At 41.2% G+C, this 115,343-nt stretch carries 122 protein-coding genes, 1 riboswitch and 2 other annotated features (2 of these 125 only partly in view); of the genes, 82 read left to right on the top strand and 40 right to left on the bottom strand.

Features of this window, described 5'->3' with window-relative positions; genetic code table 11:
• Positions 1-878: the 5' portion of a metal ABC transporter solute-binding protein, Zn/Mn family gene (locus FXF70_RS09530; RefSeq protein ID WP_148780151.1), read on the bottom strand. It extends 115 nt beyond the left edge of the window; only the first 878 of its 993 coding nucleotides appear in the window; its start codon is at positions 876-878; its stop codon lies beyond the left edge, outside the window.
• 213 nt (positions 879-1,091) lie between these two features.
• Between FXF70_RS09530 and FXF70_RS09525 the strand changes: the two genes are divergently transcribed.
• Positions 1,092-1,658 carry a beta-class carbonic anhydrase gene (locus FXF70_RS09525; RefSeq protein WP_017367908.1) on the top strand — a complete coding sequence of 189 codons (567 nt, stop codon included), beginning with the start codon at positions 1,092-1,094 and terminating at the stop codon, positions 1,656-1,658.
• 1 nt (position 1,659) lies between these two features.
• On the opposite strand, the gene yidD is transcribed toward FXF70_RS09525, so the two are convergent.
• Entirely contained in the window at positions 1,660-1,884 is a 225-nt protein-coding gene (gene yidD, locus FXF70_RS09520; protein ID WP_008342933.1) for a membrane protein insertion efficiency factor YidD, read from the bottom strand.
• 128 nt (positions 1,885-2,012) lie between these two features.
• On the opposite strand from yidD, the gene FXF70_RS09515 reads away from it, so the two are divergent.
• A complete protein-coding gene (locus FXF70_RS09515) occupies positions 2,013-2,486 on the top strand; it encodes an S-ribosylhomocysteine lyase (protein WP_008342935.1) in 474 nt (157 codons plus the stop codon).
• A gap of 123 nt (positions 2,487-2,609) precedes the next feature.
• Positions 2,610-3,047, top strand: coding sequence for a FixH family protein (locus FXF70_RS09510; RefSeq protein ID WP_008342936.1), 438 nt, complete (start codon positions 2,610-2,612; stop codon positions 3,045-3,047).
• Between the two features lie 8 nt (positions 3,048-3,055).
• On the opposite strand, the gene ytzI is transcribed toward FXF70_RS09510, so the two are convergent.
• Positions 3,056-3,202 carry a YtzI protein gene (gene ytzI / locus FXF70_RS09505; protein ID WP_017358370.1) on the bottom strand — a complete coding sequence of 49 codons (147 nt, stop codon included), beginning with the start codon at positions 3,200-3,202 and terminating at the stop codon, positions 3,056-3,058.
• A gap of 131 nt (positions 3,203-3,333) precedes the next feature.
• On the opposite strand from ytzI, the gene FXF70_RS09500 reads away from it, so the two are divergent.
• The 4 genes from FXF70_RS09500 (at position 3,334) to FXF70_RS09485 (ending at position 5,001) form a co-directional block, all read left to right on the top strand.
• The gene (locus FXF70_RS09500; protein WP_007501934.1) at positions 3,334-3,771 is read left to right on the top strand and encodes a Dps family protein; all 438 of its coding nucleotides are present in this window, start codon (positions 3,334-3,336) and stop codon (positions 3,769-3,771) included.
• 124 nt (positions 3,772-3,895) lie between these two features.
• Positions 3,896-4,087: a hypothetical protein gene (locus FXF70_RS09495; RefSeq protein ID WP_008342942.1), complete on the top strand. Its 192-nt coding sequence runs from the start codon at positions 3,896-3,898 to the stop codon at positions 4,085-4,087.
• A 157-nt stretch (positions 4,088-4,244) separates the two neighbouring features.
• Positions 4,245-4,649 (top strand): phage holin family protein, encoded by a 405-nt coding sequence (locus FXF70_RS09490; RefSeq protein ID WP_148780150.1) that lies wholly within the window; start codon positions 4,245-4,247, stop codon positions 4,647-4,649.
• Between the two features lie 43 nt (positions 4,650-4,692).
• Positions 4,693-5,001, top strand: coding sequence for a hypothetical protein (locus FXF70_RS09485; RefSeq protein ID WP_017358369.1), 309 nt, complete (start codon positions 4,693-4,695; stop codon positions 4,999-5,001).
• A gap of 193 nt (positions 5,002-5,194) precedes the next feature.
• Here FXF70_RS09485 and FXF70_RS09480 read toward each other — a convergent pair whose 3' ends face one another.
• Complete coding sequence (locus tag FXF70_RS09480) at positions 5,195-5,977, bottom strand: AIM24 family protein (protein ID WP_008342947.1); 783 nt, start codon at positions 5,975-5,977, stop codon at positions 5,195-5,197.
• A gap of 22 nt (positions 5,978-5,999) precedes the next feature.
• Complete coding sequence (locus FXF70_RS09475; protein ID WP_148780149.1) at positions 6,000-6,653, bottom strand: TerD family protein; 654 nt, start codon at positions 6,651-6,653, stop codon at positions 6,000-6,002.
• Between the two features lie 246 nt (positions 6,654-6,899).
• Here FXF70_RS09475 and ytkD point away from each other — a divergent pair, with 246 nt between their 5' ends.
• The gene (gene ytkD, locus FXF70_RS09470; RefSeq protein ID WP_125590923.1) at positions 6,900-7,376 is read left to right on the top strand and encodes an RNA deprotection pyrophosphohydrolase; all 477 of its coding nucleotides are present in this window, start codon (positions 6,900-6,902) and stop codon (positions 7,374-7,376) included.
• Positions 7,377-7,407: 31 nt separating this feature from the next.
• Here the strand turns inward: ytkD and FXF70_RS09465 are convergent, their stop codons facing one another.
• From FXF70_RS09465 to FXF70_RS09455, 3 genes are read right to left on the bottom strand one after another with little or no spacing between them, the layout of a single operon-like run.
• Entirely contained in the window at positions 7,408-8,154 is a 747-nt protein-coding gene (locus FXF70_RS09465) for an ABC transporter permease (protein WP_370529235.1), read from the bottom strand.
• A 34-nt stretch (positions 8,155-8,188) separates the two neighbouring features.
• Complete coding sequence (locus tag FXF70_RS09460) at positions 8,189-8,959, bottom strand: ABC transporter ATP-binding protein (RefSeq protein WP_048001453.1); 771 nt, start codon at positions 8,957-8,959, stop codon at positions 8,189-8,191.
• A gap of 15 nt (positions 8,960-8,974) precedes the next feature.
• Positions 8,975-9,976 carry an ABC transporter substrate-binding protein gene (locus FXF70_RS09455; RefSeq protein ID WP_007501920.1) on the bottom strand — a complete coding sequence of 334 codons (1,002 nt, stop codon included), beginning with the start codon at positions 9,974-9,976 and terminating at the stop codon, positions 8,975-8,977.
• A gap of 173 nt (positions 9,977-10,149) precedes the next feature.
• On the opposite strand from FXF70_RS09455, the gene FXF70_RS09450 reads away from it, so the two are divergent.
• From FXF70_RS09450 to FXF70_RS09425, 6 genes are read left to right on the top strand one after another with little or no spacing between them, the layout of a single operon-like run.
• Positions 10,150-10,878 carry a carotenoid biosynthesis protein gene (locus FXF70_RS09450; protein WP_148780148.1) on the top strand — a complete coding sequence of 243 codons (729 nt, stop codon included), beginning with the start codon at positions 10,150-10,152 and terminating at the stop codon, positions 10,876-10,878.
• The gene (locus tag FXF70_RS09445; RefSeq protein WP_148780147.1) at positions 10,847-11,593 is read left to right on the top strand and encodes a lysophospholipid acyltransferase family protein; all 747 of its coding nucleotides are present in this window, start codon (positions 10,847-10,849) and stop codon (positions 11,591-11,593) included. Before FXF70_RS09450 ends, FXF70_RS09445 begins: the two co-directional genes overlap by 32 nt.
• On the top strand, positions 11,578-12,705 hold the full coding sequence (locus tag FXF70_RS09440; RefSeq protein ID WP_148780146.1) for a glycosyltransferase family 2 protein: 1,128 nt from the start codon (positions 11,578-11,580) through the stop codon (positions 12,703-12,705). Before FXF70_RS09445 ends, FXF70_RS09440 begins: the two co-directional genes overlap by 16 nt.
• Positions 12,702-14,183 carry a phytoene desaturase family protein gene (locus tag FXF70_RS09435; RefSeq protein ID WP_148780145.1) on the top strand — a complete coding sequence of 494 codons (1,482 nt, stop codon included), beginning with the start codon at positions 12,702-12,704 and terminating at the stop codon, positions 14,181-14,183. Before FXF70_RS09440 ends, FXF70_RS09435 begins: the two co-directional genes overlap by 4 nt.
• A 26-nt stretch (positions 14,184-14,209) precedes the next feature.
• Positions 14,210-15,004 carry an alpha/beta hydrolase family protein gene (locus tag FXF70_RS09430; RefSeq protein WP_008342969.1) on the top strand — a complete coding sequence of 265 codons (795 nt, stop codon included), beginning with the start codon at positions 14,210-14,212 and terminating at the stop codon, positions 15,002-15,004.
• Positions 15,005-15,043: 39 nt separating this feature from the next.
• Positions 15,044-15,286 carry a DUF2584 domain-containing protein gene (locus FXF70_RS09425; RefSeq protein ID WP_017358362.1) on the top strand — a complete coding sequence of 81 codons (243 nt, stop codon included), beginning with the start codon at positions 15,044-15,046 and terminating at the stop codon, positions 15,284-15,286.
• Between the two features lie 40 nt (positions 15,287-15,326).
• Here the strand turns inward: FXF70_RS09425 and pckA are convergent, their stop codons facing one another.
• Positions 15,327-16,913 (bottom strand): phosphoenolpyruvate carboxykinase (ATP), encoded by a 1,587-nt coding sequence (gene pckA / locus FXF70_RS09420; RefSeq protein ID WP_007501908.1) that lies wholly within the window; start codon positions 16,911-16,913, stop codon positions 15,327-15,329.
• A 226-nt stretch (positions 16,914-17,139) separates the two neighbouring features.
• A riboswitch (SAM riboswitch) is annotated at positions 17,140-17,273 on the top strand.
• A 195-nt stretch (positions 17,274-17,468) separates the two neighbouring features.
• On the opposite strand from pckA, the gene metK reads away from it, so the two are divergent.
• Positions 17,469-18,671, top strand: a complete 1,203-nt coding sequence (gene metK / locus FXF70_RS09415) for a methionine adenosyltransferase (RefSeq protein ID WP_007501907.1) — start codon at positions 17,469-17,471, stop codon at positions 18,669-18,671.
• A 148-nt stretch (positions 18,672-18,819) separates the two neighbouring features.
• Positions 18,820-20,718 (top strand): asparagine synthase (glutamine-hydrolyzing), encoded by a 1,899-nt coding sequence (asnB, locus tag FXF70_RS09410; protein ID WP_008342976.1) that lies wholly within the window; start codon positions 18,820-18,822, stop codon positions 20,716-20,718.
• 141 nt (positions 20,719-20,859) lie between these two features.
• Here asnB and FXF70_RS09405 read toward each other — a convergent pair whose 3' ends face one another.
• On the bottom strand, positions 20,860-21,375 hold the full coding sequence (locus tag FXF70_RS09405; RefSeq protein WP_008342977.1) for a gamma carbonic anhydrase: 516 nt from the start codon (positions 21,373-21,375) through the stop codon (positions 20,860-20,862).
• A 45-nt stretch (positions 21,376-21,420) separates the two neighbouring features.
• On the opposite strand from FXF70_RS09405, the gene FXF70_RS09400 reads away from it, so the two are divergent.
• The 3 genes from FXF70_RS09400 to FXF70_RS09390 all read left to right on the top strand — a co-directional run bounded on the left by FXF70_RS09400 (position 21,421) and on the right by FXF70_RS09390 (position 24,308).
• Complete coding sequence (locus tag FXF70_RS09400; RefSeq protein ID WP_019743683.1) at positions 21,421-22,200, top strand: alpha/beta hydrolase; 780 nt, start codon at positions 21,421-21,423, stop codon at positions 22,198-22,200.
• A 29-nt stretch (positions 22,201-22,229) separates the two neighbouring features.
• Positions 22,230-23,309 (top strand): tetraprenyl-beta-curcumene synthase family protein, encoded by a 1,080-nt coding sequence (locus FXF70_RS09395; protein ID WP_148780144.1) that lies wholly within the window; start codon positions 22,230-22,232, stop codon positions 23,307-23,309.
• Positions 23,310-23,531: 222 nt separating this feature from the next.
• Positions 23,532-24,308, top strand: coding sequence for a sporulation protein (locus FXF70_RS09390; protein WP_108611329.1), 777 nt, complete (start codon positions 23,532-23,534; stop codon positions 24,306-24,308).
• A 20-nt stretch (positions 24,309-24,328) separates the two neighbouring features.
• Here FXF70_RS09390 and mnmM read toward each other — a convergent pair whose 3' ends face one another.
• Together mnmM and mnmL are read right to left on the bottom strand one after the other, a co-directional pair.
• The gene (gene mnmM, locus FXF70_RS09385) at positions 24,329-24,907 is read right to left on the bottom strand and encodes a tRNA 5-(aminomethyl)-2-thiouridylate-methyltransferase MnmM (protein WP_035391055.1); all 579 of its coding nucleotides are present in this window, start codon (positions 24,905-24,907) and stop codon (positions 24,329-24,331) included.
• A complete protein-coding gene (gene mnmL / locus FXF70_RS09380) occupies positions 24,904-25,869 on the bottom strand; it encodes a tRNA modification radical SAM protein MnmL/YtqA (protein WP_017358356.1) in 966 nt (321 codons plus the stop codon). The genes mnmM and mnmL overlap by 4 nt, the downstream gene beginning before the upstream one ends.
• Before the next feature lie 152 nt (positions 25,870-26,021).
• Between mnmL and FXF70_RS09375 the strand changes: the two genes are divergently transcribed.
• The 8 genes from FXF70_RS09375 to FXF70_RS09340 all read left to right on the top strand — a co-directional run bounded on the left by FXF70_RS09375 (position 26,022) and on the right by FXF70_RS09340 (position 31,514).
• Entirely contained in the window at positions 26,022-26,297 is a 276-nt protein-coding gene (locus FXF70_RS09375) for a YtzC family protein (protein WP_008361717.1), read from the top strand.
• Between the two features lie 149 nt (positions 26,298-26,446).
• Positions 26,447-26,779, top strand: a complete 333-nt coding sequence (locus FXF70_RS09370; protein WP_046344268.1) for a hypothetical protein — start codon at positions 26,447-26,449, stop codon at positions 26,777-26,779.
• A gap of 265 nt (positions 26,780-27,044) precedes the next feature.
• On the top strand, positions 27,045-27,224 hold the full coding sequence (locus FXF70_RS09365) for a hypothetical protein (RefSeq protein WP_017358354.1): 180 nt from the start codon (positions 27,045-27,047) through the stop codon (positions 27,222-27,224).
• A 17-nt stretch (positions 27,225-27,241) separates the two neighbouring features.
• Positions 27,242-27,634, top strand: a complete 393-nt coding sequence (locus FXF70_RS09360; RefSeq protein WP_017358353.1) for a GntR family transcriptional regulator — start codon at positions 27,242-27,244, stop codon at positions 27,632-27,634.
• Positions 27,627-28,505, top strand: coding sequence for an ATP-binding cassette domain-containing protein (locus FXF70_RS09355; RefSeq protein WP_007501894.1), 879 nt, complete (start codon positions 27,627-27,629; stop codon positions 28,503-28,505). Before FXF70_RS09360 ends, FXF70_RS09355 begins: the two co-directional genes overlap by 8 nt.
• Positions 28,499-29,494: an ABC-2 transporter permease gene (locus tag FXF70_RS09350; protein ID WP_148780143.1), complete on the top strand. Its 996-nt coding sequence runs from the start codon at positions 28,499-28,501 to the stop codon at positions 29,492-29,494. Before FXF70_RS09355 ends, FXF70_RS09350 begins: the two co-directional genes overlap by 7 nt.
• Before the next feature lie 21 nt (positions 29,495-29,515).
• Positions 29,516-30,214 (top strand): ABC transporter ATP-binding protein, encoded by a 699-nt coding sequence (locus tag FXF70_RS09345; RefSeq protein ID WP_007501890.1) that lies wholly within the window; start codon positions 29,516-29,518, stop codon positions 30,212-30,214.
• Positions 30,204-31,514: an ABC transporter permease gene (locus FXF70_RS09340; RefSeq protein WP_008342997.1), complete on the top strand. Its 1,311-nt coding sequence runs from the start codon at positions 30,204-30,206 to the stop codon at positions 31,512-31,514. The genes FXF70_RS09345 and FXF70_RS09340 overlap by 11 nt, the downstream gene beginning before the upstream one ends.
• Positions 31,515-31,579: 65 nt before the next feature.
• Here the strand turns inward: FXF70_RS09340 and FXF70_RS09335 are convergent, their stop codons facing one another.
• Positions 31,580-32,275, bottom strand: coding sequence for a sunset domain-containing protein (locus FXF70_RS09335; protein ID WP_148780142.1), 696 nt, complete (start codon positions 32,273-32,275; stop codon positions 31,580-31,582).
• A gap of 87 nt (positions 32,276-32,362) precedes the next feature.
• Entirely contained in the window at positions 32,363-33,166 is an 804-nt protein-coding gene (ytvA, locus tag FXF70_RS09330; protein ID WP_007501884.1) for a YtvA family blue-light photoreceptor, read from the bottom strand.
• A gap of 425 nt (positions 33,167-33,591) precedes the next feature.
• On the opposite strand from ytvA, the gene FXF70_RS09325 reads away from it, so the two are divergent.
• From FXF70_RS09325 to FXF70_RS09300, 6 genes are all read left to right on the top strand, one after another.
• Positions 33,592-33,921: a DUF4257 domain-containing protein gene (locus FXF70_RS09325; RefSeq protein WP_008343006.1), complete on the top strand. Its 330-nt coding sequence runs from the start codon at positions 33,592-33,594 to the stop codon at positions 33,919-33,921.
• A 102-nt stretch (positions 33,922-34,023) separates the two neighbouring features.
• Positions 34,024-34,245: a binding site (T-box leader), on the top strand.
• A 97-nt stretch (positions 34,246-34,342) separates the two neighbouring features.
• Positions 34,343-36,757, top strand: a complete 2,415-nt coding sequence (gene leuS, locus FXF70_RS09320) for a leucine--tRNA ligase (RefSeq protein ID WP_148780141.1) — start codon at positions 34,343-34,345, stop codon at positions 36,755-36,757.
• 130 nt (positions 36,758-36,887) lie between these two features.
• A complete protein-coding gene (locus FXF70_RS09315; RefSeq protein ID WP_017358345.1) occupies positions 36,888-37,790 on the top strand; it encodes a dienelactone hydrolase family protein in 903 nt (300 codons plus the stop codon).
• 52 nt (positions 37,791-37,842) lie between these two features.
• Positions 37,843-38,595: an NAD-dependent epimerase/dehydratase family protein gene (locus tag FXF70_RS09310; protein ID WP_148780140.1), complete on the top strand. Its 753-nt coding sequence runs from the start codon at positions 37,843-37,845 to the stop codon at positions 38,593-38,595.
• 218 nt (positions 38,596-38,813) lie between these two features.
• A complete protein-coding gene (locus FXF70_RS09305; RefSeq protein ID WP_098680761.1) occupies positions 38,814-39,674 on the top strand; it encodes a carbohydrate ABC transporter permease in 861 nt (286 codons plus the stop codon).
• A gap of 25 nt (positions 39,675-39,699) precedes the next feature.
• The gene (locus tag FXF70_RS09300) at positions 39,700-41,199 is read left to right on the top strand and encodes an extracellular solute-binding protein (RefSeq protein WP_148780139.1); all 1,500 of its coding nucleotides are present in this window, start codon (positions 39,700-39,702) and stop codon (positions 41,197-41,199) included.
• Positions 41,200-41,243: 44 nt separating this feature from the next.
• Here the strand turns inward: FXF70_RS09300 and FXF70_RS09295 are convergent, their stop codons facing one another.
• Together FXF70_RS09295 and FXF70_RS09290 are read right to left on the bottom strand one after the other, a co-directional pair.
• Entirely contained in the window at positions 41,244-42,083 is an 840-nt protein-coding gene (locus tag FXF70_RS09295; protein ID WP_007501869.1) for an aldo/keto reductase, read from the bottom strand.
• A gap of 13 nt (positions 42,084-42,096) precedes the next feature.
• Complete coding sequence (locus tag FXF70_RS09290) at positions 42,097-43,284, bottom strand: MFS transporter (RefSeq protein ID WP_035391070.1); 1,188 nt, start codon at positions 43,282-43,284, stop codon at positions 42,097-42,099.
• A gap of 154 nt (positions 43,285-43,438) precedes the next feature.
• On the opposite strand from FXF70_RS09290, the gene FXF70_RS09285 reads away from it, so the two are divergent.
• Positions 43,439-43,810: a winged helix-turn-helix transcriptional regulator gene (locus tag FXF70_RS09285; protein WP_008343017.1), complete on the top strand. Its 372-nt coding sequence runs from the start codon at positions 43,439-43,441 to the stop codon at positions 43,808-43,810.
• A 35-nt stretch (positions 43,811-43,845) separates the two neighbouring features.
• Here FXF70_RS09285 and FXF70_RS09280 read toward each other — a convergent pair whose 3' ends face one another.
• Positions 43,846-46,146: a helix-turn-helix domain-containing protein gene (locus FXF70_RS09280; protein WP_019743703.1), complete on the bottom strand. Its 2,301-nt coding sequence runs from the start codon at positions 46,144-46,146 to the stop codon at positions 43,846-43,848.
• Between the two features lie 231 nt (positions 46,147-46,377).
• Here FXF70_RS09280 and FXF70_RS09275 point away from each other — a divergent pair, with 231 nt between their 5' ends.
• The 7 genes from FXF70_RS09275 to FXF70_RS09245 all read left to right on the top strand — a co-directional run bounded on the left by FXF70_RS09275 (position 46,378) and on the right by FXF70_RS09245 (position 51,661).
• Positions 46,378-47,343 carry an ABC transporter permease gene (locus FXF70_RS09275; protein ID WP_008343019.1) on the top strand — a complete coding sequence of 322 codons (966 nt, stop codon included), beginning with the start codon at positions 46,378-46,380 and terminating at the stop codon, positions 47,341-47,343.
• An 18-nt stretch (positions 47,344-47,361) separates the two neighbouring features.
• A complete protein-coding gene (locus FXF70_RS09270) occupies positions 47,362-48,474 on the top strand; it encodes a glycoside hydrolase family 88/105 protein (RefSeq protein WP_148780138.1) in 1,113 nt (370 codons plus the stop codon).
• A complete protein-coding gene (locus FXF70_RS09265) occupies positions 48,471-48,995 on the top strand; it encodes a hypothetical protein (RefSeq protein ID WP_025207829.1) in 525 nt (174 codons plus the stop codon). Before FXF70_RS09270 ends, FXF70_RS09265 begins: the two co-directional genes overlap by 4 nt.
• An 18-nt stretch (positions 48,996-49,013) precedes the next feature.
• On the top strand, positions 49,014-50,303 hold the full coding sequence (locus tag FXF70_RS09260; protein ID WP_050827579.1) for a Gfo/Idh/MocA family protein: 1,290 nt from the start codon (positions 49,014-49,016) through the stop codon (positions 50,301-50,303).
• Between the two features lie 24 nt (positions 50,304-50,327).
• Positions 50,328-51,011 carry a YesL family protein gene (locus tag FXF70_RS09255; protein ID WP_007501858.1) on the top strand — a complete coding sequence of 228 codons (684 nt, stop codon included), beginning with the start codon at positions 50,328-50,330 and terminating at the stop codon, positions 51,009-51,011.
• 54 nt (positions 51,012-51,065) lie between these two features.
• A complete protein-coding gene (locus FXF70_RS09250) occupies positions 51,066-51,377 on the top strand; it encodes a rhodanese-like domain-containing protein (RefSeq protein WP_052321000.1) in 312 nt (103 codons plus the stop codon).
• 101 nt (positions 51,378-51,478) lie between these two features.
• Positions 51,479-51,661 (top strand): sporulation protein Cse60, encoded by a 183-nt coding sequence (locus tag FXF70_RS09245; protein WP_003217582.1) that lies wholly within the window; start codon positions 51,479-51,481, stop codon positions 51,659-51,661.
• Positions 51,662-51,692: 31 nt separating this feature from the next.
• Here FXF70_RS09245 and FXF70_RS09240 read toward each other — a convergent pair whose 3' ends face one another.
• The 4 genes from FXF70_RS09240 to FXF70_RS09225 form a co-directional block, all read right to left on the bottom strand.
• Positions 51,693-52,217, bottom strand: coding sequence for a CbrC family protein (locus FXF70_RS09240; protein ID WP_017358334.1), 525 nt, complete (start codon positions 52,215-52,217; stop codon positions 51,693-51,695).
• Between the two features lie 133 nt (positions 52,218-52,350).
• Positions 52,351-53,883 (bottom strand): glycine betaine transporter OpuD, encoded by a 1,533-nt coding sequence (gene opuD, locus FXF70_RS09235; RefSeq protein ID WP_148780137.1) that lies wholly within the window; start codon positions 53,881-53,883, stop codon positions 52,351-52,353.
• 140 nt (positions 53,884-54,023) lie between these two features.
• The gene (locus FXF70_RS09230) at positions 54,024-54,221 is read right to left on the bottom strand and encodes a hypothetical protein (RefSeq protein WP_008343027.1); all 198 of its coding nucleotides are present in this window, start codon (positions 54,219-54,221) and stop codon (positions 54,024-54,026) included.
• Positions 54,218-55,489 carry a BaiN/RdsA family NAD(P)/FAD-dependent oxidoreductase gene (locus FXF70_RS09225; RefSeq protein ID WP_148780136.1) on the bottom strand — a complete coding sequence of 424 codons (1,272 nt, stop codon included), beginning with the start codon at positions 55,487-55,489 and terminating at the stop codon, positions 54,218-54,220. Before FXF70_RS09225 ends, FXF70_RS09230 begins: the two co-directional genes overlap by 4 nt.
• Positions 55,490-55,664: 175 nt before the next feature.
• On the opposite strand from FXF70_RS09225, the gene FXF70_RS09220 reads away from it, so the two are divergent.
• Together FXF70_RS09220 and FXF70_RS09215 are read left to right on the top strand one after the other, a co-directional pair.
• Positions 55,665-57,287 carry a putative polysaccharide biosynthesis protein gene (locus tag FXF70_RS09220; RefSeq protein ID WP_017358331.1) on the top strand — a complete coding sequence of 541 codons (1,623 nt, stop codon included), beginning with the start codon at positions 55,665-55,667 and terminating at the stop codon, positions 57,285-57,287.
• Between the two features lie 16 nt (positions 57,288-57,303).
• A complete protein-coding gene (locus tag FXF70_RS09215; RefSeq protein WP_148780135.1) occupies positions 57,304-58,020 on the top strand; it encodes a pseudouridine synthase in 717 nt (238 codons plus the stop codon).
• 121 nt (positions 58,021-58,141) lie between these two features.
• On the opposite strand, the gene FXF70_RS09210 is transcribed toward FXF70_RS09215, so the two are convergent.
• Positions 58,142-58,363 (bottom strand): DeoR family transcriptional regulator, encoded by a 222-nt coding sequence (locus tag FXF70_RS09210; protein ID WP_008356419.1) that lies wholly within the window; start codon positions 58,361-58,363, stop codon positions 58,142-58,144.
• 369 nt (positions 58,364-58,732) lie between these two features.
• Positions 58,733-60,031, bottom strand: a complete 1,299-nt coding sequence (locus FXF70_RS09205) for an NCS2 family permease (RefSeq protein WP_148780134.1) — start codon at positions 60,029-60,031, stop codon at positions 58,733-58,735.
• Positions 60,032-60,125: 94 nt separating this feature from the next.
• Between FXF70_RS09205 and pepV the strand changes: the two genes are divergently transcribed.
• Complete coding sequence (gene pepV, locus FXF70_RS09200; RefSeq protein ID WP_148780133.1) at positions 60,126-61,526, top strand: dipeptidase PepV; 1,401 nt, start codon at positions 60,126-60,128, stop codon at positions 61,524-61,526.
• A gap of 27 nt (positions 61,527-61,553) precedes the next feature.
• Positions 61,554-62,174 (top strand): Type 1 glutamine amidotransferase-like domain-containing protein, encoded by a 621-nt coding sequence (locus FXF70_RS09195; RefSeq protein WP_046344245.1) that lies wholly within the window; start codon positions 61,554-61,556, stop codon positions 62,172-62,174.
• Positions 62,175-62,230: 56 nt separating this feature from the next.
• On the opposite strand, the gene cysK is transcribed toward FXF70_RS09195, so the two are convergent.
• Positions 62,231-63,160, bottom strand: coding sequence for a cysteine synthase A (gene cysK / locus FXF70_RS09190; RefSeq protein ID WP_039964135.1), 930 nt, complete (start codon positions 63,158-63,160; stop codon positions 62,231-62,233).
• Positions 63,161-63,253: 93 nt separating this feature from the next.
• Here cysK and thpR point away from each other — a divergent pair, with 93 nt between their 5' ends.
• From thpR to FXF70_RS09170, 4 genes are all read left to right on the top strand, one after another.
• Positions 63,254-63,805, top strand: coding sequence for an RNA 2',3'-cyclic phosphodiesterase (gene thpR, locus FXF70_RS09185; protein ID WP_148780164.1), 552 nt, complete (start codon positions 63,254-63,256; stop codon positions 63,803-63,805).
• Positions 63,806-63,830: 25 nt separating this feature from the next.
• On the top strand, positions 63,831-64,766 hold the full coding sequence (locus tag FXF70_RS09180; protein WP_017367870.1) for a hypothetical protein: 936 nt from the start codon (positions 63,831-63,833) through the stop codon (positions 64,764-64,766).
• 47 nt (positions 64,767-64,813) lie between these two features.
• Positions 64,814-65,743: a YegS/Rv2252/BmrU family lipid kinase gene (locus FXF70_RS09175; RefSeq protein ID WP_007501831.1), complete on the top strand. Its 930-nt coding sequence runs from the start codon at positions 64,814-64,816 to the stop codon at positions 65,741-65,743.
• A gap of 284 nt (positions 65,744-66,027) precedes the next feature.
• Positions 66,028-66,828 carry a phosphotransferase family protein gene (locus FXF70_RS09170; RefSeq protein WP_170916852.1) on the top strand — a complete coding sequence of 267 codons (801 nt, stop codon included), beginning with the start codon at positions 66,028-66,030 and terminating at the stop codon, positions 66,826-66,828.
• Here FXF70_RS09170 and FXF70_RS09165 read toward each other — a convergent pair.
• A complete protein-coding gene (locus FXF70_RS09165) occupies positions 66,825-67,100 on the bottom strand; it encodes a YtzH-like family protein (RefSeq protein ID WP_017358323.1) in 276 nt (91 codons plus the stop codon). The genes FXF70_RS09170 and FXF70_RS09165 overlap by 4 nt on opposite strands.
• A 189-nt stretch (positions 67,101-67,289) precedes the next feature.
• Between FXF70_RS09165 and trmB the strand changes: the two genes are divergently transcribed.
• The 3 genes from trmB (at position 67,290) to FXF70_RS09150 (ending at position 70,667) form a co-directional block, all read left to right on the top strand.
• Entirely contained in the window at positions 67,290-67,931 is a 642-nt protein-coding gene (gene trmB, locus FXF70_RS09160) for a tRNA (guanosine(46)-N7)-methyltransferase TrmB (RefSeq protein WP_025207815.1), read from the top strand.
• A gap of 116 nt (positions 67,932-68,047) precedes the next feature.
• A complete protein-coding gene (locus FXF70_RS09155; RefSeq protein WP_035391091.1) occupies positions 68,048-68,896 on the top strand; it encodes a YtnP family quorum-quenching lactonase in 849 nt (282 codons plus the stop codon).
• A 73-nt stretch (positions 68,897-68,969) separates the two neighbouring features.
• Positions 68,970-70,667, top strand: coding sequence for an NAD-dependent malic enzyme (locus FXF70_RS09150; protein ID WP_148780132.1), 1,698 nt, complete (start codon positions 68,970-68,972; stop codon positions 70,665-70,667).
• Between the two features lie 39 nt (positions 70,668-70,706).
• Here FXF70_RS09150 and FXF70_RS09145 read toward each other — a convergent pair whose 3' ends face one another.
• Positions 70,707-71,021 carry a PepSY domain-containing protein gene (locus tag FXF70_RS09145; RefSeq protein WP_003217759.1) on the bottom strand — a complete coding sequence of 105 codons (315 nt, stop codon included), beginning with the start codon at positions 71,019-71,021 and terminating at the stop codon, positions 70,707-70,709.
• 199 nt (positions 71,022-71,220) lie between these two features.
• On the opposite strand from FXF70_RS09145, the gene FXF70_RS09140 reads away from it, so the two are divergent.
• Entirely contained in the window at positions 71,221-72,294 is a 1,074-nt protein-coding gene (locus FXF70_RS09140; RefSeq protein WP_008343043.1) for a M42 family metallopeptidase, read from the top strand.
• A gap of 205 nt (positions 72,295-72,499) precedes the next feature.
• Here FXF70_RS09140 and FXF70_RS09135 read toward each other — a convergent pair whose 3' ends face one another.
• Entirely contained in the window at positions 72,500-72,946 is a 447-nt protein-coding gene (locus tag FXF70_RS09135) for a YtoQ family protein (protein WP_007501817.1), read from the bottom strand.
• A gap of 200 nt (positions 72,947-73,146) precedes the next feature.
• Here FXF70_RS09135 and FXF70_RS09130 point away from each other — a divergent pair, with 200 nt between their 5' ends.
• The 11 genes from FXF70_RS09130 (at position 73,147) to ccpA (ending at position 84,722) form a co-directional block, all read left to right on the top strand.
• On the top strand, positions 73,147-74,175 hold the full coding sequence (locus tag FXF70_RS09130; RefSeq protein WP_019743715.1) for a PTS sugar transporter subunit IIC: 1,029 nt from the start codon (positions 73,147-73,149) through the stop codon (positions 74,173-74,175).
• Complete coding sequence (locus FXF70_RS09125; protein ID WP_003217665.1) at positions 74,162-74,482, top strand: thioredoxin family protein; 321 nt, start codon at positions 74,162-74,164, stop codon at positions 74,480-74,482. The genes FXF70_RS09130 and FXF70_RS09125 overlap by 14 nt, the downstream gene beginning before the upstream one ends.
• An 18-nt stretch (positions 74,483-74,500) precedes the next feature.
• The gene (locus tag FXF70_RS09120) at positions 74,501-75,313 is read left to right on the top strand and encodes a DUF1444 domain-containing protein (RefSeq protein ID WP_008343044.1); all 813 of its coding nucleotides are present in this window, start codon (positions 74,501-74,503) and stop codon (positions 75,311-75,313) included.
• A 16-nt stretch (positions 75,314-75,329) separates the two neighbouring features.
• Positions 75,330-75,935 (top strand): YtpR family tRNA-binding protein, encoded by a 606-nt coding sequence (gene ytpR / locus FXF70_RS09115; RefSeq protein ID WP_035702057.1) that lies wholly within the window; start codon positions 75,330-75,332, stop codon positions 75,933-75,935.
• A 196-nt stretch (positions 75,936-76,131) separates the two neighbouring features.
• Positions 76,132-78,885, top strand: a complete 2,754-nt coding sequence (locus FXF70_RS09110) for a DNA translocase FtsK (protein ID WP_148780131.1) — start codon at positions 76,132-76,134, stop codon at positions 78,883-78,885.
• A gap of 302 nt (positions 78,886-79,187) precedes the next feature.
• A complete protein-coding gene (murC, locus tag FXF70_RS09105; protein ID WP_046526506.1) occupies positions 79,188-80,486 on the top strand; it encodes a UDP-N-acetylmuramate--L-alanine ligase in 1,299 nt (432 codons plus the stop codon).
• A 223-nt stretch (positions 80,487-80,709) separates the two neighbouring features.
• A complete protein-coding gene (locus tag FXF70_RS09100) occupies positions 80,710-81,126 on the top strand; it encodes a DUF948 domain-containing protein (protein WP_017367864.1) in 417 nt (138 codons plus the stop codon).
• A gap of 29 nt (positions 81,127-81,155) precedes the next feature.
• Positions 81,156-81,626 carry a YtxH domain-containing protein gene (locus FXF70_RS09095; protein ID WP_017358316.1) on the top strand — a complete coding sequence of 157 codons (471 nt, stop codon included), beginning with the start codon at positions 81,156-81,158 and terminating at the stop codon, positions 81,624-81,626.
• A 30-nt stretch (positions 81,627-81,656) separates the two neighbouring features.
• Positions 81,657-81,980: a bacillithiol system redox-active protein YtxJ gene (ytxJ, locus tag FXF70_RS09090; protein ID WP_007501805.1), complete on the top strand. Its 324-nt coding sequence runs from the start codon at positions 81,657-81,659 to the stop codon at positions 81,978-81,980.
• A 213-nt stretch (positions 81,981-82,193) separates the two neighbouring features.
• The gene (locus tag FXF70_RS09085; protein WP_017358315.1) at positions 82,194-83,270 is read left to right on the top strand and encodes a bifunctional 3-deoxy-7-phosphoheptulonate synthase/chorismate mutase; all 1,077 of its coding nucleotides are present in this window, start codon (positions 82,194-82,196) and stop codon (positions 83,268-83,270) included.
• 450 nt (positions 83,271-83,720) lie between these two features.
• Positions 83,721-84,722 (top strand): catabolite control protein A, encoded by a 1,002-nt coding sequence (gene ccpA / locus FXF70_RS09080; protein WP_035702055.1) that lies wholly within the window; start codon positions 83,721-83,723, stop codon positions 84,720-84,722.
• Between the two features lie 42 nt (positions 84,723-84,764).
• Here ccpA and FXF70_RS09075 read toward each other — a convergent pair whose 3' ends face one another.
• From FXF70_RS09075 to FXF70_RS09065, 3 genes are read right to left on the bottom strand one after another with little or no spacing between them, the layout of a single operon-like run.
• Positions 84,765-85,925 (bottom strand): acetoin utilization protein AcuC, encoded by a 1,161-nt coding sequence (locus FXF70_RS09075; RefSeq protein WP_148780163.1) that lies wholly within the window; start codon positions 85,923-85,925, stop codon positions 84,765-84,767.
• Positions 85,922-86,563 carry a CBS and ACT domain-containing protein gene (locus FXF70_RS09070; RefSeq protein WP_076822436.1) on the bottom strand — a complete coding sequence of 214 codons (642 nt, stop codon included), beginning with the start codon at positions 86,561-86,563 and terminating at the stop codon, positions 85,922-85,924. The genes FXF70_RS09075 and FXF70_RS09070 overlap by 4 nt, the downstream gene beginning before the upstream one ends.
• 37 nt (positions 86,564-86,600) lie before the next feature.
• Positions 86,601-87,233: a GNAT family N-acetyltransferase gene (locus FXF70_RS09065; protein ID WP_046344236.1), complete on the bottom strand. Its 633-nt coding sequence runs from the start codon at positions 87,231-87,233 to the stop codon at positions 86,601-86,603.
• Between the two features lie 155 nt (positions 87,234-87,388).
• Here FXF70_RS09065 and acsA point away from each other — a divergent pair, with 155 nt between their 5' ends.
• Complete coding sequence (gene acsA, locus FXF70_RS09060; protein ID WP_017367863.1) at positions 87,389-89,113, top strand: acetate--CoA ligase; 1,725 nt, start codon at positions 87,389-87,391, stop codon at positions 89,111-89,113.
• A gap of 59 nt (positions 89,114-89,172) precedes the next feature.
• Positions 89,173-89,408 (top strand) — a binding site (T-box leader).
• A 53-nt stretch (positions 89,409-89,461) separates the two neighbouring features.
• Positions 89,462-90,730, top strand: a complete 1,269-nt coding sequence (gene tyrS, locus FXF70_RS09055) for a tyrosine--tRNA ligase (RefSeq protein ID WP_148780130.1) — start codon at positions 89,462-89,464, stop codon at positions 90,728-90,730.
• A 128-nt stretch (positions 90,731-90,858) separates the two neighbouring features.
• On the opposite strand, the gene FXF70_RS09050 is transcribed toward tyrS, so the two are convergent.
• On the bottom strand, positions 90,859-91,200 hold the full coding sequence (locus FXF70_RS09050) for an antibiotic biosynthesis monooxygenase family protein (RefSeq protein WP_007501790.1): 342 nt from the start codon (positions 91,198-91,200) through the stop codon (positions 90,859-90,861).
• A gap of 272 nt (positions 91,201-91,472) precedes the next feature.
• Between FXF70_RS09050 and FXF70_RS09045 the strand changes: the two genes are divergently transcribed.
• The 3 genes from FXF70_RS09045 (at position 91,473) to FXF70_RS09035 (ending at position 93,008) form a co-directional block, all read left to right on the top strand.
• Positions 91,473-92,051 carry an esterase/lipase family protein gene (locus FXF70_RS09045; protein WP_370648336.1) on the top strand — a complete coding sequence of 193 codons (579 nt, stop codon included), beginning with the start codon at positions 91,473-91,475 and terminating at the stop codon, positions 92,049-92,051.
• 95 nt (positions 92,052-92,146) lie between these two features.
• Positions 92,147-92,359 carry a hypothetical protein gene (locus FXF70_RS09040; protein WP_035702043.1) on the top strand — a complete coding sequence of 71 codons (213 nt, stop codon included), beginning with the start codon at positions 92,147-92,149 and terminating at the stop codon, positions 92,357-92,359.
• A gap of 49 nt (positions 92,360-92,408) precedes the next feature.
• Positions 92,409-93,008, top strand: coding sequence for a cysteine hydrolase family protein (locus tag FXF70_RS09035; RefSeq protein ID WP_089374141.1), 600 nt, complete (start codon positions 92,409-92,411; stop codon positions 93,006-93,008).
• 8 nt (positions 93,009-93,016) lie between these two features.
• On the opposite strand, the gene FXF70_RS09030 is transcribed toward FXF70_RS09035, so the two are convergent.
• The 3 genes from FXF70_RS09030 to FXF70_RS09020 all read right to left on the bottom strand — a co-directional run bounded on the left by FXF70_RS09030 (position 93,017) and on the right by FXF70_RS09020 (position 95,227).
• Positions 93,017-93,577, bottom strand: coding sequence for a hypothetical protein (locus tag FXF70_RS09030; protein ID WP_148780129.1), 561 nt, complete (start codon positions 93,575-93,577; stop codon positions 93,017-93,019).
• A 236-nt stretch (positions 93,578-93,813) separates the two neighbouring features.
• Positions 93,814-94,416 (bottom strand): 30S ribosomal protein S4, encoded by a 603-nt coding sequence (rpsD, locus tag FXF70_RS09025; protein ID WP_007501777.1) that lies wholly within the window; start codon positions 94,414-94,416, stop codon positions 93,814-93,816.
• 310 nt (positions 94,417-94,726) lie between these two features.
• The gene (locus tag FXF70_RS09020; protein WP_046344223.1) at positions 94,727-95,227 is read right to left on the bottom strand and encodes a GAF domain-containing protein; all 501 of its coding nucleotides are present in this window, start codon (positions 95,225-95,227) and stop codon (positions 94,727-94,729) included.
• 126 nt (positions 95,228-95,353) lie between these two features.
• Between FXF70_RS09020 and refZ the strand changes: the two genes are divergently transcribed.
• Positions 95,354-96,019, top strand: a complete 666-nt coding sequence (gene refZ, locus FXF70_RS09015; protein ID WP_041092572.1) for a forespore capture DNA-binding protein RefZ — start codon at positions 95,354-95,356, stop codon at positions 96,017-96,019.
• On the opposite strand, the gene hisJ is transcribed toward refZ, so the two are convergent.
• On the bottom strand, positions 95,989-96,804 hold the full coding sequence (hisJ, locus tag FXF70_RS09010) for a histidinol-phosphatase HisJ (RefSeq protein WP_148780128.1): 816 nt from the start codon (positions 96,802-96,804) through the stop codon (positions 95,989-95,991). The two genes, refZ and hisJ, sit on opposite strands and share 31 nt — an antisense overlap.
• Positions 96,805-97,139: 335 nt before the next feature.
• Here hisJ and ezrA point away from each other — a divergent pair, with 335 nt between their 5' ends.
• Positions 97,140-98,843, top strand: a complete 1,704-nt coding sequence (ezrA, locus tag FXF70_RS09005) for a septation ring formation regulator EzrA (RefSeq protein WP_148780127.1) — start codon at positions 97,140-97,142, stop codon at positions 98,841-98,843.
• A 40-nt stretch (positions 98,844-98,883) separates the two neighbouring features.
• On the opposite strand, the gene brnQ (FXF70_RS09000) is transcribed toward ezrA, so the two are convergent.
• Complete coding sequence (gene brnQ, locus FXF70_RS09000) at positions 98,884-100,227, bottom strand: branched-chain amino acid transport system II carrier protein (RefSeq protein ID WP_148780126.1); 1,344 nt, start codon at positions 100,225-100,227, stop codon at positions 98,884-98,886.
• 214 nt (positions 100,228-100,441) lie between these two features.
• The gene (gene brnQ / locus FXF70_RS08995) at positions 100,442-101,785 is read right to left on the bottom strand and encodes a branched-chain amino acid transport system II carrier protein (protein WP_148780125.1); all 1,344 of its coding nucleotides are present in this window, start codon (positions 101,783-101,785) and stop codon (positions 100,442-100,444) included.
• 202 nt (positions 101,786-101,987) lie between these two features.
• On the opposite strand from brnQ (FXF70_RS08995), the gene FXF70_RS08990 reads away from it, so the two are divergent.
• From FXF70_RS08990 to FXF70_RS19050, 7 genes are all read left to right on the top strand, one after another.
• Positions 101,988-103,130: a cysteine desulfurase family protein gene (locus FXF70_RS08990; protein ID WP_035702028.1), complete on the top strand. Its 1,143-nt coding sequence runs from the start codon at positions 101,988-101,990 to the stop codon at positions 103,128-103,130.
• 4 nt (positions 103,131-103,134) lie between these two features.
• Entirely contained in the window at positions 103,135-104,340 is a 1,206-nt protein-coding gene (gene thiI, locus FXF70_RS08985; protein WP_007501769.1) for a tRNA uracil 4-sulfurtransferase ThiI, read from the top strand.
• An 89-nt stretch (positions 104,341-104,429) separates the two neighbouring features.
• Positions 104,430-104,642, top strand: coding sequence for an alpha/beta-type small acid-soluble spore protein (locus FXF70_RS08980; RefSeq protein ID WP_003216385.1), 213 nt, complete (start codon positions 104,430-104,432; stop codon positions 104,640-104,642).
• 221 nt (positions 104,643-104,863) lie between these two features.
• Complete coding sequence (mbcS, locus tag FXF70_RS08975; protein WP_129547762.1) at positions 104,864-106,444, top strand: acyl-CoA synthetase MbcS; 1,581 nt, start codon at positions 104,864-104,866, stop codon at positions 106,442-106,444.
• Positions 106,445-106,580: 136 nt separating this feature from the next.
• On the top strand, positions 106,581-107,195 hold the full coding sequence (locus tag FXF70_RS08970) for a LysE/ArgO family amino acid transporter (protein WP_048001839.1): 615 nt from the start codon (positions 106,581-106,583) through the stop codon (positions 107,193-107,195).
• Between the two features lie 300 nt (positions 107,196-107,495).
• Positions 107,496-108,248, top strand: a complete 753-nt coding sequence (locus FXF70_RS08960; protein ID WP_148780124.1) for a hypothetical protein — start codon at positions 107,496-107,498, stop codon at positions 108,246-108,248.
• Positions 108,249-108,263: 15 nt separating this feature from the next.
• On the top strand, positions 108,264-108,440 hold the full coding sequence (locus FXF70_RS19050) for a hypothetical protein (protein WP_008356320.1): 177 nt from the start codon (positions 108,264-108,266) through the stop codon (positions 108,438-108,440).
• Positions 108,441-108,492: 52 nt separating this feature from the next.
• Here FXF70_RS19050 and FXF70_RS08955 read toward each other — a convergent pair whose 3' ends face one another.
• Positions 108,493-108,924, bottom strand: coding sequence for a MarR family winged helix-turn-helix transcriptional regulator (locus tag FXF70_RS08955; RefSeq protein WP_144667388.1), 432 nt, complete (start codon positions 108,922-108,924; stop codon positions 108,493-108,495).
• Positions 108,925-109,042: 118 nt separating this feature from the next.
• Between FXF70_RS08955 and FXF70_RS08950 the strand changes: the two genes are divergently transcribed.
• Together FXF70_RS08950 and FXF70_RS08945 are read left to right on the top strand one after the other, a co-directional pair.
• Positions 109,043-109,630 carry an NAD(P)H-dependent oxidoreductase gene (locus tag FXF70_RS08950; protein ID WP_017358293.1) on the top strand — a complete coding sequence of 196 codons (588 nt, stop codon included), beginning with the start codon at positions 109,043-109,045 and terminating at the stop codon, positions 109,628-109,630.
• A gap of 105 nt (positions 109,631-109,735) precedes the next feature.
• Complete coding sequence (locus FXF70_RS08945; protein WP_058213915.1) at positions 109,736-111,088, top strand: amidohydrolase family protein; 1,353 nt, start codon at positions 109,736-109,738, stop codon at positions 111,086-111,088.
• A 39-nt stretch (positions 111,089-111,127) separates the two neighbouring features.
• Here the strand turns inward: FXF70_RS08945 and FXF70_RS08940 are convergent, their stop codons facing one another.
• On the bottom strand, positions 111,128-113,065 hold the full coding sequence (locus tag FXF70_RS08940) for an ABC transporter permease (protein ID WP_148780123.1): 1,938 nt from the start codon (positions 113,063-113,065) through the stop codon (positions 111,128-111,130).
• Positions 113,055-113,816 carry an ABC transporter ATP-binding protein gene (locus FXF70_RS08935; protein WP_007501759.1) on the bottom strand — a complete coding sequence of 254 codons (762 nt, stop codon included), beginning with the start codon at positions 113,814-113,816 and terminating at the stop codon, positions 113,055-113,057. Before FXF70_RS08935 ends, FXF70_RS08940 begins: the two co-directional genes overlap by 11 nt.
• 298 nt (positions 113,817-114,114) lie before the next feature.
• On the opposite strand from FXF70_RS08935, the gene FXF70_RS08930 reads away from it, so the two are divergent.
• Complete coding sequence (locus FXF70_RS08930; RefSeq protein ID WP_035391131.1) at positions 114,115-114,459, top strand: PadR family transcriptional regulator; 345 nt, start codon at positions 114,115-114,117, stop codon at positions 114,457-114,459.
• Positions 114,450-115,343 carry the 5' portion of an FtsW/RodA/SpoVE family cell cycle protein gene (locus FXF70_RS08925; RefSeq protein ID WP_046344207.1) on the top strand. Its footprint extends 351 nt past the window's final position, so only the first 894 of its 1,245 coding nucleotides appear in the window; the start codon lies at positions 114,450-114,452; its stop codon lies beyond the right edge, outside the window. Before FXF70_RS08930 ends, FXF70_RS08925 begins: the two co-directional genes overlap by 10 nt.

Raw genomic sequence — 115,343 nt, 5'->3', positions numbered from 1 at the left:
AGGCTCTTTGCCCCAATTTCACTGCGAATCGTATCTGATACTTTACTGCTGACGTTATTTTCAAAAATGACATACTTGATGTGATGCTTTTCTGCCTGTTGTACGATATTTTCAAGCTGTTTTTGGGAAGGCTCTTCAGAAGCAGAGAGTCCTAGTACACTGATTTGCTCAATGCCATAGCGCTTTTCCCAGTAGCCGTATGCTGCGTGAGAAACAAGAATTTCTTTATGTTTTGCTTTAGACAACGTTGTTTTGAATTCCTGATCTAACGATTGTAATTCTTTTTTTAGTGATTCATAGCTTTTTGTGTATTCGTCTTTATGATCTGGATCTAGTGAAACGAGTGTGTCTTTAATGTTTTTTGCCATTTGCTGTGCATAAACAGGGTCTAGCCATGCATGGGGATCTTTATCTCCGTGGTCGTGTCCATCATGGTCATGATCTTCACCTTCATGATCGTGATCATGGTCCTCACCTTCTTCATGAGCATGTTCTTCTTGTGTTGATAATAGCTTGATGCCTTCGGCTGCTTTCACTGTTTTCACGCCTTGGTCTTTTAACGTAGAAGCCGTTTTATCAGCAAATGCTTCAGCACCTGTTCCGCTGTAAATAAAGGCATCTCCTTCAGCCATTTCAACCATCGTTTTTGAACTTGGTTCAAAGCTGTGTGCATCTGCATTGGCAGGATACACACTTTGAGCGTTCACGTGAGAGCCGCCAATTTTTTCAGTGAAATTTTGAATCGGGAAGATCGTCGTGTAAATGGTTAATTTCCCGTCTGCTTTTCCTTTTGAAGCATTTGTCCCCGCACTGCTTGAGCAAGCGGCAAGACCGACTGCTAATAAAGCAGCTGTTAAAATAAAAAAGATTTTTTTCATCTAAGAATGTCTCCTCTCAACCTATTAGATAGAAATGATTACGATTTAATGTCCTGAGTTATTGTATCGTAATAATTACGATTTGAAAAGAGGAAAATAAAAAATTTTCATCAGAAGATGTTTCCTCTAAAAAAATAGACGTCAAAACGTGACGAAATTTAAAACATTGTGCTATATTTATTTTTAAAAAAAGAAAAAGGAATGGACAAACTTATGAAACTTTTAGACGAAATCATCGAATATAACCAACAATTTATTGAAGAGAAGCGATATGAAGAGTTTACAACAACGAAGTTTCCACAGAAAAAAGCTGTCATTCTATCATGTATGGATACAAGACTTGTTGAACTGCTTCCGCGCGCCATGAACATGAAAAATGGTGATATTAAAATTGTCAAAAGTGCTGGCGCTCTTGTTTCTCACCCATTTGGAAGTATTATGCGAAGCATTTTAGTGGCTGTTTATGAATTGAATGCTGACGAGGTGTACGTCATTGGGCATCACGATTGTGGTATGAGTAAAATAGACAGCGAAACACTCTTAAATAAAGCCATTGAGCGCGGTATTCCCGAAAAACGAATTGAAGTACTGGAATACTCAGGAATCGATTTTAAACAGTGGCTCAAAAGCTTTAGCTCAGTTGAAGAAAGTGTGAAAGACAGTGTATCTGTCGTTAAAAATCATCCGCTTCTTCCATCTAATGTGCCTGTACATGGTCTTGTCATTGATCCTGGAACAGGTAAGCTTGACTTAGTTGTCAACGGTTATGAAGAAAAGTAAGTTATTTTTCCTTTTTAGGCGGGACCGGATCCATGCCTCCAGGATGCAGCGGGTGACATTTTAAAATTCGCTTAATCGTGAGCCAGCCGCCTTTTAAAGCGCCGTGCGTTTTGATCGCCTCTAGCCCGTAGTTTGAGCAAGTGGGGTAAAACCTGCAGCTCGGCGGTGTTAGAGGGGAAATGCATTTTTGATAAAAGCGAATGATGCCGATAAAAATTTGTTTCATAGAGGTTCCTCCTTGTCTGTCTTTTCACAGTATAAGAAAAAAGGACAAGGAAGGGAAGTTTTATAAACTAAACTGGTCGGAACAATATGTTATAATATAGGAAATTGCAATTATAGGAGTGGTGATTAATGCCTTCAGTTGAAAGCTTTGAACTTGACCATAATGCTGTAAAAGCACCTTACGTTCGTCATTGCGGCGTTCATAAAGTGGGATCAGATGGGGAAGTGAACAAATTTGATATCCGTTTTTGTCAGCCAAACAAGCAGGCAATGAAACCTGATACGATTCATACATTAGAGCATTTACTTGCGTTTAATATTAGAACACACTCAGAGAAATACGATCATTTTGATATCATCGATATTTCTCCAATGGGCTGCCAGACTGGCTACTATTTAGTTGTCAGCGGTGCACCGACACCAAGAGAGATCGTTGAACTGCTTGATGCAACATTCAAAGATGCAGTGGAAGTAACAGAAATTCCTGCTGCAAATGAAGAGCAGTGCGGTCAAGCGAAGCTTCATGATCTTGAAGGAGCAAAACGTTTAATGCGTTTCTGGCTGTCTCAGGATCAAGAAGAGCTATTAAAAGTATTTGGATAATCAGTAATATGATGAACCGGACATATTGAATGTCCGGTTTTTTATATGAAATGAAATGAGAGCTGTTAAAATAGGGGATATTTGTTAAAATGGACATGTCAGTAAAAAAAGGGGGATACACGAATGCGGAAAATGGTAGGAATCATTTTGATGCTCGCATTACTTAGTGCATGTGGAAACTCGGCAGCGAGCAATGACAAGGGAGAAGTGCCTGAGCTATTAGAAGTCAAACTAACAGGGCCGGAGCAAGTGGAGAAAAATGAAAACGTTATCGTAAAAGCAGCTGTCACATATGGTGATACGCCTGTTGATGATGCAGATGATGTTGAATTTGAAGTGTGGAAAGATGGCGACAAGGATAACAGCAAGATGATTCAGCCAAAGAAAAAGGAGAAAGGTGTATATGAATTGCATACAGCTTTCAAACAAGATGGCCTTTATATCATACAAGTCCATGTGACAGCTAAACAGCAGCATAATATGCCAAAGACAAACATCCATGTAGGTGATGTGAAAAAAGAGAGTTCATCTACTGAAGAAGAAGATACCTCACATCATTGAAAGCGGTTTTATTTTGGGTTAGGACGTTGGTTTGGTTCAGCATCCTGTGGTGAATCGACTTTATGCTTGTAATCATAAGCCTTTGATGTCGTCCACAGTGATAAAAAGACAACGATTGAGATAATGATAAAGCTGATAATCCCAAGTAACAGCATCTAACTCCCTCCTTATTTCCATATTAACATATATTTCATGCGGTCAAAATAGAAGAAAATGATGGCAGGTTTCAGTATAATAAAAAAAGGGTAATCCCATACTAAACGCAACTACATAAGGAGGAATCAACATGTCTGAAAAATTATTAAACGTCGTCAATAAACAAGTAGCAGATTGGACTGTGCTTTACGTAAAATTACATAACTATCACTGGTATGTAAAGGGAAAAGATTTCTTTACACTCCATGAAAAATTCGAGGAATTATATACAGAAACAGCCACTTATATCGATGATTTGGCTGAGCGTATGCTCGCATTAAATGGACAACCTGTTGCGACAATGAAAGAGTGCTTAGAAATTTCTAGCATTCAAGAAGCGGAAGGCAATGAATCAGCCGAGCAAATGGTGAAAAATCTGTATGATGATTTCTCTAATATTGCAGAAGAACTTAAGCGAGGCATGGAGCTGGCTGCAGAAGTTGGCGATGAAACAACAGGTGATATGCTGCTTGCGATTCATCAATCCATTGAAAAACACAACTGGATGCTAAAAGCATACTTAGGATAAGCGAATGTGAAAGGAATGTCGATCATCAAACAGATCGGCATTCTTTTTTTGTGGATTTGTGACAGACAGCCCATTGAATTGATGGGGCTTTCAGCCGAAGAGAAAAGGGAAGGGAGGGGAGAAGATGTCCTCAATTGCAGGAATGATGAGCCAGCAAGTGGCGAGTATTCAAAAAACACTTAATATCAGTTTATTGAATTCACAGCTTGCCACGAACACAGCCCAAGCTATGGTGATGCTCGATCAAGTGCAGCAGCAGCCTCAAGCTGTTCAGCCCAAAGATTCAGACGCTACGTTTATTGATGTCAGAGTTTAACCAAGAAAGCCGCCGTCACAGGCGGCTCTTTTTATGCGCTTCACGAATTTTTTGAACAGCTAACCATGCCTTTATTTTTTGTCGTCCAAGCTATTCATCAAATGCGGCATATACTATTGAGGTAAGAAGTTCCACTATGAAAGGATGTTGATGCCAAGTGAGCAAGGATTTAGGCATCTTTTCGTTGTTTACAGTCAGTTTGTCGGCAATGGGCTTTCTGTTTGGTGGAGCAGGATATTTACTCATGATATTAGTAACACTAATGGCTATTGAATTAATTTGTTCAAGCCTAAGGGAATCTGTGACTGGACAACTTACGATGAAGCGTTTTTTAACCAGGCTTGTTCGAAAGGTTGTGACGATTTCTTTAGTATCCATGGCACATTTCTTCGATGTCATGCTGAAGACTGGGGGGACAATTAAGGATTTAGCGCTCATCTTTTATATTATTTATGAATCGTACCAGATTGTCTCAACAGCCAGAGCTCTCGGAATTCCTATTCCACAGTTGTTTATTGATGTGTTAGACATGATGAAAAATAAATTGCGCAAAAAGCCGTAATTTCTTCATATCTGGTCATACTAAAGGAAAAAGGATGAATCAGATGGCGACACACACATACTATGTATCCGTTCAAGACGGATCAATCTCACAGCACAGAGACGCGGCTGCTTGGCAATTTCAGATAGAAGCAGATGATGACCAAATCTTGCAGTTAAGAGAGTATTTTGATGAACAGTATATGACAGATTGGAAAGGTTTCTTTCGGGCGCATGTTCCATTTCTTGAATATCATTATGATAGTCCAAACGACGAAATGGACAGGAAAAGAAAAGAAATTTACTCGATGATTCATGATCTCGGTAACGAAGAGACAAAGAACTTTATTGAAACCAATGGACTGATGAATTGAAAAAGCATGTAGACAAACCCTCGCATTCTTTGTCAGGTGCTCATGAATGTCAAATTCGCTCTGCGCCAGTACTCGTCCTTCCTAGACTGCAAAGGTTTTCTATCACGCTGAAAAGAAGACAAAAGGCTAAAAGAAAGTTCATTTTAGCCTTTTGTCAACGATCTGAAAGCATGTAGAGACATTCTACATGCTTTTATTTTCGAGGCTGTAAGATGCCGCCGATCAGATCACTGATTCCGCCTCTATTTTCCTGCTGTGAGTTGGTGATTTCGTGTGAGGTACTCTGACTCTGGGGTTTGTACCGGTTATCATCTATCCCGACCCGCATTCCAGATGTTCGTTCAGATGGCTGGATAATCACAATTTGGTCCTGTTCATGAAATTCAAACAAGTAGGATTCGCCTGATGTTTGTCCAATGAACGTTTTCCAGTTCACATCTAATTTGACTTTCGGTGCTTTGCCCGTCCAAGCGACAATGGCGTCAGGATCTACACGGCAAGGTGCTTTTAAAATCAGCGGGTTTCCATTTGTTTTGATGGCAACCTGCGCCCCGTGACCTTGATACGAGAGCTTTGAAGTAAATAGCCCTTTTTGTGATAAAATCCCAACGCCTACTGGTGTCACGCCATAGTGACATTCTTCAGTAAAGGCAAGTAAATCTTCACTTTCCACGCTAACATGTTGCCAAGGACCGTTCGGCTCAAGATTGATGACGGTCACATGCTCGCTAGAATCAGCCAAGTAGCAAGTGCCTTGTCCACTCACTTCCATCATCTCAAGGTTTTCACCTGTTAATTTTCTGCTAATATGATTAAATACTTGGCTGACCATATTTCCTTTATTCGTCCCAAGTAATCGTTTACGGTATTGAAATGTACCTTGATCGGCAATCATAGCGCCTTTTTTAGCAAAAAAGATCCCGTTGCCTTCTGCTTGTAAGGTCAGTTCTTCGATCGTGTTGAAATGAAATCCCATTTGTGCCAGCTCCTTTCCTTTGTCAAGATGTGAATTCGTAGATGCGGCATAGGTCGTTTAAATCAAGGGTCGTACCTTGTCCGGTAGCGGTGATTTTCCATTCGTTCTCAACTCTCGTTAGTTCAGCACAAATGATGGATGTAAAAAATGAATAATCTTCTGTTAACTGAAAGGTACAAATCTCCTGTTGTGTGATTTGATCGGAAAGGCGCAAGTAGGCATTGGTCACCTGTCCAAAATGATGTGCCCGCTCGTGTGCATCATGTATCGTGGCTGTTACGACGATTTTCTGAATATCGGGTGAGACTCTGCTCAGTTGCATAATGATGATCTCATTATCCCGATGGCCTCCACCGACCTGATGATCACCTAGATGGCGAACAGCTCCATCTAAGCTTTGCTGCTGATGATAATAGATCAGGTGTTTTGGAGACAGAAGCTTGTCCTCTTCATTTAAGAGAAACACTTGCGTATCTAAATCAATTGGCTGACCAGATAAGTCCCAGCCAAGTCCGATATGAATTTGATCTACATTTGGACTGTCTTTTGTTAAATCTAACTTTTGTCCTTTCATGAGGTGTTTCTTCACTGTCTCAAGAGAAGCGTCTTCTTTCTCATGTTGCCTCATTGGCCATGCTTTGTTATTTTCTTGTTTTGATCCATTTGTGATGCTCATGCTGGTTTCCTCCTCGTCTGTGTAGGACAAACACTTATTGATTTACGTCATCATGGGCAAAAGGTTTCATGATTAAAATGGGATGAGGATGGAGATGATAAAAAGGTTTTAGCAAGAATACTTATTTTACATACAGACGAGATAGAAGTACTCGTTTGTTTCACTTTTCATAAAAATTCTTCAGAGAAATGTGATCTGTGGTATGATGTTTTACAAGAAGCAAGGACAGGATATGAGGGATTTCACATGCATGTATTTAAAGACTATTATCATAATACGGTCAAGCTCTCTTTTGAAGAGCAGCCTTTTTCAAGTCATCCTAAGCATGTTTGGGCTATTTGCCGCTATCAAGGAAAATGGCTACTTACTGAACATGAGGATCGAGGCTACGAGTTTCCAGGAGGGAAAGTAGAGCCAAATGAAGAAGCAGATCAAGCCGCTATACGAGAGATTCACGAAGAGACGGGTGCTGTTGTTCGTGAATTAACGTATATTGGTCAATATCAGGTGCTTGGCAGAGAGAAAGTCATTGTCAAAAATATTTATTTCGCTGATATTGAAAGGCTCGTCAAGCAGGACACGTATTTTGAAACGAAAGGACCCGTTCTTTTCGCAGACTTACCAAGATCCATCGCAAAAAATAAAAATTTCAGTTTTATTATGAAAGATGATGTCTTGAGACAAAGTCTTGCTTATTTAGAACAGAACGGTTTGATTCGTTAAAAAAAAGCGTAGGGAAATGACCCTGCGCTTTTTATTTTTGCAGAAAACGGCGTTCCAGCCATTCAACAAGCTGATACATGATGGTGGCGAAGACGGCGATAATGAAAAGACTTAAGAACACGAGTGTAAAGTTGAAGACTTGAAAGCCATAGATGATCATATAGCCGAGTCCTTTTGAGGAAACAAGGAATTCCCCCACAATGACCCCAACCCAAGAAAGACCAACATTGACCTTAATGGCAGAGATCATCGTTGGAATACTTGCTGGCAAAATGACCTCACGAAAGACCGTTCTTTTTTTCGCGCCAAAGGTTTTCATGACCTTTAAATAATTCTCATCGACTTCTTGAAAGGCTGTATAAATGACGATGGTGGTAATGATCACACTGATAATGGCACCCATCGCGACAATGCTGATCATGCCTGGTCCAAGGGCAACAATTAAAATGGGGGCGAGAGCAACTTTCGGCATCGCATTTAAAATAACCAAATAAGGATCAAGAACATTTGCAAGACGGGTGGACCACCATAAGGCGGCGGCTAATAAAATGCCGCAAAAAGTACCAAGTAGAAAGCCGAGCACTGTTTCAAATAGCGTAATGCTCATATGATTGATTAATGAACCATCTGATAATTTTTGTACAAACAATTGGCAGACGGCAGATGGTGAACTGAAAATGAGCGGGTCAATCAGTCTGAAATGGCTCGCAAGCTCCCAAAGCGAAAAGAAACTGGCGAAAATGATCAACTGGTAGACTCGCGTCATGCGTTTTTCCATTCGAACTTTTTTTCGATAGGCTTCATGTAAAAGGTCACTGTGTTTCAACTGTCTTCAGCTCCTTCCAAATCGTTTGAAAGAGCTCTTGGAAACTTGCTGTCTGTCTCGCTTCAAAAGGAGAGAGCGTCCTCAGATCATCTGGAACCGTAAACATTCGCTGGATAGAGCCGGGATGCTTTGAGAATAAGAAAATGCGATCACTCATCGCAATGGCTTCGCCGATGTCATGCGTGACAAGAACAGCCGTTTTTTGGTAGTTTTTTAATGTGTGAAAGACGAGGTCTTCTAATGTCAGTTTCGTCTGGTAATCTAGTGCTGAAAATGGCTCATCTAGCAGAAGCAGTCCGGGATCAACTGCAAGCGTTCGGGCGAGAGCCGCACGCTGCCTCATCCCGCCTGACAGCTCCTTCGGGTATTTATCTTCGACATCATTGAGTCCAAGCTTTGGCAGTAAGCTAAGGGCAGCTGAGGTGGCTTCATGTGAATCTTGTTTTGCAATTTTTAACCCGAGAATGACATTTTCCTTGATCGTTTTCCAGGGGAACAAATAATCTTGCTGGAGCATATAACCGATTTGATGCTCCTGTTGATTTGGTTCTTTTCCTTCGATTAAAATTCGACCTTCAGACGGTGGCGTAATGCCTGCGATGATGGAAAGCAAGGTTGTTTTCCCGCAGCCGCTAGGACCAATAAATGAGATGAATTCACCTTGAGTGATCTCCATATTGATGTGCTGTATGGCCGTTGTTTTTTCTTTTAAAGAGAAGTATGTGTGGGTCACATGGTCAATTTGAAGGAAAGACATGTGCTACCTCCTGTTCTATTTGTGATCTGTGACCTTCCTTGCAATGGATGAATCGACAAGTTGTTTGTACGGGATAAATTCCGGCAGTTCACCACTTGCCTTCATGATTTCCTGTAATTTGTTCCATTCCTCTTCATTTAGAAGGGGATCTGTTGCATAGGAGTTCTGCTGTTTGTAACGTTTGATAGCTGTTGATAAGACATCAAGGTCTGTATCAGGAAATTGAGATTGGATTGTCTTGGCAATCTCCTCTGGGCTCTTTGCTTTGACCCATTTTTGCGCTTTGTAAATGGCACGAGTAAAGGCTTCAGCTGTCTCTTTGTTTTCCTCTAAGTAACTCTTCTTTGCCATAAAGGTGGTATAAGGCACCTTGCCGGAAGCCTCACCAAAGGAGGCGGTAATGTACCCTTTGCCTTCTTTTTCAATTAAGGAAGCTGTCGGTTCGAATAACTGCACAAAATCGCCAGTTCCAGAGGAAAAAGCACCTGAAATGTTGGCAAAATCAATATTTTGAATCATGCGAAGATCCTGTTTCAAATCAATGCCTTCTTTTTTCAGGACATATTCACCGACCATTTGCGGCATGCCGCCTTTCCGTTGTCCGAGAAAGTCTTTTCCTTTCAATTGATCCCAAGAAAATTGATTGATTTTTTCCCTTGAAACAAGAAATGTACCGTCTGTTTGTGTCAGCTGTGCAAAGTTCATGACAGAGTCTTTCGTGTCTTGTGCTTCCACATAAATAGAAGATTCAGATCCGGTCAGAGCGATATCAGCGCCGCCGGATAAGAGAGCTGTCATTGTTTTATCGCCGCCCCAAGTGGTCTTTAATTCAACCTCTAAGCCTTCATCTTTGAAAAATCCTTCGGATAGGGCGACATAAAGCGGTGCATAAAAGACCGAATGGGTCACCTCGGCTACTTGTACGGTCTGCTCTTGGTCTTTTTTACAGGCGACAAATGGAATAAAGAGCAGGACAACGAATATGAATGCCAGTCTGACTTTAATGGAACGATTCAAGAGTAATTCGCCTCCTTTGTTCTAGATCACTAATTAAAGTATGTCAAAAGGGATTTTTGGTGAGTGCCTAGATGAAATAAGAAGCGCATTGTTTATTTATAGAACGTGTCTTTTTTTCTATACTAGAAGCATGAATGCTTTCTTGTATTTGGAAGAAATAAAGGGGCGGTTTCGTGTATAGATTGAGTTGGGTATTTGTAGGTTGGTATGTAGTAGGTCTTATTTTAATGGTCTTTTTTGAAGTGCCGGCATGGCTTCAGTTTGCGAATGGTATCTTTCTTGTGCTTTACGCCTGCTGCGTCATTGAGATTGGCCGAAATATTTACGGGGCATGGAGCTTTGTAATCGTAAGAGCAGCCATTGTGGGTGTGTTGACGTTTACAGTTGAATGGGTGGGGATCACAACTGATTTTCCATTTGGAGCCTATGATTATTATCCGACGCTTGGATTTCTTGTGGCAGGAGTGCCTTTGACGATCGCTTTTGCATGGGTTGGTGTGTTTTTAAATAGTCTTTTTTTATCAAGACAACAATCGAAGTGGAAACGAGCCGTCGAAACGGGTATATGGATTGTACTGCTTGATCTCATATTAGATCCGGTAGCGGCTGAACGAAAGTTTTGGGTGTGGTATGACGGCGGAGGTTTCTTTGGTATCCCTTTTGAGAATTTTGTCAGCTGGGGTATCATTGGAGCAGGACTTTCATTTCTGTTCCCGCTCGTATCAATTGATCTGCAGGCATTGCGCTGGAATGGGCGTATTTATCAGGCCATGGTGTTCTTCTTTGGTCTTTTAGCATTAAATGGCGGGCTGGATGTCATTTTTTATTTAGCACTGATCATTGTCATCTTGTGTGAAGGAAGGGTTCGATTTGAAAGAAAGCGACAAAAACCGATCGTTTAGACGACTCTTTTATTTTTATCTTGAACGATATTTACTGAACAAACATTTTCGCTGTGTCATGATGAAAGGTACGGTTGACCCAAAGGAGAAGCATCCTGTTCTTTATCTTGCTAATCACAGTTCATGGTGGGATGGACTGATCATTTTTCTTTTAATAGAACAAATGTCTGAGCTGGATCATGCCATGATGATGGAAGAGAAGCAGTTAAAGCAATATGCTTTTTTTCAAAAACTTGGTGCATTTCCAGTTCATAAAGAGAAGCTGAAAAGTGTCAAGCAGGCATTAATGACCGCAAAGGAGAAGATGGAGGCTGGAGGGGCTGTGTGGCTCTTCCCGCAGGGGAAAATTATGCACCAAGACATAAGGCCGCTTGAACTGGAAGGCGGAGCTTCTTTTTTAGTCAGGCAATTTGAGCAGGTCGTCATCAAACCTGTGACGCTGCATTATACATTTAATCAATTTCAAAAACCGACAGTATCGGTTGAGTTTGGAGAAGATATCCTAGTAGCTGGCGGATCACTTCGCAGTAAGGAAGTAACAAGTTTACTCGGAGACCTGCTTGAAACACAGTTAAACGCACATCAAGCACAGGTTATTGCTGATCCAGATTTTTCAACAAACGAACCATTTAGGCAGGTGACAAGGACAAGCCGGTCAACTAGTGATGCGTTTGATTCCTTTAAAAAGTGGGTGAAAACATGGCGATCTTCTTAATTGTCATCAGTGTTTTGCTGCTCTGCCAATTGATGTTTACGATTTGGAATATGAAGCAATTTCCTGTACTCAAGCCGGCATCTCTTGCACCTGATGAACGCATTTCATTATCGATCCTCATTCCAGCGAGAAATGAAGAAAAACGGCTGGAAGCCTGCCTTCAGTCGATTGTTGATCAGCGTCTCCATCCGAAAGAGTTGATCGTGCTGGATGATCACTCGACAGATCAGACGAGAATGATTGCAGAGGGCTTCGCAGAGACATATCCATGGATTCGTGTGCAGTCAGGTCAAGTATTGAAGCGCGGCTGGCTTGGAAAATCATATGCTTGTTCCCAGCTTGCTGAGGCAGCATCTTCTGATTGGCTGTTATTTTTAGATGCAGATGTCCGCTTAAAACAAGGAGCTATTGAAGCGGTGTACAAGCAGTTATGCATACAAAAAACGGGCATGCTTTCAGGTTTCCCAGAGCAAAAAACGGGAACGCCTTTTGAGCATCTTGTCGTTCCTATGATGATGTTTACGATTGGCTGTCATCTGCCAGTGAAGTGGGTCAGAACATCTCAACATCCTGCTTTTGCCGCAGCACATGGCGGCTTTATTGCCATTGAAAAGAACTGTTATCACGAAATAGGTGGTCATGAAGCGATCAAGGATTCTCTTGTGGATGATATGGCTTTGGCTAAACGAGTGAAAGAGAAGGGCTTTCCGTTCACACTGGCAAGTATTCATTCTTTTGTCTACATGAGAATGTATGAGAGTGGACAGGAAGTATGGGAAGGATATCGGAAAAATTTGTTCCCGGGAGTGAATCGAAACATTGCTTTGTTAAGCAGTGTCTTTTGTTTATACTCCGTCCTTTATGTAGTTCCTGTTCTTTGCTTTATGATCGCACTGATTCATTTTGATGTGGTCAATCTCTGTTTAGCCCTTCTTTGCTACGGGCTTGGTGTATCCATTAAAGCGGTCATTGATATCGAAAATGGAAGAACGTCTACGATGGCCTTTTTATTGCCTGTCAGTATCATGAGCCTGATGGCCATTGGTTTTGCTTCTATGAAAATTGGGCTGAAAAAAGAAGGCTATGAATGGAAAGGAAGAAGGTACGAATGAAAAAAGTGATCATTATTGGCGGCGGACTTGGCGGGTTATCGGCTGCGATTCGCTTACAGTCACGCGGTTTCCAGGTCACCATTTTAGAAAAAGAAGCTTCTTTAGGCGGGAAATTACAACGCCATCAAGCGTCTGGCTACTCTTTTGATTTAGGACCGAGTACCATTACAATGAAGGCGTATTTTGAGGAAGTATTTACCTCCTGTCATAGACGAATGGAGGATTATGTGACGTTTTATCCGATTTTCCCCCTTACTAAAAATGTTTTTTCAGATGGACATACGGTCGAGTTTACGCCAGATATTGAGCAAATGGAATCACAAATTGCAGTTTTTAGTCCAGAGGATGCACAGCGATACCGGGCATTTTTACAGGAATCGAAGAAGCTTTTTCAAATGGCAGAGGATCAGTTTTTAAATCGTTTATTATTGACCTGGAAGGATAAAGCGGATGTCAAGCTAATGAAAGCCCTTCTTACTGTCAAACCTTTTACATCTGTTCAGCGCTTGCTGCGTCAATATTTTCGTCATCCTCATACATTGGCGATGTTTGGCCGGTATGCGACTTACATTGGCTCTTCTCCATACGAGGCACCTGCTATTTTTAATATGATGGCTTATTTAGAAGGAGAAAAAGGCATTTATGGTATTAAGGGCGGTACGTATCGTTTAGTTGAGGCATTTGAGACACTGGCAAAGGAATTGGGTGTCCAAATTCATCTCAATGAATCAGCCAAAAAGATTCATGTAAAGAATAAGCGAATCCAAGGAGTTGAAACGGATCAACAGTTATATGAAGCAGATCAAGTCATTGCGGGGGCAGATGCACTGACTGTTTATCGCCAATTAATTGATGAAGAAGACCGCCCGAGCTTTGGAAATCAAAAACTGGCAAACATTGAGCCATCGTTATCAGGTTTTGTTCTTTTGTTGGGCGTCCCTAAAGTCTATGAACAACTGTCTCATCACAACGTGTTTTTTCCAGAGAATTATGAACAAGAATTCAAGGATATTTTTCAGAAAAAACAGCTTCCTCATGATCCGACGCTTTACATCTGTTATTCAGGTCATTCAGAGCCAGCTTTAAGCGGAGGACCAGGAAGAAGTAACTTGTTTGTATTAGCCAATGCGCCATATGTGACAAAAGAGCAAAATTGGGACATGCTAAAGGAGACATATGGCCAGCTTATGAAAACAAAACTAAAGGAAAAGGGTCTCTTTGATCTTGACCAGCTTGTAGAATTTGAAGCGGTACAAACCCCGCTTGATTTACAGCAAAAAACGGGAGCGTATCATGGGGCCATTTATGGCATGTCGTCAAACTCATTCAAGCAGGCATTTTTTCGCATCAATAATCAATCAAAGGATATTGAAGGACTTTGGTTTGTTGGGGGCACAAGTCATCCAGGCGGCGGCACTCCGATGGTGACAAAATCAGGACAGCTCGTCGCAGAGGCCATTATCAAGAATTTGACGTAACACCGAATGAAAAGGAGAGAATTCAAGTGATTGTGGAAAAGAGAAGGTTCCCGTCGCCACATCCGCATATTCACTTATATACAGTGACATATGAGGCCGATGGACTTCGGATGAAGGGGCTGCTCGCTGAACCGGCCGGAGAAGGTCTCTATGACGGTTTTTTATATTTACGGGGCGGCATTAAAAATGTGGGAATGGTTAGACCTGGCCGAATTGTGCAATTTGCTGCGCAAGGGTTTGTCGTCTTTGCGCCCTTCTACCGAGGGAATCAAGGAGGCGAAGGGAACGAGGATTTTGCCGGAGAAGATCGGAAAGATGCATTTGCTGCATTTCAGCTGTTGAAACATCATCAAAAGGTGAAGCAGGAGCGCATTCATATCTTTGGTTTTTCTCGCGGCGGAATTATGGGCATATGGACCGCTGTTGAAATGAAGCATGAGGCCGCTTCCTTTGTGACATGGGGAGGCGTAAGTGATATGAAGCTCACCTATGAAGAACGTGTGGATATGAGAAGAATGATGAAGCGTGTGATTGGAGGTCCTCCGCATAAGGTACCAGAAGCATATGAGGCTAGAACGCCTTTGAATGATGTGCACCAAATTGAAGCACCTGTCTTAATCATTCATGGGGAGCTGGATGAGAATGTATCCATTGAGCATGCGTATTTATTAGAAGATGCCCTGCGTCAGCATGGCAAATCTGTGGAAACATGGTATTTTCACGGATATCATCATTATTTCCCGCCACAGCATAACCGGGAGATTGTCAGACGGCTGACGACATGGATGCACAGCCGAAAAGGCGGAAATGTGGTAAAATAAACGGTAGAAAGAAATATAGAAAGTAGGGGGATTTTCATTATGGGAATGCCTGTTGAATTTAATACAATGATTGTCACAAAAGGAAAAGAGACAAGAATTGAAGAAAATGTGTTTGAGCTCATGAAGGAAGGGTACCGCATTTATCCATTAAATATTCCGCTTGAGGTGCGTAAAACGAAAGACGGAGAAAAAACGGGAACAGCACATGTTGAAAAGCTGGAGCTCACAGACAATATCACGAAGGTGACGTACCGTCTTGTGTCATTGCATTCAACGAACTAAAAAAGCTGAGGGAATGAATCCCTCAGCTTTTTCCTTTTGACTAGACGAGTGGTCCGCCTTTTGCTTCAATATCACTTGCTGCATGGCTGAATTTTTTAAAGTTCTTTTTAAATTCATTTGCAAGGAAGTTTGCTTTTTCTTTGTAAGCCTCTTGATCGTCCCATGTTTTAGCAGGCTGAAGCACTTCATCTGGCACTCCTGGAATATGAAGCGGGATGTGTAATCCGAAGATGTCGTCAGTGATCATTTCAGCGTTGTCAAGATCTCCTTCGATCGCTGCCTGCACCATTGCTCTTGTATGAGCAAGATTCATTCGTTTGCCCGTACCGTAGCCGCCGCCAGTCCAGCCTGTATTCACGAGGAATACTTTTGCGCCGTGCTCATCGATTTTTTTACCAAGCATTTCAGCATAGACATGAGCAGGAAGTGGCAAGAATGGTGAACCAAAGCAAGTAGAGAACGTTGTTTCTGGTGACGTCACGCCACGCTCAGTTCCCGCTAATTTACTTGTGTAACCGCTCAAGAAGTGGTACATCGCCTGTTCTTTCGTTAAACGGCTGATTGGAGGTAAAACGCCGAATGCATCAGCTGTTAAAAAGACGATGGCAGATGGGTGACCTGCAATACTTGGTTTCACGATGTTATCAATCATTTCGATCGGGTAAGCCGCACGTGTATTTTCAGTAAAGAATGTGTCATCATAATCTGCTTCACGTGTTTCTTCATCAAGTACTACATTTTCAAGCACTGATCCGAAGCTGATGGCTTTGTAAATTTGTGGTTCTTTTTCTTCACTTAAGTTCACGCATTTTGCATAGCATCCGCCTTCAATATTGAAGACACCTGTGTTAGACCAGCCGTGCTCATCGTCTCCAATCAGCTTGCGGCTTGCACTTGCAGAAAGCGTCGTTTTTCCAGTACCTGAAAGGCCGAAAAATAAAGCAACATCGCCTTCTTGACCGACGTTAGCAGAGCAGTGCATAGATAAAATATCTTGTTCAGGAAGCAGGTAGTTCATAACAGAAAAAATGGATTTTTTCATCTCTCCTGCATATTCTGTTCCACCGATCAGAATCGTACGTTTTTCAAAAGAAACGATAATAAACGTTTCAGAGTTTGTGCCATCTGTTTCAGGATCTGCTTTAAAGTGAGGTGCAGATAAGATGGTGAAAGGTTTTTCGTTTGATGATGGTGTTGATCCATCAGGTCTGATGAATAGCTGCTTTGCAAAGAGATTGTGCCAAGCGAATTCATTTACAACTGTAATTGGCATACGGTATTTTTCGTCAGCACCGGCAAAACCATCAAAGACAAATAGTTCATCACGTTCTTTTAAGTATGACACAACCTTTGTATATAAACGATCAAATGCCTCTTTCGAGATCGGCTGATTGACTTGACCCCAATCAATTTTATGTTCAGAGTTTTCTTCTTTTACGATGAATTTATCTTTAGGCGAACGTCCAGTGTAGGCACCCGTTGTGGCGCGTACAGCACCAGTTGAAGTTAAAACGCCTTCATTACGTGCCAAAATCTTTTCAACAAGTTTCGGAACAGATAAATTTTGGTGCGTATTTTCTAATGAGAGCAATGACTGCAAATCTTCTTTTAAATCCACTGAGTTCATAAAAAACCCTTCCTTTACCGTTGAATTTGTTTGTTTTGATTAGTATAACACATTGATAATAATAGTCTATACTATTTAAATATTTTTGTGTGTGTTTTTTCATTTCTGCTATGAAAATATGCTTTTTGGTGATGCTAATGATGAGGTGAAAAAAGAGGGGAGATAATTCCTATGAACCATTGACATGACGCAAGGGTTTAAGATAAGATATCTTATTGAACGGATACTCTTATCCCGAGTTGGTGGAGGGACAGGCCCGATGAAGCCCAGCAACCGGTTTCTTATGAAAAGGCATGAACATGCTGAGAAACCAAGGTGCTAACCTGATGCAAGGTACAAGAACACCTTGAGCGATAAGAGTGAAAGGCATGCGATCTCAGACCCTTTCCTCGCAATGAAGGAAATGGTTTTTTTATTTTTGGGATATCATATGAACAAATTGCCAATAACATCTCTAATATAAACATGTTGAAATATAAGAGGGAACGAGTTCCGTATCATATTGGAGGCCTCATCTTGGGATGATGTGGTCTTGTACAGGAGGAAATAGCCATTATGAGTCAAAATCGTCGTTTATTTACTTCAGAATCAGTGACCGAAGGACATCCAGATAAAATCTGTGATCAAATTTCAGACAGCATTTTGGATGAAATTTTAAAGAAAGATCCAAATGCACGTGTTGCCTGTGAAACTTCTGTAACAACCGGTCTCGTATTAGTAAGCGGTGAGATTACAACGTCTACTTATGTCGACATTCCAAAGACGGTGCGTGACACGATTAAGGAAATTGGCTACACACGTGCGAAATATGGTTTTGATGCGGAAACATGTGCGGTTCTTACATCAATTGATGAACAGTCTGCTGACATTGCGCAAGGTGTAGACAAAGCGCTTGAAGCACGTGAAGGAACAATGACTGAAGAAGAAATTGATGCGATCGGTGCAGGTGACCAAGGTCTTATGTTTGGTTTTGCAAACAACGAAACTGAAGAGCTTATGCCACTGCCGATTTCTCTTGCACATAAATTATCTCGCCGTTTAACAGAAGTACGCAAGAATGAAACACTTGCATACCTTCGTCCAGACGGAAAAACTCAAGTAACAGTTGAATATGATGAACAAAACAAACCAGTTCGTATTGATACGGTGGTTATTTCTACACAGCATGCACCAGAAGTGACGCTTGAACAAATTCAAAGCGACTTAAAAGAGCATGTCATCCGCCCTGTCGTTCCAAGTGAACTGATCGATGAAGAAACAAAATACTTCATCAACCCAACAGGCCGCTTTGTCATCGGTGGACCTCAAGGGGATGCTGGTTTAACTGGACGTAAAATCATCGTTGACACTTATGGCGGGTATGCTCGTCACGGTGGCGGTGCTTTCTCTGGTAAGGATGCAACGAAGGTTGACCGTTCTGCAGCATATGCGGCTCGCTATGTAGCGAAAAACATCGTAGCAGCTGGTCTTGCAGATTCATGTGAAGTACAGCTTGCTTATGCAATTGGTGTTGCACAGCCTGTCTCCATTTCAATTGATACATTTGGAACAGGAAAAGCCTCTGAAGAGAAATTAATTGAAGTGGTACGTGCAAACTTTGATCTTCGTCCAGCCGGCATTATTAAAATGCTTGACTTACGTCGTCCGATCTATAAACAAACCGCTGCATACGGACACTTTGGCCGTCATGACTTGGATCTTCCATGGGAAAAAACGGATAAAGCCGACACGCTTCGCAAGGAAGCATTAGGACAATAACAACATACAAAACCGCTTATTTTAAGCGGTTTTCCTTTTGATTAAAAAAAATTCTACAAAAAGCGTAAAAATGTGAAACAAAATTGGACAAAATACTGTCTAATTATAGGTCTACTTTTAAGAAATAACATAACGTGGAGGCAATAATATGTGTGGGTTTGTTGGTGTATTTAATCACCGTCCATTGTCCGAAACTACTGAGCAGGAAGAGTTAATTAAGCAAATGAATCGTCTCATCGTTCATCGAGGTCCGGATGATGAGGGGTACTTTCATGATGAGCATGTAGGATTTGGATTTAGACGTTTAAGTATTATAGATGTTGAACACGGAAAGCAGCCGCTTTCTTATGAAGATGAAAAATATTGGATTATTTTTAACGGAGAAATTTATAACTATGTGGAGCTGAAAGAAGAGCTTGTGAAAAAAGGCTATACGTTCAGCACAGATTCTGATACGGAAGTCCTTCTTGCCACATATCGCCACTATAAAGAAGAAGCGGCATCGAAGCTTCGCGGCATGTTTGCCTTTTTAATTTGGGATAAAGAAGCGCAGTTATTATATGGCGCAAGAGATCCTTTCGGGATTAAACCGCTCTATTTTACACAAATGGATGACCAAGTGTACTTTGCTTCTGAACGCAAAAGCTTAATGGCTGTGAATGAGAACATCTTATTTGATGAGACTGCTTTGCAGCAGTACATGTCTTTTCAGTTCGTTCCTGAGCCAAATACACTTGATCAAAAAGTGCACAAAGTTGAGCCAGGTCATCAGTTTACACTGCGTCCAGGCCAAGACATTGCATTTAAGACTTACTGGAAAGTTCAATTCAAACCTGAGCAAACACAAGAGCAGAAATTAGTAGAAGAAGTACGTGATGCTATCTATGATTCTGTAAAAGTCCACATGAGAAGTGATGTGCCTGTTGGTTCATTCCTATCAGGCGGGATCGATTCTTCTTTCATCGTGTCGGTCGCAAAGGAATTTCACCCTGAACTGAAGACATTCTCTGTTGGTTTCCAGCAGGATGGATTCAGTGAGGTGGATGTAGCAAAAGAAACAGCTGATAAGCTGGGATTGCAAAACTTTAGTGCTGTGATTTCTCCTGAGGAATATATGAATGAGCTTCCGAAGATCGTCTGGCATTTAGATGATCCTTTGGCTGATCCAGCGGCGATTCCATTGTATTTCGTGGCAAAAGAAGCGAAAAAACAAGTCACAGTTGTTCTTTCAGGTGAGGGAGCAGACGAGCTGTTCGGTGGATATAATATTTACCGTGAGCCGCTGTCTCTAAAGCCTTTTGAATCTGTACCATCCATGCTGAAAAAGCTTCTTCTTCGTCTGGCTCGTTTAATGCCAGAAGGAATGAAAGGGAAGAGCTTTATCGTTCGCGGCTGTACGCCATTAGAGGAACGTTATATCGGCAATGCAAAAATCTTTGAAGAGCCAGTGAAGAAAAACCTCTTAAAGCAGTATGATCCGAACATCACGTATCGTGACGTGACGAAAACATACTTCGAGGAAAGTGCAGGCTACAGTGATATTAACAAAATGCAATATGTTGATATTCATACGTGGATGCGCGGGGATATCCTGCTGAAAGCAGATAAGATGACAATGGCGAATTCTCTTGAGCTTCGTGTTCCATTCCTTGATAAGGTCGTATTTGAAGCAGCTTCTAAAATTCCAGAAGAGCTGAAAACGAAAGACGGCACAACGAAATATTTATTGCGTAAAGCAGCAGAAGGCATTGTGCCGGACCATGTGTTAAACCGTAAAAAACTAGGTTTCCCTGTGCCAATTCGTCATTGGCTGAAAAATGAGATGAACGCTTGGGCGAAAGATATCATTAAAAACAGTCAAACAGATGAATACATTAACAAGGCATATGTTCTTGATTTATTAAATGATCATTGTGCTGGAAAAGCCGATCATAGCCGTAAGATTTGGACTGTCCTGATCTTTATGATCTGGCATAGCATCTATGTAGAGCGCAGCATTGATCCAGAGCAGTTGAATCACCAGCCGAAAGAAGTTATTTTTAGCTAATGAAAAAGGTTTTCAGCTTTGTGCTGAAAACCTTTTTTGTCATGATAGAAAGTGGTGGAAAAGGGTAAAATAACAAGCGGTACACAGTTATTGCTTAATATCCTGAAAAAAACATGATAAAGTGAAGATACATGTATGATGTTAACGCGATAAAAGGGAACGATAGTATTGTCCTTTTTCTACATATTCTCTGCGGATACGATCCATGTCTTGGATATCTTCATCTGTTAACTGGCGAACGACTTTGGCTGGACGGCCAAAAGCGAGTGAACCTTTTGGGATGACTTTTCCTTGCGGGACAAGGCTACCTGCACCAATAAAGGCTCCTTCGCCAATTTCCGCACCATCGAGAATGATGGATCCCATGCCAATGAGGGCATTTTTTCGAATGATAGAGCTATGTAATGTGACTTGGTGTCCAATGGTAGCACCATCTTCAATCAGAAGTGTTTTTCCAGGACTTTGATGCAGACAGGATAAGTCTTGAATGTTGACGTTTTTTCCAATTCTCACAGGAGCTACATCTCCTCTAATGACCGTTTGGAACCAAACGCTTGAATATTCTCCAATTGTGACATCACCTGTAATGGTGGCATTTTCTGCAACAAAGACCGATTCATGAATCTCAGGTGTAAACTGATGATATGGATAAATCACTTTTTCGACTTCCTTTCTTAATACAACATTTGTGAGGTGTTTACTTTGTGGACTTGGCATGCTGAAAGACCGGTTGGTACAATTGTCATTGTACATGGTGCTAGTGAATATCATGGCCGATATAAATGGCTGATCGAAATGTGGCGAAATGCAGGCTATCACGTCGTCATGGGTGACCTGCCTGGGCAAGGGACATCGACACGTGCGAGAGGCCACATTCGTTCTTTTCAAGAATACATTGATACAGTCGATGAATGGATTGAACATGCGAAGTCGTTCAGACTTCCGACATTTTTACTTGGACATAGTATGGGGGGACTGATTTCGATTGAATGGTTCAAGCAGTATACCCATACGAAGATTGATGGCCTTATTTTATCATCACCTTGTTTAGGTCTGCAATTTAAACCGAAGAAGCTGATGGATTTTGCGTCAAAAGGGCTAAATGTGCTGGCGCCGTCTTTTAAAGTCGAATCTGGGCTGTCGATCGAACTTGCCACACGGAATCAAGATGTGATTGAGGCGGATTCGAATGATTCGCTTTATGTGACGAAGGTGTCGGTTCGCTGGTATCGAGAACTGGTCAAAAATATCGATGCTGCGATGCAGCCTACGAATGTTTTTCGGTCGATTCCACTCCTGCTCATGCAGGCAGGCGATGACAAGATTGTAGATAAAACAAGAGTGATGAAATGGTTCAATGGCATTGAATCAACCAATAAATCATACCGTGAATGGGAAGGGCTTTATCATGAAATTTTTAATGAGCCCGAGAGAGAAGATGTGTTTAAGGCGGCAAGAGCCTTTACTGATCAATATATTTGATTGTGAGCTTAAGTTGGGGGTGGATTGATTTGTCAGTACCAGAACGTCCTTTTGCACTGATGACGAAGGTGTATAAAGATATTTTTCCGCTAGTTCATCAGGAGCTAAAAAAGTGGCGGGCGCATGCAGAAATGATTGAAAATGAAGAACTGAGAACGCAGGCACTAGCGAGCATATCCAGTAAAACCTTTCACTGTGAAGGCGGGGGAATTTTATCTCTGCTTGCAGGTGAAGCGAAGGAAACGTGTATTGAATTCATTGTGGCGTACCAAACGATTAGCGATTACTTAGATAATTTGTGTGACCGCAGTACATCACTTGATCCAAAGGATTTTCATATGCTGCATCAGGCAATGAGAGATGCACTCGATATTCATGCGGAGCTTAAGCCGTATTATCAATTCCGTGATGATCAAGAGGATCATGGGTACCTGCATGCGCTAGTCAGGACGTGCCAAGATATGCTGTCACGTCTAGCGCATTATCCGATCATTCAGCCCTATTTACATACGCTGTGTGATTATTATAGTGATTTACAAGTACATAAGCATGTGGTTCCTCATGAGCGTGAACCTCGATTAGAGTCATGGTTCCGCCAGTATGAAAAGGATTTACCGAAGATGGAGTGGTATGAGTTTTCCGCATGTGCAGGATCAACGTTGGGTATTTTCTGTCTTGTGGCTTATGCACTGCAGCCTGATTTTACAGAGAAGCAGGCGAAGCAAATTTACGAAAGTTATTTCCCTTATATTCAAGGTCTGCACATCTTACTGGACTATTTAATCGACCAAGAAGAGGACAGGCTGGAAGGCGATTTGAATTTTTGCTCGTACTACAACTCTCATCATGAGATGATGGATAGACTACAGCATTTTATTGAAAAAGCGGATGAACAGCTGAAAGGCATTCCACACGAGAATTTTCACAAACTAATCAATAGAGGGTTACTTGCGGTTTATTTGTCTGATGAAAAAGTGACAGCCCAAAAAGAGATGAACAAGCTGGCAAAGCGGTTGATCAAATCAAGCGGGAAAACATCGTTCTTTTTCTATATCAATGGCAGAGCCTATCGAACCTATCAGAAAATGCCTTGGATGAAATCTTCTTAACGTATAAAATAAGCCCATCGGCTTGTAGAAAATGTTTTTCTACAAGCTTTTTTGTATTGAACTGTTTCGCTTGTATCCTCTTTTTTCATTACAATCCTCTTATCTGCTGCCGATATTATTCTTAGTGTACGAAAAATAGGAGAAAAGTATGGATCGAATGAATCGTATCTACTCCTTATGACGTATATTTGTTGGAAAACTTAAAAAAGGGGAAGGTCGAATATGTCATTTTTTAAAAAATTTGCAGCAAGTGTAGGAATCGGTGCAGCAAAAGTGGATACAATTTTGGAGAAAGATGCGTATGAACCGGGAGAAGAAGTAAAGGGAACAGTCCATGTGAAGGGCGGAAAAGTGCCTCAAGATATTCGCTATATTGATTTAAAGTTGAAAACATGGTACACCATTGTAAAAGATGATGAAGAGCAGCGAAAACACACAACCATCCATTCTGTCCGAGTGACTGAATCATTCACGATTCAGCCTGGGGAAGCCCATCAGTTTACATTCTCATTTCACCTTCCTCTTGATACACCAATGACTGTAGGTAAAGTAGAGGTGGCTGTTGTGACAGACCTTGATATTCAAGGTGGTATTGATAAATTTGATCATGACCGCATTTTCGTAAGCGCGCACCCTTGGGTGAAACGTGTGCTTGAGGCTGTTGGAAACTTAGGCTTTCACCTTCATGAAGCAGACTGTGAAGAAGCACCTTATTTCAGGCGCCGCCTTCCCTTTGTTCAAGAGTTTGAGTTCATACCGACTTCCGACTATTATCGTCAAATGCTTGATGAGTTAGAGGTGATTTTCTTCATTGATGAAGAGGGGCTAGATCTCATTTTTGAAGTCGATCGCAGAGCAAGAGGGCTGCGTGGTTGGCTGGAAGAAATGTATAATGACGGAGAACAGCTTGTACGTGTCCGCTTTACTCAATCAGAGCTTGCAGATGCAGAAGAGCTGGAAGTAGTGCTTGAAGAAATCATTGATCAATACGCTTATTAAATAAAAAAAACTCAAATCCATTAAGAGGATTTGAGTTTTTTTTCGATGGCTACCACAAAGGGCGGATCGTTTTGAATATTCATGTATTGATAAGAGATCACCTGTACTTCTTCGTGATGGAGTGTTTTGCAATAATCAAGAAGGATGTCCTTCTCTTTTTTTCCTTCGGGATGACCGTGGTAAATCACAAGAACGATCAGACCACCAGGCTTAAGCCAATCCATGAGCTGTTTGATCGCTTCAATGGTCGTATGAGCCTGAGTCGTGACGGTTTTATCGCCTCCTGGTAAGTACCCAAGATTGAACACTGCACCAGATATGTGACCATAAGCTTCGGCTGGCAGATGCTCAGCAAGTTGTTCATGTCCGTCATGGATCAGGTGAACGTAAGGGTAGTGCTCACCAAGTCTTTTGCTTGTTTGCTCGATGGCTTCCTTCTGTACATCGAATGCGAAAACTTGTCCATCCTTCCCGACAAGGTCAGCTAAATAGCGTGTATCATGGCCATTTCCCATCGTTGCATCAATGACAATATCGCCTTTTTGACAAGCACGCTCTAACAGCTCTTTACTAAAAGGGAGCATCCGTTTTAAAATCATTTTGCCGCTTCTTCCAATCTGACGAAGCGTTTGCCTTGGTAGCTGTTACGTCTTTCAAGCTCAGCATTTATGGCATTGAGCACTTCCCATTTATTCACACTCCACATTGGACCTACCATTAATTCAATGGGACCATCGCCTGTAATACGATGAATGATCATTTCTGGGGGCAGGATCTCCAGCTGATCACAGACAAGCTGGACATATTCCTCTTGGCTGAGAAATTCTAGTTTGCCTTTCTCATATTGCTTCACCATCGGTGTTCCTTTTAACAGGTGAAGTAGATGAATTTTAATTCCTTGCACATCTAAATCAGCGACAGCTTTTGCTGTTTCCATCATCATATCTCGGTTTTCAAGAGGAAGACCGTTGATGATATGTGAACAGACTCGAATGCCATGTTTTCGCAGTTTTTCTACACCTTCTACGTAGCATTCATAATCATGAGCACGGTTGATGAGCATCGCTGTCCGCTCATGTACAGTTTGTAGACCAAGTTCAACCCATAGATACGTCCGCTCATTTAACTCAGCTAAATATTCCACGACGTCATCTGGCAGACAATCAGGTCTTGTGGCAATCGATAAACCAACCACTCCATCCAGGTTCATAACGGTTTCGTATTTTTCTTTTAAAACAGGCAGCGGCGCATGTGTATTTGTGTAAGCTTGGAAATACGCCATGTATTTTCCGTCTTTCCATTTTGTATGCATCCGGTCCTTGATTTCATTAAATTGAGTGATGAGATCATCCGCACGGTTCCCTGCAAAATCACCAGATCCTGCTGCGCTGCAAAATGTGCAACCTCCATGTGCGACAGTACCATCACGGTTTGGACAATCAAAGCCACCGTCTAATGCGACTTTAAATACTTTATGACCAAAGTGCTCACGCAAATGATAATTCCATGTGTGATAACGTTTTTCGCTGTTTGAATATAAAAAAGGGTTATGCTGATCCAAGTCAGTAACCTCCTTGCATAATAATAGGCATCCTTAAAGTTTAACAAAAATCACGAAAGAGGACAATTGAATCTGTCCAACATTTTCTTTAGTGAAAAAGCTTTACGTGGGCAAAATAGGCGAGAGCAATGATGAAATGGAGGAATGGCAAGATGGCAACAAGAAAATCAATCGATGAATTTGTCCAAAAAAGCACTGAGACTCTTGAGTTTGCAAGCGAACAGTTTGATTTGAGCTCTCGTCAAGAACATTATAACGAGGAAGAATTTTCAAAAGCGCAGCTCATGCTAGAGGATGCAGTGAATGAATTAGAAAAGTTAAAAGATGTCGCCAATGATCAGCAAAGAGAACGTTTAGACAGAACGCGTGTACAAATTCAAAGTCTGCAAAACCAAATGATTTTGGGTATTTCATACGATAACGAATGATGAACAGATCCTTCTTTTAAGGGTCTGTTTTATTTTTTGGCTGTTTTCGCAAAGATTGTTGTTTTTGGATATATATTTGTCATAGATTTTTATTCTGTTAAAGTATGTTATATATAGAAATTGCAAATATCTTCAAGGGGGTAGAAGAAATGTGGGAGACTCTTCCTGATTGGTTTTGGGCATTATATTACTTGTTTTTCTTAGCAACATTAGGAAACGCAATTTTCAGTGTTGTGAAAAATAAACAAAGGGGATTGTCCATTCTAACCATTGTATTTACTGTTACAATTCCGATGATTAGCCTGATAAATAGCATTGGTAGAGTAGAAGGAATGAATGAATTTGAACACTTATTTAGTCAATTGCGACAGGGTGCAGTTTGGTCTATCTTTACAGTTATAGGCTATATATTTTTATTAGTATGGTGGGTGCTAATCCTGTTCAAAAGCAAGTCCAAAAACAAAGGAATAGTATCTAATTAAAACATTGTAGAGACCTCAATATTCGGGGTCTTTTATTATGCACTTTTTCAGGCGATTATAAAAGTTATTAACGTGTTGAACACCCTAAACCAGCAGCAAACCTGGCTTCCGAAAGCTTTTAAGTAGCTTCGTCATTTTATCTGGTTCGTCTGCCTATTTTTTTCTAGAGTCCCTTGACTTTTCAATCAAGTGTCTATATTGTATTAAGTGTACTACATCAATTAATACACTATAGATACTTAAACGTGAAGAAAGGTGTTTAACCATGAAAAAAGGAAAAAAACCAATCAATTTAAAGTGGATGGTGCTGGCTGTTGCGTTAGCATGTACATTTTTTTTCGTTCTCGTTTTCATTGGTTTTGAAGTTCAAAAAGATTTTATTCCAAATTCGGTCCCTTTAATGCAAGGACATGATCAAGCGATAGGACTGCAAAAGCATGAATGAGAAAAGAGGGAGCCATCATGATTCAAATAGATCCAAGAAGCGCTGCACCAATATATGAACAAATCATTGAGCAGTTAAAAATTTTGTGCTTAAAAGGCGTGATGAAACCAGGTGACAAACTGCCCTCTGTGAGAGAGCTTGCCACCATTATTATTGCGAATCCAAACACCGTCAGCAAAGCGTATAAAGAGCTTGAACGGGAAGGAATTATTGAAACATTAAGAGGCCGTGGAACGTATGTGACAGAAGGTGCACAGTTAAAGCTGAATGAAGGGAAGGTGTTAGAGATGAAGGAGCAATTAAGGCAACTCATTATTGAAGCTCATTATGCCGGTATTGATATTCATCAACTCAAAGAGTGGTTGGAGGAGATCGGCTCAAGTCTAAAAGGAGGAAACCAAGTTGATTGAGGTCAGAAATGTATCAAAGAAATTAAATGGACGTGAAGTACTCAGCAACGTTTCCTTCAAGATAGGCGAAGGAGAGATCTTTGGCCTGCTTGGCCGGAATGGCTCTGGTAAAACAACACTTCTTCGCTTGATTCAGCAAATCCTTCTTCCAGATGAAGGAGAGATTTATTTTAAAGATGTACTCGTAAAAGACCACCCGTTAGTGAAGCAAAATATTGTGTATATGCCAGTCGTAAATCCCTACTTTGACCGGTACAATTATGGACAGCTTGTGAAGCTGTTAAAACAACTGTATCCAAAGTTTGACGTGACATATGCCAATGAGCTTGTGAACCGGTATGAGATTCCGGAAAAAGTGAAATACCGTGAATTGTCGACAGGTTTAAAGAAACAGCTGTCCCTCATTTTAAGTTTTGCCATCAAACCAGCAGTCATTTTGTTAGATGAGCCGACAGATGGGATTGATGCAGTCACAAGAAATGACGTTCTTCAGCTGATGATTGACGAGGTGGCAGAACGACAAACAACGATTTTAATTACATCTCACCGTTTAGAGGATATTGAGCGTATGTGTAACCGAATCGGGTTTTTGGAAGGAAATCAGCTCACAAGTGTTATGGATTTAGACGAATTAAAGAATGACTACGTTAAAATCCAGATGGCATTTGAAGAGGATATGAACTTAAGTATTAGAAAAAAAGGCGTTGCCATCTTAGATCAAGCAGGTGTGTTCTATACAGCACTTGTACTCAAAACAGATGAAGAAGCAAAAGAGTATTTGAAATCGCTTGAACCAAAAGTCTGGCATGAACTGCCTGTAAATTTAGAAGAAGTATTCATTGCAAAGTTTGGAGGGAAACGCAGATGGTAAAGCGGCAATTGTTATATAAGGAATGGAAGCAGTCTGAGCTGACATTCATTTTAGTGATGCTTGTTGCGGTCTTTGCGACGCCATTATCCTTTTTAATGGGATACTCATCCTTTCAAACTTGTTTAAACGATCCGACTTGTACACCACTCGATAATTACTTTTATTATGATTTCGGTTCTGATATGTTTATCACCTTTTCATGGACGATGAGTTTAATTTTTGCAATTACCCAGTTGGGTTTTGAAAGAAATAAAGGGCAAATTGATTTTACTTTATCTTTGCCGTTTAGCAGAACGACCATTTATCACACAAAGTTTTTCCTAGGTGCCGGAATTATCACGCTTGTTCATCTATTGTCATATGTCTTTACTTATATACTCATTTTATGCATTCAACCACAATATACGATTGCGTTTAACAGTGGTTATTTGATTGCACTTGTGTCCACCTTAATGTTTTATAGTTTGTGTCTTGCAGCAGGTGCTTTAACAGGAAGCGCAATTAGTCAAGCCATTGTTACATTCAGTACATCAATTTTACCTTATTTATTAATTTGGCTACCGATGTTTCATTTAGACTATTTATTAAAAACGGATAGAAGTTGGGTTGATATCAGTTATGACTACTTTATTATGCCCATAGCTCCAATTACTTATATAACAGACCGTTTTCAATTTCGAAATTTAGTTGAAAATCCAATTTGGTTTACAGGTGTAGAATTCATCGTGCCAATTGTGATGCTAATCGTATTTTATCTCATTGGTTTGTTTAGTTTTATTAAACATCCAGTTGAACGAAATGGACGATTCTTTGTTTACCCTAAAATGGATAGGCCCATTCAGATATTGGTCATTGCCTTCGGTGTTCTAGGATTTGGCTGGGTTGGATTTTCTTCAGACAATTCCATTTTTGGTTATATCGCTGGCATGTTAATCGGTGGAGCTGTAGGCGCGCTGACGAGTTATTTCTTAATCTATCGAAAAAGATAAATAGAGAGCAGGGGAGTAGAGATGATTCAAATTCAATCGTTAGATCATGTGTTTAAAATTGGGAAAAAGGGCAGGGAGAACGAGATTCCTGTGCTCAAAGACATTGACTTGTCTATTAAAAGAGGCGAAATTGCATGTATCGTCGGACGAAGCGGTTCGGGGAAATCAACTTTACTGAATTTAATATCGGGATATATTACGCCAACAAGCGGACAAATTATGGTTGATGGCACCAATGTGACCGGCTTTAATGAGAAGGAATGGGCAGACTTTCGGTTAGATCATTTTGGCTTTATCTTTCAAAGCTTTCAATTGATCGGGAGTTTAACAACATATGAGAACGTTGAACTTCCGCTCACTTTAAAAGGTGTGAAGCCGTCTGAGCGAAAAGTGAAAGTAAAGGAAATGCTGAAACGAGTTGGACTGGAACATCACGCAGGACATTATCCTAATGAACTGTCAGGTGGACAGCAGCAGCGTGTGAGTATTGCAAGAGCCTTGATCCTTAATCCGTCTATTATTTTAGCGGATGAGCCAACAGGCAGTCTGGATTCAGAAACTGAAGGCGAAATTCTAGCCTTTATCCAACAGCTTAATCGTGAAAAAGGAATTACATTTGTCATCATTACACATGACGATGAAGTCGCTTCAATCGCAGACACAACGTTCCAGCTTCATGATGGTGTATTAAAGAAAGGGGATCAGTCCATTGAAATTTAGAGATCAGGTCAAATTCATCAGAAGAAATATGAAGAAAAATAGATTGCGTGTGTTTATGACCATACTTGCAACGACAATGGCATGCTCTTTCTTAATCGTTCTAGCGTCAGTTGGTTTTGGTCTGCAAAAATCGGCTCAAGATGAAATCATGAAACAACAAATTATCACAGAAATTAAAGTGTTAGGCAAAGAAAAAGGTGACGTCAAGGTTGACGATTTAAAGAAATATGATCATGCGAAATCTGTCGTTGCGAGAACGTCAATCATTCCATCGGTTCACGTCGAGCTCGATAATCGCTCAAGTGATACGCAGGCTGTACTGACAGATATGAAAGAAGAAAAAGAGGCAGGCCTTGAACTAGACCGTGGAAAAGTCCCAACATCGGCGAATGAAATTGTAGTTGGGTATCAAATGGCAGAACAACTTTGGACGGAAAAAGAACGAAAAGACTATGAAAAAGAAATGAATCAGACATCAAATGGTGAAGAGACACCGGAAGAGCCAAAAGGCTATACGAAGGAAATTTTAAACAAAGTCATTCAAATCAAGGTACCAAAACTGAATGAAGAAAATGAAGTGGTGAAAGAAAAGACGTTCGATTTCCGTGTCGTCGGTGTATTGAAGAAACCGAATTTGGAGTGGCAGCAGGATCATAAAATTCTTATTCCGAATGCTTATGAAAAAGAATTTAGTCAAGTGCTCGATCTGTCTCCTGATGCAGGAAATGTCGAAAAAATGACGTCTGTCTATGCTGATAAGTTCGACAATGTCGGTGCGCTCACAGATAAGCTGACAGATGACGGCTATCAAGTCATCTCTGTGACGAATCAGCTTGAAGGAATGGATATGTTCTTTACAGTCTTTAAAATTGGACTCATCTTTGTTGGATGTATTGCGGTCATTATTTCGGCGATTGGCATTTTCAATACGATGACAATGGCCGTTACAGAGCGGACACAAGAGATTGGGATCATGAAAGCCATCGGTGCGAATCCTTCCATTATTAAGCGAATGTTCCTCATGGAAAGTGCTTATATTGGGGTGATTGGATCGATCATCGGGATTATCATCTCGTACATCGTTAGTTTTGCAGTGAATTTAATCATTCCAGCGATTTTGTCTTCCATGTCTGAAGGGGGATCCAGTGATCAATTCTCGATCACCTTCTCCTATATTCCGCTAAGCCTTGTGGTCACAGCAACAGTGATTAGTGCAGGAGTCGCCATTATTTCTGGACTCAATCCAGCACGTAAGGCGACAAAAACGAATGTATTAACAGCACTAAGAAGAGAAATTTAAAAAAGAACCTCCTGTACCTATACTATAGTAGGCTGACAGGAGGTTTTTTTATCGTCAAAAGATGTCTATTGCTTTGGTGCCCGGTACCCTGCACGCTCAGCTTCTTCTACGGAGCAGAACATTTTGGTCACGTTTTTTGTCCGTGAGTAGTATCTGCTGCTCGGTGTGTGATATATGCCGTTGACACTTCCTTTAATATTACAGGCGGCAGATTCTTTTTTTGTTTCTTTTTGTGACTCATGACCGCCAGTATTCGACCCATCATCTTTAGGAGCAGATCGCTGGGCCGATGACGTGGTGTCTTTGTTTACTTTCTGGTGTTCTTTTTTGAGTGTTTCGTTTGTAGAAGTTAGCTTGTCTATTTTCTCTTCAAGCTCATGGATGGTTTTTTCTTGCTGTTTGACTGTCTTCTTTTCGGAGGTGATGGTTTCTAATTTCTTGGATAGCTTTTCTTTTTCTTTGGTCACGTCTTCTAAAGAGGCCGTCAGCGTTTCTTTGTCTTCCTTTAGACGAGAAAGGTCAGATGCTAATTGTTTTTGCTCTTTCAGCAGCTGTTCAGAAGATGGATCTGCTTGTGCCTTCGGAGCACCTGTGCCGGCAAACGGTAATGACATAATAGAAAAAACAAGACCAATGGTCAAAAAAGGATAGAAGAGTTTTTTTGAAAAGATTTGTTGATTTTGGTGTTTAAGTAATAAGAAATTAACGGCATATCCTATGGCGAAACAAATACATAAAAGACCTATGATGAGTAACATCATCGTCTAGCAGCCCCCCTAAATCGCTATTTACACCTATCATACCTCATTTTTCCATTTTGGGGAGCGGTTCAATTAAAAAAACCCTGTTTATACAGGGTTTTCAGCTAATGGCAATCCTTTGATTGCTTCTTTTACTGTTAAGTAAGTGATCGTATTCTGGAAGTCTGTATCTAAGTCTTTCATTTTCATCGCAAGCTGTGGTTTGATCCCAGTGATGATGAGTTCAGTTCCAGTTAAGTTCAGCAGGTGATGTAGTTTGAAAATTCGCGCTGCAACGGAATCATCGACATCGATTAAACCAGAAAGATCGACAATTAAATAATCATCCTTTGAATCTTCTAATATACAAGTTAACTTCGCGACGATGGCATCAAAGCGTTCTTCTGATAATTTTCCGATGAGTGGAAGAGCGGAAACACCATTTTTGATTGGGACAATTGGCGTCGACAGAGAGGTGACTTCCTGTAAGGAATCTTCTAGGAGTTGTTCATATTCTTTCTGCTTTGTAATGTCCTTTTGAAAGCCAATAAAAAATGTTTTGTCATCTTGTTCAATGTATAGAGGATCTATATTGAGTTCATTCCAAAAAAAAGTACCGTCTTTTTTATAATTTTTGAGCTGTGTGGTAATAGGTGTTTTGTTTTGAATTCCGTGACGTATTAAGGCAAGTTGCTCTTGATTTGTGTCTTTTCCTTGGAGGAATCGACAATTACGTCCAAGAATCTCATCTGGTTTGTATCCAGTCATTTGTGTAAAGCCATGATTCACATAAACGATAGGGTTATCCTCTAAAGAAGGGTCTGTAATGACAACACCAATCCGCGCATGATCCAGCGCTTTTTTTATGAGTTCAAGCTGTTTTTGCAATCCGAAGATGTTCGAGCTGACCATATTACCCTCCTTTGCTGCTACTATTAGACATTTAAGATGGTTTTTTTGAAACCAAATGAATTCTTTTTAAACGTAACATAACATATGTTCTGTTTCAATGATTGCAATCGCTTTGTTAAATTTGTCATCATAGTTTGTCCTCCATTAGAATAGAGTAAGTAAGGAGACTTTTCATTAGAAAAAGAAGGGATCATTTGAGGAAAATTCATAAAATGACAAAAATAGTTAATATGGATTAGGTAAAAATGATTCCAATGCATCAAGATTGTTTTTGGGTCATTCACATATAATGGAAGAAACAAGCTTTTTTTCTTCGTTAGAGAGAATAGACCTTTTACATGGATTATGACGGAACAGCAGAATGGCATTACAGGGGGCTGGACAGCCTGAAGTCGCTTTACTATTCTAAGGGCTTTAGGAAGGTGATGAAAATGCTGCAACAAGTCATTATTGCTTGCGCCATTGGAGGGGTCATGGGCATTCTCGGTCACGTAAAGAAAAAAGGCAGGCTAGAGAAGCCCAGAATGACAAAGAAGTTTATTTATCTAGGGTTTATTGAAGATTGGCTCGTTGGGATGATTGCTGCTACACTGCTTGTCTTATCCTCAAATCCCGAATCTAGTCTGCACTTGATCATCTTATCCATTATTTCAGGTTACGGAGGAGAAGCAGTTCTGCGAAGCTTCGATTTTGTGAGAGAAGAACGTTCACAGGATGCAGGCTCCAACCGTCATAACCGATCTCCACACGAATAATATCCTCACTTTACCCTAGTCTAGGGTACATTCCCATTGTATACAAACCTGCTTGCACTTATGATCATAATTCTATAAAATACTACTTAGATGACGGTTACGATAAGAACAGTGAAGAGGAGTAGTAGGAAAGCAGTATTTGTCTTTAGAGAATTGACGGCTGGTGAAAGTCAATCAAATCTGCTTCTGAACTCGCCTCAGAGTTGCAGTTGCGTTAAAGCTTCTGTCGCATGTCTGCGTTAAAGATATTAAGTGAGCGTATGAACAGTTCATGACGCTAACAAGGGTGGTACCGCGGGAACCAAAAAATCTCTCGTCCCTTTCCAGGGATGAGGGTTTTTTGTTGATTTTAGAAAAATCTGAATTCTTGCAGTGGTCATCTGAGCAGATAAAGCCGTACATATTAAAGGAGGTTTTTACATTGAGTTTTCAGCATCGGGAAATTGAAAAGAAGTGGCAGGATTATTGGCTGACACATAAAACATTCGCCACATCTGACTCGGAAGATAAACCAAAGTTTTATGCGCTAGATATGTTTCCTTATCCATCAGGAGCAGGGCTTCATGTAGGGCATCCTGAAGGATACACAGCAACGGATATTTTATCACGTATGAAACGTATGCAAGGATACGATGTTCTTCATCCAATGGGATGGGACGCATTTGGTCTTCCAGCGGAACAATATGCGCTGGATACAGGAAATGATCCAGCTGCATTTACAGAAGAGAACATTAATAATTTCCGCCGTCAAATTCAATCATTAGGCTTCTCGTATGATTGGGATCGAGAAATTAACACGACAGATCCGAATTATTATAAATGGACACAGTGGATTTTCTTGAAATTGTACGAAAAAGGATTGGCGTATATTGATGAAGTACCTGTAAACTGGTGCCCAGCACTCGGTACAGTCCTTGCAAATGAAGAAGTCATTGATGGGAAAAGTGAGCGCGGAGGGCATCCTGTTGAAAGACGTCCAATGAAGCAATGGATGCTAAAAATTACAGCATATGCGGACAGGCTGTTAGAAGATTTAGAAGACATTGATTGGCCTGAAAGCATCAAAGATATGCAGCGCAACTGGATTGGACGTTCTGAAGGTGCACATGTTCACTTCGAAGTAGAAGGACATGACGAACAGTTTACGGTATTTACAACACGTCCTGATACACTATTTGGTGCAACATATGCCGTTCTTGCACCAGAGCATGCACTAGTTGAAAAAATTACAACAGCTGCTCAAAAAGAAGCAGTTGAAGCATATATCAAAGAAATTCAATCTAAGAGTGACTTAGAGCGGACAGATCTTGCTAAAACGAAAACGGGCATTTTCACAGGTGCTTATGCCGTCAATCCATTGAATGGGGAAAAGATGCCGATTTGGATTGCAGATTATGTGTTAGCCACATATGGCACTGGAGCGATCATGGCAGTTCCTGCTCATGATGAGCGTGATTATGAATTCGCCAAAACATTCGATCTTCCAATCAAAGAGGTTGTTGAAGGCGGAGACATTGACAAAGAAGCCTACACAGGTGATGGAAAGCACATCAACTCTGATTTCTTAAACGGCTTAGGGAAAGAAGAAGCAATTGAAAAAGCCATTGCATGGCTAGAAGAACATCAAAAAGGTGAAAAGAAAGTCACTTATCGTTTAAGAGACTGGCTGTTCAGCCGTCAGCGTTACTGGGGAGAGCCAATTCCAATTATTCATTGGGAGGATGGAACATCTTCAGCTGTTTCAGAGGAAGAGCTTCCACTGATTTTGCCTAAGACGACTGAGATTAAGCCAAGCGGAACAGGTGAATCACCTTTAGCTAATATTAAAGATTGGGTAGAGGTCGTCGATCCAGTGACAGGTAAAAAAGGACGCCGTGAAACCAATACGATGCCACAATGGGCAGGTAGCTGCTGGTACTTCTTACGTTATATTGATCCACATAACACAGAAGAACTTGCATCTCCTGAAAAGCTAAAGAAATGGCTTCCGGTTGATGTGTATATTGGTGGAGCAGAACATGCTGTGCTTCATCTGCTATATGCACGATTCTGGCATAAATTCTTGTATGATATTGGTGTTGTTCCAACAAAAGAACCGTTCATGAAATTGTTCAACCAAGGAATGATTCTTGGTGAAAATAATGAAAAAATGAGTAAATCAAAAGGGAATGTTGTCAATCCAGATGATATCGTAGAATCTCATGGTGCAGATACATTAAGACTGTATGAAATGTTCATGGGACCTTTAGATGCGTCGATTGCTTGGTCTGAAACAGGTCTTGATGGTGCTCGTCGTTTCCTAGATCGTGTATGGCGTCTGTTTACAAATGAAGATGGCTCCATCAGTGATAAAGTGACAGAGCAATCTGGCGGCGCATTAGAGCGCAGCTACCATGAAACCGTCATGAAGGTAACGGATCATTATGAAGGCTTACGTTTCAATACTGGGATTTCACAATTAATGGTGTTCATCAACGATGCATACAAGGCTGACACACTGCCGAAAGAATATGCAGAAGGATTTGTGAAACTTCTTTCTCCGATTGCACCGCATGTAGCGGAAGAGCTTTGGAATAAACTTGGTCATGAAGGGTCTATTTCTTATGAAGCATGGCCGCAATATGATGAGTCAAAACTTGTCGATGATGAAGTGGAAATTGTCGTACAGCTAAATGGAAAAGTGAAAGCAAAATTAACGGTTCCTGCTGATGCAACAAAAGAGCAGCTAGAAGAGCTTGCGAAAAATGATGCACGGATAAAAGAACAGCTTGAAGGGAAAACAATCCGTAAAGTGATTGCGGTTCCTGGAAAACTTGTCAATATTGTCGCGAACTAATGAACGCACCCATCGGTATCAGCCGATGGGTGTTGTTTATTTCCCGGGACATAATTTTGTCGAAAACAAGGTAATTCCTCCATCAATCTCGTATTTAACAAGTTGATCAAGAAAATGAGGAGTGACGTCAATGGAAAAGAAAAGCAAACGTGAACAACTGCTCAGTTTATTAGGGGAAATGCCAGAGCGCCATCGTGTAGAGGCGTATACGTTAAAGATTGAGGAACGTGAATCGTACTTAGTAGAAACACTCATTCTCTCTATTCATGGGGTGGAGGAAGTTCCGGCTTATTTTGTGAAGCCGAAAGATACAGTGAAAAAAAGGCCTGTTGTCTTGTTCCAGCATTCTCATGGTGGGAATTATGTGGATGGGAAAGAAGAGTTATTGAAGGGGGCTCATTATTTGCAAGCGCCTTCATACGCAAAAGAATTCACTTCAAAAGGCTATAGTGTGTTGGCGATTGATCATGCGGGATTTGGTGAAAGAAGGGGAAGAACAGAAAGTGAAATTTTCAAAGAAATGCTGTTAACAGGAAAAGTGATGTGGGGCATGATGCTGTATGAGAGCATGTGTGCAATTGATTATTTGCTGTCCCGCTCTGATGTGCTCCCAGAGCGTTTAGCTGTTTTTGGGATGTCAATGGGCGGCCTTCTTTCATGGTGGACGGCAGCACTTGATGAGAGGGTCAGTGTGTGTGTGGATCTTTGCGCACAGGTTGATCATCACACATTGATTGAAACAAATCATTTAGATAGACACGGTTTTTACTATTATGTACCGAGCTTAGCTAAGCACTTTACAGCAGCTGACATCCAAGAAATGATTTTCCCAAGACCGCATTTAAGCTTAGTTGGAAAGCATGATCAGCTTACACCTGCTGAAGGTGTTGGACGAATTCAACAGACATTAAGTCAAGCCTATCAAGCTGCTTCCTTAAAGGAACGTTATCAGCTTATAGGTCTACATGCAGGTCATTTTGAAACGGCTGCTATGCGCCACGAGGCTACACGTTTTTTGAAAAAGTGGCTGTAATCAATAGACGGCATGGACATACTACTCCGATAGAAGATGAAGGAGGAAACAGATGAAAAAAATCACCATGATTGGCGGATGTGGTGTCATCGGACGTTTATTAACTAAAGAGCTCTCTTTGGAGTATGACCTGACCATCATTGATCAAACAAGGTGTGTAGAAGAAGTCATCATGGCAAATGCGGCAATTGAAGAGGAGTTGTTTCAAGCCATTCCAAGAGATACAGATGTGATCATTCATCTTTTAAACATAGACATGACGCATGATGTGATGAATGAAAAGGAGTTTGCAAAAATGAATGAGGTGTTTTGGATAAGCACGTATAATATGTTTCGTTCAGCGACCAGGTTAAGCATTCCAAAAGTCATTTTTGCAAGCAGTAATCATGTGACAGATCGCTATGAAAAAGATGGTCACTCCTTACTAGGGCGAGAAATTACGACTGATGATGTACCAGCAACGAAAAATGTGTATGGCATTTTAAAATTTGCTTCCGAACAGCTTGGGCGTTTGTTTCACGATCAAACAGGTATGTCTGTCATCAATTTGAGAATTGGAACCGTCGTGACAGATGAGATGGAAGGATTGCACACTAAAAAAAGAACGAAACGAACGCTTCTTTCACATGAAGACTTTTTCGGCATGATCAAGGCTGCCATCGAAACGGACGTTCCATTCGGGACTTATTATGCCGTATCAGAAAACGAAGGAAAACCTTGGTCTACTGAGAAAACGAAGCTGGAGTTAGGCTACAGGCCAGATGTCAATACGGCAGAAATTCTGAAAGAAAACGATCAGGCATAGGGCATAATCATGACATTAGCTCATGATCTTTTTCTTTTCATTGATGAGGCTAAAAGCACGAATGGCATGATCATCTCTGTGGTCTGTCATGATGATTATAGACGCTTTCTTTCCCCGTTTGTTACATTTTAATCACGATATCGTCAAAGGCTGCAGCTTATGTTCAGACGAAATGATAACGCTTACAAAGAAAGGGCGTGATGAACATAGATCGTTCTATTAAAGGCCGATTGTTCAATGTATTTAATTACTCTTTTCTACTCATGTTCGCATTAATATGTGTGCTCCCGTTCATCCATGTCATTGCCGCCTCTTTTGCGACAGTAGAAGAGGTCATCTCAAAGAAGTTTATTTTGTTTCCAACGACGTTTTCTCTAGAGGCCTATCGCTATATCTTTTCTACAGATATTGTGTATCGCAGCCTGATTGTATCCATTCTTGTGACACTCGTTGGAACAGCGGTCAGCATGTTTTTGTCCTCACTTATGGCGTATGGGCTGTCTCGTCAGGAGCTAAAGGGCAGGAGAACCCTCATGTTTCTCGTTGTCTTCACGATGCTGTTTAGCGGAGGGATGATTCCGACGTTTATTGTCGTGAAAACACTAGGGCTGCTTGATACTTACTGGTCACTCATTCTGCCAGTGGCCATCAATGCATTCAATTTGATCATTTTGAAAAACTTCTTTCAAAACATTCCGGCAAGCCTTGAAGAATCAGCGAAGATGGACGGCTGTAACGACTTAGGGATCTTCTTTAAAATCGTGCTGCCACTTTCTTTGCCAGCTATTGCGACGATTTCACTTTTTTATGCCGTGACGTATTGGAATACGTACATGACAGCCATTTTATATTTAAACGATTCAGTGAAATGGCCGATTCAGGTCCTGTTAAGACAAATCGTCATTGTATCAAGCGGTATGCAGGGAGATATGTCAGATATGGGCTCATCAACACCGCCGCCAGACCAAACCATTAAAATGGCGGTCATCGTCGTGGCGACCATTCCCGTTCTGCTTGTCTATCCATTTATTCAAAAGCATTTCAACAAAGGGGCATTACTAGGTTCTGTAAAGGGTTAAAAAGATGGAATAACGGAGGGATCTTATGGGGAGAAAGAAATTATGGCTGATTGCCTTTGTTTTGTTATTTGCCGCAAGCGGTATTCTGTCAGCTTGTTCAAGTAAAGGAGCAAGCTCATCAGATGAAAAGGTTGATTTAGACAAAAAGGTGAAACTGACATGGATGGCGATTTTGTATCATCAGCAGCCGCCAAAAGATTCAGTGTTAGAAGAGATTGAGAAGCTCACAAATACAGAGCTTGATATTACGTGGGTGCCTGATGCGGTGAAAGAAGACCGTTTAAATTCAGCACTTGCTGCAGGGAACCTCCCGCAAATTGTGACGATTCAAGACATTAAGAATTCATCTGCTATCAATGCGTTCAGATCAGGCATGTTCTGGGAAATCGGTCCATATTTAAAGGATTATCCAAATTTAAGTAAGATGAACGAACTGATTAATAAAAATGCCTCTATCGATGGGAAGCTTTATGGCATTTATAGAGAGAGACCACTTTCAAGACAAGGGATTGTCATTCGAAAGGATTGGCTTGAAAATTTAAATTTGGATACACCAAAAACGCTAGATGACCTTTATGAGGTAGCCAAGGCATTTACTGAAAAAGATCCGAACAAAAATGGCAAGGACGATACAATTGGTTTTACAGACCGTAACGATTTGATTTACGGTGCATTTAAAACGCTTGGTTCTTATGAAGGAATGCCAACAGATTGGAAAGAAGAAGACGGCAAATTTACGCCAGACTTTATGACGGATGAGTATATGAATACAATGAAATATATGAAAAAGCTGCGTGACAACGGCTATATAAACAAAGACTTCCCAGTCACAAGCAAAACGCAGCAGCAAGAATTGTTCTCACAAGGAAAAGCGGGTATCTATGTAGGAAATATGGTAGATGCAGTGAACTTAAGAGATGATGCAACAGATAAAAACATGGAAGTGGATATTATCAACCGAATCAAAGGCCCAGATGGAAAAGAACGTGTATGGGCATCAGGCGGCCATAATGGCATCTTCGCCTTCCCAAAAACAAGCGTCAAATCAGAAGCAGAGTTAAAGAGAATTTTGGCTTTCTTTGACCGAATTGCAGAAGAAGACGTGTATGGTCTCATGACATACGGGATTGATGGAAAGCATTATAACAAACAAGATGGAAATACATTTGTGAGGGAAGAAAGCCAAGTGAAAAGCTGGCAGACAGATGTACAGCCGCTTGTCAGCCTCGTAGGGATTGATAAACGTTACTTGAAAAATAAAGGCGATGCAGTTCGTACAAAATATGAAGAGCTGGAAGAAGACAATAAAAACATCATTGTCGCTAACCCTGCTGAAAGCCTGTATTCAGAAACAGCATCAGAGCGAGGAAATGAATTGAAGAAAATCATCGATGATGCGACCTATAAGTTCATTCTTGGTGATATCAACGAAGAACAATTTAAGAAAGATGTAGAGAAGTGGAAATCAAATGGTGGAAATAAAATCATAGAAGAATATGAAGCTTCCTTTAAAAAATCAAAATGATGAACATGAAGACCCCCGCTTAGTAAAAAGCGGGGGTGTTTTCATTAAAAATCGAAGTTGTCTGGATCAGGACCAATTCGTTTATTTTCATTTAAGTCAGACAGGCGCTTCATATCCTCATCAGATAGGACAAAATCAAAAATATCGGCATTTTCTTTTAAACGATGGGCTTTCGTTGATTTAGGAATCGTAATGACGCCTTTTTGCACATCCCAGCGCAAAATAATTTGAGCAGGTGTTTTGCTGTATGTGCCCGCAAGCTCCGTGATCAGCGGGTGGTGCAGCAGCTCTCCCTGCATAAGTGGTGACCAGGCTTCCATTTGGATGCCATGTGTTTTCAAATACGTAAACAGCGTTTCCTGCGTGAGTTTTGGATGAAACTCGACTTGATTAATTGCTGGAATGATGTCCGCATCTTTCAATAATTCGTCTAGATGATGCGGCTGAAAGTTACTCACACCGATGGCTCTGACTTTTCCTTCACGGTACAGCGTTTCAAGCGCGCGCCATGCTTCCTTGTATTTCCCTTCAACTGGCCAGTGAATTAAATACAGATCAAGATAATCAAGCTGAAGTTTTTTCAGGCTGTCTTCGTATGCTTTTAGTGTCGCTTCATATCCTAAATCGGCATTCCACACTTTGGATGTCACGAAGATGTCTTCGCGGCGAAGGCCTGTTTCTGCTAGACCAAGTTGTATGCCTCGTCCAACACCTTCTTCATTGCCGTAAATAGAAGCTGTATCAATACTGCGATATCCTAATTGAATGGCTGTTTTAACAGCTTCAATTAATTCCGTTCCCTCTTCAACCTGAAAGACCCCAAGACCAAATCCTGGCATGCGGACGCCGTTGTTTAATGTTTTTGTACTTTGTAAATCGTTCATATGAAAGACTCCTTTACATGGTTTGTTTGTATTCTTTTTGTTCGATTTGATGACTCACCATCGTGAGTATGGCCGCCATGAGCACCATGATGCCACCAACCCAGCCGGTATGCACAAGCCCGAGGGTATCTGTCACGATGCCGCCTAAAAATGAACCAATGGCGATACCTGCATTAAAGGCAGCGATATTCAGAGCGGAAGCAACGTCGACAGCTCCAGGTGTATACCTTTCTGCAAAATCAACGACGGCAACTTGAAGGCCGGGGACATTCATGAAAGCAAACAGTCCCATCAGCATTACAGTTCCAATCCCGAGTGCCATAAATCCAGCAGTAAAGCTAAGGATAAACAAGATGAGACTTTGAATGATAAACATATAAATCAGTGCTTTCATTGGCTGTTTATTCGCTGCTTTTCCGCCAATGACATTCCCAGCGGCGATGGTCATCCCGTATAACAGCAGGATCAAGGCAACTGTTCCAGGCGCAAGACCTGTCACATGCTGTAAGAGAGGGGATAAATAGGTGAAGACGACAAAGGTTCCTCCATACCCTGTAGCAGTAATGACAAATAAAAGCAACATTCTTTTCGACTTTAATAAGGCCGCTTGATCCTTAAACGTTGTTTTCACGCCCTGTTTCAATTGAGACGGAACAAGGAAATAGTTAGAAATCAGTGCGATTAGGCCAATCATGACAATCACACCAAATGACGTACGCCAGCCGAGCTCATGACCAAGAAACGTACCGAATGGCACACCGGTCACAGTAGCGACTGTTAAACCAGTGAACATAAAGGCAATAGCGCTTGCCCGCTTTTCTTTCACCACAAGGCTTGCGGCAATGGTCGAGCCAATCGACATAAATACGCCATGTGATAGGGCTGAAATCACTCGTCCGATTAAGAGTACAGAAAAAGTCGGGGCAATCGTGGCGAGTGTATTTCCGATCAAAAAGACGAGCATAATGAGCAGAAGCAATGTCTTTTTTTTCATCGTTGACGTAAGTGAGGTTAGAATTGGTGCGCCAAAGGTAACACCGAGCGCATATAAAGAAACGGTCCAGCCGGCCTGACTGACACTCACGCCAAAGTCTTCTGAGATCATCGGCAGAAGACCTACAGAGATAAATTCAGTTGTACCTATAGCAAATGCACTAATCGCTAGTGCGAGAAGGGCAAAGTGATTTTGTTTGTTTTGCATCGTGATTCACATCCTTCTTTCATGACATTTTAATAGACGAAGCCGATCGGCAAGAGTTATTATCTAACATAGATGATAGAAAAAAAAGTACGTACTTTTTTGTAATATAGGTACTAAAAAGTGCCTGTTCAGCATCAAAAGGAGTGAAGAGACGTTGGAAAAGAAGAAATATAATATCTCTGTGGAGGCAACGCTTGAGGTGATCGGCGGGAAATGGAAGTGTGTCATTTTATGTCATTTAACACATGGGAAAAAGCGGACGAGTGAACTGAAGCGTCTCATGCCAAATATCACGCAAAAAATGCTCACACAGCAGCTGCGAGAGCTTGAAAATGACGGTGTGATTAACCGCATTGTATATGAACAAGTGCCGCCTAAAGTGGAGTATGAATTAAGTGAATACGGACAGTCGCTTGAGCGAATTTTGAATGCGTTATGTGATTGGGGGGCAGCCCATATTGAACGAGTGTATGGCGAACCGCTTTCAGTGCTGGAAGACAGTATCCTAAATGAACAGTTTAAATAAAAAAGTCCCGCTTCTTGTGAGAGCGGGACTTTGCTTTATGTGCCTTTTTTCTGATCACGGTATTTCCCAGGTGTCGTGCCTTCCAGCTTTTTAAAGGAGCGGATGAAATTTTGCGGATTTTTATATTTTAGCTTTTCCGAAATTTCTTTCACCGACATATCCGTCTCCACCAACCAGTTTTTGGCGACATGATGTCTGTAAGACGAGAGATATTCACTAAAGGAGATATCCATTTCTTTTCTAAAAATACTGCTTAAATAATTTGGATTGTAGTGCAGGCGTGTAGCGATTTCGTCCAATGTCAAATCTGAGTCAAATTCTTGATGAATGATATGAATGATTTTCTCTGAGATATTTTTATATTGAGAGTCTTCACGCGCGCCGAGCTGATCAATGATGGGTCGAATGATCTCATGTTTCAGCCACGCTTCTGTATCTTCAAACGTTTTAAACTCAAAGATCGTATCATAGAGCATTTTATTATCTTCGACTTCAAACAATTCAATGCCTAGCAAATGCATCAGCTCGATGAGATTGTTTAAAAAACGAGCGAGAGCAATCTGGTACTCATGTGGTCCAGCATTTTTAGAAAAAATGGATTGCAGAAGCACATGTAAATAGTGATCTGCCTTGCCTTGATCGCCTGCTTTAATGGCATCAAATAAATCATGCTGCAGCTGTTTTGGGAAATGAGTCTTAAACGTCTTTCCTTGCTGAATGTGCTCGTATAAAAGAATGGATTTTTTCTCTGCCTTGAGCCTATATTTTAAGGCTTCTTTTCCCTCAATATAAGCATGTTTGGCCATAGAAAGCTCTTTAAATGAGCGACTGATCCCAATGCTGATCGACAAGCCCAGCTCTTCCTCAATTCGCTGCTGAATTGTTTCGGCTAATTGATTTAAATATTCAGTAAATTCCTCTTCTGACTTCGATTGATTGAGAACAATCGTCGTTTGATGCTGATTGACAACGGTCGGCTGAAGGTGCTCCTCTAGCGGAATAATCTGCTCAATCAGTCCATTTATCGCAAATAAAAGCAAGTCTGCATCCTTTTTTTCATACGGCGTTCCTTTTAGTGTATCGATTTGGGTCACAAGCATGGATAAATGGGACCAGTCACGAGGAAAGCCTAGACTTTGAAATCGGTTGTGAATCTCTTCTTCCGTCAGCTTGCCAAGCAGCAGCCGCACCATAAAGTATTGCTGTAAGTGTGTTACTTGCTGTTCAATCCGTTCCTCTAGATCATTGTTTTGATCTTTCATTTGTTTAATGCTCGATTCGATGAGCTCAAATTCATTTTGGAAAGGCTGTTTATGCAAAAAAGACTCATTACGTGCAAAGGATTCGTATAATAAGCGAATCGGTTTATAAAAGTGTCTAGAGCCAAACCATGAAAATAATAATGAAAGCGCTAACAAAATAAAGCAAATAATAAAGGTGATCCACCCGATTGATTTCGTTTGCTGCTTTAGTTCTGGAATGGAGACAAAGGATAAGTATGTCCATTCGTTATAATCTGATTTTTGAAACGTAATTTGATAGTTTAGTTCATCGATTTTCATATCAAATTGTCCGGATCGTTCTTCAAGTGACAGGACATGTTTGACGAAATCTTGATTTTTTAACGAGTCACCAATTTGTTCTTTTCGATTATGTAGCAGCACTTTTCCGTTTGTATCAATGACAAACATACTATCAGATTGAGAGAAGTCAGGCATGTTGTCAGCAATCACGCAGCTTGGAATGCTGGCGACGGCGATCCCCTTTTTTTGGACACTATTCATCGGCAGCTGCTTGATTAAATTCACATTGTATTTGCAAAAGGATGTCTTTCCTTCTTTTGTTGAGACAAGTGGATTATTTTCTTCAAGTGCCCAGCTGGAATGACTCGGAATATTGAGGTAAGAGGTTAACGCTTTCTCTTGATCCCCGTTTGAGACATGATAAAGACCAGAATTGTTCATATACCAATCTTCCATTTTACTAACAAGTGTAATATTGGAGAGATCAGTGTCGAAGGTTTGCAAGTAATTCAGTTCTTGCTGGACTTGATTATAAAGTTGGAATTGGTCTGGATTTAAAGGTTCTGCCAGTGTTTGAAGGAGAGGCGGCGAACTGACATAGTGAGTGAGAGAATGATCTACTGTCTTTAAAATATGCTCAATATTGGATTGCGTTTGTTTGACGCTGTCCAGCTTTTCATTTGAAATATTTTCGAGTGCAGTTTTTTGCGAATGCTGATAAGAAAAAATACCGACAATAATAACAGGAATTGTACTAAGCACGAAAAAAAACGTCACCAGCTTGTAATAAAATTTATACTGCTTTCTTTTCATAAAACCCCCCATTTCAAACGAAACAATCTTTTCCCCTTAGTTTATTAATCCAAAAATCTGGTAGGTTTGTCAATAATCATTTTCTGAGATTAGGATCATTTTCTTATGTTTTATGTAACGTTTTGAGTAGCTTCCCCTGAGTAAATATGATCTGATGATATGATTGTAGACGGATTTTTCATCCTTAAGATACAGTTAACACATGCATCAGCATGAGGGGAGGCTTTATCTGTGAAAACACAGGATGTCACTGCCAAGGGTGTGCCTGCGGCAGCTTTGAAAAAAGAAAAGAGAAAGCGCTTACTTAACCAATTACTTAGTCAAAAATTTCTGTATTTAATGATTTTGCCAGGGCTCCTTTATTTTCTTGTCTTTAAATATGTCCCTATGTGGGGGCTGATCATTGCCTTTCAAGATTACCAGCCGTTTCTCGGGATTCTTGGCAGTGAGTGGGTTGGCTTCAAACACTTTATTCGATTATTTACAGAACCAACATTTTTCATCTTATTAAAAAATACGCTCATTTTATTTGCCATGAATGTCGTGATTTTCTTTCCGATTCCGATCTTATTAGCCCTTCTTTTAAACGAGGTCAGATTGGCACTGTTTAAGAAATTTGTTCAGACGATGATTTATATTCCTCACTTCATGTCATGGGTGATTGTCGTGTCCTTATCTTTTGTTTTGTTAACGGTAGATGGCGGGTTAATCAATGAATTGATTGCTTTCTTCGGAGGAGAAAAGATTAACTTCCTTCTTAGTCAAGAATGGTTTAGACCCATGTACATTTTGCAGGTAATCTGGAGAGAAGCGGGTTGGTCAACCATTATTTATCTTGCAGCGATTACAGCAGTAGATCCGCAGCTATATGAAGCAGCAAAAATGGATGGAGCCGGCAGACTCAGACAAATGTGGCACATCACCCTTCCTGCGATTAAAAGTGTCATTGTTGTACTGCTCATTTTAAAAATTGGTGATACATTAGAGCTTGGATTTGAGCATGTCTATTTATTACTCAATGCGACCAACAGGGAAGTTGCAGAGATTTTTGATACGTATGTGTATACAGCTGGTCTGAAGCAAGGACAATTCAGCTATAGTACCGCTGTTGGTTTATTTAAAGCAGCCGTTGGACTTATTTTGGTCATGATGGCAAACCGTTTAGCGAAGAAGTTTGGAGAAGAAGGGATTTATTAAAAGGGGAGATGAAGACCAATGACATTATCGATTGAAAAGGGATCACCGCTTGAGCATGCAGAGAAATTAGCACAAACAATAATGAAAGCGTATACACCGATTGAACTTCCGCCAGCTGGTAGGTGGCACTATCATCAAGGGGTTTTCCTTTGCGGAGTGATGAAGCTTTACGAAGCAACAGAAAACGAGGCGTACTTTGATTATGTGAAAAATTATGCTGACTCACTCATTGATGACCATGGGAATCTGTTATTCCGCAGAGACGAGCTTGATGCCATTCAAGCAGGGCTCATTTTATTCCCGCTGATTGAAAGAACGGGAGAGAAGCGGTATGTGAAGGCAGCGGAAAAGCTTCGGGGGCTTTACCGGACGCTGAATCGCACGTCTGAGGGCGGTTTCTGGCATAAAGACAATTATGCTTATCAAATGTGGCTAGATGGTCTTTATATGGGTGGGCCTTTTGCTTTAAAGTATGCCCAGATGACAGGAGAATCGGAGCTGGTGGACATGGTCATCCATCAAGAGCATCTCATGAGAAAGCATACCAAAGATGAAAAAACGGGCCTTTACTATCACGCATGGGATGAACGGAAAGTGATGCCATGGGCTGATCAACAGACGGGCTGTTCCCCAGAATTTTGGGCAAGATCCTTTGGCTGGTATGTCCTTGCGTTAGCCGATATGATCGAAGATTTGCCAGAAGGTCATGAAGGACGAAAAGTGTGGAAGGACACGCTGACAGATATGCTGGAAAGTGTGGCAAAATATCAGGACGACGAAACGGGTCTATGGCATCAAATCATTGATAAAGGAAGTCATAGCGACAACTGGCTTGAAAGCTCAGGGTCATGTCTATTCATGTATGCGATGGCAAAAGCCATGAATGAAGGATATGTCAGTCTTCGATATGTTGATCACGTGGTCAAAGCGTATCAAGGATTGATTCAGTATAAAACGGAGGAAAAAGACAACGGCGATTTTACAGTGAACGATATTTGTATTGGAACATCTGCGGGATTTTATGACTATTACGTTGGCCGAGAGCGGAGCACGAATGATTTGCATGGAGCAGGCGCTTTTATTATGGCGTTAACTGAACTAGAAAAGCTGTCTGTGTTTCAAAAGGTATGAGGCGGCATCAAAGGGCTGCGGCATGGCTCCTCAGCTTCATCGCTGCCTTTTATTTGTCCGCCTGTCAGGGGAAAACAGAGGGGATTGATGTCCTTATTTTTTCTGACATGTCAAAAGCAATGAAAGATCAATTAGTGGAGAAAGCTTTTCAACCAAATCAGGAGACATACGACGTTCACATCTTCCCTGCAATTCCTGAAAAACTTCTTGTTGAAATAACTGCAAAAGAGGGGGACGTGATGTTTGTCCCGGAAGAAATGTTTAGAACATATGATGATCCTGAAAGCTTTCAGCTGCTTGAAGAAATGCGGGTAGATGGCGAAGGGGCAGGACCATATACGGTAGAAGATGCAAAGACAGGAAATACAGTCGATTATGCGGTCCAAATCAAGAAAGGAACAAAGCAGCTAAATGGCTATACCTTTCGATTACATCGAGATATGGTCGCCTTCATTCCTGTGTATGCGGAGAAATCTAAAGAGGCACTGTCTCTCATGAAGCAGCTTCGTGAAAACCAATAGAAAAAGGGGTGGGGGAATGTGAAAAGGGTCGCCGTTTGCGGGCTCAGTCACCGTGCTTTCAATATGTTTATCAAACCGCTCACCGAGGATTTCAATGAGCATTACAGGATTACAGGGCTCCTAGATGTAGATGAGAAGCGGTATACACTTTGTCAGGAGCGTTTTCCATCACTAAGGGGCGTCTCATTTTTTCATGAGGATGCATTTGGTCAGATGGTGAAGGAAGCAAGACCAGATATCGTCATTGTGGCGGGGCGAGATGATACACATGTCACATATATCCTGCAGGCACTGGATCATGATCTGGATGTCATAACGGAAAAGCCGATGGTCACAACAGCAAAAGACGCCAAAGAGGTGATGGAAAAAGAGGCAGAAAGCAAAGGGAAGGTCACCGTCACCTTTAATTATCGCTACAATCCATTCCACCGAAAGATAAAAGAGCTTATTTTAGATGGAAAGATTGGCAGGGTCACGTCTGTTGAGTTAAGCTGGCTCATTGATACGTATCACGGAGCCAGTTATTTTAAAAGGTGGAACCGCTCGCGTCAATATTCAGGTGGTCTGTCTATTCATAAATCGACCCATCACTTTGACTTGGTCAACTGGTGGATTGATCAAAAGCCGAAGCAAGTATTTGCCTATGGCGCACTGAATTATTATGGGGATGAAAGTCCTTGGAATCCTTTGCAGGGTGAAGAGAATCGATATTGTGGAACGTGTCATGTAAGAGATACCTGTCATTATGAAGCAAGGTGGAATCCGCGGGTAGAGCGCACAAAGGTAGAGGATGACCATATTGAATCAGGTGAGCAGCAGTCAAAGCAATACTCAAATTATCGCCCGGATGCCTGTATTTTTGATCAAGAAATTGATATTGAGGATACATACGTGGCGTCAGTGGCTTATGATCAGGGGGCTTTGTTAAGTTACTCGATTCAATTTTCAGCGCCATATGAAGGCTACCGGCTTGCAATTAACGGGACGAAGGGACGGATTGAAACAAATGAGTTTCATGTGCCATCGAGAATCCCATTTCAATTCCCTGAACAGACAATTGCATACTACCCGATGTTTGGTGGAAAAGAAACGATTGAAGTTGTGAAGCAATCAGGTGGTCATGGAGGCGGAGATCCGCTATTATTAGCAGATTTATTTTTAGGAAAAGATCCGCTCATTCCTTATGACATTTCGGCAGGAGCAGAGGCGGGTGCTTATTCCATTGCGCTTGGCGAAGGCATGTGGCGCTCAGTTGCAGAAAAACGCCCGATTGAAATAGAAGAATTGTTTCAAAAAGAGACGGTGTAACGAGAAAGAGAGGAGGGACGAGAGATGGATCATGATGGATCAATGAGCAGAATGCTGCGCATGTGTGAGTGGGTGATGAGACTTGCCTATACGAATTTGTTATGGCTTTTGTTCACTTTACTTGGGCTTGGAATCTTTGGCTTCATGCCTGCAACAACAGCGTTATTTTCTGTGATGAGAAAGTGGATACAAGGGCATGAGCAAGTCAGCGTCTTTCAAACCTTTTGGAAAGTATACCGCGAAGAATTTGTACGCTCTAATGTCATTGGAGTGGTGCTGGTCATCATCGGGACAATTATTTATGTAGACCTTGCTTATATTTATCCAACGAGCTGGTTTTTACACGTGCTTCGCTTTGCGATCTATATCTTTGGTTTCCTGTTTATTGTCAGCTTGTTTTATATCTTTCCGCTGCTGGCTCATTATGATTGGAAAAAGCGTCTTTATTTGAAATTTTCCCTTCTGCTTGGCATCTCGTATTTGCAATATACGCTCTCTATGCTCGTTTTCTCGGCGGTTCTCTTTATCCTATTTGCTTATTTGCCAGGGATCGTGCCGTTTTTTAGCATCAGCATTCTCGCATATGGCCACATGTGGCTAGCCTATCAAGTGTTTAAAAAGATAGAGTTTGAAAGCGAACAGCCGGCAGTTGATGTGAAGAAACGATTCCCGTCTTTCCTTCAATCCAAGCGGGTGAATACGCAGTGACGTGTATGATTTGCTATAATGGTGTCACCGTGATTAAAAGGAGAGATGAGAGTCGTGTCTGTAAAAGAAATTTCAATAGAAGAATTAAAGCAAAAGCTAGAGCAAGAAGAAGCCATTCAGCTCGTCGATGTGCGTGAGGATGAAGAGGTAGCAGAAGGCATGATTCCAGAGGCAGTCCATATTCGAATGGGCGATATTCCTGAGAAGCTGGATGCGTTTGATAAGACGCAAGAGTATTATATTATTTGCCGTTCTGGTAAACGCAGTGAGAATGTCTGCTATTTCTTAGAAGACCAAGGCTATCAAGCAACCAATGTCGTTGGCGGCATGCTTGCATGGACAGGAGAAACAAAACCGAAGCAGTAAAAAGAAGTCCTTTCATCGACAAGATGGAAGGCTTTTTTTGTTCATATGTCCGTCTCTATTTGCATAAAAATAGAGTAGCAAGAGAAGGGAGAGTGGCATGTGTGCTGAAGGTAGCTGTATTTGATGAAGAACACGAGAAAGATTTGCAAAGCGAAATCAATCTTTTTTTAAAAGGAATGGACGACGACCAAATTATTGACATTAAATACAATGTGGCGGTGATCTGTGAGCAAGGAGGAGAGCAGCTCTACTGTTTTTCAGCGCTCATTTTATATAAAAAATAAAAGGACCTGCTGAAGGGTCCTTTTGCCATGATCAACTAGCGTCAATATGTAAACGATGCTTTTTGCAGTGAACGCATTGAAAGAGGTAGCCTTGCAAATCTCCTCCGTTCACGAGCCATTGTTTCAGGTTCTCTTTTGTGAAATGTCCACCGCTGCAAATCTCTTCAATATCCTCTGAGAGTTCTTCCTCTAAATGCTCAATCTCTTTCCAACCAACATACTGCACAATCGCGCAAAAATCCCCGCAATGGCTTAACCAATATTCCTGCTGCCATCCTCGGTAACCCGGCGTTCTGTAGATCAGTTCATCTATATATTCTTCATGATCGACGTCATCACAACTCACATCGTCTTGAAACATTCCATTATATGTTTGAGCAGCTGATCCATCTTTAATGCACCAAGGACAAATGCCAGAAACGTCTTCAACAGAATAAAAAGGACCATGATATACATAATCTCGTTCTTTCTCACAAACGGGGCATATCGTCTGCTCTTTTTTAATCACATGTAATGAAACTGGGTCTGGGTTGTACTTGAACGTAGGTAACGTCATATAAACCTCCATTATGTAGAAAAGTGATGATTCAACACTATTTTATCGGAATACGCGATGTCATGACAATCTTCAATTATTTCAACGAGAAAAAAAGCCGTTCGGATGAGGAACGACTTTTCTCTTGTGATGATTATGCTTTTTTTACTCTTGGACTTCTTGGTTTATTGTACTTATTTGCTTGTTTAATCGCTCTTCGTTCTTCATTTAATGATTTGTACAGGGATACAATCATTAAAATGATGACAACAGAGAACGGTAAAGCAGCAAGTTTGGCTGTGTTTTGCAAGGCCTGAAGACCGCCTGAAAATAAGAGCACTGCCGCTACTGCTGACTGGATAATACCCCAGCTGATCTTTACACTATTCGCTGGATTTAATGATCCATAGGTTGTCTGCATTCCGAGAACGAATGTAGCTGAGTCTGCTGATGTGATAAAGAATACCGCAATTAAAATCAGTGCCAGAATGGATGTAATCATGGCGAGTGGGTATTCATTTAAAACACCAAACAGCATCGTTTCAGTAGACATGTTTGCAACATCGACGATATTGTTCTGTTGCAAGTCCATCGCAGATACACCAAAGATTGAGAACCAAAGGAACACGAGGATGGAAGGAGCCACTAAGACACCAATTAAAAATTCTCGAATGGTTCTCCCGCGTGAAACCCTTGCAATAAAAATACCGACAAATGGCGACCAAGAGATCCACCATGCCCAATAGAAGATGGTCCATCCATTAATCCATTCTCTCTTTTCAGGATCATTTGGTGATAATCTAAAGCTCATTTGTACAATATTTGATAAGTATTGTCCGATTGAATCAGTAAATGAATTTAAAATATACACAGTTGGTCCAACAATGAGTAAAAAGATCATGAGTAATGCAGCAAGAATCATGTTTGTGTTACTTAAATATTTAATCCCTTTACCAATACCGCTCCAAGCAGAGAGAAGGAACAGGACCGTGACGATTGCAATAATGATGAGCTGAGTCAGGAAGTTATTTGGAATTCCAAATAAATAGTTTAATCCGCCATTAATTTGTGCGGCACCCAGTCCTAAACTAGTAGCTACACCGACCACCGTTGCAAATACTGCGATGCAATCAATGGTTTTTCCAATCCATCCATGAATTCTGTTTCCGAATACTGGGTATAAGGTGGAACTGATTAATCCAGGTGCATCTTTTCTAAATTTAAAGTATGCAATGCAAAGGGCGACAATTGCATAAATGGCCCATGCATGAAGTCCCCAGTGGAAAAAGGTATAACGAAGGGAATCACGGAAGGCTTGTGCATTTTCCGTCTCGCCTGTTGGGGATTGAATGGCAAAGTGACTGATCGGTTCAGCTGCTCCGTAAAAAACAAGCCCAATACCCATTCCAGCACTAAATAGCATGGCAAACCAAGAAAAAAGACCAAATTCAGGCTCTTCACCTGGCTTTCCTAACGTAATTTTTCCGATAGGGCTAAAGATAAAGAATAGACAAAAGCCGACTAGAAGCGATACGACTAATAAATAATACCAGCCAAAGTCATTTGTAATGTATGTTTGAATTTGATCTGTCACATTTTGCAGTGATTCTGGAGAAAAGGCTCCCCATAGAACGGCAATAAATGTGATTGCAATCACAATCCAAAATACACTTGATACGTTTTTCACACCATCTCACTCTCCTGTTGTTCTACACGTTTAAGCAGAGGATTTTGTTTAATATCCCCTGTCTCAACTATTTTCAAACAAAAAGAGGCGAGTTTCTCACTCGACCTCTATTTTACCGTAACATGTTTTGCTTCCATTTATCAACCATCGATATGTGAAGATGACTTTTCTTCAATTCGTTTGCGCAGACGGTAGACATATTCTTTTAAACAAACAGCGAAAATCGTAAACGCTAAAATAATGGCGATTTTTAACGGGGTAATGGACAGCTTCATAAAGAAAGCGGCTGTCAAACTAATGACAACTGCAAGGACAATCGGAAGTGCACGTCTAATCATTGAGATCTCTCCTTTACTTCTAGTGCGGCATTCATGCCAGCTAACCTGCCTGTCACAAGTGCTGACGTAATATTGTAACCGCCTGTGTAACCGTGAATATCTAAAATTTCTCCGCAGAAATAAAGACCGGCCATTTTTTTAGATGCCATTTTCTTCGGTTCAATTTCTTTGACAGAAACGCCGCCCCCTGTAACAAAGGCTTTATCTAAAGAAAGCGTCCCATTTGCATGGACGATGAAATGTTTACAATCATGCGCAAAAGCGCGGAGTTTCTCTTTAGCGAGACCAGAAAATGTCTCCTGCGGATCAATGCCATTTCGTTCTAAAAGGAACAATAAATAGCGCTCTTGCATCCAAGATTTCAGGACATTTTTAATGGCTTTTTTTGGTTCATCTTTTAGATCACGATGAAGCTTTTGGAATAGCTCCTCGTCATTGAGCTTTGGGTATAAATCAATTTGAAGACGGACGGCCTGTTGCTTTTTCAGTTCTTTCACAACAAAGCCGCTGCATCTCAGAACGGCAGGACCTGATAAGCCAAAGTGTGTAAAGATCATATCCATGACATGAGTGACGACGGGTTTTCCTTTTTTATTTAAAACACTCACGGCCACACTTCTTAATGAAAGACCTTGAAGCACTTTGTCCTTAATAAAACGCTCGTCTGACGTGACGGGTACTTCTGTTGGGAAGAGCTCTGTAATGGTATGGCCAGCGGCTTCTGCCCATGCATAGCCATCGCCAGTAGAGCCTGTATGAGGCACACTTTTCCCGCCAACAGCAATGACAACGGCATGACTTGAAATTTTTTCATCATTATTTGTAACAATTCCAGCTGCTTGTCCGTCTTGATACAGAACGGTTTTAATCTTTTCATTCGTTCGAATGGTCACATTGAGCGCGCGGAGCCTATCCAATAGGGCATCCACAACAGATTGTGCTTTGTTTGAGACAGGGAACATACGTCCATGGTCTTCTTCTTTTAGTTCAATACCTAGATTTTCAAAGAACGAAATAATATCCTCGTTATTGAACTCAGAAAATGCACTATATAGAAAACGGCCGTTTCCGGGAATATGCTTGATGATTTCTTCTACTGGAAGGCGATTGGTCACATTGCAGCGTCCACCGCCAGAAATGGCGAGCTTTCTGCCAAGTTTGTTTCCTTTGTCAATTAACAGAACCGATGCACCGTGTTCTGCCGATGCAATCGCGGCCATCAGTCCAGAAGGTCCACCGCCAATGACAATGACATCATAATGTTTCATGTTACATTCCTCTTTCTACTTTCAGTCATTTCTCTATTATAACGAAGATTGGGGAAGGCTGAAATATGAATTGATTGGTTTTGTGACTTCTGTATTGGATTTGTTACCTGTGCGATGAAATGATGTGTTAAAATAGTTAAGTTGAATATTCATTAGAAAAATGGTGGTTAAGCGCATGTCTAATAAACTGCTTCGTGGTACGTTGGTTTTAACGATAGGGACTTATCTCTCTCGTATTCTTGGTATGATTTACTTAATTCCATTTAGCGCAATGGTCGGAGCGACTGGTGGTGCGCTATTCCAATATGGATACAATCAGTATACGATCTTTTTAAGTATTGCTACGCTCGGTTTTCCAACAGCGGTATCGAAATTCGTCTCTAAATATAATGCAATTGGCGATTATGAGACAACAAGAAAAATGTTCAGGGCGGGTATGTCGGTCATGCTTGTCACCGGTATTATCGCCTTTTCTATTTTATATTTGACCGCACCGATCTTTGCCAAGATTCAGCTTGGAGGATCGAATGAAACGGGCGGTTTGACGGTTGATCAAGTGGTTTATGTGATTCGGATGGTCAGTTTGGGTCTATTAGTTGTACCCATTATGAGTCTTGTGCGAGGGTTTTTCCAAGGCCACTCGATGATGGGCCCGACAGCTGTTTCCCAAGTCATCGAACAACTTGTCAGAATCATCTTCCTATTAACAGCGACGTTTATCATTTTAAAAGTGCTTGACGGCGGTCTTGTTATTGCGGTTGGTTATGCCACATTTGCCGCACTCATTGGTGCGTTTGGCGGTCTATTTACGCTTTATTTATATTGGCTGAAGCGGAAAGATCGGCTTTTGGCAATGCAGCCGAATACAGGGGACTATTCTGGATTATCTTATAAGCAAATGTTTACAGAGCTGTTCAGTTATGCAGCACCCTATGTGTTTGTTGGGCTTGCCATTCCGATTTATTCTTACATTGATACAAATACAATTAACAGAGCGATGATTGCATCAGGACATCAGGATATTAGTACAGCGGTTCTGTCTATTGTGACGTTATATTTACCGAAGCTTGTCATGATTCCTGTGTCACTTGCAACTGCATTTGGTTTAACATTGATTCCTACCATAACGGAATCCTTTACAGCGCGAAATTACAAGCTGCTGAATCGACAAATTGATCAAACGATGCAGGTCATTTTATTCTTCGTTCTGCCTGCTTCATTTGGTATTTCGGCATTGGCTGGACCAGTTTATTGGTTTTTCTATCCGTCTGTGCATCCTGAGATTGGGACTTCTATTTTGTTTTGGTATGCACCTGTTGCGTTACTGTTTTCTTTATTCACCATTAACGCAGCGATTTTACAAGGGATTAACAAACAAAAATTTGCGATCGTCAGTCTTTTGTTAGGGATTATCATTAAAACGGTTCTCAATATCCCGCTGATTAGCTGGCTGCAAGGAAACGGTTCTGTGCTTGCAACGGCATTAGGCTACAGTGCCTCGATTTTGTATATGTTCATCATGATCAAGCGCCATGCAGGCTATTCGTTCCGCAGGATTTTCAAACGGTTTATTTTAATTGGTATTTTAACGGCAATCATGGCTGTAGTGGCTTATGTGACATGTCAGCTTGTGAGTCAAGTCATTTCATATGAAGGCGGAATCATACAAGCGGGTATTGTTATTTTGATTTCAATGATCACTGGCGGCGGTGTGTATATGTTCTTATCTTATAAAGTTGGATTGTTAGAGCGTGTACTTGGCAGCCGGATGCCATCATTTTTAAGAAAAAAGAGTTAAGAAGAGGTGGAGAAGCATGAGGCTTGATAAATTGCTGGCCAATACCGGCTTTGGTTCAAGGAAAGATGTAAAGAAGCTGGTCAAGGCCCGGGCTGTCACAGTGAATGGAGAAGTGGCGAAGCAGGTGAAAGATCATGTCGATCCAACAAATGATGAAGTGCTCGTGCATGGAGAGCGTGTAGAGTATAAAGAATTCATTTATCTCATGATGAACAAGCCAGACGGTGTCATTTCAGCAACGGAGGATCTGCGAGATGAGACGGTTGTTGATTTACTAGAGCCAGAGGATATTGCAAGGGAGCCATTCCCTGTGGGGAGACTGGATAAGGATACAGTCGGTCTCCTCCTCCTTACAAATGACGGCCAGCTTGCTCATCAATTGTTATCTCCGAAAAAGCATGTCCCGAAAACGTATGAAGTTCATCTAAAATACCCGCTTGGAGATCAAGACATCACTCGTCTTGAAGAGGGAGTTGTGATTTTAGACGACTACCGAACGAAGCCGGCGAAGGTTGAAATAGATGCCAACCAAGAGGCAGATACACGAATCCGTTTAACGATTACTGAAGGGAAGTACCATCAAGTGAAGCTGATGGCACAAGCCGTGGGCAATGAAGTGATCTTTTTAAAACGGCTCTCGATGGGAGCTGTTTCATTAGACGAAGATTTGGCCCCCGGAGAATACCGTGAATTGACGGAAGAAGAGTTAGACAGCTTAATCAATCGTGATTAATATAGAGCAAATGAAAAGAAGATAAGGGGCTAAAATCAAGTTCATTTTAGCCCTTTGTCAACAAAATGAAAAGAACCGGCGACCGCCGGTTCTTTTTGTTATATGGAAGTTCATTATTCGCTTATGATGATATTTTTACTTTTTTTCTCGTTGTTTCCCATTTGCCTCTGCTTGGACTATGAACAAGATCGTTATAGGCAAGCACGTTTAAGTCTCTTTGGATGGTTCTAGGTGTGATCCCGAATTCATCAACCAGCTCTTGTGTCGTCACAAGACCTTTCTCTTGAATGAACATATAAACTGATTTTATTCGAGTCATCATACGGTTTGTTGAAGGTTTCAAAAAACCACTCCCTATCAATAAGATCGGATGGACTTGACTAACCACAACTTACTACACTAAAACTGCGACATAAGGACATGCACCAATGGTAAATGTTCGTGTTTCTTAATGTTTTATTCTATTATACACGTTATTATGCATCTAGTTCCACCAAAAAGTCAACTTTACGTGTTTTTAAACTTGTCTTCATGAATGAAATTATGTTATATATCATGATTTGAATCCGGTTACAACCCAATAAACACAAGGCGTATAAAGAAGTTTACCACTTAAGAAAGATCAAAAAATAAACACAGAAAATTTACAAAATAAAAAATCATTCATACAAAAAAGACACATTCAAATGAGAAATGTGTCTTTTTATTTTGGCTATCCTTCTAAGAAAAAGAGCTGCAAGAAAAATAAGACGGCAAAAATGAGCACAAGAATATGCACTTCTTTCCATTTTCCTTTTGCCAGCTTCACAAGTGGATATGAAATAAATCCTAGTGAAATTCCTGTAGAGATGCTAGATGTCAGCGGCATGGAAAGAATCACAAGAAAAGCAGGAAATGCTTCGTCAAGCTCATTCCAGCGAATACGTGACACTGAATTCATCATCAAACAGCCGACAATGATTAAGACAGGTGAAGTGATGGACGGTAAAGCCGAAATGGCTTTAATGAGTGGACCAAAAAACAAGGCCACAATAAACAATGCAGCAACAGTTAAAGAGGTCAGTCCAGTTCTTCCACCAGCGGCAACTCCTGATGAGGATTCAATGTAAGCTGTGGTTGGGCTTGTTCCAAACATTGAGCCAATTGTCGTCGCAGCAGAGTCAGCAAGTAAGGCTCTGCGTACTTTTGGGAGCTGACCATTTTTCATTAAACCTGCTTGTTCCGCAACCCCAATCATTGTTCCTGTTGTATCAAAAATCGTCACAAGTAAAAAGGAGAAGACAACAGCATACAAGTGATGGGAAAACACATCGCCAAACGCAGCGAATGGATTTGTAATCAGCATTCCTTCAGGCAGTGCTGGGGTATCCACTAGCACTTTAGGAAAATGAAGCTGACCTGTTACAAGTGCAATTAACGTGGTTGCTAACATGCCGATAAACAGCGCTCCGTTCACTTGAAGAACCATTAATATGACAGAAATCATTAAACCAACGAGTGTCAAAATGACAACAGGTGAGCTTAAATTGCCAAGCTTCACAAGGTTTTGTGGATCAGCAGTGATGATTCCAGACTGTCTTAGCCCAATGAATGCAATAAATAATCCGATACCTGCTGTAATCCCGTACTTTAAATTATCTGGAATCGCCTCAATGAGTTGTTTTCTAAGGGATGTTAACGATAAAATGATAAAGAGTATTCCAGCAACAAATACCGCACTAAATGCTGTTTGATAGCTGAGACCCCCACCACCGACAACAGTGACGGTGAAATAGACATTCAGCCCCATACCTGGTGCAATGGCAATCGGATAGTTTGCAAATAGTGCCATCCAGAGGGTACCGACAACAGCAGCGATAATGGTTGCAGTAAAAACTTGGTCAAAAGGAATGCCTGCATCTGAAAGGATTCCTGGATTGACGGCTACAATATATACCATCGTAAAGAATGTCGTCATACCAGCGAGTAATTCTTTCTTTATATTGGTTTGGTTCTCTTTTAACTGAAACATAAAATCCTCCATTTACGAACATTATTACAAAACACTTAATATAATATTCGTTTTAAGGGTGGATTGCAACCTTTTTTCAAGGAGGAATGGAAAAATGAATTGGGAAGCAGAAGTCATACGAAAAAAAGACAATTTGATTCAGGATACACAATCTTTTTTACAAATTGAAAGTGTCTTGGATGAAGAAGGCGGCACAGCAGGAAAACCGTTCGGTGAAAAAGTGGATGAGGCTCTTCAGTATATGCTCAAAAAAGGGCAGGACGAGGGCTTCAAAGTGAAAAATGTTGATGGTTATGCTGGTCATATTGAATATGGAGAAGGCGAAGATATCGTCGGTGTGCTATGCCATGTGGATGTCGTGCCTGCGGGAGACGACTGGACAACCCCGCCATTTTCAGCGGACATAAGAGAAAATAAAATCTTTGCAAGAGGAGCCATTGATGATAAAGGGCCGACCATGGCGGCGTTTTACGCATTGAAAATGTTAAAAGATGCCGGTCTGCCGCTGTCGAAAAAGATTCGAATCATCATTGGCACAGATGAAGAAAGCGATTGGAGATGCGTCGATCACTATTTCAAGCATGAGGCGATGCCGCAAATTGGCTTTGCACCAGATGCTGATTTTCCAATTATTCATGCTGAAAAAGGGATCATAGATGCCATCGTATCCTTTACATACGAACAATCAGAAGAAAACAAGCGTTACATCCTCAAGCAATTCACATCAGGCATGCGTCTCAATATGGTCCCAGATGAGGCTCGCGCAATTGTGGCAGCAGCAAACGATCACGATGCTGAAGCCTTAAAAACGGCTTTTGCAGCCTATCTTGCGGAAAATCAGTTAACCGGTGAGACAAACCATACAGCAGATGGACTTACATTCACATTAAAAGGTGTATCAGTTCATGCAATGGAGCCGGCGAATGGCACAAATGCGGGCATTCATATGGCGAATTTCTTATGTGCGCATGAATTAGATGAAAGAGGGCTCGCTTTTACATCACAAATTAATGCCTTATTTGATCAAGACACAAGAGGACAAAAACTCGGCATCGCTTGTAAAGATGATATTAGTGGTGACTTGACCTTGAATGTTGGCACAATCCGCTATTCGCAAAACGAAGAAGCGAAGCTTGGACTGAATGTCCGCTATCCCGTAACAGCGGACGGTGAGGAAGTCAAAAAAGGGATTGAACGAATAAAAGGGGCAACGATTGAGAAATTTGATGACAGTCCGCCTCATCATGTCTCAAAAGACCATCCACTTGTGAAAACATTACAGCGTGTCTACGAAGAACAAACAGGAGATCCTGCCCATCTTATTGCGATTGGGGGAGGAACGTATGCAAGGTCATTAGAAGCAGGTGTTGCCTTTGGCCCTCTATTCCCTGGAAGACCTGATTGCGCACACCAAAAGGATGAATATATCGAAATCGATGATTTACTACGAGCAACTGCGCTATATGCACAAGCCATGTATGAATTGGCGAAATAAAAAAGGAAAGAGAAGAGGGGATTCACCGTGAAAAAAATGTTCTTATGCTCTTCATTCAAAGACAGCTATTCTCTCTTGTCTGACTTTGCAGGCGACACCTTAAAAGGAAAAAGTGTGACATTCATTCCGGTAGCCAGTGAAGTGGAAGAAGTCACGCACTATGTCGATGCAGCAAAAGAAGCCTTTCATCAATTAGAAATGCGTGTAGAGACTGTTCAACTGACCGGGCAAACGGTTCAGGAGATCACACAGATCATTAGAAAGAATGATGTCATGTATGTATCTGGCGGCAATACCTTTTATTTGCTACAAGAATTAAGAAAGCACGGGCTCGATCGTGTATTGAAAGAAGAGATCGGCAAAGGCAAGCTGTATATCGGAGAATCTGCGGGGAGTATTATCATGGCGCCAAGCATTGAATACATCTCACTGATGGATGATCAGGAGAAAGCGCTAGAATTATCTTCCTTTGAAGGATTCAATGAGATTAGCAGCTATCCAGTACCGCATATAAACAATCCTTATTTAGGTGAAGCCGCGCAGCATATCATAGAGAAAGATCAAAATACGCTCTCTTTATGCCCGCTCACTGATGAACAAGTTTTGCTTGTGACAGGCGAACAGACTGAGGTCAAGACGGTCTTGTAGGAGTTGTTCATATGAAACGAAGAAAAAGGAACAGGAGCATATGCCCTGTTCCTTTTTTAATCTTGAAACACATCACTTGATAAATAACGTTCACCCGTGTCTGCTGTCATACAAATGACAATGTGATCCTTTGGCATTTGCTTGGCTGCTTCAATGGCTGCATAGCATGCCGCGCCAGATGATGGACCGACTAAAATACCTTCAAGACGGGCGAGCTTTCGTGTGATGTCGTAAGCATCTTCATCACTCACTTGCACAATCTCATCATACACCTGTTCGTTTAAAATTTGTGGGATAAATCCTGGACTTGTGCCAACAAGCTTATGTTTGCCAGGTTTCCCGCCTGATAAAACAGGAGACCCCTTTGGCTCTGCCACATGTATCGTCAATTCCGGGAATGCTTTTTTGAGTTCCTCTCCAGTGCCTGTAATGGTTCCGCCCGTTCCAGCAGTGGCGACAAAAGCGGCAAGCGGCTGCCCGATCTGTTGCACTGCATCGATAATTTCTACAGCCGTTGTCCCTCTATGAGCATCGGGGTTCGCACCATTGTCAAATTGCATGGGAATAAAGCTGTTAGGAATTTGAGCAGCTAATTCTTCTGCCTTGCGAATACAGCCTGGCATTTTTTCCTCCCCCGGGGTTAAGACGACCTGTGCGCCGTATGCCTTTAAAATATTGATTCTTTCTTGGGTCATCGTATCAGGCATGATCAGAATGGCTTTGTAGCCTCTTGCTGCAGCGTTCATCGCTAAGCCAATTCCTGTATTCCCGCTTGTTGGTTCAATAATCGTTGCCCCTTTTGTGAGTTTTCCTTGTTTTTCTGCCTCAAGGATCATATTGTAAGCAGCCCGATCTTTTACACTTCCGCTAGGATTAAATGATTCCAATTTTAAATAAATAGCAGCGCCATGTTCTGGCTGAAGGCGCTGTAATTTTACAAGTGGTGTATGACCTATTAATTCAGCTATATTTTGTGCAACCTTCATCATGTGACACCCTTTCTTCTCATTCCGCATTACTTTAGTTATACTATCATCAATGGGGATTCGTAAAGTTTGTTAAAAAGGACAGGTGAAGATATGACTGAAAGCCGTCATTATTTTATCGGGATTCCAATCCCTGAACAACTTGCGCATCAAATAAAAGCGGATATAGACAAGAGGAGCGGACTTTCCTTTCAAAAATGGACAGCACCCATTGATTATCATGTCACCCTTGTGTTTTTAGGCGCGATTCCAGAGGACCGTTTAAATAAGATATCTGAGCTGCTTGAACAGCTGTCTCATGAGGTGTCTGCTTTCCCGCTGAAGCTGAAGGAGATAGGGGTTTTTGGTCAAAAGGAGCGGCCGAGAGTCTTTTTTGCAAAGCCTATTGAAAGTAAGCCTTTGATGGATCTAAGAGAAAAGGTGAAAGCAGCCGTTTTGACAGCAGGTCATCCTGTCGAAAAGAGACCCTTTCATCCACATATGACGATTGCGCGCAAATGGAATAGAGAACAGTCCTATATAGAACAAGCGCCCTTACGGAAAGAACCATATTCGATGGAGGTTTCTAGTATCGCTTTATTTGAAATTCGTCTAAAAGAAACCCCACGTTATCACGCGATCAAACAATTTACACTACATAAATGATTCTAGAGGTTGGAGTGAGCAGCAGATGGCGCAAATTATTAAAATCCAAGATTATATATCACGATATGAACAAGACCCGCATCATTACATCAATCAGTTTATTCGGTTGAAAAAACAAAGATGGGACGAGTTAAAAAAGGCTTCCAAAGAGCAGGTGCAAAAGCAGGCTGACCAAGCCACCGAGCAAGCACCTGAGCAAGAGGAAGAAAAGAGAAAGAAATTCTCCTTAAAAAGAAAGCAAAAAGAAGCCGATATGAAAAAGGAACGTGACCTGAGTCTTTTTAACGAGCCAACAGATATAGAACAAGGTGTTTTTACAAACGTTCCTACCGATGAAACGAAGCTGATTCACTTTTTTAAAGATCATCTTTACGATGTTCAGTTAAAATGGGCCAGCTCGACGATTTCTCATATTTCAACTGTCTCTCACCACATTCGATATGATGAAAAGCTGCGGATGCTTGCAAGGCAGCTGCCAGATTCTTATTTTGTGATGTACAAGCCGGTGCTGCTCATTCAAAAAGCTGAGATGGAATTGTGTCCAGTGCTCATTACGCCGCTTGAAGTCATCTGTTTATCTTTCTTAGAAGCAGAGCCAGACAGCGTATATATTGGATCAAAGGAACGTTTTTGGGAAAAGCGGGCGACTGGAAAAGCTGTTCAATCCGTCTTGAACCCTTGCGCAAGCCTTCTTCGCTCTGGAACTGTTGTGTCAAAAATTTTACAGCAAAGTGGTGTAGAGCTTCCTGTGAAAAAAATCCTCATCAGCCGCACTTCGTATATTGATTTGCCCGAAGTTCCATTCGGGATGGAGGTTGTCGATAAGAAGAAAGCGGAGGATTGGTTTGACAAGCAGCGGAAAAACACCGCGCCGACAAAGCACCAGCAATTTAAGGCGACAAAGGCATTGCTTGCTTATGGTGAATCAGACAGCAAGAGAAGGCAGGAATGGCTCGATTAAAGGCATATCAAGGTCACCAAAAATTGAGACCTGAGTGGAGCTAATATATGAATGAATGGTACTTTATCGTCAATCCAGCAGCAGGACAAGGAAAAGGACTCCGCACTTGGAGAAGCATAGAGAAAGAATTACAAAAGGTAGAGATCTCCTACAGATCGTTTCTTACCCAGCATGAAGGACATGCCGAAGTTTTGGCGAGACAGATTAGCGCTATGCAAGACGACAGATTGAAACGGCTGATCGTCATTGGCGGTGACGGCACATTTCATGAAGTACTGAATGGTTTAAAAGAAATTGATCATGTGCAGCTAAGCTTTGTCCCAGCAGGTCATTGGAATGATGCTGCGAAGGGGCTGGGCATCCAGCGTCATGATGTGATCAAAGAAGTGAGAAAACAAAAGAGGATGTTGACGAAAACATTTTCTCTCGGCTCCTTTCAAGATCATGCAGAAAGTCCGCAATCTGTTCTTTTTCTCAATCATATTGGTGTAGGGTTTGATGCACATGTCTTGAAGAGAACGGTCCATTTTAGAGGGAAAAAGTGGCTCAATCGACTCAAACTCGGGTTTATCATCTACCCGCTGTCTTTTCTACATTCTTTATGGTCATTCAAACCGTTTGACCTTGCTCTTTTTATTGAAAATGAGAGAAAAGTTTTTCGCCAAGTGTGGTTTGTGATCGTATGTAATCACCCATATTATGGAGGCGGGCTGGAAGCAGCGCCGGAAGCAAGTGCGAGGCAATCAGGATTTCAAACAATCGTTGTCACGGATTTGAATCCATTGAAAGTCCTCTTATTTTTAAGTGCAATGGTTTTTAAAAAGCACCTTGTAATGGAGGGAGTCACCCTTTTTCAGCATGAAGAAGCCTACTTGGAGGCAGATGAAAAAATCCTATTTCATGCCGATGGAGAAGTGATTGGCGCCACTCCAGTGTTTGTTAAGGCTAGTGAGCGATCGTTAAAATTACGTGGCTAAGAAGCAGCCAGTGTGCGCACGAGCAAAAGAAACATGAAAAAAGACTTCCCTTTTCATAAGGTTCTTGTCCTGTTTTTCTAGTTTTGCTTGACGAGTATAAGAAGGTAGCGATAAAATCTATAGGACGGCTATTGTTTAGCATCTCATTCTCAATAGCTGTCCTTTTTGTTTTTATGATCATATAAATAAAAAATAAACAGCCAATTGATCTCAATCGGCTGAATTTTGTCGACTAAAAAAGCATGATTTAAAATATTTTAAGAAATGATGGGTTGAAAATTGATATGAACTGGTTGGGACAAATATTAGGTAGCGAATGGCACATCTCTCCTGCTGGAGGCGCTACGGGAGATGCGTACTTCGCAACACACAATGACCAAAAGCTATTTTTAAAACGCAATACGTCACCGTTTCTTGCGGTTTTGTCAGCTGAAGGCATTGTGCCGAAGCTTGTCTGGACAAAACGGATGGAAAATGGGGATGTCATCACTGCACAGCACTGGCTGAGCGGGAGAGAGTTGAAGCCAAAGGACATGAATGACCGTCCTGTAGCAGAGCAGCTAAGAAAAATTCATACATCAAAAGAGCTGCTCGATATGCTGAAACGATTAGAAAAGCACTCGCTTGACCCGGCATCGATCTTGATGCATCTCAAGGCATCGATCTTAAAAGAGCAGATTGACTCACATGATATCACGCGTGCCATCCAGTATTTAGAGAAACATGTGGAGGCAGTTCATTACGAGGATAAGGTCGTATGCCATTGTGACCTCAACCATAATAATTGGCTGCTGACAGATGAAAACCAGCTCTATTTAATTGATTGGGACGGGGCAATGATTGCGGATCCAGCGATTGATCTTGGACCGCTCTTATACCATTATGTTGAAGAAGAGAACTGGGAAAGCTGGCTCTCTATGTATGGTGCTCCGCTGACCGACAACTTGCGAAAACGCATGGCATGGTATGTGCTGGCTGAAACCGTCTCGTTTGTCGTTTGGCATAAAAGAAAAGGAAATGAAAAGGCGCAAAAAGAAGTGCAAGCCGAGCTACATGCACTTTTAAAACGGTTAAACATCCATTAAGACAGTGGAATGTTCTCGACCCAGTTAGATAGATGCGATTGATGCGCTTCGATATGTGCATCAATTGAACTGACAGAGGTGCCTTTTTGGCTGTAATCATAAATATCTGTTAGTAGCTGACGAACGTCAGCATCCAAATCTTCTTTTGCCAGCATTAATTGAATCACGCGTCCCACCTGTTCATATTCTGCAACAGTCCCGCAGCAATCTAGCTGGTGATCAGTTAAAATATCTTTGATTAATTGAAGCTGATGTTGGCGGTTTAATCCCATACGTATGCTCCTTTCAAGGCGTGTCATTTATGTGGTTAAACTGTGCATTCAGCTTTGATTTTATACATGAAGCAGACCAGCCCAATTAGCAGCTGGTCTTTTTCATATGTGCGGATAAGATGCTGTCTTGCGGCTCTTTATGTTTCATGGTATCTTGATAAAATGTAAAGAAAATAGAGGTGTATCAAATTGAGAATGCGACATAAACCGTGGGCGGATGATTATTTAGCTGAAAATGCTCATATTGCTTTAGCCAACCCTGAACAATACAAAGGGAAATGGCATGAGCTGTTTGGAAATGATCATCCAATCCATATCGAAGTCGGTACAGGAAAAGGAAGCTTTATTGCCGGAATGGGCAAGCTTCATCCTGAGATAAACTATATCGGCATTGAATTATTTAAAAGTGTCATTGTGACGGCAGTCGATAAAATCAAAGAAACAGATGTAGAAAACGTAAAGCTTCTAAATATCAACGCAGAGACACTGACAGATGTCTTTGCGGAAAATGAGATTGACCGGGTGTATTTAAACTTCTCTGATCCGTGGCCAAAATCAAGGCATGAAAAACGTAGGTTGACGTTTAAAGCCTTTTTAAAGCGATATGAACAGATCCTCCGTCCAGGCGGTGAATTACATTTCAAAACCGATAACCGCGGACTATTTGAATATTCCTTGAAAAGCTTTTCGTCTTACGGACTCCTTTTAACGTATGTGAGCCTTGATTTACATGAGGATGGCCTCGAAGGAAATGTCATGACAGAATATGAAGAGAAATTCTCTTCCATGGGACAACCGATCTATCGATCAGAAGTGAAATTCCCTGAATAACAAGCGAACAAAGCTGGCTGCAACGAACGATTGCGGTCAGCTTTTTTTGATAAAAAGATTAGCACATGCGATTTTCCTTTGTATTTGCTACGATAGAAAAAGGAGGGATGACAGCAATGGAGACAATGAAAATAGGTGAAATGGAACTGTTCTGGTTAAATGGGGGAGATACACACATGGATGGCGGTGCCATGTTTGGCGTGGTGCCAAAGCCATTATGGTCAAAAAAATACCCTGTGAATGATCGAAATCAAATTGAATTACGGTGTGATCCAATGCTCATACGGTGGAACGGTCTTCATCTGTTAGTAGATTCCGGCATCGGATCAGGGAAGCTGACAGAGAAACAAAAACGCAATTATGGCGTCACAGAGGAAACGAAAATAGAAGAATCACTTGCGGCTCTCGGTTTGCGCCCATCTGATATAGATTACGTCTTAATGACTCATTTGCATTTTGATCATGCAAGCGGGCTGACAAAACGTGAAGGCGATGAGCTCGTGTCTGTTTTTCAGCAGGCAAAAATCATCACGTCCAAAATTGAATGGGACGAAATGAGAGCACCGAACATCCGCTCAAGAAATACATATTGGAAAGAAAACTGGGAGCCTGTTGCCGATCAAGTCATGACATTTGAAGATAGCATCGAAGTAACAGAAGGCATTCGCCTGCATCATACAGGTGGACATAGCAATGGGCATAGCATCTTAACGCTCACAAGTCAGGGAGAAACAGCTATTCATTTAGCGGATATCATGCCGACACACGCTCATAAAAACCCGCTTTGGGTCTTGGCATACGATGATTATCCAATGACTTCGATCCCGGCGAAGCAAAAATGGCAGGCATTTGCCGAAGAAAACAATGCATGGTACTTGTTTTATCATGATGCCATCTACCGTGCTGTAAAGTGGGATGAAGACGGGGCAATGACCCATGAGGTCAAAAGAGAAACCGGAAGATAAAAGATCATCTGTATGTTTTTTCGCCTTTCACACAAAATAACGACAAAATGAACTTGTGAAAGGAAGAGTGCAGGTGAATCAATTTTATCGTGTACATGGTGATGTCATCGAGACACCGTTAAGAGGGATCGAAGTCATGTCTGTCCCTTATTTAAACAAAGGAGTCGCATTTACAAAGGAAGAGCGGGAAGAGCTTGGGTTAAAAGGATTTCTGCCGCCGAAGGTGTTAACCCTAGAAGATCAAGCTAAGCGTGCATATGAACAGTTCAAAGCACAGCCAGACGCACTTGGGAAAAATGTTTATTTAACTGCGCTTCATGACAGAAATGAAGTGCTCTTTTATAAATTATTAAATGAGCATTTGGCAGAAATGCTGCCGATTGTTTACACACCGACCGTAGGAACAGCGATTCAGCGTTACAGCCACGAGTATAGAAAGCCAAGAGGAATTTATTTATCCATTGATGACCTAGAAGGAATGGAAGAAATTTTTGCATCTTACGGAGTGGATGAATCAATTGACCTCATTGTCGCAACAGATGCAGAAGGAATTTTAGGCATCGGTGACTGGGGTGTTGGCGGAATCGCCATTTCAGTCGGAAAACTGGCTGTTTATACAGCTGCAGCAGGTATTGATCCTAGCCGTGTGCTGGCAGTGGTGCTTGATGCTGGGACTAACCAGGAAAGCCTTTTAAATGATCCGCTTTATGTGGGAAATCAGCACTCCCGCGTTCGAGGAGAGCGCTATGATCAGTTTATTGATCAATATGTTGAGCTTGCCCGTGCGACTTTTCCAAATGCACTTCTTCACTGGGAAGACTTCGGTACAAAAAATGCGCGCGCCATTTTGGAAAAATATAAGGACCGTATTTGTACATTTAATGATGATATTCAAGGAACTGGAGCCGTCTCACTTGCTGCCGTTCTGGCTTGTGCAAAAGCATCGAAGGTTCCGCTGAAAGATCACCGAATCGTGATCTTTGGAGCAGGTACAGCAGGGATTGGTATAGCCGAGCAAATTCGTGATGCCATCGTGCGAGATGGTGTCAAAGAAGAGGAATCATATGATCATTTCTGGTGTATTGATAAAACGGGATTGCTCACAGATGATTCACCCGACATTCAGCCATTCCAAAAGCCGTATGCAAGACGTTCTGATGAAGTGAAGGATTATGCACGTAATGGTCCAAAGCATTCCATTGATTTGTTAGAGGTCGTGAAGCAGGCGAAACCTACGATCTTAATTGGTACCTCAACTGTAGGTGGGGCATTTACAGAGGAAATTGTGAAAGAAATGGCGTCACATGTAGAGCGGCCATCGATTTTACCGATGTCTAACCCGACACCTCTTTCAGAGGCAAAGCCGGAAGATCTCATTGAATGGACAGAAGGACGTGCGCTTGTCACAACGGGAAGTCCGTTTGATCCAGTTGAATATGGTGGTGTGACATATGAAATTGGGCAGGCAAATAATGCCCTTGTGTTTCCAGGGCTTGGCCTTGGAACGATTGTGTGTAAAGCCCGCCTCATGACAGACAGCATGTTTGTTGCGAGTGCTGAAGCGATTGCGAGCATGGTCAATGTCGGAAAACCGGGTGCTGCGATGCTTCCAAGTGTTGATCAGCTCAGAACGGTTTCAGCGACAGTGGCTGTCCGTGTGGCACAAGCAGCGATTGACGAAGGAATTGCGGAAGAAACCCCTGATGATCTCATTCAGGCTGTGCAAGACGCCATGTGGCACCCTGTATACAAAAAAATCAAAGCCATCTAAAAAAGCTTCGCAAGGACTTGTCTTTGCGAAGCTTTCTTATTAAGCAACAGAATCAATGACATCAACGATCATGCCTGTTTTTGCATCAATCATGACTTCATACTGTTCAAGCTCGCCAAAGGCGGAGCGTGTAATGCCAGATTTGTACACATCAATCGTTTCACCATTTACGGTATACGGTTCTGGTACAGTATAAATCCAAGAGCCATCAATCGGGCCGCGCTGTTTAAAAGCAGATTTCACAATTTTTAACGCTTTTTCAGACGAGATATACGTAGGGAAAAAGACTTTCTTTGCAACAATTGCAGCGGCTACGCCTATACTCGCACCAATCAGAACATGTTTTAACTTCAACGTGCTGCACCTCCGTATTGCTGTTTTTTCCATTATACAAAACTTGTCCAGCGATGTTAAGAAATCCGAATACTTGAAAGCATATTCAAAATTTCTGGAGAGATACTTGGAAAACCGAAAGAATTCTTATAGTATAAAGTGAGTGTTATTTTTATAGGAATTTATATGGTCATTACATAGAAATGAGGGTAACTGTCAAATGAACGAAGAAACAATGTCGCTTTTCCGAAATTTAACAGAATTACAGGGGACTCCAGGTAATGAGCACCATGTGCGTGCTTTTATGAAAAAGGAACTTGAGAAATATTCCGATGAACTCATACAGGATCGTCTTGGCGGAGTGTTTGGCGTCCGCAAAGGTCCAGAGAACGCGCCGAAGATTATGGTGGCTGGTCATATGGATGAAGTCGGCTTTATGGTGTCATCCATTACGAAAAATGGAATGATTCGTTTTCAAACACTTGGCGGCTGGTGGAGTCAAGTGATGCTTGCGCAGCGCGTGGATGTTCATACGGATCACGGGCCAATTCCGGGCGTTGTATCGAGCACACCTCCTCACCTTCTGACACCAGAACAAAAAAGCAAACCAGTAAAACCGTCAGATATGCTCATTGATATTGGTGCAGACAGTGAAGAAGAAGCGAAAGAACTTGGCGTTCGCCCAGGGCAGCAAATCGTTCCTGCAACGGTCTTTACCCCAATGGCCAATCCAAAAAAGATTTTAGCCAAAGCTTGGGATAACCGCTATGGGTGCGGACTTGCCATTGAATTATTGAAAGAATTAAAAGACGAAACCCTCTCATGTCAATTGTATTCAGGTGCAACCGTACAAGAGGAAGTAGGGCTCAGAGGGGCTGAGGTAGCTGCGAATATGATTCAGCCGGATCTGTTCTTTGCTCTAGATGCGAGTCCTGCAAATGATGTGACGGGAGACAAATCACAATTTGGCCAGCTTGGAAAAGGTGCACTTCTTCGTATTTATGATCGCACGATGATTACGCATCGAGGCATGAGAGAATTTGTCCTCGATACAGCTGAAACAAACAATATTCCATATCAATATTTCGTATCGCCGGGCGGTACGGATGCTGGACGTGTTCATATCTCAAATCAAGGTGTACCGTCTGCTGTTATTGGTGTATGTGCGCGTTACATTCATACAAGTCACTCTGTCTTGCATGTGGACGATTATGCAGCGGCAAAAGAATTAATTGTTCGTCTTGTGAAAAATTGTGATCAAAGCACGGTGGATTCGATTTATCAACAAGTGTAAACGATAAGAAAAAGGCTGCCTCTTTTAAGAGCACAGCCTTCAGCGTGTAGACAAACCCTCGCATTCGGTGTCAGTCCTGCGTGCTGGTGCTCACGAATGATAAATTCGCTCCGCGCCAGTACTCGTCCTTCCTAGACTGCAAAGGTTTTCTATCACGCTGAAAAGAAGAAAAGGGCTAAAATCAAGTTCATTTTAGCCCTTTTTCTTATTCCTGTTCAAACACGTATGACAACGCCTTAATTGCTTGATTCACTGTTTCGACAGTGATATTTGCTTTGTTTGATAGTTCCTTTAGTGGATGATGTAATTCTTTAGGACGAATCAAAATAAGGGGTTTTCCTTTGGCGATGGCAGAAGAAGCATCCATTGCCGTGTTCCACTGTTTATATTTCTCACCAAAGCGGGCGATGACGACGTCTGCCTTATTTAATAATAGTTCGGTGCGGAAATTGTTCAAATCAGAAGCCGCATCGTCTTTCAAGATGGCATTTGGCTGTCCGCCTAAAATATCTTCTCCGATGTTATCTGATCGGTCATGATTCTCCATTGGACCAACAAACGTCACTGGCAGTTTCAAAGACTGGCTTTTTTCCTTAATTTCATCGCGCCACTGGCTATGGATTTCTCCAGCTAAATAAACCGTTAATTGCATAACAATCTCCTCCTTGTGCACAAACTTAGTAAAGGTTTGCCCTGTTTCTTTTCATGTTACACAAGAAGTGCTTGATAAAGCAAAAAAAATATGATTATGATATTCATGGTAGAGACTATTTTTCATCGTAAGAAGACTACATATAATGGGAAGGACAGGCCTCTTCGTCTTTCCTATGAGAAAGCAGGAAGACGACGTTGATGACTTATTTAAAAAGAAAGGGTATTTCCCTTTCGCCAAAGGTGTATTTTATTGATGCACTCTCTTATATGGCTTTAGGTCTATTTGCTACATTAGTGGTAGGGCTGATTTTAAAAACAGCAGGCGGCCTGTTATCATTTCCTCTCATCGTGGAAATGGGAACGCTCGCTATGGGGCTAATGGGACCAGCAATTGGCGTAGCGGTTGCTTATCGCTTAAACGCTTCTCCTTTAATTATTTTCGCAAGTGTTGTTTCAGGTGCCGCTGGAGCAGAGCTTGGGGGACCTGCTGGAAGCTTCGTGGCTGCTCTCATTGGTGTGGAATTAGGCAAACTGATCAGTGGTGAGACAAGAATTGATATTATTTTAACGCCGCTTGTGACCATTATCACAGGTTTTCTCACCGCTGCTTTCATCGGCCCTGGGATTCAGGCGGTGATGACAGGGCTCGGCAGGCTGATCGTATGGGGGACTGACCAAAGTCCACTCATCATGGGCATGCTGGTTGCAACCATTGTTGGACTTGCTCTTAGCTCACCGATTTCAAGCGCTGCGCTTGCGCTGATGCTTGATTTAAGCGGTCTTGCTGCTGGTGCGGCAACGATTGGCTGCTGTGCGCAGATGGTCGGCTTTGCTGCTGCAGGATTTAGAGAAAATCGTTTTGGCGGTCTTGCTGCGGTAGGCATTGGAACATCAAAACTACAGCTGCCGAACATTGTGAAAAATCCACTCATTCTCATTCCGCCGACGATTGCAGGACTGATTCTTGCGCCAATTGGTATCATTGGCTTTGGGATGGTCAATAATGCGGCAGGAGCGGGTATGGGAACGAGCGGTCTTGTCGGCCAGCTCATGACACTCACAGTCATGGGATTTCATCCTTCCGTTTTCCTCGCTATTGCTCTCTTGCATATCGTTGGCCCGGCAGTGATTAGTTTGGTAGTATCAGAATGGATGAGAAAGAAAGGCTATATACAATTCGGAGATTTAAGTATACAAACTGGAGGAATCAAACATGAAAAAAATTGAATCAAACGAAGAATTACAAAAAGTGATTCAAGAAGACTTAACCGTATTACTATTTTCAGCTGACTGGTGCCCGGACTGCACATTTATTGAGCCGTTTTTGCCAGAGCTTGAAGCAAACTATCCAGAATTTGAATACTTCTATGTGGATAGAGATCAGTTCATCGACACTTGTGCAGAGTGGGAAATTTACGGAATTCCAAGCTTTTTAGTCTTTAAAAACGGACAAGAGATCAACCGTTTTGTCAGCAAAGATCGTAAGACAAAGGAAGAGATTGAAGCATTTTTAACAGATTCTCTTTCTAAATAACGAAAGGAGAGTCTTATTATGGCGAAAATGACATCAAGACAGCTGGCCAATCAATTGAAAAGCCGTCTGACGAACGACAGCTGGACCCACCAGTTTGACAGGGAAAAAGATACGCTTCGTGTGGAAGATAAACATACAGGAAAGGGCATCACGCTTGAGCTCCCGCCGATTATTGCAAAGTGGGAAGTAAAGCCTGATGAAACACTGGATGAGATCGTTTATTATGTGAAAGAAGCGCTCAGCGCTATGAAAGGTGAAGCGCAGCACATCTCAGGTAAAGAGAAGCACATTTATCCGGTCATTCGTTCAACGTCCTTTCCAGAAACATCAAGTGATGAGATTCCGCTCGTTTTTGATGAGCATACAGCAGAGACAAGAATCTACTATGCACTTGACCTTGGAAGCACCTACAGATTAATTGACGAGAAGATGCTGCAAAAGGAAAACTGGACAAAAGAACGAATCAGAGAAACCGCAAGTTTTAACGTCCGTTCACTAAAGACTGTCGTGAAAATGGATGAAGTGGCGGGCAACCGTTTTTATTTCTTCCGTGCAAATGACGGGTACGATGCAAGCAGAATTTTAAATGAATCGATTTTACAAGAATACGCGCAAAAAGTAGAGGGGCAAATGGCTATTTCCGTTCCCCATCAAGATGTGTTCATCATTGCAGATGTACGCAATGAATCAGGCTATGATATTTTAGGGCAAATGTCGATGAGCTTCTTCGCCAGCGGCACGGTTCCGATTACGGCCTTGTCATTTTTATATGACGAAGGCAAGCTTGAACCGATCTTTATTCTTGCAAAAAGCAGACCAAAACAGCAGTAGAAGGGAATTTTGAAGAATGAACGTTTTTTATAATGCAGAAGGTGTCGGCGACACACTCCTTATTTCATTGAAAGATGTAACAAGAGAAGAAGTAGGTCATGAAACGTTTGGAGATGTCGTAAGAATCTTCAATCAAGACACAAAAGAAACAACAGGTTTTAATATTTTCAATGCATCTACTTACATGAAAATTGAAGAAAACGGATCTGTACCGCTTTCTGAAACGCTTGTTCAAGATATCAATGAAATTTTGAACCGCAACGGTGTCAGTGAAACATTAACAGTTGATCTATCACCTAAGTTTGTGGTCGGTTATGTGAAGGAAAAAGAAAAACATCCGAATGCAGATAAACTGAACATTTGCCAAGTAGATGTTGGCGATGAAACCTTACAAATCGTGTGCGGTGCACCAAACGTTGATCAAGGTCAATATGTTGTGGTTGCAAAGGTCGGTGCTGTGATGCCGAGCGGTTTGGTGATCAAAGATGCTGAACTAAGAGGTGTTCCTTCAAGCGGAATGATTTGTTCTGCAAAAGAATTAGATCTTCCGAATGCGCCTGCTGAAAAAGGAATCCTTGTTCTAGAAGGAAGCCACCAAGCTGGCGAGCCATTTGAAGCGTAACCTCCCATAAACGGGTACAAATGAGCGAAGAATGTGTTATACCAAAAGTCACTAAGTACGTACTTAGTGACTTTTTTTCATCTACAGACAGCATGAACAGCAAAGCGTAGCACTTTTCTCGCTTTTCTGCATGAAAAAGCAATGGTATACTAAAAATCGCCCAAGAAAACGTAAGGGGAGTTAAAGTGAGTGATAAATGATGAGTTGGTTAGATAAATTTTTTAGTGTATTTTTAGGAGAAGAAAAAAAAGAAGAAAAAGCTGAGAGGCCTGAAACAGGTCCGATTGCACCAAAGCAGCCAGCTGTTGAACAGCATAAAGAATATAAAAAAGTTGAAGATACGAAAGTGTATTATGAATATCCAAAAGGCAATTTCCGCTTTCCTCTCGTTCCAGATGAACCTGCACGTGAGGCAGCAAAGCAGCAAGAAAGAAGGCGCACGCGGCCAAGTCAGCCAAAGGCAAAGCAGACGACCTATCAGCCAAAACAAACGGTGCAGCCTGATCTCAATAAAAAGCCTTTTAAACCAGAGCAAATCCCTTCACCGATCTATGGCTACCACCAGGATATGCGTCCAAAACATGCAGCAGCCAAAGAAGACACATCTTCTGTCAAAATGAAATCGGCAGAAGAAACGTCACAGCGTGTCACACTGTTATCAGAAGAAGCAGAGCGTGAACGGAATGTAAGACAGCAAATGAACATCCCGTCTATACGAAAAGAACAACGTATGGAAGACATGATGTCAGCCCAAACAGCAGAACAAGTAGAGAAGCAACCTGTCACGACCCCGCTTACTTTGCAAGAGGAACTCGCTTATCAAGATCACGTTCAATCAACGATGGAACGTTTATATGACGAGCCTTTCAGTGAGACAGAGGATCAAGATCAAGCTTTGTCACAGACCAAAGACGATCGGGAAGCATTCTTACATATGGAGCAAGCTGAAGCATCTAACGAGCCTCTAGAGATGGAGGAAGAACAGACAGTCACCATTGAACAAGAAGAGCCGATGATTCCGCTTGAAGATGATGCTCAGAAAAAAGAGAGCTTTACATTTGAAACAGCTGAAAGCCCATCACCAGCACTCGACATGGAGATAGAAAGCCCAGTAGAAGCAACTGCGGTGCTGGAAGAGAAGAACATAGAGGCTATGGAGGAAAGAGCAGAGACTGCATGGATAGAAGAAAGTCAAGCAGACGTGTCAGCGGCAGCATTTGAACAAGAAGAACCGATGATCATACAAGATTCGCTAGATGATGATTCTCTGCCGGAAGAAAAATTAACAGATGATGAAGTCATGTCAGTTGAAGAAGCATCAGATGAATTTGCTGACTCTGGACAAGCAGAGATCGCTGCGGATATGGCAGAAGAGCTTGAGGAAACACCTGAAGAAACGCCTGAAATAAAACGTGAAGAACCAAAACCGTCTTCTCCACAGCCAAAGCGCTCAAGCGGTCAAACCTCCACCGTTCCTTTTAACGTCATGATGTTAAAAAGTGATCAGCGCGTGCAAGGACAGAAGAAAACGGCAGATGCACAAGGCTATGTATTTCCTAGTTTAGCCCTTTTAGACGTTCCGCCAGCACAAAAAGAAGAGGACGGAACATGGGTGAAAGAACGGGCAGAACTGCTCAATGCCACACTGAAAAACTTCAATGTCAGAGCAAGTGTTGTTCATGTGACACAAGGTCCTTCTGTTACAAGATTTGAAGTGCATCCTGAACCAGGCGTGAAAGTGAACAAAATTACAAACCTGTCAGATGATATCAAACTCAGTTTGTCTGCAAAAGATATTCGAATCGAAGCGCCGATTCCTGGGAAGAACACGATTGGAATCGAAGTGCCGAACCTTCACAGTAAAATGGTTTTCTTGAGAGAAATGATCAGAAGCAGTGCCTTTAGAGACAATCCATCTCCATTAACGGCGGCGCTCGGATTGGATATTTCCGGTCAGCCCGTTGTGGTTGATTTGCAAAAAATGCCGCACGGCTTAATTGCCGGAGCAACAGGTTCAGGGAAAAGTGTCTGTATTAATACCATTCTCGTAAGCCTGATGTTTAAAGCCTCACCTGATGAAGTGAAAATGCTGTTAATCGACCCTAAAATGGTTGAACTGGCGCCGTATAATCACATTCCGCATCTTGTGAGTCCAGTTATTACCGATGCCAAGACAGCAACAGCTGCTTTGAAATGGGTAGTAGATGAAATGGAAAGACGCTATGAACTGTTTGCACACTCTGGTGTGAGAGAAATCAAACGATTTAACGAACTGGTGAAAGAAAAACAAATGGGTGAAAAACTGCCATATCTCGTCGTTGTCATTGATGAGCTGGCTGATTTAATGATGGTCGCACCAAATGAAGTCGAAGAAAGCATTTGCCGAATTGCCCAAAAAGCAAGAGCATGCGGGATTCACTTACTCATTGCGACGCAAAGACCTTCTGTTGATGTCATTACAGGCCTTATTAAAGCAAACATCCCAACAAGAATTGCATTCTCTGTTTCAAGCCAAGTGGATTCAAGAACCATTATTGATATGGCAGGTGCTGAAAAGCTTCTCGGAAAAGGAGACATGCTGTTCTTAGAAAATGGCTCTGGCAAACCGACAAGACTACAAGGGAACTTTGTATCAGATCGAGAGATTGATGAAGTGGTAGCGCATGTGAGAAAACAGCGCAAACCTGTGTTCCTTTTTGAACAGGAAGAATTGATGCTCCAAGGCTCTGCCATTACAGACGAAGATGAATTGTTTATGGACGCATGCCGATTCGCCATCGAGCAAAATAGTGCAAGTACATCCAGTTTGCAAAGAAGATTTAGAATTGGCTACAATCGAGCAGCGAGATTGATTGATATGATGGAACGTGAAGGGATGATCTCTGGGGCAAAAGGTAGTAAGCCAAGAGAGGTCCTCATGACACTGAGTGACTTAGAACAATTGATCTAAACAAACCACTTCATTTTTTTGATAAACATGGTATGATAGCACATAGGTGCAATTTTTGAATTGGACGCTTTTCGCATGCCTGTCTGAACGCTTTTTAATGAAAATGAGCGAAAGCAGGTGTTAGAAATGGGAAAGTTGTCGGATACTAATCATAGTTAATATTGATTAGAATAGGAAGATCGGAAAAAAATCTTTATTTGGAGCTGCGATTTGTGATCAGCTAGAGACAAAAATCACAAGTTGCAAATTGAAATGAGCGTCATATACTGTAAGTCAGATAGACGTTTGTTGGAGGTACAATTATGACTGTTTATCATTTTGTTGGAATAAAAGGGACAGGTATGAGTCCACTGGCCCAAATTCTTCATGATACTGGGTATACTGTCCAAGGATCGGATATCGAAAAACATATCTTTACACAAAAAGCATTAGAAGAACGAAATATTAAAATTCTTCCATTTGACCCAGATAATATTCAGCCAGGGATGACGGTGATTGCAGGAAATGCATTCCCAGATACACACCCTGAGATTGAGCGTGCTCTTTCTGAAGGGATTCCTGTTATTCGTTATCATAAATTTCTTGGAGAATACATGGATTCATTCACAAACGTTGCAATTACTGGTGCTCATGGTAAAACATCGACAACAGGTCTGCTTGCACATGTGATGCAAGCGGCAAAACCAACTTCCTACTTAATCGGTGATGGATCTGGAATGGGGAAAGAAAACAGCGAGTATTTTGTATTTGAAGCGTGCGAATACCGCAGACATTTCCTCAGCTACCATCCAGATTATGCGATCATGACCAATATTGATTTTGATCACCCTGATTATTTCACGGATATTGATGACGTGTTTGATGCGTTTCAAAACATGGCACTTCAAGTGAAAAAAGCCATCATCGCTTGCGGTGATGACGAGCATCTTCTCAAGATCCAAGCAAAAGTACCTGTTGTGTACTACGGATTCAATGAAGAAAATGATTTCCAAGCACGAAATGTTGTGAAAAACACAGAAGGCACCACATTTGATGTATTTGTACGTAATACGTTTTATGATACCTTCTACATTCCTGCTTACGGAAACCACAATGTCCTTAACTCATTAGCGGTCATTGCATTATGCCACTATGAGGCCATTGATGTAGAGCTCATCAAAGGTGCTTTAACGACATTTGGCGGTGTGAAACGACGCTTTAATGAAAAAGTAGTCGGTGAACAAGTCTTAATTGACGATTATGCGCACCATCCGACTGAAATTGAAGTCACGATCGAAGCAGCTCGCCAGAAGTATCCAGACCGTGATATTGTAGCAGTCTTCCAGCCGCACACTTTCACTCGTACACAGCAATTTTTAAGTGAATTTGCAGACAGTCTGAAAAAAGCAGACTATGTATACCTCTGTGATATTTTCGGTTCAGCTCGTGAAAACATTGGGAAACTAAGCATTGAAGATTTGCGGGAAAAAATTCCGCAAGCCCAATTGATTGAAGAAGAAGAGACATCTGTGCTGAAAACACATGAAAATGCGATCTTGGTCTTTATGGGAGCAGGAGATATTCAAAAGTATCTTCGTGCTTATGAGAAAGTCGCAGTATAATTGCCTGTCAAAAAGTGCCGATTCAATCGGCGCTTTTTTATTTTGAATAAAATGTGACAAAGGGGCTAAATGTGACAAGATGTGCCGCTTTTTTTCGTTCGCTGTGGACAGGAATTGGCGAATAAGTGTAGAATTATTATTCAATCGGTCATTCTAGGCGATGTTTGAATGATACAACGAGAGGGTATTGAATTGAATATGCCCGCAGCAAAGGAGGTATCAGATGATTATTATTCTCTATTTAAGCGTTGCACTCATCGCAATCGCTTTCCTCATTCTTGTCATCTACTTGTCCAAAACATTGAAATCCTTACAGCTGACATTAAAGAATGTCGCATCAACTTTAGAAGGTCTTGAAGGACAGATGCAAGGCATCACCACAGAGACAGCACAGTTGCTACATAAGACCAATCAGCTTGCTGAAGATATTCAAGACAAATCGGCAAAACTTAACACAGTTGTGGATGCGGTGCAGGGAATTGGTGGCTCGATCAACCAATTTAATACAAGCATAAAGCAGGCAGCTGGTGCGGTTTCTTCATCCGTTGAACGAAATCAAGAGAAAGTCACGGATGTGGTAAGCTGGAGTAACGCAGCACTTGAAATCTATAAAAAATGGAAACAGCGTAAACAACAATAATCAACCATTTTCGCATAGGAGGAATAATCATGAGCAAAGACGGAATCAATAGCAAAGACTTTTTGATCGGAACACTTATCGGTGGCATTATCGGTGCAACAACGGCATTATTTTTAGCACCAAAGTCAGGGAAAGAGCTTCGCGATGATTTGAACACCCAAGCGAATGCCCTAAAAGAAAAAACAGATCGTCTCACAACAGATGCAAAGGAAAAAGGCACTGAATATGTGACGATTGCGAAAGACAAAACATCTGAATTGTCTCAGCTCGTAGCAGAGCAGTCAAACCAGATTTTAGACAAAGTAAAAGACATAAAAGATCGTACAGCTGGAAAAGCTAAACAAGTAAAAAGCGAAGCAGAAGATGCTGCAGCAAATATTGCAAATGAAGCTTCAGATGTAGCAGATGAAGCAAAAGTAAGAGCACAAGAAGCAAAAGCAGACATTGAAGACGGCATCAAAGATGTCAAAGCAAAAGTAGAACAATCTACGAAAGGCTAACTCGCTGCTTAAGTTAGGAAGGAGCACATCATGTCTAAACAACTCATAGAAACAGAAGAACAGTTTGATCAACTAACGAATCAAGACGGAACCTTTGTCTTTTTTAAGCACAGTTTGACATGTCCAATTAGCCAAGCTGCTTTTCAAGAGTTTGAAGCGTTTGCGTCAGAACATGAGGATGTTCCTGCTTATTTCTTGCAAATTCAAAACACAAGAGAGCTTTCATCCTATGTGACTGAAAAGTCAGGGATCAAGCACGAAAGCCCGCAGGCACTCATCTTTAGCGGTGGCAAAGTAAAGTGGCATGCTTCTCACTCAAGCATTACAAAAGAAGCGCTTGAACATAACATGTAGAAAAACGTCAGCGATTGCTGACGTTTTTTTATAAAAAAGGTTTACTTGCATCAAAAGTATGCTATAATCTTACACATAATACTTTATCGCTTAAAAGCGTTTGGGTAATAAAGAATTTTTTCGTGACAATTCCGAAATCTTTGTTTATAATAAACCCTATTATAAGAGATCAAAAATAAAAAGCGAGAGCGGGCAGAGGAAAGGATGACAAAAATGAGCAACAATGAATTGGAACAATTGAGACAGCAAGCAGATGAACTAAATCTTCAAATCTTAAAACTGATCAATGAAAGAGGAAACATTGTAAAAGAAATTGGAAAGGCAAAAGAAGCGCAAGGTGTCAACCGTTATGACCCTGTCAGAGAGCGCACAATGCTTAATCAAATTCTTGAAGAAAATGATGGCCCATTTGAAAATTCAACGATTCAACATATTTTCAAAGAAATTTTCAAAGCAGGTTTAGAGCTTCAAGAAGATGACCACAGCAAAGCACTTCTTGTTTCTCGTAAGAAAAAACCTGAAAATACAATTGTAAATATCAATGGAGAAGCGATCGGTGACGGAAAACAACGTTTCATCGTTGGACCATGTGCCGTTGAAAGCTACGAGCAAGTTGCAGAAGTAGCGGCAGCAGCGAAACAGCAGGGACTAAAACTTCTTCGTGGCGGCGCATTTAAGCCTCGCACAAGTCCATACGACTTCCAAGGACTTGGCGTAGACGGTCTAAAAATTCTAAAACGTGTAGCAGATGAATACGGTCTTGCAGTTATTAGTGAAATCGTGAATCCTGCTCATATTGAAGAAGCGATTGAGCATATCGATGTCATCCAAATTGGAGCACGTAACATGCAGAACTTCGAGCTTTTAAAAGAAGCTGGATCAGTGAACAAACCAGTTCTTTTAAAACGCGGTCTAGCAGCAACAATTTCAGAATTCATCAATGCAGCTGAATACATCATCGCACAAGGAAATGACCAAATCATCCTTTGCGAGCGAGGCATCCGCACATACGAAACAGCCACAAGAAATACACTAGATATCTCGGCTGTGCCAATCTTGAAACAAGAGACACATTTACCAGTCTTTGTTGACGTGACACACTCAACAGGACGCAGAGATCTACTTCTTCCAACAGCTAAAGCAGCTCTTGCGATTGGAGCAGACGGTGTGATGGCAGAAGTGCATCCAGATCCATCTGTTGCCCTATCTGACTCAGCGCAGCAAATGGACATTCCACAATTCGAAAAATGGTTAGATGCGTTAAGACCACTTGTCAACATTCACGCATAATCATAAATAGAAAAGCCGCCGGATGACAGCCCGGCGGTTTTTTCATGAAAAAATACGATTAAGATTGGCAATGAAAGGAAGAGAGCACATTGCAAGCTAAAAATATGCTTGTTCACAATGTTTTCATTTTTAAAATTCGATAGAATCTGCTAAGATCATTGTCATAGCTGACGTTCGCGACGATTTTTGGTGAAATATGATTCAATTTACAGGTAACAAGCTCATTAAAGTTTGTTTAATTTAGTTATAAAAAGAAAGGGAACGTTTTCATATGAAGAAAAAACGTGTATAATTTCATAAAAGAATGTCATTTTGATGTAGATTGAAAAATTATGTGTCTCTTTTCATCGTTTTAATGACAAATAGGATATTATTTTCCTCGTATCTGACATGTCTCTATCCAATTGGTGAATGCTATAGATATGAAGTGTATTTGAAGGAGTGATTTATGTGAATAATGTTACAATATATGATGTAGCAAGAGAAGCAAACGTAAGTATGGCAACGGTATCACGCGTTGTTAATGGTAATCCAAACGTAAAACCAACAACAAGAAAAAAGGTGCTTGAAGCAATTGATCGTCTCGGCTACCGTCCGAACGCAGTCGCACGAGGCCTTGCAAGTAAAAAGACCACAACAGTTGGGGTCATCATCCCTGATATTTCAAGTATCTTCTATTCAGAGCTTGCACGAGGAATTGAAGATATTGCGACGATGTACAAGTACAACATTATTTTGAGCAACTCAGACCAAAATACTGATAAAGAACTGCATTTGTTAAACACAATGCTTGGCAAACAAGTAGATGGAATCGTTTTTATGGGCGGAAACATTACAGATGTGCATGTGGAAGAATTTAAGCGCTCTCCTGTACCAATTGTACTTGCAGCATCTGTTGAAGAGCAGGCACAAACGCCATCAGTCAACATTAACTATGAACAAGCCATTTATGATTCAGTTCAGCTATTAGTTGAAAAAGGACATAAACGAATTGCGTTTGTATCTGGACCAATGTCAGAACCAATTAACTCTATGAGAAAGCTTGCTGGTTATAAGCGTGCGCTTGAAGAAGCTGGTATCGTATTTGACGAAGCGCTTGTTGCTGAAGGAGACTACTCATATGACTCTGGTATTGAAGCGCTCGCTAATCTGCTTGATCAATCTGACAAGCCGACGGCTGTGATTGCAGCTACTGACGAAATGGCGCTAGGTGTCATTCATGGAGCGCAGGACAGAGGCGTATCAATTCCTGAAGATTTAGAAGTGATTGGTTTTGATAACACAAGACTATCCCTCATGGTGCGCCCTCAATTGACAACAGTTGTTCAGCCGACTTACGATATTGGCGCTGTTGCGATGAGACTGCTGACAAAGCTCATGAACAAAGAACAAGTAGAAGATCAAATTGTTGAATTGCCACATAGAATCGAAGAAAGACAATCGACGAAATAAAAAAGAAAGCAGGCTCACTTGATCAGTGGACGCCTGCTTTCTTTATGCCTTTTTCTTTTCTCGTCGAACAGGCATGAGTGCTTTTTCTACCGTTTGTGCATTTTTTTCTGTAATTTCTGCTCTTCTTGGAATCGGTGGATATAGATCGTCAGGATCTAGCCATGTGGATGGAAGCGGAACAGGTGATTGTTTTTCCCATGCCCGAATCCATTCCTGAGAAAGTGCATCTGGTGGTGTGATGCCTTTCATCTCAAGCCAAATGCGGCTCCATGCTCTTGGGACGACACGCCAAATATCATAGCCGCCTCCGCCCACAGCGATCCATTTTCCATCACAATATTGATGCGCCAGCTCATGGGCAATTCTAGGAATTTCCTCATATATTTTCATGGTAGCAGATAAATGCGTCAAAGGGTCATAATAGTGGGCATCTGCTCCATTTTGCGTCAAAATGACATCTGGTTTAAAAAAAGCAGCAATCTCTGTCACTGCTGTTCGATAGGCTTCTAAAAATGATTCGTCTTCTGTAAATGCGTCAAGCGGGATATTATATGCATAGCCATAGCCTTTATCATGACCCCTTTCCTGTACTTGTCCAGTTCCAGGGAACAAATAGCGCCCTGTTTCATGAATGGAAACAGTACATACCTCTGGATCATCATAGAAGCTAAACTGGACACCATCGCCATGATGAGCATCTGTATCAATATATAAAATTCTAGCGCCATATGTCTTTTGAATATACTGAATGGCCACAGAGCTGTCATTATAAATACAAAAGCCAGAAGCACGTCCTTTAAATCCATGGTGAAGCCCGCCACCAAGATTGAGCGCATGCTGCGAATGTCCAAGCATCACTTGATCAACCGCTGTTAATGTTCCGCCAACAAGGAGAGAAGCAGCCTCATGCATCCCTGCAAACATCGGGGTGTCCTCAGTGCCAAGACCATAACGTTCCCCCTCTGCGGTGGACAGTTTTCCTTCACTTGCCCGCTGTACTGCTTGAATGTAGTCTGCTGTATGGACAAGCTTTAATTCCTCCAGCGTCGCCATACGAGGTGCGACAATCTCATCATCCGTTAATGCCTTCATTTTTTGAAGAAGATCATAAGTTAAGTAGACGCGAAGCTGATTGAAGGGATGATCTTGGTGAAACTGGTACGTTTGAAAAGATGGTGAAAAAACAAAGGTCGCTTCCTTCATTTGATCGTCTGCTCCATAGGCCATAGCACCTTATAGCCTTTTGCACGAATTAGCTTCGTCACATGATCAGCATGCATCGTTTGAAGGCGGAAGACGAGCACTTTAGAGGATTCATTGGCATGTGGGTACACGAGTACACTCAGCATTTGAATATGCTGCTCTTTTAAAATGGACGTAATGTCTGCAAGACCCTCTGTCACTTGCGCTACTTCAACCTCTAAATGTGATCCAGGCTGATCTGCACCTGTTAGTCTTACAAACGTACGAAGTAAATCTGTTTTTGTGATGATCCCTACAAGCTTGCCGCGTCTCACAACGGGAAGACAGCCAATTCCGTGTTCAAACAAGACACTTGAAATCTCCTCAACGAAATCAAGCGGATGAGCGGTAATCGTCTCTAGCACCATGATGTCTTCAACCGGCCGCTGAATAAAAAGCTGCCTTTTCTCTGTTTCAAAAATACTTGGACTGGCATTTTTAATATCCCGATCTGTCACCATCCCAATGACAGATCCCTGCTCAGATACGATGGGAATATGCCGAATGTGATGTGCACTCATTTTTTGAATGGCTTCTTCAATCGTATCGGTTTTGCGCAGCGTGATCACATCACGCTCCATAATTTGTTCAATCATCATGTTTACCAATCCCCTTTGCCAAAAAACGAATTGAACGTTAATACATAAAGCGCTGATGGAAGCGAAGACGATCGAAACGCTCGATCGAATCAGGACTCACATTTTTTCCGATCCGTGCCATTAAACAATTGGCTGGATGTGAGCTAATCTCTGGCTCGTCTGTTGCAAACCAGACAAGACCGCCGGCGTTCATCATTTTCTCCATCATTTTGCGGTACTCCCACACGTTTTTCTTCGTCCCCTTTAAATCCCAATGCCAGTAATATTCGGTTGTAATGATAATGTAATTCTCCATTTGCTCATCCATCATGCTCACATCCAGTAAATGCTTGCCAAGTGAACAGCCTCTGAATGGAGGAGCGACTTCAATGGCACCGAGCTCAATTAAATTGTCCATGTTGCCTTCTGACCAGCGTTCAAGCGGATCAGGGTACAAATACGTGACATAGCCTACGACAAGCTCATCCACCCTAGCAATGATAATACGTCCTTCAGGAAGATCTGCTATTTCAACAAGTGCTTGTTTCTGTTCCTCAGGCGTGCGAAATGCCGTTAGTCCTTCATGAAACGTATAGTTCGCAAGCTCTGATGCAGGTACCGGTCCTTCAATCAGGATGGTGCCTGTTTCTCGCTTAATGGTTTTTGAATAATAAGTTTTAGGATGCTCCACGTATCCACCGCCTCAAATTCTAGTGAGTCGTCTCTATTCTATCTTAAATCTTGCAATAATTAAAACGGTTTCATCGGAAGTTTTTTAAAAATTGAGAAAAAAAGTCATCTATACTATAATGGTCATTGTAAACGTATGCAAAGGGGGACTGTTTGATGAAAGTGGAAACGCTACCATCAGTAAAAGGGGACTATCATTTAAATGATTATGAGCAAGCATACAAAGAATTTTCATGGGAGGAAGCGAGAAAAAATTTCTCTTGGTATGAAACAGGAAAAGTAAATGCAGCTTATGAAGCGATTGACAGACATGCGGACTCGTTTCGTAAAAACAAGGTGGCGCTTCACTACAAAGATTCACAGCGGGATGAAAAGTATACGTTCAGGGATATGAAAATCAAGACAAACAAAGCAGGAAATCTATTAAGAGAACAGGCACATGTGCAAAAAGGGGATCGCGTGTTTATCTTTATGCCAAGATCACCTGAGCTCTATTTTCTACTGCTTGGTGCTGTCAAAATTGGTGCGATCGTCGGTCCGTTATTTGAGGCATTTATGGAAGGTGCCGTCAAAGATCGTTTAGAAAATAGTGAGGCAAAAGTGATTGTGACAACGCCTGATCTGCTTGAGCGGATTCCGTTTGCAGAACTTCCAAAGCTTGAATCCGTCATCATTGTCGGTGGTGAAAAAGAGGATGCAGATGGTGTGCGGACAATTCACTTTGAAGAAGCATTTGAGCAGGCAGCGAAGGAACTTGAAATTGAGTGGATGGATGAAAAAGATGGATACCTGCTTCATTACACGTCAGGGTCCACTGGTACGCCAAAAGGTGTGCTCCATGTTCATGGCGCAATGGTGCAGCAAGGCCAGACGGGTAAATGGGTACTTGATTTGAAAGAAGAAGATGTCTACTGGTGTACAGCTGATCCAGGCTGGGTAACAGGAACGGTGTACGGTATTTTTTCTCCGTGGCTGAATGGAGCGACGAATGTCATTTTAGGCGGCCGGTTCAACCCTGATACGTGGTACGAAACCATTGAATCGCTTGGTGTGACCGTTTGGTACAGTGCACCGACAGCCTTCAGAATGTTGATGGGAGCAGGAGACGATCTCATTCAAAAATATGATCTCAGCTCACTCCGTCATGTGTTAAGTGTAGGAGAGCCACTTAATCCAGAAGTGATCCGCTGGGGAGACGCTGTATTCGGTAAACGAATTCATGACACTTGGTGGATGACAGAAACAGGTGCACAGCTGATTTGTAACTATCCATGCATGGATATCAAACCAGGTTCGATGGGGAAACCAATTCCAGGCGTTGAAGCTGCGATTGTGGATAATGCCGGAAATGAACTTCCGCCATACCGGATGGGGAACCTTGCCATCAAAAAAGGCTGGCCATCTATGATGCATACGATCTGGAACAATCCTGAAAAATATGAATCTTACTTTATGCCGGGAGATTGGTATGTTTCAGGAGATTCAGCTTATATGGATGAAGACGGATACTTCTGGTTCCAGGGACGTGTCGACGATGTCATTATGACGTCAGGAGAGCGGGTCGGTCCATTTGAGGTAGAAAGTAAACTGGTGGAACATCCGGCCATTGCAGAGGCTGGTGTCATCGGAAAACCAGATCCTGTGCGCGGTGAAATTATTAAAGCATTTATAGCGCTTAGAAGCGGATATGAACCGACAGATGAGCTGAAAGAAGAGATTCGTACGTTTGTGAAAAAAGGACTCGCTGCACATGCAGCACCGAGAGAAATTGAGTTTAAAGACAAACTGCCAAAAACACGCAGCGGTAAAATTATGAGACGTGTGCTAAAAGCGTGGGAACTGAATTTACCTGCTGGCGATCTCTCGACAATGGAAGATTAATCACTTCCGTCAGTTGACTTGATATCAAAAGTATGTTAAAAATGACTTTAGTTGAATATGAAAAGGTTTTGACTGAGATTCAGTAGAATCATCTTTCCCTGTCCAAGAGAGCTGACGGCTGGTGCGAGTCAGTACACAGAGATATTCGAATTACCCTCACGAACCGCTTTTACGAAAAGGAGCATATGCTATCTGATTAGTGAAAGAACGGATCTGTCCGTTATCAGTGTAAGTGAAAAGACGTGTTGTTTTGTCTTTTAAGCAGGGTGGTACCGCGATATATATCGTCCCTTCGTTCATTCGAAGGGGCGTTTTTTATGTTGAATTGTAAAAAAAGGAGATTTGGATATGAGTCAATTGATGGAAGATTTATCGTTCAGAGGATTAATTCAGCAGCAAACAGATGAAGAAGGTTTAACAAAATTATTAGCAGAAGAAAAAATCAAGCTATACTCCGGCTTTGATCCAACAGCTGACAGCTTGCACATTGGTCACTTACTCCCAATTTTAACATTGCGCAGATTCCAAGAAGCAGGTCATCATCCGATTGCACTTGTTGGCGGCGCAACTGGACTGATTGGTGACCCAAGTTTCAAAAAAGCAGAACGTTCACTAAACCCAGCAGAAATCGTCGAACAGTGGTCAGAGAAAATCAAAGGCCAGCTCTCTCAATTCCTTGATTTTGAAGCAGGTGACAACCCAGCTGTTATCGTCAATAACTATGACTGGATCAGTCAAATGAATGTCATCACGTTCCTTCGTGATATTGGAAAGAACTTCGGTGTCAACTTCATGCTCGCAAAAGATATCGTCAGCTCCCGTATTGAAACAGGGATTTCGTACACAGAATTCAGCTACGTGATTCTGCAATCGTTAGACTTCTTGAACCTTTACAGAAATGAAAACTGTAAGCTGCAAATCGGCGGAAGTGACCAGTGGGGAAATATCACATCTGGACTTGAGTTGATCCGTAAGTCTGAAGCAGAAGGCGCAAAAGCATTCGGTCTCACCATGCCGCTTGTGACAAAAGCAGACGGCACAAAGTTTGGGAAAACAGAAGGTGGTGCCATCTGGTTAGATAAAGAAAAAACATCACCATATGAATTCTACCAATTCTGGATTAACACAGATGACCGTGATGTCGTGAAATACTTAAAATACTTTACGTTCCTATCAAAAGAAGAGATCGCATCGTACGAAGAAAAAATGCAAACAGCACCTGAAAAGCGTGAAGCACAGCGCCGTTTGGCAGAAGAAGTCACAACACTTGTGCATGGCCGTGAATCACTAGAACAGGCTGTCAACATCTCAAATGCGCTATTTAAAGGCGAGATCAAATCTCTTACAGCAGAAGAAGTGAAAGTAGGCTTTAAAGATGTGCCATCAATGGAGAAAGACAGTGGAGAAGAATTAACACTTGTTGATGTTCTTGTCGAATCAAAACTGTCTCCATCAAAACGTCAAGCACGTGAAGATATTACAAACGGTGCCGTCTACATCAACGGAGAGAGACAAACCGACAAAGACTATGTTCTTTCAGATGAAGACCGAATTGAAAACCAATTTACGGTCTTAAGAAGAGGGAAAAAGAAATACTTCCTTGTAACGTATAAATAAATCCTTATGAAACAGTAAGTATCATGAAAAGCACCTCAAATGTTCATATACATTGAGGTGCTTTTCTTTTTTATTCAGAAGTAGGAATTAAGCTTTTACAGAGCGGTTTTCTCTCATTTGTCTGTTTCTTATTCAAGAAGTGAATCTTCGTTTGTATAAGCATGTTCTACCTTGCAAATTCGGGTTGTATAGGATTCATACCAATCTTTTTTTCCTTTTTTTTGAACACGCTGATGTGCTGTATGTGCTTTCCATTCTTTGATGGCTGCTAATGAATCCCAGTAAGAGACAGTGATTCCAACACCATGTTCATCTCGTGCACTTTCTATTCCAAGAAACCCGTCTAGTTCTTTCGCTAATTGTTCCATTTTTTGAGCAGCAGCAGCGTATTCTTTCTGCTCAACATTCGTTCGTTTTGATGTGAAAATCACTGCATAGTAAGGTGGTGCAGGTGTTTGAGTAAATAGCATCTAGTAGAACCTCCTTTTGTCTATTCACATTATATATGAAAGATAGAGTGGCTCGTAGTCTTTTTGTTTTAGTTTCAAAAAGACCATGGTGCTTTTTCATTAGGTATTGTGCTGTAAAATCATCTCATAAAACATTACCTTGTTCACTTTTCTGACATATTTTTCTTGTATAAAATAGAGTCGAATAAGATGAATAAGGGGGAATGAAAGTGATTCGATTTAAGAAAAAGAGTTTGCAAATTCTTGTTGCCCTTGCCTTAGTGCTAGGTTCAATGGCCTTCATCCAGCCGAAAGAAGTCAAAGCGGCTGCGCATAATCCGGTTGTGATGGTGCATGGTATGGGCGGTGCGTCTTATAACTTTGCTTCGATCAAACGATACTTAGTATCACAGGGCTGGGATCAAAACCAACTTTTTGCAATCGATTTCATAGACAAAACAGGCAATAACCTGAACAATGGCCCGAGGCTCTCTAGATTCGTGAAAGATGTACTAGCCAAAACGGGCGCCAAAAAAGTAGATATTGTGGCTCATAGTATGGGTGGTGCGAACACGTTATACTATATTAAAAACCTAGACGGCGGAGATAAAATTGAAAACGTCGTCACACTTGGTGGAGCGAATGGACTCGTATCACTCAGAGCATTACCAGGCACCGATCCAAATCAAAAAATTCTTTACACATCTGTCTATAGCTCAGCCGATCTCATTGTCGTCAACAGCCTCTCACGCTTAATTGGCGCGAGAAACGTCCTCATCCACGGCGTTGGACATATCGGTCTATTAACCTCAAGCCAAGTCAAGGGCTATGTGAAAGAAGGATTGAATGGCGGAGGACAGAATACGAATTAAAAAATGAAAAAGACAGCGATTTGTGCTGTCTTTTTTGATGTCATGGTTATATAGGGTCTACTAGGTGTTGCAGAAGGTTTTTAGGAGGATAAAAGATGACGCAAAAACTCAAACAATATTTCTTAGGCTACTTTCTCTATTTCCCATGTTCATTTCTGATTATCTATATGATCTGGATGGCAATCGTCAAATCAGTGCAATGGGCAGAAGTCATATCTAATTGTACATCCATCATTGGTATCTATTACTTAATAGCCAGTGTGTGGTTTGTCTTTTTACTGCAAAAACAGACAAAACATCGTACATAGCCAAATAAAAACATGTACAAATCAACCACCATTCCTTACACTACAAGTAATGATTCAGATTCTTTGGAGGTGGGGATTTGTGCAACAACATCAAAAGGCTTTGATTATGGTTGATGTACAGAAAGCATTCGAGCACGAAAAATGGGGAGAACGGAATAACCTAGATGCAGAGAAGAATATCAGTCGTCTATTGACGTTTTGGAGAGAAAAAGGCTGGACAGTCATTCATATTCAGCATACATCGGATCAGCCGCACTCCTTATTTCATCCAGCAAATGAAGGGCACTCCTTCAAAGAGATCGCCAAACCGCTAGATGAAGAAACGGTCATACAAAAGAAAGTCAACAGTAGCTTTATAGGTACAAACTTAGAGGAACAACTAAGATCAAACGAGATCGACACTGTTGTGATTGCTGGACTTACAACACCGCACTGCGTATCTACCACAACAAGAATGAGTGGAAACCTAGGCTTTGAGACATACCTCATGTCGGATGCAACAGCCGCCTTTGGACTCGCAGATCAAACCGGTACATACTATGATCCAGAAACGATCCATCGCCTTTCACTTGCAACACTGCATGATGAATTTGCGACTGTCCTGACAACAGAGCAGCTCATCACAAATTGGGCAAGCAAAAGCTCCTAGAATCATCTCTAGGAGCTTTTTGCTTGTTCATCCAGCGGCTGTTTTCGTTGTTCAATACTTGAGTATATGAGATCTATTCCAATAAATAAGAAGCTGACAAAGAAAGATAAAATGAGTGTGCCGTGCTCCCAAATGGAGATATTGACTATGTTCATATTAAGTACAAACTTAATTGAGAAATGCACAACGATCCATGAGAGTAGAAATTCAAAGATAAACGTGAACCATTGAGGAAATCTTAGCAAAGAGGAAATTCCTTTACCAATGAATACTAAAAAGATCGACCAAAAAAGAACAATCCCACTGACGAATAGACAGAAGGTCAATAATGAAAGAAATGATGCATAGGTAATATATTCTCCAAAAAGAAAATTCACTCCTAATGAAACAACATAAAGTACAGAACTTGGAATGATGATGACAAAACTAATCGAAAAAAAGATGAGTAAAATGAGGAGAATTTCAGCGATAGCTCCAGGCGCTTCATCGACAACTTTTGTCTTTCTCAAAATCGCATAGATAATAATTGAAATGAGCATAAGTGCTAACATAAATGAAATAATTGACAAATTACTTTCCTCCTTAACGTTCTTTACATTATTGTTTTAAGTTGTGAGTTATCCAGTAAATGTAATTGTAAGAGGAAAACGAAAAAGAGTAAAGAGTAATCGGTGTTCTAATTTTCTTGTGTGTAAATTTGTAGCTAGAGAGTATCGTACAAAAGACCAAACAAAAAACCCTAGAAATCCTTGAACAATCAAGGTCTCTAGGGTTTGTTTGATCACTCTCTGAGAGAGTCATGAAATTAACGAGAGTAGAACTCAACGATTAGTTGTTCGCTGATTTCAGGCGCTAATTCAGAACGCTCTGGAAGACGAGTGAAAGTTCCTTCAAGCTTTTCAGCATCGAAAGTAAGGTATTCAGGTACGAAGTTGTTCACTTCAACTGATTCTTTCACAACTGCAAGGTTTTGAGATTTCTCACGAAGAGCAATCGTTTGACCTGGTTTCACAGAGAAAGATGGGATGTCTACACGGCTTCCATCAACAAGGATGTGACCATGGTTTACTAGCTGACGAGCTTGGCGGCGCGTACGAGCAAGGCCAAGGCGGTATACTAGGTTGTCAAGGCGAGTTTCAAGAAGGATCATGAAGTTTTCACCTTGTTTACCAGGAAGTTTAGCAGCTCTATCAAATAGTGTACGGAATTGACGTTCGTTGACACCGTACATGTGACGAAGCTTTTGCTTCTCTTGTAATTGTAAACCGTATTCAGATAGTTTTTTGCGTTGTCCTGGACCATGTGGGCCTGGAGCGTAAGGGCGTTTTTCAAGTTCCTTACCTGTTCCGCTTAATGAAATGCCTAAACGGCGGGAAATCTTCCAACTTGGACCTGTATAGCGAGCCATAATGTGACTCCTCCTTATTGTTTTTATTTGTGAAAAATAAAAACCGTCTGTTCTTTGTCTTTTCCGTCATTATGTTTTCATGCATCCTCGCTCCAGCAGCAGGGAGTTACAAGATGCACCTCCATATAGAAGGAACAAAATGATACAAAAAAGCCGAACAAAAAGGCTGCCATATTTCACACAAACTCTATTATATGACGCCAGATAGGAGAAGTCAACCTATTTAAAGAGGAGAATGTCAAACGTGGTCGGCATTCATCCGGGAAGAAAGCAAAATAAAAAAGCAGACACATTGTCTGCTTTTCAAGCATCATGACGCATCAGTAGAGGCTGATAACGCATTTTGGACAACCTCTGTAAATTGAACTAAGTACGTTTCATCTATTTCATTGAAACGATCTTTCACTGGACTGTCAATGTCGAGTACCCCAATGATTTGTCCATTTACTTTAAGAGGGATCACGATTTCAGACTGCGATGCGGCATCACATGCAATATGACCAGGGAATGCATGCACATCAGCGATACGCTGTACATCACCTGTCGCAAATGCTGTACCACAAACCCCTTTTCCAGAAGGAATGCGTACACATGCGGGCAGTCCGTTGAATGGACCAAGCACAAGCTCTCCGCCTTTTGCTAAATAAAATCCTGCCCAATTGACCTCAGGAAGCGAGTGATAAAGTAGCGCCGCAGCATTGGCTAGGTTGGCAATGAGATCAGGTTCACCATCCGTAATCGCTTCTACTTGCTTGATGAGTAATTGATAGTCTTTCGATGGATCGCCAGACTGTTTTTCGACATGAAACATGAAAATCTCCTACTTTCTATCTCAAAAATACATAACTTGCGCTTCTCATGTGGGATTTGTCGAGCAATGATTAAAGGAACTTCCGCCTTCACCTTGAAGTATGTACACATGAAGAGGGGTGAGCGGATGAAAACATCAACAACCGTGCAAACAAAAGACCGTATTATTGAAGCTGCCATCAGACTTTTTAACCAAAAAGGATTTTCTGGAACCTCTGTCCGTGAGATTGCGAAGGAAGCAAACGTCAACGTTGCCCATATATCTTATTACTTTCAAGGAAAAGGAGGGCTGCTCGAGCAGCTCGTATCCGATTTTTATGAAGGCTATATTCAGATGATTGAATCGCACATCCAGCACATGGAAACCCGTCATGCAAAAGAATGTTTACTTCATGTGGTTTTTGATATTTTATCTTATCAGCATGAAAACCGTCAATTAACCCGTTTCGTTTATCGAGAGGTGACCATTGATTCAACGCTGATCAGGGAAATCATGTCCACCTATTTAACAAAGGAAAAATACTTGTTTCAGCTCATCATTGAAAAAGGAAAAAGCACCCATGTGATTTGTAAGCAGCTGTCCCTCTCATCATTTATGATCCAGCTAAAATCACTTCTGATGATGCCATATTTGCAGCCGCAATATTTAACAGAGGTGCTTTATATCAACCCAAACGAGCCTTACTTTTATCAAACGTACTATAAGGAACTGAGCCGGTCGCTTCATCATTTATTAGAACCAAATGAACCCGCACTTGATTCTCACCTGAAACTCATGATGTCTTCAAATTGATCATACGCATACCCGAGATCTTCCGCTTGATGGGCATCAGACCCGAATATGAGCGGAATTTTTTTCTGTTTTGCAAGATCAATCATCCATTGATCTAAATAGATACTTCTGGCATATGTTTTACGAAGACCTGATGTATTAAAATCTAAGGACATGCCTTTTTTTGCCGTTTCTTCAAGACAAAGGGTAACCCTTTGACATAGTTTTGGCGACATTTCGTATGGAAAAAGCTGTTTGAATTTCTGGACAAGGGTGATATGACCGATTCTCTTTGGCTTATATGGACCTAAAGATGATAGAATAGAAGAATGAATTTGGTCATAGTAGCTTTGATAGACGTGTTCGATGCTGCCATAGATGCTGATCAGCTGCTCGAAAGCATGCTCATCAAAATCAAGACAAATATAATCATTGCCAGCAGGAAGAAAGTGAACAGATAAAATGCTATCGTCTAGTTCAGGGCCGTAGCAGTCTAAAAAGGCACTTGTTTCCTCTTCATACTCTTTGATATAGTCGACCTCAAGCCCAGTTTTTACTATTAACTGTCCTTTATATTCCTGTTTCAGCTGATCCAGCTTCGTCAAATAGGCTTCAAGGTCTTGAAGCTTCATGGCACTATCCTGCTCAGGCGTTGGATCTCGAAACGAAGGAGGCAGCGGGGCATGCTCGGTAAAGGTGATGGAATCAAATCCCTTTTTCATTGCTTTTTCAATATAAGAATGAAAAGGATCAAGCGTACCGTGCGGGCAAAATGGCGTATGTAAATGTGCATCTTGTTTCAACATGTCGTCACCTCTTGTCGATATTTTGAAAAACGTCATGTTTATCAGCGAAAATAATGAAAAATCATGACCAAAAATGCTGGTTACATGGTATCATAATAACAATGAAAACGACAGCTTCCGCATACATAAAAACAGGTCACATCAATACATGTGATCAAATGATAGAAAGCCTGAATGACTTTCTTGAAAAAACATACATAAAACCGTGAATGGATCGTATTGGCAAAATACAATCCTGCTTATAAAAAACAAATGCAAAGCGGACACGAAAGGGTTCTCAGGTCTACTCGGGACACTACCCTGACATCACTTAGATCACAACAAGGGGGCTCATTATGGAGTTTATCATCGGTTTAATTGTCATTTTGCTTGCTTTGTTTTCAGTCGGTTATTTCCTCAGAAAAAATATATATAAAGAGATTGACCGATTGGAAGCATGGAAAATTGAAATTTTAAACAGATCAATTGTAGAAGAAATTTCAAAAATCAAACATTTAAAAATGACCGGAGAAACAGAGCAGTTTTTTGAAAGATGGCGTGCAGAGTGGGACGATATCGTCACAGCCCATCTTCCAAAGGTAGAGGAGCTATTATATGATGCAGAGGAGTATTCTGATAAATATCGATTCTCCAAAGCGAAGCAAGTTCTTGCACATATAGGAGATCTGCTCACGGCTGCTGATTCAAACATCGAAGACATTTTAAAAGAGATTGCAGACCTTGTCACAAGTGAAGAGCAAAACCGAAAAGACATCGAGAAGGTCAAAGAGCAATATCAAACGGTACGAAAAAATCTACTTGCTTACAGCCATTTATATGGCACCCTTTATGACAAAATGGAGCAGGACTTGGACGAGGCCTGGGAAGGGATCAAGCAGTATGAAGAAGAGACAGAAAACGGAAACTACATGACAGCAAGGAAAATTTTGCTTGAGCAAGACCGCAGACTCGATCAGCTGCAATTATATATCAATGATGTACCGAAGCTCATCGCAGACTGCAAACAAACTGTGCCAGGTCAGCTGACGAAGCTGAAAGACGGTTATAAAGAAATGACAGACAAAGGCTACAAACTAGAGCACATCCAGATCACAAAAGAGCTGGATAACTTGAATAAACAGCTGACCCGGGCGGAGAAACTGCTGATTGATGAACTCAACTTAGATGAAGCATCAAGCATTCTGCAAATGATTGATGATGCGATTCAGACGCTGTATGATCAGCTAGAAGCAGAAGTAGAAGCAGGTCAGGAAATCAAGAGCAAAATGCCTGAGCTGACCGAAGCATTTGAAAAACTTGAACAAGACCACACGCAGACAAAGGCAGAAACGGCTCTTGTGAAAGAAAGCTATAAGCTGACAGCGGGAGAGCTGGATCAGCAGAAAGCATTCGAAAAACGATTAGAAGAAATTGAAAAGCTCATGAAGCAAATACGAGAGAAACTTGATCGTGACCATGTCGCATACACATTATTAATGGATGAAATCAATCAGCTTGAGACCTTTATTGAGGATGCCAAAACGCTTCATGAAGCGTTTAAAGATCACCTTCAATCGTTACGAAAAGAAGAATTACAGGCAAGAGAAACATTGGCTGAACTTAAAACCATGCTGACAGATACAGTGCGCCAGCTGCACAAAAGCAACATTCCAGGTGTACCTGCTGACATCAAAGACCGTGCTGAAAAAGCGCAGGAGATGATTCAGCAAGTGCAGGAGCAGTTAGAGAATTTGCCGCTGAATATGCTAGCAGTGAACCAGCAATTAAAAGAAGCCTCTGAAACAGTCAGACATGTCGTTGATGAAACACATGACATGCTTCGTAAAGTGGATCAAATTGAACGGATTATACAATACGGCAACCGGTTTAGAAGTCAAAACCACATTCTTTCAGAGCAATTAAAAGAGGCAGAACGAAGATTTTATGCCTATGATTATAACGATTCATTTGAAGTGGCAGCAGCAGCTGTCGAAAAAGCATCACCTGGAGCCGTCCAGAAGCTTTTAACTCAGCAAGAAAAAGAATATCAGCATCAATAAAAAAGCTGAAGTCCATTTTAGGACTTCAGCTTTTTCCATGTTATGAAACTTGTTTTTGGCGTTCTTCTGAAGCAGAAGAAGTGAATAGAGAGATAACAAATCCAATCACGATTCCGAGTATGGCAGGTACAATCCAGCCAATGCCAAGGTCATATAGCGGCAAGATCGTTTGAAAGAGATCTTTCACAGGACCGATAGGCAGTTTAGCCGCTGCTAAACCGTCAAACAGACTGACGCAGCCAGTTAAAATCAAAGTAAGGACATACACAGGTCTTCTATGACCAAGCCATTTGTCAGCAAGTGATAAAACGATAATCACAATTGCTAACGGGTAAATCGCAGTTAACACAGGTACTGAAAAAGCGATAATATGAGCAAGTCCAAAATTTGAAATGATAAAACTGAATAATGTGACGAGTGTAACGACCATTTTATAAGAAAGTTTAGGTAATAAATTTGAGAAATACTCTCCGCACGATGTCACAAGACCGATACTTGTGGTTAAACAGGCAACCGTAATCGCCGCGCCTAACACAATATTACCTAAACTGCCAAAAAGAAATTGTGAAGACTGAGCCAAGATTTTACTACCATCTCCAACAAAACCAATGGCGTGTGTACTTGAAGCACCTAAATAAGCAAGTGATAGATAAACAAATGTTAATCCGCAAGCTGCAATTAGACCTGCTTTGATACAAGCAGAAGTGAGTGCCTTTTTACTTGTTACACCACGTCCTTTAATGGCGTTGATGACAACAACCCCAAACACAATAGATGCAAGAGCGTCCATGGTTTTATAGCCTTCTAAAAACCCTTTGAAAAATGATCCATTGCTATAGGACACATCAGGTGTGCCAATGACGCCCATCGGTGTCAAAATGGCTTTGACGATAATAATCAAAATGATCGTAAATTTAATCGGTGTTAACACTTTCCCTACACGATCCACAATTTTCGTTGGATTTAGCGCAAGATAATACGTAATACCAAAAAAGACCAGTGTAAATAAAAAAAGTGAGAGCCAAGCTGGTACACCAGCTAAAAAGGGTAGTGCACCAATTTCATATGAAACCGTTCCTGTACGAGGAATAGCGAAAAGTGGCCCGATAGATAAATATAAAATGACGGTAAACGCTGTTCCAAAAGCTGGGTGAGCTTTATCAGCTAATCCTTTCGCATCTCGACCTGTCAAAGCGATTGCAATAATCCCTAGAAGAGGTAAACCGACACCTGTTAATAAAAATCCGCCCATTGCTTTCCACACATTTTGCCCAGCATATTGCCCAAGCTCTGGTGGATAAATCATATTACCGGCGCCGAAGAATAGAGCAAACAGCATAAAACCTATGATAACCGTATCTTTCGTCGACAAAGTTGCCTTCATTGCATTTAAAGCCTCCATTATTATGTTGAAATATTCTGTTAATTAGTTGCTAGGTAACCGTTCATCATTAACAATCACTAATTATAAATGATGTACGCCTGATGTCAACATGTGTTTTCGTACAAAAGTCATGAATTTTTCTATTTTAGTATATGAAGAACAATAAAAAAACATCCCCTTCTTCTTTGGAAGGGGATGTTTTGATTTGCGATGATTATGAGGCAAGTTGCTTTGGTGGGCTGGTAAACATGGAAATAAGTACACCAATCAAAGCACCGATAATAGCTGGTATGATCCAGCCAATGCCTAAATCGTAAAACGGAACAATTGATTTCAAGATGCCAGGAAATCCGCCTAGATTCACTTCGGCAGCTAATAATCCATCAATGATGGCAAAGAAACCAGTAAAGATGAGAGAAGTAATATAAATGATTCTTCTGCCGTTAATCCAGCGGTCAAGGAACGATAATAAAATAATGACAATGGCCAGTGGATAGATCGCTACGAGTACAGGCACCGACAGAGAAATGATTTGTGCGAGTCCGAGGTTTGCAACCAGTGTACTAAATAAAGAGACGATTAGAACGACTGTGCGATAAGACAGGCTAGGGAAGAGCTTTGAAAAATATTCTCCACAAGATGAAATAAGTCCAACACTAGTCGTTAAACAAGCGAATAAAATGGCTGCGCCAAGAACAATGTTACCAGCAGAACCGAATAAAAAGTTGGCAGAAAGTGAAAGTAGTTTTCCTCCTTCATTTGCTCCAACCATTCCCGTGGCATCGGGGCTTGAAGCACCCACATAAGCGAGTGAAATGTACACGAGTGCCAGTCCAACAGCTGCTACGAGTCCTGCCTTAATACAAGCTGCTGCAAGAGATTTTCGCTCTGTGATGCCTCTGTCCTTAACAGCTGTCACCACGACGATTCCAAATACGATAGAAGCAAGTGCATCCATTGTTTTATAGCCTTCTAAAAATCCAGTGAAAAGCGGATTTGCCTCATATGTTTTATCTGGAGCACCGATCATTCCCATTGGCGTAGCAATGGCTTTAATGACAATAATGGCAATAACAGTTAATAAGATCGGTGTCAAAATTTTACCAATACGATCAACCAGCTTTGAAGGATTTAACGCAAGCAAGTATGAAATAGTGAAAAACACTACGGTAAAGATGAATAGTGGTACCCATGAAGTGGATTGGGCACCTGAGAGAAATGGAGCTAATCCTATCTCATACGAAACCGTACCAGTTCGCGGAATGGCGAAAAATGGTCCAATGGATAAATACAAAATCACGGTGAATATAGTCCCGAATTTAGGGTGTGCTTTATCGGCAAGGCCTTTGGCTCCGGTACCTGTAAGGGCGACAGCAATAACCCCTAATAGTGGAAGACCTACGCCTGTAAGTAGGAATCCGCCGATGGCAAGCCATACGTTTTCACCAGCATATTGTCCAAGAACAGGCGGGAAAATCATATTTCCTGCGCCAAAGAATAATGCAAAAAGCATTAGTCCAATAGCCAATGTTTCTTTTATACTTAAACTATTTTTCAAAATAGTCCCTCCTCAATCAGTGTATTGTGTCAAATTTAAATATTCTGACAATTTAGGTGTTTATATGACAATTGCACTATGGATGATATAGTGAAAATGAAAAGTTGTCAACTGCCATTTTCAGAAAATTCTCTGTCTGACTTCATTATGGTAACATATAAATGCATTTATTTTTAAAGTTTTTTTGTAAGGAGTTTAAGATATGATTTATCTTGATAATAGTGCCACAACAAAGCCTTATCCAGAGGTTTTACAAGTACATCAGCAAGTGAGTGAGCGTTTTTTTGGGAATCCGTCTTCGCTGCATCAACTTGGAATTGATGCGAGCCGTCTATTAAGTGAAACGCGAAAACAAATCCTTCACTATACAGGCTTTACACAATATGAGATTATTTTTACTTCAGGTGCAACAGAAGCAAATAACATAGCCATCAAAGGGGCTGCTCTTGCCAAGATGAACCGAGGCAGACATATTGTCACAACAGCGATTGAGCATCCATCTGTCATCGAATCGTTTGAACAGCTGAAAACATTATTTGGCTTTGATATTTCCTATATTCAAGTAAATGAGCATGGCCGTGCAGATATGACGCATTTAAAAGAAGTGCTTCGCCCTGATACAGTGCTTGTCAGTCTCATGCATGTAAACAATGAAACAGGCGCGATTCAGCCGATAGAGGAAGCGGCAAGCATCATTCGGACGTATGCCAAAGAGGCGATTTTTCATGTCGACGGCGTACAAGGAATTGGCAAGGTTCCGCTGCCTAAAGAGATGGATATTGATCTTTTAACGATGTCAGGCCACAAGATTCACGGCCTGAAGGGAACAGGTGCCCTCTTTTTAAAGAAAGAGATCGTGCTTGCCCCTTTTATCACAGGAGGAGAGCAGGAACTAGGCCTTCGCTCAGGGACTGAGAACCCTGCTGGAGCTGTCAGTTTAGCAAAAGCCATCAAGCAATCATTTGAACATTTAAACAAGCATCATGACGAGATGATCGCTTTAAAAACGGAGCTAGAGCAGCAGCTTGGAAAGATAGAAGGCGTCGTTATAAACACACCGCTGACGCATAGCGCACCGCACATTGTGAATTTTTCAGTGCCAGGTATTCAAATTGAAGTCCTTCTGCATATGCTCGAAAAAGAAGGCATTTACGTTTCGACAACGTCTGCTTGTTCTGCAAAGAAAAAGGAACCAAGCCGTGTCCTGCTGGCGATGGGGAAATCAGAAGAAGCAGCCAAAAGCAGCATGAGAATCAGTTTGACATATGGACAAGGACCAGAGCTAGCGCCGCAAATCATCACATCGATCGCACAAAGTGTGAAAAAATTAAAAGGAATGAGATAACAACATGAAGTATGACCATATTTTAGTCCGTTTTGGTGAGATTTCAACAAAAGGGAAAAATAGAAAGAAATTTATCGAAAAACTAAGACAGCATATCCGGTTTGTATTAAAAGACTTTGAAGCATTAAAGTATGCATCTGATAGAGACCGCATCACGATCATGCTAAACGGAGAAGACCCTGAACCGATTTCAGAACAGCTTAAAGGTGTATTTGGCATTCAAAGCTTTAGCCTGGCTGTAAAATGTGAGACAAATCTTGATGCCATCAAAGAAGCGGCACTCTCAGCGGTTCAGGAAGTGTATGAACAAGGAAATACATTTAAGGTCTCAACGAAACGCTCTTATAAACAATTTGAGCTTGATTCAAATGAAATGAACCGAGAAATTGGTGGACATGTTCTAAGGAATACAGACAACTTAACCGTTAATGTGAAACAGCCAGATGTTCACTTGCGAATTGAAATAAGAGAACACGCGACGTACATTACATTTAAAGATGTAAAAGGTGCAGGCGGACTGCCAGTTGGTTCAAGCGGAAGAGCGATGCTTATGCTCTCTGGCGGCTTTGACAGCCCAGTGGCAGGCTATCAGGCAATGAAACGAGGCATTCAAATTGAAGCTGTTCATTTCTTTAGCCCGCCTTATACAAGTGAACGTGCCAAGCAAAAGGTCATTGATCTAGCGGAATGCTTAGCTGCTTATGGAGGCGAAGTCAAGCTTCACATCGTTCCTTTTACGAAAATCCAAGAACTCATTCACAAACAAGTACCAGAAAACTATACGATGACTTCAACGAGAAGAATGATGCTCAAAATTGCAGATAAAATAAGAGCCAAGCGTGATGCGCTTGCCATTATTACAGGTGAAAGCCTTGGTCAAGTGGCAAGTCAGACACTTGAAAGCATGTATGCCATTAATCATGTCACAAACACACCGATCATTCGTCCGCTGATTGCCGTGGATAAGAATGACATAATCGAAGAAGCGAGACGAATTGGCACATATGAGACAAGCATTCAGCCATTTGAGGATTGCTGCACGATCTTTACGCCGCCATCTCCAAAAACAAAACCAAAACTTGAAAAAGTAGAACGCTACGAAAGCTTTGCTGAATTCGAGCCAATGCTTGATGAGGCAGTGGAGCAGATCGAAACAATCGTTGTCACAAATGAAAAGAAAGCAGCTGACAAATTCGCTGATTTATTCTAAATAAAAAATTTCATAATAATTACCATAAAATCAATCGCATGAAGTCATGTGTTTCTACACATTCTATATTCACAAGGAGGTGAGAACACATGGCTCAACAAAACAGACAAAGCAGTTCTAATCAATTAGTCGTTCCAGGCGCTGCACAAGCGATCGACCAAATGAAGTACGAAATCGCTTCAGAATTTGGCGTAAACCTTGGACCAGAAACAACAGCTCGCGCTAACGGATCAGTTGGTGGAGAAATCACTAAGCGTCTTGTATCTTACGCTCAACAACATATGGGTGGCGGATCTTTCTAAGACACACAATTAAAAAGCTATGGCTTATGAGCGGGTTTATTCCCGCTCTTTTTTTTGTACATAAATTGTTAGAATATTTTTAAAAAAGAAGACGAAATGAAAAAATTATGGCATAATACTAGGAGTAGGTCCTAATTCAAGCATTTTTCAGTTATGAGTGTTAGAATAGGTAAATTGAAACATGATTCGTTTCATAGAAAGAGGCTAAAAGGAGCTGTACCATGAAAAGAGAAGACTTAATTGCACCAGAACAATATAACTTAGTCAGTGAGATTGAAGCATTCAGTCATGACCAGGAGAAAATCGCCCTGCACTGGCAGGACGGAAATGGTCAGGAAGCGCACGTGACATATGCAGCATTAGTAGAAGAGGCGAATAAAATTGGTCATGTTCTATTAAATGCAGGCTTTAAAAAAGGCGATAAAATCATTGTGATGGTGCCGCGTATGCTAGAGGCATACAGCATTTATTTAGCGATTTTAAAAACAGGGATGGTTGTAATTCCTTGTTCAGAAATGCTTCGCGCTAAAGATATAGATTACCGAATTGAACATGCAGAAGCAAAAGGAGCGATTGTTTACGCATCATTCATTCAATCGTTTGAAGGAACCAACCAGCCAAAAGATTTTAAAACATTCTCGATTGGTGAGAATGATCATGGCTGGACAAACATTGTTGCGCAAAAGGAAGAGCAGTCAAGCGAGTTGAAATTGGCAGACACAACACGTACGGACATGGCGTTTCTATCTTATACATCAGGCACAACAGGTAACCCAAAAGGGGTTGTTCATACACACGGCTGGGCGTATGCACATTTACGTACTGCGGCCAAAGCATGGCTCTCCATTAATGAAGGGGATAAAGTATGGGCAACAGCAGGACCAGGCTGGCAAAAATGGGTGTGGAGTCCTCTCTTATCTGTTTTAGGAAGTGGAGCAGAAGGTTTTGTTTATGGAGGGAAATTTAATCCGGATACGTACTTAGAGCTGCTTCAAAAAAATGAAATCAATGTTTTATGTTGTACACCAACGGAATATCGGTTTATGGCAAAAGTAGATGACCTCAGTCAGTACGAGCTGCCGAAATTGCATAGTGCTGTTTCTGCGGGAGAGCCACTTAACCGTGAAGTCATCGATACGTTCAAAAAACATTTCGATATCGAAGTGCGAGATGGTTACGGGCAAACAGAAAGCACGCTGCTAGTTGGGGTGCTGAAAGGAATGGACATCAAGCCGGGCAGTATGGGCAAACCAACACCTGGCAATGAAGTAGAGATCATTGATGAGAATGGCCAGATCTGTGCTCCAGGAGAAATAGGTGACATTGCCGTTCATCTTGAAACGCCGGCTTTATTCAAGGAATACTACAAAGATGCAGAGCGTACAAAGGCGCAGCGCCGCGGGGATTACTTTATTACCGGTGACCGTGCGAAAAAAGATGAAGACGGGTATTTTTGGTTTGAAAGCCGCAGGGATGACATCATCGTCAGCTCAGGCTATACAATTGGCCCGTTTGAAGTCGAAGATGCACTGATTAAACACCCAGCAGTGAAAGAATGTGCGGTCGTGGCAAGTCCAGATGAAATCAGAGGATCAATCGTGAAAGCATACGTCGTCCTGCGTGATGCATCTGCACAAAGCGATGAGCTGATTAAAGAACTTCAAACACACGTGAAAAATACAACAGCACCGTACAAATATCCAAGAGAAATCGAATTCATTGACGAGCTACCAAAAACTCCGTCAGCGAAAATTCGACGTGTCGAGCTGAGAGAAAGAGAGCTTGCACGAAAATCATCATAACAGTAGAAACAATAAGCGTCTGGATGGAAAATCATCCAGCGCTTTTTTTATTGGACAAATCAAATATGTAAAATTCGTTCATGATGTTTTATGTTAAAATGTGTAAGGATGACTTGAAAAGGAGAATGTTCTGAAAATGTCGATTGCGATAATTCATGGGATTGTGCTTGCCTTTGGTCTTATTTTACCTTTGGGCGCACAAAATGTATTTGTATTTCAGCAAGGAGCCCTTCAGCCTCGATTATATCGCGTACTGCCTGTTGTCATTACAGCTGCTCTCTGCGACACACTTTTAATTACTTTAGCTGTCATTGGGGTTTCGGTTGTTGTACTCACCATTCCTATCTTGCAAATAGGTCTTTTTATCATTGGATTTTTCTTTTTACTTTATATGGGGTGGTCAGTTTGGAACACGAGCTCCGCAACAGGTAATCAAGAAAAGATGGACCTGATGCCTATGAGAAAACAAATCGTATTTGCCTGTTCCGTTTCCCTATTAAATCCTCACGCGATTCTCGATACAATAGGAGTAATAGGAACGAACTCTCTTCAATATCATGGGGCGGAAAAGGTGGCATTTACCGCAGCCTGTATCATCGTCTCGTGGTTATGGTTTATGGGTCTTGCCCTTCTCGGGAAAATGTTAGGAAAGCTAGATACAAACGGCAAGTGGATGAACCGGATCAATAAAGCATCAGCCGTCATGATCTGGCTGGTTGCATTATATATCGCCTATCAGCTTATTGGATAAAGGATACATAGAGCAAAAGAGACGTGATGCATGAAAATGAGTGCTGAACATGTCATGGGAAAAAGCGTTGGATGGAAAACATCTGGCGCTTTTTTGTTGACTACTATTTCGGGAGAAGCTTCAGTTACATCCTGTTCATTTATCTCAGACATACTGACGATTCAATTACCTGAAGGAAATGATATCAAGTAGGAGATATGCTACATTATTTATAGTGGTTATTTTTGGTAAATAAGCCTCTTATGCCATTTTCCATAAAAAGGTATCAATTTTATGGGATTTATTAAAGGAGGCTACATAATGAAAGTAAGGAAGATGCTTGTTGTTTTATTATTCATTTCACTTCTATGCGGACAATATCCTGTGGGGAAAGCTGTTAGCATAAAAGAGGATATGCCTTTTGAAAAGATACAAAACAATAAAGTGGCTGAAAGGCTCATAAAAAAAACAAAAAAGAGCTTTCAATTTTTACAGGCAAAAGAAATAGCCTACAAAAAAGGGTATCAATTAAATGGAGAAAGTGTAGCAGTTCATTTGAATGATGCTAAAGCGAATGTTGTTTATTTTTATCTAACAAAGAAGAAAGCAGATAATCAGCTAGTAAGCACAGCATCATTTATTTCAATTTCACTAAGTCAGATAAAGTCCTATTATATTCAACTTGCGGAATACGATGAGCAAGGTAATTTACACTCATATTTCATTCAAAATGGAAAGTTGAAGAATGAGTTTCATATCAATCCAAATGGGGAGTTTTTAAAAGGATCTTTTACCTATGGTGAAAACGGTGCGAAAAAAGATATGATGGAATTAAATAGAAAAATTATGAATGCTGAAGATTCGGAAATTCAAACGAGCTTTAATTGGAACAAATTTTGGAGTTGTTTAAAAAAGAAAAGTGGCCCGAATGAATCTCTTCCGCTTCGTTCAATGGTTCTTGGGGCTTGTTATTATGTTTGTTTAACAGGACCTGTTGGTTGTATAGCATGTACAGTCATTAATGCAGGAATATCGGCTGGGATAGCAGGTTATTGTGTGAAAAAAGTTTGGTGAATTGGAGGTTTTCAAATGGCTCATAAAGAACAGCGTAAAGGGGCAGTGCTTGCTGTCTTTGATACATTGACGTTTGGTGTACCAGTCTTGTTGTGGAATTTATATAAGAATACGAATAAAACATTGAAGCTGATGATCCCGATTATTCCAATAGTAGGTTTCATCACGTATCTTTTAGCATCTCTTTACTAATGTGTTCAAAAATCATTTGCATGAGCGATACGCTCATGCTTTTTTCATTCGATCATTTTTTGAAGATGGTTTGATTTAATAGACGGAGAGCTTGTACGATATCATCCATTTGATTTTGGTCAGAGGAAGAAAGGCTGTCCATGAGCATGGATTCAATTTGTTGAAATGCTTTGTCCATACACGCACGGCCTTTTTTAGACAGCATAATGACATGTTTTCGCTTGTCATCTTTATCTTCTTGTCTATCAATGAATTGTTTTTCGTGAAGCTTTTTCAATTCTCTGCTGACATTCGGAAGAGACATGTGCTGACAATCGGCGATTTCGCTAGGTGTTAGCGGCTCACTGACGGCTAACTGCTCCAGAATCAAATATTGTAGAGTGGTTAGATCAGATGGTTTGACCTTGCTCATCATAGCATGTTTCAGCTCAGAAAAAGTAGAAGCAAATGTGACAAACTCTTTGAAAAAATGGGGGTTTTTCATCATTTTCACCTCCTACGTACCATACCAAATTTATTATCAAAAAACAATTATCATTTGACAACTAAAAAAGAGAGGTGTATGCTTTTTGTTATCAAATGATAACTAAAGGAGATAAGCCATGAATGTACTCATTATTTATACTCACCCTCATCACAATAGTTTAAATGGTGCTTTTTTTAAAGAAATCCTAAAGGGCAGTGAAGAAAATCCAAACGTTCAAGAAGTGAGAATCATAGATTTATACCAAGACAAATTTGATCCTGTACTTATTTTTAATGAAGAGAAAAAAAGACGTGATATGCATAAGGACCCTGAGATTCAAGAATATCAAGAGAAAATCAAATGGGCAGACAACATCGTGTTTGTTTATCCGATTTGGTGGGGTAGGCCGCCAGCTATGTTGCTTGGTTTTATTGATCGCATGTTTGCAGCGAATTTTGCTTACCGTCAAACTGGCGGTCTGCTTCCAGAAGGCTTGTTAAAAGGAAAGAGGGCTGTATGTGTATCGACAATGCAAGGACCGACCCACTACCCTTTCTTCTTTTTGCAGAATGCCCACAAGGTGTTAATGAAACGAGCTCTTTTACAATATGTCGGGATTAAACCGGTGAAGTTCTTTGAATTTGGCATGATGGAAAGTCCAAAAGGGAAGCATGACGTGAAATTAAAACGGATATACAACTATTTTCGGAATATCAGCTCATAAAACCACATTCCTTGAGTCACTTTTCTTCTAATTTGAACCTGTTATGTCTTAAAATAACAGAGAGAATGAGTGACTCATTCTCTTTATTTGAAAAGGGGGATATGGATGAAGAAAACATTGTTTAAAGATGCGGCTCTTATCACACTTGATCCATCTTTAGGTTTTCTGGAGAAGGGAGATCTATTAATTGAAGGGGCACATATTGTAGAAGTCGGACCTTCGATTGAAGCAAGCGGTGCTGATGTTGTGGATGCGTCTGACATGGTCATCATGCCAGGGCTTGTGGATACCCATCGTCATGTGTGGCAGTCCGTCATACGGGGGATCGGAACAGATTGGTCTTTGCAAACGTATTTGAGCAAAATTTATTATGGCAACTATGGGGCGATGAGACGTCCATCAGATGATCGAATTGCTAATTATTTAGGCGCATTAGAGGCATTAGATGCAGGAGTGACCACGTTTTTCGACTGGACGATGATCAATTCTATGGATCATACAGAAGAACTCATTGGAGGTTTAAAAGATGCGGGTATTCGAGCGGTCTTTGGTTTTGGTACCTCTGGAGATGCAGCGTATTGGGACAGAGAGAGTACGCTCACGAATATGGAAGACGCAGCCCGCGTGAAACAAAAACATTTTCAATCATCGGATCAGCTGTTGACGATGGGACTTGCCATTCGTGGACCTGAATTTTCTTCATGGGAGACGACCGTCTTTGAAATTGAAACAGCGAGATCACTAGATGCATTATGCAGTATGCACATTGGCTTTGGAAATTGGGGAGCGGCGGATCGATCGATTGAACGGCTTCATCAAGCAGGGCTGCTCGGGCCTGATTTGAATATGGTGCATATCAATGCAATTGATGCAGATCAAATGAAGATGTTAGCTGACAGCGGAAGCTCCATCTCGATTACACCTGAGATTGAAATGATGATGGGACACGGATATCCTGTCACAGGGCTCGCCATTGAAAATGGCGTTCTGCCAACGCTTGGTGTAGATGTGGTGACAGCGACAGGCGGAGATTTGTTTGCTCAAATGAAATTCGGACTACAGGCGGAGCGGGCGATTCAAAATCAATCTTTATTGATGGAAGGGACGATGCCAGGGCCTGAACTTGGATTGTCTGCACAGCAAATGCTTGAAGCAGCCACAATAAACGGGGCTCGTGCCTTGAAGCTTGATGACAAAATCGGCTCACTCACACCTGGAAAAGAAGCTGATTTTATCTTGATCGATCGGACAAGCATGAATCTTCTTCCGATGACAGATCCAGCTGGGGCAGTTGTGCAAACGGCACACCCTTCAAATGTTGATTCTGTCTATGTGGCTGGAAAAGCAGTGAAACAAAATGGGAAGCTAGTTGGAGTGAACTTAGAAGAGATCAAACAAAAAGCTTATGCGGCAAGAGATCATATTTTATCGCACAAGTTTGAATCAACGCCATCATAAACAAACAATCCCCATAGGCAGCTACCTATGGGGATGAGATTACAAGGATTCTTTAATGACTTTTTTGTAATACTGGACAGATAGGAATCCGAAGATAGAATATAGCACCGTATAAATCGACATGACGATGAGCATTGGTGTCCACAGTTCACCGCCGAAGAAAAACCAGCCTGACTGTACTGCAAAGTAGCTGTGAAGCAACCCGACAACGAGCGGAATCCCAAAGTTAAATAGCTGCTTGAGCCGAATACCTTTTAATAGATCCTTCTCAGTAAAACCAAGCTTACGCAAGATCGTGTAAGAGCTTTGTTCTTCTTCACTTTCATTCATCTGCTTAAAGTATAAAATACAGCCTGATGTGACAAGGAAGCTGAGACCTAAAAATCCGACTATAAACATCATCAGTCCGATGGTTTGTTTTTGTTGCTGAGTGGTAGCCAATTGAGACATGCTGTTGTCACCTAGTTTTAAAGAGGTAAACACATCATTCGCTTGTTCAAGGTTTTGATCATCTTTTATATTGACTGCGTGATATTGATTATTCTCAATCTGAAGTTTAGGGTCTTTCTGCTGGTCAAGCTGCTCAAAGACACTTTGACTGACGACAGCAACAGGTAGACCACCAAACGTGAAGTTGTAAGAAATGAGGTAATCTTTTTTCATATCAATGACCTTTAAATCAAGGGGTTTCTTAATAAGTAGTTTCACATCACCTGAACTTTGAATCGGCATGAATTTCTTCAATAAATCACTGTAGCCGCTTAAGATGACTTCGTTGCTTTTCACATGAATATTCGGTGCGTTTTTCTCACTGATCACAGGTAGAGTTAAGACACCTGGATCATTATTCATATTTTTAATCTCTGAATCCATGATCTTTTTTGCGTCAAACTTCGCTTGAATGACCTTGAACTGCTTTGTTTCATACGCAATATGTTTGTCAGAAAGTGCACGAGTAAAGGTGTTGGCTTCTTTCTCAGATCCCATGACGAAATGTGAAGGGATCTGTTGTTCAGCGGTTTTTTCTGCTGAGTAATAGGAAATGTAGCTTAAAGATAACAACCCGATGGCAAGCGCAGATACCGTTGTAATAATCGTTAAAAGCAGTGCGTTTGATTTTAACCGGAACATAATAGATGACAGAGACAGGACTTCATGAATGGCGAGATAGCCATTTTTTCGTTTGCGTACGATATTGGCAATGAACGAAACAGAGCTTTTATAGAAAAGAAAGGTACCGATAATGACAGAGGCTAGAATATAAATCATCGCTAAAAGTAACGCAAGCATGGACGTATATGTGCCGGTAAAAAGCTGAGAAGAAATATAATAGCCTGAGCTGATGAATGCAATGCCTAGAACCCCAATGATGATTTCAAACACAGAGATTTTTTTCACACGCTGTTCTGTAGAAGATGTGGTTCTAAACAAAGATAAAATCGTCTGTCTATTAATAAACCATCGATTTCTTAACATAATTAATCCATAGATGACGAAAAAGACGATCAGTGTCTGCAAAAGGGCCATGCCTGAAAAATGCAGGTTGGCGATGGCGTTCACGCCGGTTACTTTAAATAGCACCATCAGCATGAGTTTTGAACCGATAAATCCAGCTATGATACCAATAGCCATGGAGACCACGTATAGGATAAAGTTTTCTGCATTGAGTAGTTTGGCAATTTTTTGTTTCGTCATGCCAATGAGCTGCAGGAGACCTATTTCTCTCCCTCTTCGTTTAATAAAAATGCTGTTCGCATATAACAGGAAGATTCCAACAATGGCAATGAGTAGTACTGAAGCGGCTTTAATCGACGCACCGCCCTTAATGGACCCCTTTACATCATCAAGTGCTGGTGAATACTGCAAGGTGACAAAGGAAAAATAGAGCGCCACACTAAATACAAGTGCAAACACGTATAAATAGTAATTTTTTAAGTTTTTCTTCAGATTGCGGAAGACGAGCTGATTAATGTTCATGCTTCACACCGCCTAAAACACCTTGCGTTTTCATAATATCCTCGAAAAACATCTTTCTCTCTAATGCGCCTTTATTCAATTGTGTATAGATCTGTCCATCTTTGATAAAAATCACTCGTCTTGAATAACTGGCTGCAACAGGGTCATGCGTCACCATGACAATGGTTGCTTTGCGCTTGTGATTGAATTCTTGCAGCTTGTTCAGTAAGTCAGACGCAGATTTGGAATCAAGTGCTCCGGTTGGTTCATCAGCAAAAATGAGGCTTGGTTCATGAATAAAGGCACGTACCGCAGATGTCCGTTGCTTTTGTCCACCAGACAGTTCATTTGGATATTTGTCTCTTAGTTCATAAATCCCCATATCCTCTGCAAGCTGTTGAAAGCGTTCAAAAGCTTCTTTTTTAGGCGTTTTGGAGATGGATAATGGCAAGAGGATGTTCTCTTTAACCGTGAGTGTATCAAGTAAGTTATAATCCTGAAAAACAAAGCCAAGCTGTTTCTTTCTAAATTCAGCGAGCTGCTGATCTTTCATTTGCGTCATTTCTGCATCTGCGATCCGAATCGATCCGCTGGACACATGATCAATCGATGACAATACGTTCAAAAGGGTCGTTTTCCCCGAGCCTGATGGCCCCATGATGCTGACAAATTCTCCAGCTTCTATCGTCAAATCAATGCCTTTCAGCACCTCTTGTTTATTGAATTTATTTCCATAGCTTTTATATAACTTGCGAGCTTCTAAAATGTTCATCTGTCGAACCCCTTTTTTATTTAATTGATATCTCTAGTATAAAAAGAAGCCGAGCAGACTTCCTGCGATTTGGCGAACAAAACAGACGAGCATGTGACATTGTTGTCACATGCTTGTTTCATATGTCAAAGCCTTATGTAGAATTCAGATTGTTATTCAATTATTTTATCTGTTTTTCGCTATGATGTATCAAATTTCTTGTTTTTTTCTGATGAACCTTTACAGAGTATTTGATTTCATGTAAGATATGCATATCAAATATATGCATAGTAAATCTATGTATTAGAGGTGACGATGGATGAAAGTGAGTAAAGAGCTTCTAAAGGGGAGTACTGCTACCCTTATTTTAAGCTTGTTAAATGAAAAGCCGATGTATGGATATGAAATGATTAAGGAATTGGAGTCGAAATCCGAAGGAATTTTTAGCTTTAAAGAGGGGACGATATATCCTATTTTGCACACTTTGGAGGGGAAAGGATTTATTGTGTCTTACTGGGGCGAAGGGAATGGCAATCGAAAAAGGAAGTATTATCGGATTAATGAACAAGGCAAAGCGTTTATGAAGGAAAAGAAAGAAGAATGGACTGTGTTTAAAGATGCAGTAGATGGCGTTTTGAACGGGGAGAAAGTCGTATGGGACTAGAGAAAAAGTTTGAACAATATATCAAAAATGTGTGTAAACGAATCAAAAATAAAGACGTACATGCAAGTATAAAGCTTGAGCTTCGTGATCATTTATACACGCTGAAAGAGGAAGCGGTCAGTGCGGGCATGTCAGAAGAAGAGGCGGTAGATCAAGCGCTCGATCAAATTGGAGATGCAGCCATACTCGGAATGCAGCTTCATGAAACACACAAAACTCAAGTTGACTTTAAAACGATACTTCTTGTATTAGCTACTTGTTTATTTGGGCTGTTTGTAATGTATTATTTTCAGTTTCATTCTCATTTACTTCATTTTCAAGACACGAATATCTTTTATAAAAGTCTCATTTACTATGTATTTGGTCTTGCGTTGATGCTTGGACTGTTTGCTTTTGATTATCGGCGCTTTTTACCCTATTCATGGCATTTATACATAGGAACGATTGGAATGCTGATTCTTACAATGATGATTGGGACAAGAGTGAACGGTATTCTCTTTTTAAGCTTAAATAATGGATCGATCAATCTGACTGAAATTTTTCCATTTCTGATGATTATTTCGTTAGCTGGCATTTATCAATCTTGGAATTGGAAGAATGGTTTCAAGTCCTGGCTAGGGTTAGCGATTGTCACTTTACCCATTATTTTATTACATATAGTCGGATCTCTTTCTGCAACCATCACCTTTATGGTCATATGCATAACGATGATGTATGTATCTCATGCAAGAATGAGACAGCTTATTCCGTTTACAGCAGCAGGTATTGTCTATCTCATTGTTCAATTATTTTCTCTGTATCAAGCTGATATGGCCCACTTTTACCAATACTCACTTCATGAATTTAGCTCAAATGGTTTTCAAATAAATCCGTACGCATTGTAT

Origin of the sequence: Bacillus sp. Y3, assembly GCF_008123875.1 — a bacterium.
Classification (GTDB): domain Bacteria; phylum Bacillota; class Bacilli; order Bacillales; family Bacillaceae; genus Bacillus; species Bacillus altitudinis.
This window is presented reverse-complemented; position numbering and strand designations above follow the sequence as displayed.

Coding starts and splice junctions, on each gene's coding strand:
- FXF70_RS08980 (WP_003216385.1), top strand. CDS start 104,430: ATGGCTCAACAAAACAGACAAAGCAGTTCTAATCAATTAGTCGTTCCA.
- FXF70_RS09360 (WP_017358353.1), top strand. CDS start 27,242: ATGATTCAAATAGATCCAAGAAGCGCTGCACCAATATATGAACAAATC.
- FXF70_RS08950 (WP_017358293.1), top strand. CDS start 109,043: ATGAATGTACTCATTATTTATACTCACCCTCATCACAATAGTTTAAAT.
- FXF70_RS09460 (WP_048001453.1), bottom strand. CDS start 8,959: ATGTCTTTCCTTCAAATTGACCATGTGACCCACACATACTTCTCTTTA.
- cysK (WP_039964135.1), bottom strand. CDS start 63,160: ATGAAGGTTGCACAAAATATAGCTGAATTAATAGGTCATACACCACTT.
- ytkD (WP_125590923.1), top strand. CDS start 6,900: ATGCATGTATTTAAAGACTATTATCATAATACGGTCAAGCTCTCTTTT.
- FXF70_RS09495 (WP_008342942.1), top strand. CDS start 3,896: ATGTCCTCAATTGCAGGAATGATGAGCCAGCAAGTGGCGAGTATTCAA.
- FXF70_RS09020 (WP_046344223.1), bottom strand. CDS start 95,227: ATGTTTCATGTCGAAAAACAGTCTGGCGATCCATCGAAAGACTATCAA.
- ytvA (WP_007501884.1), bottom strand. CDS start 33,166: ATGGTCAGCTCGAACATCTTCGGATTGCAAAAACAGCTTGAACTCATA.
- FXF70_RS09370 (WP_046344268.1), top strand. CDS start 26,447: ATGTGGGAGACTCTTCCTGATTGGTTTTGGGCATTATATTACTTGTTT.
- FXF70_RS09510 (WP_008342936.1), top strand. CDS start 2,610: ATGCGGAAAATGGTAGGAATCATTTTGATGCTCGCATTACTTAGTGCA.
- FXF70_RS19050 (WP_008356320.1), top strand. CDS start 108,264: ATGGCTCATAAAGAACAGCGTAAAGGGGCAGTGCTTGCTGTCTTTGAT.
- thiI (WP_007501769.1), top strand. CDS start 103,135: ATGAAGTATGACCATATTTTAGTCCGTTTTGGTGAGATTTCAACAAAA.
- tyrS (WP_148780130.1), top strand. CDS start 89,462: ATGAGTCAATTGATGGAAGATTTATCGTTCAGAGGATTAATTCAGCAG.
- FXF70_RS08960 (WP_148780124.1), top strand. CDS start 107,496: ATGAAAGTAAGGAAGATGCTTGTTGTTTTATTATTCATTTCACTTCTA.
- FXF70_RS09095 (WP_017358316.1), top strand. CDS start 81,156: ATGAGCAAAGACGGAATCAATAGCAAAGACTTTTTGATCGGAACACTT.
- FXF70_RS09265 (WP_025207829.1), top strand. CDS start 48,471: ATGAGGCGGCATCAAAGGGCTGCGGCATGGCTCCTCAGCTTCATCGCT.
- FXF70_RS09205 (WP_148780134.1), bottom strand. CDS start 60,031: ATGTTTCAGTTAAAAGAGAACCAAACCAATATAAAGAAAGAATTACTC.
- mnmM (WP_035391055.1), bottom strand. CDS start 24,907: ATGATTTTAAAACGGATGCTCCCTTTTAGTAAAGAGCTGTTAGAGCGT.
- FXF70_RS08945 (WP_058213915.1), top strand. CDS start 109,736: ATGAAGAAAACATTGTTTAAAGATGCGGCTCTTATCACACTTGATCCA.
- refZ (WP_041092572.1), top strand. CDS start 95,354: ATGAAAACATCAACAACCGTGCAAACAAAAGACCGTATTATTGAAGCT.
- FXF70_RS09365 (WP_017358354.1), top strand. CDS start 27,045: ATGAAAAAAGGAAAAAAACCAATCAATTTAAAGTGGATGGTGCTGGCT.
- FXF70_RS08990 (WP_035702028.1), top strand. CDS start 101,988: ATGATTTATCTTGATAATAGTGCCACAACAAAGCCTTATCCAGAGGTT.
- ytxJ (WP_007501805.1), top strand. CDS start 81,657: ATGTCTAAACAACTCATAGAAACAGAAGAACAGTTTGATCAACTAACG.
- acsA (WP_017367863.1), top strand. CDS start 87,389: ATGAAAGTGGAAACGCTACCATCAGTAAAAGGGGACTATCATTTAAAT.
- FXF70_RS09310 (WP_148780140.1), top strand. CDS start 37,843: ATGAAAAAAATCACCATGATTGGCGGATGTGGTGTCATCGGACGTTTA.
- FXF70_RS09525 (WP_017367908.1), top strand. CDS start 1,092: ATGAAACTTTTAGACGAAATCATCGAATATAACCAACAATTTATTGAA.
- FXF70_RS09325 (WP_008343006.1), top strand. CDS start 33,592: ATGAAAATGCTGCAACAAGTCATTATTGCTTGCGCCATTGGAGGGGTC.
- FXF70_RS09120 (WP_008343044.1), top strand. CDS start 74,501: ATGGCGAAAATGACATCAAGACAGCTGGCCAATCAATTGAAAAGCCGT.
- FXF70_RS09255 (WP_007501858.1), top strand. CDS start 50,328: ATGGATCATGATGGATCAATGAGCAGAATGCTGCGCATGTGTGAGTGG.
- FXF70_RS08940 (WP_148780123.1), bottom strand. CDS start 113,065: ATGAACATTAATCAGCTCGTCTTCCGCAATCTGAAGAAAAACTTAAAA.
- FXF70_RS09290 (WP_035391070.1), bottom strand. CDS start 43,284: ATGCAAAACAAACAAAATCACTTTGCCCTTCTCGCACTAGCGATTAGT.
- FXF70_RS08955 (WP_144667388.1), bottom strand. CDS start 108,924: ATGAAAAACCCCCATTTTTTCAAAGAGTTTGTCACATTTGCTTCTACT.
- FXF70_RS09480 (WP_008342947.1), bottom strand. CDS start 5,977: ATGGGATTTCATTTCAACACGATCGAAGAACTGACCTTACAAGCAGAA.
- FXF70_RS09515 (WP_008342935.1), top strand. CDS start 2,013: ATGCCTTCAGTTGAAAGCTTTGAACTTGACCATAATGCTGTAAAAGCA.
- FXF70_RS09465 (WP_370529235.1), bottom strand. CDS start 8,154: ATGGAAAAACGCATGACGCGAGTCTACCAGTTGATCATTTTCGCCAGT.
- FXF70_RS08930 (WP_035391131.1), top strand. CDS start 114,115: ATGAAAGTGAGTAAAGAGCTTCTAAAGGGGAGTACTGCTACCCTTATT.
- mbcS (WP_129547762.1), top strand. CDS start 104,864: ATGAAAAGAGAAGACTTAATTGCACCAGAACAATATAACTTAGTCAGT.
- ytpR (WP_035702057.1), top strand. CDS start 75,330: ATGAACGTTTTTTATAATGCAGAAGGTGTCGGCGACACACTCCTTATT.
- FXF70_RS09345 (WP_007501890.1), top strand. CDS start 29,516: ATGATTCAAATTCAATCGTTAGATCATGTGTTTAAAATTGGGAAAAAG.
- FXF70_RS09135 (WP_007501817.1), bottom strand. CDS start 72,946: ATGCAATTAACGGTTTATTTAGCTGGAGAAATCCATAGCCAGTGGCGC.
- brnQ (WP_148780126.1), bottom strand. CDS start 100,227: ATGAAGGCAACTTTGTCGACGAAAGATACGGTTATCATAGGTTTTATG.
- hisJ (WP_148780128.1), bottom strand. CDS start 96,804: ATGTTGAAACAAGATGCACATTTACATACGCCATTTTGCCCGCACGGT.
- FXF70_RS09050 (WP_007501790.1), bottom strand. CDS start 91,200: ATGCTATTTACTCAAACACCTGCACCACCTTACTATGCAGTGATTTTC.
- FXF70_RS09110 (WP_148780131.1), top strand. CDS start 76,132: ATGATGAGTTGGTTAGATAAATTTTTTAGTGTATTTTTAGGAGAAGAA.
- FXF70_RS09220 (WP_017358331.1), top strand. CDS start 55,665: ATGTCTAATAAACTGCTTCGTGGTACGTTGGTTTTAACGATAGGGACT.
- FXF70_RS09125 (WP_003217665.1), top strand. CDS start 74,162: ATGAAAAAAATTGAATCAAACGAAGAATTACAAAAAGTGATTCAAGAA.
- FXF70_RS08935 (WP_007501759.1), bottom strand. CDS start 113,816: ATGAACATTTTAGAAGCTCGCAAGTTATATAAAAGCTATGGAAATAAA.
- ytzI (WP_017358370.1), bottom strand. CDS start 3,202: ATGCTGTTACTTGGGATTATCAGCTTTATCATTATCTCAATCGTTGTC.
- asnB (WP_008342976.1), top strand. CDS start 18,820: ATGTGTGGGTTTGTTGGTGTATTTAATCACCGTCCATTGTCCGAAACT.
- FXF70_RS09240 (WP_017358334.1), bottom strand. CDS start 52,217: ATGACGTTACCTACGTTCAAGTACAACCCAGACCCAGTTTCATTACAT.
- FXF70_RS09140 (WP_008343043.1), top strand. CDS start 71,221: ATGAACGAAGAAACAATGTCGCTTTTCCGAAATTTAACAGAATTACAG.
- pepV (WP_148780133.1), top strand. CDS start 60,126: ATGAATTGGGAAGCAGAAGTCATACGAAAAAAAGACAATTTGATTCAG.
- FXF70_RS08970 (WP_048001839.1), top strand. CDS start 106,581: ATGTCGATTGCGATAATTCATGGGATTGTGCTTGCCTTTGGTCTTATT.
- rpsD (WP_007501777.1), bottom strand. CDS start 94,416: ATGGCTCGCTATACAGGTCCAAGTTGGAAGATTTCCCGCCGTTTAGGC.
- FXF70_RS09035 (WP_089374141.1), top strand. CDS start 92,409: ATGATTCAGATTCTTTGGAGGTGGGGATTTGTGCAACAACATCAAAAG.
- FXF70_RS09165 (WP_017358323.1), bottom strand. CDS start 67,100: ATGGGATTAAACCGCCAACATCAGCTTCAATTAATCAAAGATATTTTA.
- FXF70_RS09155 (WP_035391091.1), top strand. CDS start 68,048: ATGGAGACAATGAAAATAGGTGAAATGGAACTGTTCTGGTTAAATGGG.
- FXF70_RS09500 (WP_007501934.1), top strand. CDS start 3,334: ATGTCTGAAAAATTATTAAACGTCGTCAATAAACAAGTAGCAGATTGG.
- thpR (WP_148780164.1), top strand. CDS start 63,254: ATGACTGAAAGCCGTCATTATTTTATCGGGATTCCAATCCCTGAACAA.
- FXF70_RS09175 (WP_007501831.1), top strand. CDS start 64,814: ATGAATGAATGGTACTTTATCGTCAATCCAGCAGCAGGACAAGGAAAA.
- FXF70_RS09300 (WP_148780139.1), top strand. CDS start 39,700: ATGGGGAGAAAGAAATTATGGCTGATTGCCTTTGTTTTGTTATTTGCC.
- FXF70_RS09215 (WP_148780135.1), top strand. CDS start 57,304: ATGAGGCTTGATAAATTGCTGGCCAATACCGGCTTTGGTTCAAGGAAA.
- metK (WP_007501907.1), top strand. CDS start 17,469: ATGAGTCAAAATCGTCGTTTATTTACTTCAGAATCAGTGACCGAAGGA.
- ezrA (WP_148780127.1), top strand. CDS start 97,140: ATGGAGTTTATCATCGGTTTAATTGTCATTTTGCTTGCTTTGTTTTCA.
- FXF70_RS09425 (WP_017358362.1), top strand. CDS start 15,044: ATGGGAATGCCTGTTGAATTTAATACAATGATTGTCACAAAAGGAAAA.
- FXF70_RS09295 (WP_007501869.1), bottom strand. CDS start 42,083: ATGAACGATTTACAAAGTACAAAAACATTAAACAACGGCGTCCGCATG.
- FXF70_RS09315 (WP_017358345.1), top strand. CDS start 36,888: ATGGAAAAGAAAAGCAAACGTGAACAACTGCTCAGTTTATTAGGGGAA.
- FXF70_RS09485 (WP_017358369.1), top strand. CDS start 4,693: ATGGCGACACACACATACTATGTATCCGTTCAAGACGGATCAATCTCA.
- FXF70_RS09075 (WP_148780163.1), bottom strand. CDS start 85,925: ATGAAGGAAGCGACCTTTGTTTTTTCACCATCTTTTCAAACGTACCAG.
- FXF70_RS09435 (WP_148780145.1), top strand. CDS start 12,702: ATGAAAAAAGTGATCATTATTGGCGGCGGACTTGGCGGGTTATCGGCT.
- FXF70_RS09475 (WP_148780149.1), bottom strand. CDS start 6,653: ATGAGCATCACAAATGGATCAAAACAAGAAAATAACAAAGCATGGCCA.
- FXF70_RS09375 (WP_008361717.1), top strand. CDS start 26,022: ATGGCAACAAGAAAATCAATCGATGAATTTGTCCAAAAAAGCACTGAG.
- FXF70_RS09270 (WP_148780138.1), top strand. CDS start 47,362: ATGACATTATCGATTGAAAAGGGATCACCGCTTGAGCATGCAGAGAAA.
- FXF70_RS09045 (WP_370648336.1), top strand. CDS start 91,473: ATGGCCTTCATCCAGCCGAAAGAAGTCAAAGCGGCTGCGCATAATCCG.
- FXF70_RS09040 (WP_035702043.1), top strand. CDS start 92,147: ATGACGCAAAAACTCAAACAATATTTCTTAGGCTACTTTCTCTATTTC.
- FXF70_RS09335 (WP_148780142.1), bottom strand. CDS start 32,275: ATGATGTTACTCATCATAGGTCTTTTATGTATTTGTTTCGCCATAGGA.
- yidD (WP_008342933.1), bottom strand. CDS start 1,884: ATGAAACAAATTTTTATCGGCATCATTCGCTTTTATCAAAAATGCATT.
- murC (WP_046526506.1), top strand. CDS start 79,188: ATGACTGTTTATCATTTTGTTGGAATAAAAGGGACAGGTATGAGTCCA.
- FXF70_RS09390 (WP_108611329.1), top strand. CDS start 23,532: ATGTCATTTTTTAAAAAATTTGCAGCAAGTGTAGGAATCGGTGCAGCA.
- FXF70_RS09085 (WP_017358315.1), top strand. CDS start 82,194: ATGAGCAACAATGAATTGGAACAATTGAGACAGCAAGCAGATGAACTA.
- FXF70_RS09100 (WP_017367864.1), top strand. CDS start 80,710: ATGATTATTATTCTCTATTTAAGCGTTGCACTCATCGCAATCGCTTTC.
- FXF70_RS09440 (WP_148780146.1), top strand. CDS start 11,578: ATGGCGATCTTCTTAATTGTCATCAGTGTTTTGCTGCTCTGCCAATTG.
- pckA (WP_007501908.1), bottom strand. CDS start 16,913: ATGAACTCAGTGGATTTAAAAGAAGATTTGCAGTCATTGCTCTCATTA.
- FXF70_RS09070 (WP_076822436.1), bottom strand. CDS start 86,563: ATGATGATTGAACAAATTATGGAGCGTGATGTGATCACGCTGCGCAAA.
- FXF70_RS09225 (WP_148780136.1), bottom strand. CDS start 55,489: ATGAAACATTATGATGTCATTGTCATTGGCGGTGGACCTTCTGGACTG.
- FXF70_RS09280 (WP_019743703.1), bottom strand. CDS start 46,146: ATGAAAAGAAAGCAGTATAAATTTTATTACAAGCTGGTGACGTTTTTT.
- FXF70_RS09170 (WP_170916852.1), top strand. CDS start 66,028: ATGAACTGGTTGGGACAAATATTAGGTAGCGAATGGCACATCTCTCCT.
- FXF70_RS09230 (WP_008343027.1), bottom strand. CDS start 54,221: ATGATTAGACGTGCACTTCCGATTGTCCTTGCAGTTGTCATTAGTTTG.
- FXF70_RS09180 (WP_017367870.1), top strand. CDS start 63,831: ATGGCGCAAATTATTAAAATCCAAGATTATATATCACGATATGAACAA.
- FXF70_RS09350 (WP_148780143.1), top strand. CDS start 28,499: ATGGTAAAGCGGCAATTGTTATATAAGGAATGGAAGCAGTCTGAGCTG.
- FXF70_RS09130 (WP_019743715.1), top strand. CDS start 73,147: ATGACTTATTTAAAAAGAAAGGGTATTTCCCTTTCGCCAAAGGTGTAT.